The sequence below is a fragment of the Tabrizicola sp. genome (genome assembly GCF_022842145.1).
Taxonomy (GTDB): Bacteria; Pseudomonadota; Alphaproteobacteria; order Rhodobacterales; family Rhodobacteraceae; genus Tabrizicola.
Map to the genome: position 1 here is coordinate 1 of NZ_JALHQD010000006.1, position 113,663 is coordinate 113,663.

Consider the following 113,663-nt stretch of genomic DNA (forward strand, 5'->3'; position numbering starts at 1 on the left):
CGTCAAGCGCCTGATAATCCGTGCAATCGGCAACAAAGCCGCGCTCGAACATCACGCGCATGAAGTCAGATTTTGGATGGTAGTTCATGGCCGCCTCGGTCTAGGATGCGCGCGGTATATCTGCGTGAAGGTTCCAAGGGAAGATGCGGAAGGACGGGGCTTTGTGGGCGCTCGGCACCATGTCCGGCACTTCGCTGGACGGCGTCGATGCCGCCATGATCAAGACCGACGGCCATGCGGTCTTCGCCTTCGGTCCCGCCGCCTATCGGCCCTACACCGCCGAAGAACAGGAAACGCTCCGCCGTGCCCTTGGCCAATGGCCCGGCGACCCTGATGTCGAACCCGCGGCAGAGCTGGTGGAAACCGCCCATGCCGAAGTCCTCGCCCGGTTCTCCGGGGCCGAGGTTCTGGGCTTCCACGGCCAGACCCTCGCCCATGACCCCAAGGGGCGCGGCACCCACCAATGCGGCAACGGCGCGCTTCTGGCGCAGCTTCTGGGCCTGCCCACCGTCTGGGATTTCCGGTCGTCCGACGTGACCATCGGCGGACACGGCGCGCCGCTGGCACCCTTCTACCACTACGCGCTCGCCCGCCACATCGGCGCGACCGAGCCCTTGGCCTTCCTCAACCTCGGCGGCGTCGGCAACCTGACCTGGATCGACCCCACCGCCCCAGGACCGGAAAGCGCCGGCGCGCTTCTCGCCTTCGACACCGGCCCGGCCAATGCGCCCATCAATGACCTGATGCGCGAACGGCTGGGCGAAAGCCATGACGCAGGCGGGGCGCTCGCCGCCAGCGGCGAGGTCGATGAGGCCTTCGTCGCCTCGGTGCTGAAGGACTCGTGGTTCGATGCGCTGCCGCCGAAGTCGCTGGACCGCAACCATTTTGCAGGCCTTCTCGACCGGACCGAAATGCTGTCCGACGAAGATGCCGCCGCCACCCTCACCGCCGTGGCCGCCGCCGCGGTCGCTGCCGCGCAAATCCATTTCCCGGCCCCGGTGACCCGCATCCTGGTGACCGGCGGCGGGCGCAACAACCCGACGCTCATGGCCGAACTCCGCCGCCGCATCCCCGTCCAGATCGACCCGGTCGAGGCCGTGGGTCTGGACGGCGACATGCTGGAAGCCCAGGCCTTCGCCTTTCTTGCGGTGCGTGTGCTGCGGAAGATGGCGACCTCTGGTCCCGACACCACGGGCGCTCCGGCCCTTGTCGGGGGCGGCCAGATCAGCCGGCCAACAAGCCTTTAGCCTTTTGCGCGAAGCCGCCCGGCCAGAAGCGGCAGCGAATAGATCACCAGAGCGGTCCAGATCAGGCTGAAGGCGATCAGCTTCACGCCGCTGAACGGCTCGCCGAAGATGAAGACCGCGGTCAGGAAGATCAGCGTCGGAGCGATGTACTGCATGATCGCGATGGTCGACAGGGTCAGCCGCTTCGCGCCGTTGGCGTAGATCATCAGGGGCACCGCGGTCACGATCCCGCAGCCCAGCAGCAGCGCGTTGTCCCAGGTCACACCTTCCAGGAAATGCCCGGTCCCCTGCGCCTGCAACCAGCCGATATAGGCCACCGCCGGGATCAGCAGGATCAGCACCTCCAGCGTGAAGCCCTGGTTCGGCCCGATCGGCAGCCGCCGCTTCAGATAGGCGTAGAATCCCCAGGTCAGCGTCAGCCCCAATGCCACGACTGGCAGCCGCCCGGCCTCCCAGGTCAGGATACCCACCGCCACCACCGCCAGCGCAATCGCCGCCATCTGGGTCCGCCCCATCCGCTCGCCCAACAGGATCGCGCCCAGGAAGATGGAAAACAACGGGTTGATGTAATAGCCCAGTGCGGCATCCAGCGCATGGCCCGAGCCGATGGCCCAGACATAGATCCCCCAGTTCACGCTGATCAGCGCGGCGGTCATCGCGCCCATCCCCAGCATGCGGGGCGATGACAGCGCGGCCTTCAGGTCCCCGGTTCGCCCCATCCAGACCAGCACCGCCAGTGCGATGGGCAAGGACCAGACCACCCGATGCGCAATCACCTCGATCGGAGGGATATGCGCCAGGGCCTTCATGTACAAAGGCAGGAAGCCCCACAGCAGATAGGCGGTCAGCGCATAGAGAAAGCCGGACAGACTGTCGCCGGTCGTGGCGCCGGGGCGGGGCAGGGCAGGGGTCTCACTCATGCCCCACCCCTATCCAAAGCCCCCGCCAGCGGCCACCCTGATCTTGTGCCCCGCACAATGCGGACCTTTCGGAACGCGTTCGGTCTCCACCTCCCCCGCGGGGCGAGCACCCCGCTCATGGGCGCTGAGAATCGCTGCAGCGACAGTCAGGAGCCAGTCGATGCCGTGGTCCGCCAAACAGACTCTCTGACACCTCGACGCAAAGAACATCTCCAGTACCAGCGGTCTCGCTCGCGAAATCGACTTCAAGCCGCCCTTTTCGCCCACTCGGCAGTACCACTTCGGCAACCGTAGAAGGCCCGTTCACCTGCGCAACCATGTCCGCGCCGACAACGGGCGCCCACTCTGCACCGACCGGGCGTGACCAGATTGCCAAAAGGACGCCGGCCGCGCCACCCATGGCGACCAACAGGCCAATCCGCCTCACCGCCGCCGCGCCAGATACTCCCGCGTGAACCCCGCGTAGCCGTTGGCCGTCACTTTCAGTTCGTCCTTCATCAACCCATGCACCTCGGGAAGCCGGTGAAACGGCACCGTCGGCCAGACGTGATGTTCGACATGGTAGGGCATGTTCCAGGCCAACCAGCGAACCATCCGCGTCGAAAAAGTCGTGCGGGTGTTCTCGAACATGTTGACGACCTCCGGACAGTCACCATGCTCGGCCAGCAGATACAGCCGCAGGAACGGCTGACCCAGCAGCACCGGAACGATCCAGACCCACAGGAGTACATCCGTCCAGACCAGGCTTGCCGCCGCCGCAAGGTAGATCACCGCCATCGCCCGAGCCTCGGCTACCACCCGGCCCTTCGCGCCCTCGGCCACGAACCCGTCCGTCACCCGTCCCCGCACCAAAGCCCCCATCAGCCGCGCCTCGGCGATCCAGTAGGGCAGGCCGGACACCTGCCAGACCCAAGCCCGCAACGTCGCGGGCTTCGGCCCCGCCAGTTCCGGGTCCTTGCCCGGCAGGTTGGTCCAGCGGTGATGCGCCATGTGAAAGGCGCGGAACCACTCGAAGGGCAGGACCAAAAGCCCCCCGCACAGCCGCCCGACCCAATCGTTCAGCCAGACCGTCCGGAACGGAGTCCGATGCGTCGCCTCATGCTCCAGCGTGAAGAGGAAGATGATCAGCAAACCCTGCACGGGCAACAGAAGCCACCAGCCCGGGACCGCTGCAACGATCAGCGCGCCCACAGCCCCGATCGCCGCCAGATGCCCCGCCAGATGCCAAAGCCCCGCCCGGTCGGACCGCTCGGTCAACCGGTCGCGCGTGGCAGGGTCGATGCTGGACAGAAAACTCCGGTGATCCATGCCCGGACCATGCACCCGGTCGGGCAGGTCGGCAAGACCGCCCCGGCCTGAGGTGCGTCACGTTCGCGGCCATCAGCACCTCAACCTGAGCCCCCCCTGCGCAATCCCGCCGCCGGCCGTCATCGGAACAGGCGACCCCTCCGGAACCTTGCTCCCACCCTTCAGCCTGCAGGCAGATCCCAACCCGGCGGCGCAAGTTCGAACCCCTCGAACCGAAATCCCGGCGAGACGGTGCACGAGACCAGCGTCCAGTCGCCCGTCGACCGGGCCGCCTGCCACCAGCCTGCGGGAACCACCGCCTGCACCACCTCGGCGCCCAGCACATCCGGCCCCAGCCGCAGATCCCGCGTAGCCTCCAAGCCCAGCGACAGCACCAGCGGAGCCCCCGCGTGCCACAGCCAGATCTCGTCGGCGTCCACCCGGTGCCAGTGGCTCCGCTCGCCTGCCTGAAGCAGGAACAGGATCGCCGTCCCGCTCGCCCGGCCCTCGACCAAGGGCCCGGCCCAGGTCTGCCGGTACCACCCGCCCTCGGGGTGTGGCTGCAACTCCAGCCTGCGAATGACCTCTGCCGCGCTCATGCCTGCCTCCATTCGCCCGAGGCCAACCCGTCCAAGGTCCAGTCCCCCACCCGCCAGCGGATCAGCCGCAGACAGGGCAACCCCACCGCCGCGCACATCCGCCGCACCTGCCGGTTCCGCCCCTCGCGCAGCGTGACCTCGATCCACCCGTCCGGCACCGATTTCCGCACCCGGATCGGCGGGAAGCGAGGCCAAAGCCACTCCGGTTCCGCCACCGCCTGCGCCCCGGCGCGCAAGGTAGGGCCGTCGTTCAGCACCACCCCGGCCCGCAACCGCGCCAGCGCATCCTCGGTCACCACCCCCTCGACCTGCGCGAGATAGGTCTTCTCCAGCTTGAACCGTGGGTCCGCAATCCGCGCCTGCAGCTTGCCGTCGTCGGTCAGCACCACCAGCCCCTCCGAATCCCGGTCCAGCCGCCCGGCAGGGTAAACCCCCGGCACCGGCACGAAATCCGCCAGCACCGCCCGCTCCCCCTCTCGCGAGAACTGACAGAGCACGTCGTAGGGCTTGTTCAACAGGATCAGCATTCCCCAGACCTAGCCGCCGCACAGCCCGTTGCCAAGACGCACGCCCCATGCCAGCCTTGGGCCATGACCCGGACCCTGATCATCGGCGCCGGCATCACCGGCGCGGCGCTCGCCTTCCAGCTGTCCCGCCGGGGAGAGGCCGTGACCATCGTCTCGACTCACGCCGAAGGTGGCCTCGCGTCGGCGGCAAGCTTCGGCTGGCTCAATGCGTCCTTCTTCCTGTCGCATCCCCACTTCCACCTGCGGCATGAGGGCCTTGCCGCCCACCGTCGCCTCATGGACCAGCTTCCGGGCCTGCCGACCACCTGGCCCGGCTGCCTGTGGTATGAAGCGACCGGCGAGGCGCAGGCGGAAACGGCGGCGGACCTGCGCGAACTCGGCTACAGCGTCGAAACCCTGACGCGCGCCCAGATTGCCGCGAAGCTCCCCGCCCTCGGCCCCGTGCCGGAAACCGCGCTCTTCTTCGCCGAGGAGGGTGTCGCCGACCCCGCCACCCTTGCCCGCGCGTTGATCGCAGCCTCTGGCGCGCAGGTGGTTCGCGCCACCGTGCAAGCCCTGACCTTGGACGCGGGCAGGGCGACCGGCGTGCTGACCGACATTGGCCCCCTTTCGGCGGACCGGGTGATCCTTGCCACCGGGACCGGCACCCCTGCGCTGCTTCAGCCTTTCGGGTATTCCCTGCCGATGCTGAAGCGCCCCGGCCTGATGCTGACGACGAATACCCTGCCACCGATCTGTCCCGTGGTCCTAGCCACCCCCGATCAGGAGGTGCGCCAGGACGAAAAGGGCCACCTGCACGTCCCGGCCTCTGCCGGGCATCATGGCGACCACGCCGAAAGCCTGGGGGCGTTTCCGGTGGTGATAAATGCCACTATACAACGGCTTCGCGCCCTCTTTCCCGGGCAGGAAATCCACTTTGCGCATCAGGCCATGGCGATGCGTCCGGTGCCGGGTGACGGCCTGCCTGTCGTGGGTCAGGGGCCGGTTGCGGGCCTCTGGCTGGCGGTCATGCATTCCGGCGCGACCCTTGCACCTGTGGTGGCCGAGCTTCTGGCCGCCGAGATCACGGGTGGACCGGAAAGCCCGCTTCTGGCCGAGTTTCGACCTGCACGCTTTCAATAGGAACGGGCGCCCCGGTCGGGACGCCCGTCGATTTCTTCAAATAAATCGGTCCGGAGTTTTCGAAAACTCCGGCTCCGACGTCAGGCCTTCAGCACGGACCGCCCGGCATATTCTGCAGTCTCGCCCAGAAGTTCCTCGATCCGGATCAGCTGGTTGTACTTCGCCAGCCGGTCCGAGCGCGACAAGGAGCCGGTCTTGATCTGCCCGCAGTTCGTCGCGACCGCCAGATCGGCAATCGTGGCGTCCTCGGTCTCGCCCGACCGGTGGCTCATCACGTTGGTATACCCCGCACGGTGGGCCATATCGACGGCCTGCAGCGTCTCGGTCAGGGTGCCGATCTGGTTGACCTTGACGAGCATGGAGTTCGCGCAACCGGCCTTGATCCCCTCGCCCAGACGGCGCGGGTTGGTGACGAAAAGGTCATCGCCGACCAGCTGGATCTTCGACCCCAGCTTGTCGGTCAGCAGCTTCCAGCCCGCCCAGTCATCCTCGGAACAGCCGTCTTCGATGCTGATGATCGGGTAATCCGCAGCGAGGCCTGCCAGGAACTCGATATTCTCCTCGATGGACAGCGACTTGCCTTCGCCCTTCATCTCGTACTTGCCGCCCTTGAAGTACTCCGTCGCGGCGCAGTCCAGCGCAAGGTAGATATCCTCGCCCGGGCGATACCCGGCCTTCTCGATGGATTTCAGAATGAAATCAAGCGCGTCGCGGGCAGAGTTCAAGTTGGGTGCGAACCCGCCCTCGTCGCCGATGCCGGTGTTGTGGCCCGCGTTCTGAAGCTCTTTCTTCAGCGTGTGGAACACTTCCGAGCCCATCCGCACCGCCTCGCGGATGTCGGACGCGCCCACCGGCATGATCATGAATTCCTGGATGTCGATCGGGTTGTCGGCATGTTCGCCGCCGTTGATGATGTTCATCATCGGGACCGGCAGGATGCGGGCCGAAGTGCCGCCCACATAGCGGTACAGGGGCTGCGCCGTGAACTCCGCCGCGGCCTTCGCCACCGCCAGAGACACGCCCAGGATCGCGTTCGCGCCAAGCCGCGACTTGTTCGGCGTGCCGTCCATCTCGATCATCGTGCGGTCGATGCCGACCTGTTCGGTCGCGTCAAAACCCACCAGCTCTTCAGCCAGCTCGCCGTTAACGGCCGCCACGGCCTCCAGCACGCCCTTGCCCTTGTAGCGCTTGGCATCGCCATCGCGCCGCTCGTTCGCCTCATGCGCGCCGGTCGAAGCGCCCGACGGCACCGCCGCCCGGCCCATGCTGCCGTCTTCCAGCGTGACGTCCACCTCGACCGTCGGGTTGCCCCGGCTGTCCAGGATTTCGCGGGCGTGAATGTCGATGATCGTGCTCATGGGGATCCCTCAAGGCCGAATTGGATGCTCTCCCGGCCCCTTTACCCCGGCTCAGGCCATAGGGGAAGCGCGTTTCCTCGCACGCTCCCGACCGAAGGCGTAAAGCCCCGAGCCCACCACCAGCGCCGCTCCCAGAAGCGTCGAGGCTTCGGGGCGCTCGCCCAGAAAGATCATCGCGATCACCATCGCAAAGACCAGTCGCGTGTAGCGGAAAGGTGCGACGACCGAGACTTCTCCCAGCCGCATCGCCGCGACCACCGCGTAATATCCAAAGAGCCCGGCCACCAAGGCACCGCCCAGCCCCGCCCACTGACCGGGCGTCGGCACCACAAAGCTTTGCCCCATCCCCGCCATCAAGGCCGTGCCTGCCGGCACCAGTCCCAGATAGGCCCAGGTCGCCACCTGGAACGTCCCGATCCGCGCCGGCATCACCCGGGTCGCGAGGTCGCGCGCAGCCAGGAGAACCACGCAAGCCACGGTCAGAAGCCCCGTCGGATCAAAGTCCGCATCCCAGGGCTTCAGGATCACCAGCACGCCGAGAAACCCGACCAGGATCGAGGCCCACCGCCGCCAGCCGACCTTTTCGCCCAGAAACAGCGCCGCCCCCGCCACCACCACCAGCGGCGAGGCCTGCAGGAGTGCCGACGTCATGGTCAGGGGTGCCAGCGCCAGCGCCACGATGTACAGCATGGCCGCCCCGGCCTCTGCCAGGGTCCGGACCAGCGCCATCCCGCGCAGCGCGTCCCTCGACACCACGGATTGCCGCTGCCCCGCCGCCAGCGCCCAGAAGACGCAGGCCCCGGCCGCCCCGGTCAGTGCCAGCACCTGACCCGGTGGCAAAGCCTCGGCCGAGCGTTTCAGGAACAGGTCCTCGACGGCGAAGAACGCCATCGATCCCACCATCAGCAGGGCCGCGCGGGAATTGTCGGCGGCGTCGGTCGCGCGGGGTGGCATGGGCGTTCTCCACTTCGGATGCGTGCCTACACCGCCGCCGGACCGAAGGAAACCTCAGCGATAAAGCCGTGGCGCCCCCGCCTTGTCGTGCATCGCGTTGACGTCATCCGGCGACAGGTCCAGCGCGCTGGCCAGCTGGTGCAGATAATCCGCCTCGGCCCGCTGGTCGAGGTCGATCGCCATCAGCGAGGCCATGTAGACCTGCGGCTCCAACCCCGCCGGGACCGCCCGCGCCAGGCCCTCCACATCCACCGGGCGCTGCAATTCCGTCTTTACCGCCTGCACCTCGCGCGGCGTCGCGTCGCCCATCGCCTGCGTCAGCCGCTCGCGTTCCGCATCATCCAGATCGCCGTCGCACTTCACCGCCTGGATCACCGCCCGCAGCATCAGCGCCGCGGACAACTCCTCCTCCCGGTCCGGCTCTGGCAGGGTCAAGGGGCCGCCGTTCCGCCCGCCTGGCTTGTCCGCCAGCACCTGATCCAGAAGGTCCCCGACCCCGCCACCGGAATTGCGCCCGACCGATGCCTCCCGCGGCGACGCCCAGCCACGTCCGGTCAACTGGCCGAAAAGGTCATCCAGTCCGCCCTTCGGTGCCGTCGTCCGTGGCGAGGACCGCTTCTGTCCCGAAAGCTGGTCCAGCAGGTCACCAAGACCGCCCCCCGACCCTGCATCCGACTGCCCGCCCGATTGGCCCGTCGTCCGGGTCGCCCGGCCCGAGGACCGCCCGCTGCCCAGGATGTCGCCCATCATGTCCCCAAGCCCGCCCTTCGACCGCGTGTCGATCCGCGTGCCGCGCCCCGCGCTGGTCGTGCCGGTGGACCCACCGGCAAACCCCTTCGTCACGCTTGAGACGCCTTTCGCAACCAGCATCCCGATTGCCACCTTCAACAATGTCTTGCCGATACTCATCACGCCCCTCACTGTCCAAACCTGATGGACAGCCTTCCTTGCCGCCGCGCGCCGGTCAATGCAAAAGGCAGGACGGGCTGGGGGGAATGATGCGCAAGACAAAGCTGGACGGGGCAGGGGTTGCCATGCTCCTGGGGGTGCAGGGCCTGCTTGCGGTCAATCAGATCATCATCAAGCTGGTGAATGTCGGCCTTCAGCCCGTGTTCTTCGCCGGCCTCCGCTCGCTTCTTGCCATCGGCTTCGTCTGGGCCTGGCTCGTCTGGAAGGGCCGCCCGCCCAGACTGCGGCGCGAGGCCTGGGGGTCGGGCCTGCTGATCGGCGCGCTTTTCGCAGCCGAGTTCCTGTTCCTGTTCCTTGCCATCGACCTGACCTCCGTGGGCCGCTCCGCGATCATCATGTATTCGATGCCCGTCTGGTTCGCGATCCTCGCGCATTTCGGCCTGGGCGAGCGGATCACCGGCCCCCGCGCCGCAGGTCTGGCGCTTGCCTTCTCGGGTTGCGCCGTGGCGATCCTGTCGCGGCCCGATACGGGCGAGGCCAGCCTCGTCGGTGATCTCTGCGCGCTTGGCGCCGCCTGGGGCTGGGCGCTGACCGCCTATGTCGCGCGACGTCCGGTCATGCGGGCGGAAGGCCCCGAGATGCAGCTCTTCTGGATGGTCCTCGTCTCGGCCCCGATCCTTCTGCTGGCGGCACCCCTCTTCGGTCCGCTGCTACGCGATCTGCAACCGCTACATATAGTAGGTCTGGTCTTCCAGTCCTCGGTCGTCGTGGCGGGCGGTTTCATCGCCTGGCTCTGGCTTCTGTCGGTCTACCCGTCCTCGACGGTGGCGTCGTTTTCCTTCCTGACCCCGATCCTCGCGCTTCTCCTTGGGGCGCTGCTTTTCCAGGAAACGCTTGGACTGCCGATTCTATTCGCCGCCGCTCTCGTCGCCGTCGGGATCGTGCTGATGAACCGGCCGGTGGCGGCACCCAAGCCATAGCGGCCGGGAATCGCCGGACCCCGGTCGTCGCGCGGTCCTGTGGGTAGCTCAAGTGCGCCACCCAAGCAGGCCAATCGCCTAGGAAATCCGGCACTCTTCACAAACTGCGCGAAGACTGTCCCCAAAGCTGTCCACAACCCCCGCGTGACGGGGCCTGCCGCCGCGCTCTGTGGCGGAAAAAACGTCAAGTTGAAAATCTGTCGTGAAGCGAAATTTTCCCGTTGATCGGGGGTGCGTATTACGACACTTTGACAAAGCGGCAGGGGACACCACTAAATCTAGTGCCTCCGCAAACAGGCAAGACGACCCACACAAAGTGCATCCAAATCGGGATGCGACCCTCTTGACGGCGCTCACCGTCAGGACGTGTGACGTGTTGCTTGTCGGTTCGGCGCGCAGGCGGGTCCCTTGCGATTTGACAAAACCAACGGCTGTTTTTCAGCCGCAAAAAAGGAGATCAGGGGCATGAAGATCGAGCGGAAGTTCACCACCGAAGCCACCGGCGCCTACGGGGCCATGAGCTTTGCCATCACCGTTTCCGAAATCCGCAATCCGGACGGCACCGTCGTCTTCCGCAACGACGCGGTTGAAGTTCCCGAGGGCTGGAGTCAGGTCGCCTCCGACGTGCTCGCCCAGAAGTATTTCCGCAAGGCAGGCGTTCCGGCCGTGCTGAAGAAGGTCAAGGAAAAGGGCGTGCCCGAGTTCCTGTGGCGCTCCGTCCCCGACGAAGAGGCGCTGGCCCAGCTTCCTGCCGATCAACGTATAGTGGGTGAGACTTCGGCCAAGCAGGTCTTCGACCGTCTCGCCGGCGCCTGGGCCTATTGGGGCTGGAAGGGCGGCTACTTCACCACCGAAGCCGACGCCTCCGCCTATTACGACGAGATGCGCTTCATGCTGGCCCGCCAGATGGCCGCGCCGAACTCGCCGCAGTGGTTCAACACCGGCCTGCATTGGGCCTACGGCATCGACGGCCCGTCGCAGGGCCACTTCTACGTCGACCACAAGACCGGCGTCCTGACCAAGTCCACCAGCGCCTACGAACACCCGCAGCCCCACGCCTGCTTCATCCAGTCGGTCAAGGATGACCTCGTTGGCGACGGCGGCATCATGGACCTCTGGGTCCGCGAAGCCCGCCTCTTCAAATACGGCTCCGGCACCGGCACCAACTTCTCCTCGCTCCGGGGCGAAGGCGAGAAACTGTCGGGCGGCGGCAAGTCCTCCGGCCTGATGGGCTTCCTCAAGATTGGTGACCGCGCTGCGGGCGCCATCAAGTCGGGCGGCACCACCCGCCGTGCGGCCAAGATGGTCATCATCGACATGGACCACCCCGATGTCGAAGACTTCATCAACTGGAAGGTTATCGAGGAACAGAAGGTCGCCAGCCTGGTGGCCGGTTCCAAGGTCCACTCCGCCCGCCTGAACGACATCTTCGCCGCGATCAAATCCTTCGACGGCTCGATGGACGGTGCCACCGACCCGGTCGCCAACCCGGCCCTCAAAGCCGCGATCAAGGCCGCCAAGAAGGCGATGATCCCCGACACCTACACCAACCGCATCCTGCAATACGCGCGTCAGGGCTTCACCTCGATCGAATTCCCGACCTATGACACCGACTGGGATTCCGAGGCCTACATCTCCGTCTCCGGCCAGAACTCCAACAACTCGGTCCGCGTCACCGACGCCTTCCTCAAGGCCGTCAAGAATGACCAGCCCTGGGAGCTGATCCGCCGTACCGACGGCAAGGTCGCCAAGACCGTCTCGGCCCGCGACCTCTGGGACCAGATCGGCCACGCCGCCTGGGCCTGCGCCGACCCCGGCATCCAGTTCCACGACACCGTCAACGCCTGGCACACCTGCCCCGAAGACGGTGCGATCCGTGGTTCCAATCCCTGCTCGGAGTACATGTTCCTCGACGACACCGCCTGCAACCTGGCGTCGATGAACCTTCTGACTTTCCAGCATAACGGCAAGTTCGACGCCGAGGCCTACGTCCACGCCTCGCGCCTCTGGACCGTGACCCTGGAAATCTCGGTGATGATGGCGCAGTTCCCCTCGAAGGAAATCGCCCAGCTTAGCTACGACTTCCGCACCCTCGGCCTCGGCTACGCCAACATCGGCGGGCTTTTGATGAACATGGGCCTTGGCTACGACTCGGACGAAGGCCGCGCCCTCTGCGGCGCCCTGACCGCGATCATGACCGGCGTCTCCTATGCCACCTCCGCCGAGATGGCCAAGGAACTGGGGCCCTTCTCCGGCTACCAGCGCAACAAGCACCACATGCTTCGAGTCATCCGCAACCATCGCGCGGCCGCCCACGGCACCGCCTACGAAGGCCTGAACGTTCCGGCCGTCGCCCTTGACCACGCGAACGTCCCCGACCAAAGCCTTGTCGCCCTTGCGAAATCCGCCTGGGACGAGGCCCTGCGCCTTGGCGAAGCCCACGGCTACCGCAACGCCCAGACCACCGTGATCGCCCCCACCGGCACCATCGGTCTGGTGATGGACTGCGACACCACCGGGATCGAGCCCGACTTCGCCCTCGTCAAGTTCAAGAAACTGGCCGGCGGCGGCTACTTCAAGATCATCAACCAGTCGGTCCCCGCAGCCCTTGAAACCCTCGGCTACTCCACCGCCCAGGCCGCCGAGATCGTCGCCCATGCCGTCGGCCACGGCTCCTTGGGCCAGGCCCCGGCGATCAACCACACCTCGCTCATCGGCCACGGCTTTGGCCCGCGCGAGATCGAGAAGATCGAGGCGGCTCTCCCCTCGGCCTTCGACATCAAGTTCGTCTTCAACCAGTGGACCCTGGGCGTCGACTTCTGCAAAGGCACCCTCGGCATCCCCGAGGACAAGCTGAACGACCCGACCTTCGACCTTTTGCGCCACCTCGGCTTCACCAAGGCCCAGATCGACGCCGCCAACGACCACGTCTGCGGCACGATGACCCTGGAGAACGCACCCCACCTGAAGCCCGAACACTACTCGGTCTTCGACTGCGCCAACCCCTGCGGCAAGACCGGCAAGCGGTTCCTATCGGTCAACAGCCACATCACCATGATGGCCGCCGCGCAGTCCTTCATCTCGGGCGCGATCTCGAAGACGATCAACATGCCGAACAACGCCACCATCGCGGAAACGCTGGCGGCCTATGAACTTTCCCACTCGCTCGGCATCAAGGCCAACGCGCTCTACCGTGACGGCTCCAAGCTTTCGCAACCCCTCGCTTCGGCGCTGATCGAGGATGACGAGGAAGCCGAAGAGATCCTGACCAACGGCTCCACGATGGAAAAGGCCACGGTGATCGCCGAGAAGATCATCGAAAAGGTCATCATCAAGGAAATCGTCCGCAGCAATCGCGAAAAGCTGCCCGAGCGGCGCAAGGGCTATACCCAGAAGGCCATCGTCGGCGGCCACAAGGTCTATCTCCGCACCGGCGAATACGCCGATGGCCAGCTGGGCGAGATCTTCATCGACATGCACAAGGAAGGTGCCGGCTTCCGCGCGATGATGAACAACTTCGCCATCGCGATCTCGGTCGGCCTGCAATACGGCGTGCCGCTGGAGGAATTCGTCGAAGCCTTCACCTTCACCCGCTTCGAACCGGCGGGCATGGTCCAGGGGAACGAGACGATCAAGAACGCGACCTCGATCCTCGACTACATCTTCCGCGAACTGGCCGTCAGCTACCTCGACCGCACCGACCTCGCCCATGTCGCCCCGAAAGGGGCTGCCTTCGACGACCTCGGCCGCGGTGAGGAAGAGGGCAAGCGCAACATCTCGGAAGTGACCGAGACCGCCGCTTCCAAATCGCTGGAGGTCCTGCGTCAGGTCGCCTCGACCGGCTACATGCGCAAACGCCTGCCGCAGGAGTTCACCGTCCTGCAAGGTGGGGTAGGGGCCACAGCTCTCGCCACCGGCACCGATGCCCTGTCGATGCTGATGCCCGACGCCCGCGTGACCGGCTTCTCGGAAACGACCAGCACCTACGCCATGAGCGCCGTCACCTCCACCGACGCGCGGTCCAAGGCCAAGCTGCAAGGCTACACCGGGGACAGCTGCTCCGAATGCGGCAACTACACGATGGTCCGCAACGGCTCCTGCCTGAAGTGCAACTCTTGCGGCGGGACGACCGGGTGCAGCTGATGAGGGAGGTCGGACATGAAGCAGGACCTGACCCTAACCACTAAACGAGCGGTCACGATCTTCGAGGAAATGGTTTCTTGTCGGCGCAACTACTGCGCCGACGACGAGTTCTTCAAAATGAGCGACGTCTGGGAATATCTGTGCGACGGTGGCAACGAGTGGAAGATTAAGTCCTTCCATCAGCTTCCCGATCAAGCGCTCAGACCCAAAGCGGCAGTCACCGAGTTCGACCACATTGTGCGCTTGATCGTCGAGTCAGGGCTGTGGTCACGCGCGCAACAAGGGGACAAGCTGTCCAATTTCGTGCTCGCGCACGAAGCTGGGCATTTGCAGCTTCGGCACAACTCTCGGACGGCGGTGCGCCATTTCATGATGGTGGCCGGCGAAAAGGGAAACTCTGTCATCCCGCAAGACTACTTTGAACTTGAGGCAAACTTCGCCGCTGTCGTCTTCCAGAGTGGAGTGGCGCTCTTGGATGTGAGCCTAAGTTCAAATGAACTGGCGCGGCGAGCGTTCTCTGATGTCGCTCAGGTCAAGAAAGTGCAGGCAATGGTTCGCACGGAAGTCTTCATGCGCGAACTTAATCGGCCGCGTCCGTCTTACCCGAGGGCGGTGCTCTAGGCACTGGGAGCGGAAGAAGGCTCCGAGTGCTTTAAATCCCCAAGTATCCCACGGGGATCCGGGGGTGTGAAACATCCGGATGCCAAAACAAATGAGCGCTATGTCTGCTGCCCGATTTGTCCGTCGACAAATCGGGCAGCGCCTGCCTGCCTAAGCCACTTTTATGTAGTGGTCACACGCCGTGATTGACGGCTCAGACGTCGCTCGGCGCGGACTCTTCCGGTGCGGGCTCTGTCGGCGCGGGCTCTTCCGGCGCGGGCTCTTCCGGCGCGGGCTCTTCCGGCGCGGGTTCTTCCGGCGCGGGTTCTTCCGGTGCGGGTTCTTCCGGTGCGGGCTCTTCCGGCGGTGCGGGCTCGTCCGGCAGTACGGGCTCTTCCGGAACAGGCTCCTCGATCACGACCGGCTTGGTGCCGCCCGCATTACCGTTCAGCTTTCCGTTCTTGCCTTGGTTTCCGGCACCAGGTGCCACCCAGCCGGCTTCGGCTTTGTCCAACAGCGAGGTGCCCAGATTGCGGGCCTCCGCGGCACCGGCCATAAGAATTGCAACGCTGCAAAGAGCGAGCGGGTTCATAGACATTTTTTTTCCTTTCACGGGAGGATGACTTGCCCGCGCAAATAGTTATAGCCAGATGGAGACACGTTCGTAGTAACGCAAAGGTTGATCCACGCGCGCATTCGTTAGCACGACCACAACTTTCGGTAGGCTTGGCTCGCTCTCGCACCTGCCACACTATCCACTGGTATCCGCTGGCCTGAGGCGTCGGACAACACCAGGGAACGGACTGCTCCTTGACCCGCGCTGGGAAGGTCGGGGAGCCGAAGGCGCGATGTAGCGCACCCTGCGCTGCGTTCGGGCGGCGGTCCCCACGATGCCCCTTCCCCCCGCCGCCCCCAATGATTACCTCTGCACCGAACGGAGATCCGCGATGCAGCACTATTCCTACCTCGACCTGGCCTCGATTCCCGAAGGCCAGACCGCGGCCGACGCCTTTGCGGCGACCGTCGATCTGGCCCGCGCGGCGGAACGGGCGGGCTTTCACCGCTACTGGCTGGCCGAACATCACAACATGCCCGGCATCGCCAGCGCCGCGACCGCCGTCCTGATCGGACATGTCGCGGGCCAGACCCGCACGATGCGGATTGGCGCGGGCGGCATCATGCTGCCGAACCACTCCCCCCTTACCGTGGCCGAGCAGTTTGGCACACTCGCGACCCTTTATCCGAACCGCATCGACCTCGGCCTCGGCCGCGCGCCCGGCACCGACATGGTCACGGCCCGCGCTCTCCGCCGCCACATGGAACCCGAGGATACCTTCCCGCAGGACGTGCAAGAGCTGATCGGCTATTTCGGCGACGCCGCCGGCCCCGTGCAGGCGATCCCCGGCACCGGAACCCATGTGCCCGTCTGGATTCTCGGCTCCAGCCTCTTCGGCGCGCAGCTCGCGGCCTGGTTGGGCCTGCCTTACGCCTTCGCCTCGCATTTCGCGCCCACGCATCTGGACGAGGCGCTGGAAGTCTACCGCCGCAGCTTCCGCCCCTCGGACCGGCTGGCAAAGCCGCATGTGATGATCGCGGTCGGCGTCTGTGCGGCCGCCACCGACGCGGAGGCGACCTACCTCCGCTCCTCGCAACTCCTCGCCTTCGCGCGGCTCAGGACCGGACAGCCGGGCAAGCTGCCGCGCCCGACGCATGATCTGGACGGCATCCCCGCCCCGATCCTGGCCCAGGCCAAGTATGCGCTCTCCTGTTCCGCCGTCGGCTCGCCCGCCACCGTGCGCCATGAGCTTGCCGCCCTGATGGCCCGCTACCGCCCGGACGAGATCATGATCACCGGCATGATGCACGACCACGCAGCGCGCGTCCGCTCTCTGGAGATTGCGGCCGACGTCTTGGCAGACCTGGTGACGCCCGCCGCGGCGGCCTGACGTAAGCCTGCACCGCCGCGGAAACTGCCCGTAATGTTAAGTGTTAACACCACCCTAACGCCCACAGCTAACCCCTTGGAATCCTTTGCGGCCCCCACCGCCCCGCGCGCGGGCACCCCAAGCGTTTGACCGGACCCCAACCCCCCGCTACCATCGGCCCATGAAAGCGAACCCCACCCAGGCCCTCCGCGACACCGGAGTCCGCGTGACCCGCCAGCGGGAGACGCTCCTCAAGGTCCTCACGGAAGCCGAAGACCATCCCGACGCCGCCGAACTGCACCGCCGGGCGCGGACCCTCGACGACAGCCTCTCCCTCGCCACCGTCTACCGCACCCTCTCGGTTCTGGAACGCGAAGGCGTCGTCCTGCGGCTTGCCCTGGAAAACGGCGGCGCGCGGTACGAGGTCGCCGACGCCCCCCACCACGACCACATCGTCGACCTCGACACCGGCCAGATCACCGAGTTCCGGTCCGAAAAGATCGAACAGCTCCAGCGCGAAATCGCAGCCGAGCTTGGCTACGATATCGTCCATCACCGGATGGAACTCTACTGCCGGAAGAAGCTTTAGCCCCGACCCTCAGACCGTCCTCACCAACCGCAGCGCATCATAGATCGCCGCATGCGTGTTCCTCGCCTCGACCGCGTCGCCGATCCGGAAGAGCTGGAACCCCTCCACCGCAGGCTGCGCCAGCCCCTCGATCAGCGCGTCGTAGTCCACCGCGCCCTTGTTGCCCGACTGCGGCTTCAAGTGGAAGTAGAGGTCCGCCAGCGGCTGCGTCCCGCCGTTCACCACCACCTGGTCAAAGACCGCAGTCCGGTCGAGCTTCATGTAATCCGACCCGATCACCGCCTCCAGCTGGTTCCCCGCCCGGCGCACCGCGTCCAGCTTGTAGGTCACCGTGAAGGTCACCGCCTTGTCCTGCAACGCGCGCATGTAGGGGACCAGATTCATCCCCATCACCTCGGGCGAGAAGCTGCGGTCGCGGGTCATGACCTCGACCTTCGCGCCGGACTCCGCGATGATCTGCGCCGCCTGCAAGGCCGCATGGTCGCCCGCGTCGTCATAGATCAGCACGTTCGTTCCCGGCTTTGCATCGCCCGACAGGATGTCCCAGGCCGAGACGACAAGGTCGTTCCCCTCGGCCAGCAGACCGGTCGTCGGAAGGCCCCCTGTCGCGATCACGACCACGTCGGGCTTTTCGGCCATCACGTCCTCCGCCTCGGCCCAGGTGTTGAAGCGGAACTCCACCCCTTTCGCCGTGCATTGCGCATGCCGCCAGTCGATGATTCCGATCATCTCGGCGCGCCGTTTCAGCTGCGAGGTCAGCCGCACCTGCCCACCTGGTCGATCTGCAACCTCGAAGACCACCACTGAATGCCCCCGCTCGGCAGCCACCCGCGCGGCCTCAAGCCCCGCCGGGCCGGCACCGACCACCACGACCTTCTTCCGCACCTCGGCCTTCGCGATCTCGTGCGGCTGGGTCGCTTCGCGCCCGGTTGAGGGGTTGTGGATGCAAAGCGCCATGCCTCCCTGGTAGATCCGGTCCAGGCAGTAGGTTGCGCCAACGCAAGGCCGGATGTCGTTCTCGCGGCCTTCGACGATCTTGCGGACGATGTGAGGGTCCGCCATGTGGGCCCGCGTCATTCCCACCATGTCGACCTGGCCCGTCGCCACCGCGTGACGCGCTGTCGCCACGTCGGGGATGCGGGCGGCGTGCAGCGTCGGCATGCCGACCTCGGCCTTGATGCGGCCCGCGAAATCCAGGTGCGGCGCCGATCGCATTCCCTGGACCGGGATCAGATCGGTCATCGCCGGATCGGTATGGATCCGGCTGCGGTTGACGTTCAGGTAGTCCACCAGACCCGAGTCGCGGAAGATCTTGCCGATCGCAACGCCTTCCTCGATGTCGATCCCACCCGGCTCCATCTCGTCGACGCCGTACCGCATGCCGATGATGATCTTGTTGCCGACCCGCTTGCGGATCGCGGCGAGGATTTCCATCGTCAGGCGTGCGCGGTTTTCCAAACTGCCGCCGTACGGCGCGTCAAGGGTGTTGGTCAGGGGCGACATGAACTGGTCAAGCAGGTGGCCGTGGCACATGATCTCGATTCCGTCGAGACCCGCCGCCTGCATCCGTTCGGCGGCATCGACATAGTCGCGGATGATGCGCGCGATGTCCCAGTCCTCGGCCGGTTTCGGCGTGGCGCGGTGGGCCGGTTCGCGTTCGTGGGTAGAGGAGACCACGGGCAGCCAGTCGCCCTTGTCCCAGCGCGTCCGGCGGCCAAGATGCGACAGCTGGATCATCACCGCCGCGCCCGCCTCGTGGCAGTCGTCGGCCAGCTGCTTCATCCACGGCACGATCTCGTCCTTCCAGACGAGGAGGTTGGAGAAAACCGGCGGGCTGTCGCGGCTGGTGCTGGCCGAACCCGCGGTCATCACCATCGAGACCCCGGCCTTCGCCCGCTCCAGATGGTAAAGCCGATAGCGATCCTTTGGCATCCCGTCGTCGCCATAGGCCGGCTCGTGGCTGGTCGTCATGATCCGGTTGCGCAGCGTCAGGTGTTTCAACTGGTAGGGCTGGAGGAGCGGATCGTTCGACATGAGACCGGCCTGTGTGATGGGGAATCGGGATCTGCGGCGACTATCGCAAAACTTGACACATGTGTCGAGTTTGTTCTGATCCGCCTTGTGCGGTGCGATCCGGAATGGTTAGGTCAGCGGTATGAACACGCAAAAGACCGAACGCGGCTGGCGTGGAACGCCGGATCTCTGGCTGGAGGCGGCCTATGACCTTCTGGTCGAGGGTGGGGTCGAAGCGGTCAAGGTGATGCCCCTTGCCGAACGGCTGGGCCTGTCGCGCACCAGCTTTTACTGGCACTTTCCCGACCGCGAGGCGCTGCTGACTGGCCTGGTCGAGCGTTGGCGGGCGAAGAATACCGGCAATCTCGTCGCGCAGTGCGAAGCGCCGGCTGCGACGATTGCAGAAGCGATGCTGAACCTTGTGGATTGCTGGATCGACCCCCAGTTGTTCGACAGCAGGCTGGAATTCGCGATGCGGACCTGGGCTCTGACCGATCGAGCGGTCGAGCAGGCGATGACCGAGGCCGATACGGTGCGGATTGCCGCGATTACCGTGCTGTTCCGCCGCTTCGGATATGATGACACTCAAGCCGACACCCGCGCGCGGGCGCTGTATCTCACTCAGGTGGGCTATATTGCCCTGCGGTCGCAGGAAAGCTTTGACGTCCGGATGGGGCGCATCCCGGCTTATGTGCTGACCTTCTCGGGTGTTGCGCCGACCCAGGAAGAGGTGGCGGCCTTCCAGGCACGGCACGCCGTCAGGTCAGGCGCATCAGCAGGTCCTTGAGAAGCCGGGCCTCGTCTTGCGTCAAAGGCGAAACCGTGTCCGCCGAAACGCTGAGGGCGGTGGGCACCCGATCGGCGAAAAGCCGTTCGCCTGCTTCGGTCAGGCTGACGGTCAGGCGCCGGCGGTCGGCGGGGTCGGCATTGGTCGCGACAAGGCCCAGCTTGGCCAACCGGTCCACGACACCCTTGATGGTCGCCGCGTCCATTGCCGTCTCGCGCCCAAGGTGGTTCTGCGACTGCGGGCCGATCTCGGCCAGCCGTGCGAGCACGGCGAACTGGGTCGTCGTCACTTCGGGGATTGCGGCGGCGAAGATCGCGAGATGTCGCTGCGTCACCCGGCGCAGGACATAGCCGATCTGGTCGTCGAGGCGATAGGATTTGGCATCGGTCATGCTTCGCGATACGACTTGCGGTTGATTGGCGCAAGGACGTTGACAGAATCCCGCCGAGACCACAGTCTGTTGTTACACAAATGAATTCGGGGCTCCCGTGCCGGACTATGCCCGACCACAGACGCTGACCGATGCGCTTCGGCTGATGGGCCGGGGCAGGGTGTCTGTCCTTGCCGGGGGGACCGACCTTTATCCGGGGGCGGGCGCTGCATTGGCAGGGGCGGTCGTCGACCTGACGGGCGTTCCCGAGCTTTGCGGACTGCAGACGGGTCACGGCCTGCGGATCGGTGCTGCGACCTCCTGGACCGCGATCGCAGAGGCGGACCTGCCGCCAGCCCTGCGCGCCCTGCAACAGGCCGCGTGGCAGATCGGAGGCCGCCAGATCCAGAACGCGGGGACCATCGGTGGCAATCTCTGCAACGCCTCTCCCGCGGCGGATGGCGTGCCGCCCCTGATGGCCTTGGGCGCAAAGGTGGAGTTGGCCTCGGCTCAGGGGACGCGGCGGCTGGCGCTGGAGGCGTTCCTGCAAGGTCCGCGGCGCACGGCGCTAAGCCCCGGCGAGGTCGTGACCGCGATCCTGATCCCGGAAAGCGGACTGCAGGGCCGGTCGGCCTTCGTCAAGCTTGGGGCGCGGTCACATCTGGTGATCTCGATCGCCATGGTCGCGGCGCGGGTGGTGGTGCAAGCCGGTCGGGTGGTCGATGCGACCGTGGCGGTCGGGGCCTGTTCCCCGGTGGCGGTCCGGCTTCCTGCGGTCGAGGCGGCGCTGCGGGGTGCCACCGTGGCCGAGGCCTTGGACCGGGTTCAGGCGGCGGACGTGACGGTGGCGCTGGCCCCCATAGACGATGTGCGGGCAACGGCCGCCTATCGGCTTGCGGCGGCGACCGAGCTTGTGCGTCGGGCTGTGGCCGGGGCCTTGGCATGATCCGCTTTTCCCTGAATGGCGCGCAGGTCGAAGTGGAGGCTCCACCGACGGAGCGTTTGTCCGACACCCTGCGCGAGAGACTGGGCAAGGTCGGCACGAAGGTCGGCTGCGACGCTGGCGATTGCGGGGCCTGCACCGTCCTTCTGGACGGCGCAGCGGTCTGCGCCTGTCTTACGCCCGCCGCGCGGGTCACTGGCCGAGCCGTCACCACCGTCGAGGGTGAGACGCCCGAGTTGACCCGCCTGCGCGCCAGTTTCCTGGCTCACGGGGCGGCGCAATGCGGCATCTGCACGCCTGGGATGCTTCTGACCGCCGCCGATCTGCTGACGCGCAACGACCGGCCCTCGGAGGCCGAGGTTGAGCAGGCGCTTGGCGGCGTCCTTTGCCGCTGCACCGGCTACCGCAGCATCATCGCGGCGGTGGTGGCGGCGGGGGCAGCGGTGGAGGCCCAGCCGCCGGAGGCACCGGCGGGCGGCATCGGAACCAGTGTCCGCCGTCTGGACGGAGCGGCCAAGGTCGCGGGCGACAGCTTCGGGGCGGACGAATGGCCGGACGGGGCCTTGATCGTAAAGGCCATCCGTTCGCCCCATCCGCATGCCGAATTCGCGATTGGCGACCTTGCAACCTTCCGCGCCCGGCCCGGCGTGGCTGCGGTATTCACCGCATCGGACATCCCCGGCCGCAATGCCTTTTCCGTCATCCCGCCCTATGCCGACCAACCCGCCATCGCCGCCTCGCCCGCCCGCTTCCGGGGGGAATGCGTGGCCCTGGTGGCGTTTGATCCGGGTGTCGACCCGGACCTTTCCGCGTTTCCGATCAGCTGGGTGCCGCTGGCCCCACTGGACCGAACCGAAGCGGCTGAGGTTGGCCCTCCGATCCACCTGAGCCGACCCGGTAACCTTCTGGTCGAAGGCAGGGTGCAAAAGGGGGACGCTGCTGCCGCCCTTACCGCCAGCGCGCATGTTGTCGAAGGCCGCATGACCACCGCCTTCGTCGAACACGCCTACATCGAACCTGAGGCGGGCGCTGCCTGGATGGACGACGACACCCTCGTCATCCGCGCCTGCACCCAGGCCCCCGGCATGGACCGCGAAGATACCGCCGCGATCCTGGGGCTTCCGCTGGAGCGGGTTCGGATCATCCCCTCGGCCACCGGCGGGGGCTTCGGATCGAAGCTCGACATCTCCTTGCAGCCGCTGATCGGGCTGGTCACGCTCAAGACCGGGCGGCCCTGCCGGATGGTCTACAGCCGCCAGGAAAGCATGACCTCCACCACCAAGCGCCACCCGGCCGAGATGTGGGGCCGGATCGGCTGCGACGCGGAAGGCCGGATCACGGGGGTGGAGTTCGAGGGTCGTTTCAACACCGGTGCCTATTCCAGTTGGGGGCCGACCGTGGCGAACCGGGTGCCGGTCCACGTCTCGGGGCCGTACCTGACGCCCGCGATCACCGCCAAGGCCCGCGCCATCCATACCCACGGTCCGGTCTCCGGCGCATTCCGCGGCTTTGGCGTGCCGCAAGGCGCGCTGTGGCAAGAGACGCTCTTCGACCGTCTCGCCGACGCGGCGGGCATCGACCGGCTGGAGTTCCGCTTGCGAAACGCTTTGCGGGACGGTGATGCCTCGGCAACGGGGCAGGTGCTGCGCGCTGTTGGCATCCACGACTGCCTGATTGCGCTCAAACCCCACTGGGCCCGTGCCCTGGCCGAGGCGGCGGGCAGAAAGGGCCGGGGCGTCGGCGTCGCCTCCTGCTGGTACGGCTGCGGCAATACCGCGCTGCCGAACCCCTCGACCATCCGCATTGGGCTGTCGCCCGATGGTCTTGTTGTCCTGCACCAGGGCGCGACCGACATCGGCCAGGGATCGAACACCGTCATTGCCCAGATCGCGGCCGAAGCACTTGGCGTGCCGGTGACCGCTTTCCGCCTTGTCGGACCGGACACGGCGCTGACCCCGGACGCCGGCAAGACCTCTGCCAGCCGGCAGACCTACGTCACGGGCCGCGCGGCCAAAGCCGCGGCCGAAGGTCTGCGCACGGAAATCCTGCGCCGTGCCAATGCGGGAGAGGGAGCGACTCTGGCGCTGGACGCCACGACGCTGACCGTCCGGGACCGGGGGACCACGGCCCGGATCGACCTGGCCACCCTCCTGCCCAACGCCCTGGGTTACGTGCTGAGCGCCGAGGCGACCTACGACCCGCCGACCTCTCCTCTGGACAAGAACGGGCAGGGCGCGCCCTATGCGGTCTACGGCTACGGCGCGCAGATGGTGGAACTGGAGGTGGACCCGGCGCTTGGCACCATCCGCCTGCTGAAGATCACGGCTGCGCATGACGTGGGACGCGCGATCAACCCGATGCTGGTCCGGGGTCAGATCGAGGGCGGTATCGCACAAGGCATCGGCATGGCGCTGATGGAGGAATACCTCCCCGCCCGGACCGAAAACCTGCACGACTACCTGATCCCGACCTTCGGCGATGCGCCGCCCATCGAAAGCCTGCTGATCGAGGTCCCTGATCCCGAAGGTCCCTTCGGTGCCAAGGGATTGGGCGAGCACGTCCTGATCCCGACCGCCCCCGCCATCCTGAACGCGATCCGCCACGCCATCGGGGCCGAGATCACCCGCGTCCCCGCGCTTCCGCACCGGGTGCTGGAGGCGACGCAGGATCTTTCTCCTGGGGCTGCTTCCGACGCCGGCAAGGGGCGTTTCCGATGACCGACGCGCCCGAAAAGATCCGCTGCGATGCCTGCCCGGTGATGTGCTACATCGCGCCGGGGCAGACCGGGGCCTGTGATCGCTATGCCAACGAGGCAGGCCGGATCGTGCGGACCGACCCCGTGGTGATGCTGTCGCATACGGTCGAAGCCGGAGGCCGCGTCGTGCCCTTTGCGGCGCGCGACTGGGACGGAAGCCCGGTTCCGGCGGACGCTTTCGTCACCGGAATCGGCACCGGGACGACCTACCCCGACTACAAGCCCGCGCCCTTCATCGTCTCGTCCCTGGTCGAGGGCGCCGACATGGTCACCGTCGTGACCGAGGCGATCTTCTCCTATTGCGGGGTCAAGGTGAAGATCGACACCGACCGGTTCCTTGGCCCCGAGGGCGCTGTAGTGCGGGTCGAGGGCGAACCGGTTGGCCATGTCACGACCGCCGAATACGGCAGCCAGATGCTGAGCCTTGGCGGGGTGCATCACCTGACCGGCGGCAGCAAGGCCGAGGGCCGGGTGACCTGCGCGGCGATGCTGGCGCTTTGCAACGCCGAGGCCGTGGAAATGACCGTCGACGGGGGGTCCACCGTCGTGGTGCAGGCAGGGGAAGCCCCGGTCGTGGACGGGACCCGAGAGCGTCGGATGCGGGTCGGCTGCGGCTCTGCCACCATCGGGATGTTTGCGGTCCAGTGGCAGGGGCTGGTGGACGAGGTGGTGGTGGTCGACGACCATATCACCGGCGTCGTCAGCGAGCATCAGGCAGGCAAGGTGATCGGCTGGCCGCCGTCGGGTATCCGGATCAAGGGCCACCGCTCGACGCCGGGGCGCTATTTCAAGGTCTCCGAACCGGGGCAAGGCTGGGGCGGAACCCGCCTGACCGACCCGCTGGAGATATTGGGCGAGTGGGACCCCAAGAAGGGCGCGCGGCCGGGCCTGCGGCTCTTGATGGTTTCCACCACGGGCGAGCAGTACGCCTATTACGTCCTGGACCAGAACCTGCGGCCCGTCGCGCAGGAGTTGCCGCAGAACCTGAGGAAGACCGTCGAACTGATTGACGAGAATTGCGAACCGTCGCTCTGCACCGTGCTGTTCGTCGGCGGAGCGGGCGGGTCGCTGCGCGCCGGGGTGGCGAAGAACCCGGTGGGACTTACGCGGTCGGTCCAGGCCGGCGTCACCCGGCTGACCAGCGGCGGGGCCCAGACCTGGGTCTGGCCCGGCGGCGGGATCACCTTCATGGTCGACGTCACGCGTCTGCCCAAGGGCGCCTTCGGCTATGTGCCCACCCCCGCACTGGTCGCACCTCTGGAATTCACGCTTCCACGTATGGAATATCTTGCGATGGGCGGGCATGAGGAGAGCATCCGCACCCTCGACCAGTCGCTCGCCGAGGGTGGTGAGTATCCGACTTCGGCTAGGGTGCAGCCATGGCCGTAAGAGCAACCCGCGTCCAAGGTGCCGTCGCTGCTCTGCTGCCGGGGGGGCGGCTTCATCTTCAGCATGGCCCCATCGACATCATCGCCGAGGCTTTTGGGGAACCCCCCGCAGTTCGCGCCGCCTATGCCCGCGCGGCCAGCCGCTTTTCGACCGTGCTTGAAGACCTGGTTGCCGAGTTGCCCGACCTGCGCGCCGAAGACGCCCCGGTCTCTGGACGGATCGCGCGCCGCATGGCCCTGGCGGTCGCGCCCTTCCGCCCGGTTTTCATCACTCCGATGGCCGCGGTCGCGGGGGCGGTGGCCGACGAGATCGTCATGGCTCTGACCGGGCCGGGGATACGCCGCGCCTATGCCAATAACGGCGGCGACATCGCGTTGTGGCTGGCTTCCGGCGAAAGGCTGACCTGCGCTCTGGCGGCGACGGGTGGGCTGGACCAGGTGACGGTCGGGGCCAGCGACCCGGTCCGTGGAATTGCCACCTCCGGCTGGCGAGGGCGCAGCTTCTCGCTTGGGATCGCGGATGCGGTGACGGTGGTGGCGCGGACGGCGGCCGAGGCGGACGCGGCGGCGACGATGGTGGCCAATGCGGTGAACCTGGACCATCCCGGCATCCTCCGGCGTGCAGCGCGTGAGGTGCAGTGCGACAGCGATCTTGGCGACCGCTTGGTCACGGCCGCGGTGCCGGTTTTGACGCCAGCAGAACGGGCCGCGGCCCTGAGGGCCGGCCTGCAGGCTGCGGAAGACTTCCGGGCGCGCGGATTGATTGAAGGGGCGGCGCTTTTCCTGCAGGGTGAGTGCGGGATGACGGGCGCGCTGGCGCTTGAGAAAGGGAACGCAAGTGGCTGACTTTGCAGTCCGGAAGATCGTCATGCAGCTGGAGGAGATCCGGCACGAGGGCGGGCCCCTGGTGACCCCCCCGCCAGTGCGGGGCGCGATCTATGCGATCTGTGCCAACCCCTTTGCCGGACGCTACGTTCCGGATCTCCAGCCCGCGATGGAGGACCTCAAGCCGTTGGCGCTGGACCTGACCGACCGGCTTGTAGCCCTTCTTGGCGGGCGCGAAGGAATCGACGCCTATGGCAAGGGGGCCATCGTGGGCGAAGGCGGCGAAAGCGAACATGGCGCGCTCTGGCATGTCGCGGGCGGCTATGGGATGCGCGAACGGCTGGGCGAATGCCGCGCCATCGTTCCCAGCGTGATGAAGGTGGGGGGCATGGGCAGCCCGCTGGACCTGCCGCTTGGACATCTGAATGCGGCCTATGTCCGTTCACGCTTCGATGCCATCACGCTGGCCTGCCCGGACGGGCCGCGGGCGAACGAGGTCCTTTTCGCGCTTGGCATGGCGCGCGGGGGCCGGGTCCACAGCCGGATGGGCGGGCTGGAGATCGACCAGGTCAAGGGGGAGGACGGTCTGAGGTGACACGCGCACCAAGATCCTTCGACGGATTTTGTACCAGGGTCTGGAAAGCTTTGGGGGCAGGCGGTCTTGCCTTTCTGCTGGCCCCCGGCCTTGCCTTCGCCTGCGCACTGCCGCCTTCGGTTATCCTGACATTGCCGACCGGCCACTACATCACCGCCGCTGCACTGACCGTCGCGCTGACCGCGATCATGGGCGTCGCCGTCCACCGCCTGCCGGTCATGGCACCGCGCCAGGTCTGGGAGCGGCGCGTCCTGCTGCCTCTGTCGCTGACCTCTTACCTGTCGTTCCTGGCGTTCCTAGGTCTTGTCTTCATCGGCCTTTATGGCGACCGCGACCCGATGCACAATCTGATGACGCTGGTCTTCTGGACCGGGGTCTGGATCGCGGTCCCGCTTGGGTCGATGCTGCTGGGCAACCTCTGGCGGTCGCTCAGTCCCTGGACCGGCCCGGTCCGCATCGCGCGCACGCTGCTTGGCCGCACGGGCAGCATCGGCCTTGCCCGCCTTGGCCACTGGCCCGCGGTCGCCGGTTATGCGGGCTTCGTCTGGTTCCAGATGGTCTCGCTTTATCCCGATGATCCAGCCGTCCTGGCGAAGGTGGCGCTGACCTATTGGGCAGTCATCTTCCTTCTCGCCGTGCTGGAGGGTGAAGACTGGCTGGAAACCGGCGAGTTCCTGACCGTCCTGTTCTCGTTCATCGCCAAGGTCGCACCGCTTTGGCACGTGACCGAGGGACCCAGGACCCGGCTCATGCGCGGCTGGCCGGGGTCCCAGGTCCTGGCCATGCCGCCGCTCTCGGCCTCGGCCGTGGTCTTCGTAAGTCTGGCCCTTGCCGCGCTGACCTTCGACGGGCTGGCCGAGACCTTCTGGTGGCAGGCGCTGATCGGTGAGAACCCGCTGGAGCCGACGGGTCGCAGCGCCGTGATGTGGGTAAACACCGCTGGGCTTCTGGCGATCTGGGTGCTGACGCTGGGCCTGATCCTTGGGGCGATCCTGCTGGGGCGCCGCATTGGTGGCGGCTTCGCCACCGGGCCGGTGATGCTGTCCTTCCTTGCCATCGCGGCGGGCTATCACGCGGCCCACTACCTCGTGATGCTGCTGACCGCCGGGCAGTATACGCTGGCCGCGCTGAACGATCCCCTGATGACCGGGGACAGCTGGCTGGGCCTGCCGCCCTTCTTCGTCTCATTCGGGTTCCTCACGGACCCGCGGGTGATGCCGGTGATCTACGGCCTCCAGTTCGCCGCGATCCTGGGGGCGCATCTCCTGGCAGTGCTGCTGGGACTGAAACTTGCGGGGCAGGGGGCACGTCCCCTTGCCCATCTGCCGATGACGGTCCTCATGGTGGGGTATACCGTCCTGGGTCTATGGCTGCTGTCCACGGCCAGAACCGGATGACCAGAACCGGATGAAACGACTGGACAATCCCGGGGACGTGGCGCCCCAATGACAACCAATGGCCCGACCAGAGGCCGCAACAGTGGAGAGACGGACATGACGAACGGATTGCTTCATCCTACCCGCCGCGGTCTTCTGATGGCCGGGGGCGCAGGGCTTCTGACCGCCGCACTGCCGGGCTATGTCGCGGCGCAGGCAGCGCCCGTCAAGATCGGCTTCCAACTGCATCGGACCGGCATCGGTGCCGCCTATGGCCGCTGGTACGAGCGGACCGCCCAGGCCGCGCTGAAAGCGATCAACGATGCGGGTGGCATCGCTGGTCGCCCGGTGGAGATCCTGTTCGAGGACGATGCCACCGACCCCAAGCGCGGATCGGAAGTGGTGGACAAGCTTACCCAGTCCGATGGCTGCGATCTGGTGATGGGGACGCTGTTCAGCCATGTTGTCATGGGGTCCGCGCCCCGCGCCGGTGAGCTGAAGGTGCCCTACCTCGTCTGTTCCGAGGGCTACCACGTCGCCTCCGGCGCGTTGAACCGCTGGACGCTGCAGCCCGGCATCACCGACGTGCGCGCGCAGATCTCGACGATGGCACCCTGGGTGGCGGCCAACCTTGGCAAGAAGGTGACGATGGTCTTCCCGGACTACGCCTTCGGCCACGACCACCGCGACTTCTTCACCGCCGCGATCCAGGCCCAGGGCGGCGAGGTCGTCGCCCAGATCGCGGTGCCGCCGACGGAAACCAGCTTCACCCGCTACTTCCCGCAGATCCCGGCGGAAACCGAGGTGCTTTATCACGTCATGGTCGGCCCGGCCGTCCTGACCTTCGTCAAGGAACTGGGCGAGTTTTACGGGACCGGCGCAAAGCCAGCGCTCTTCGGCTTCATCGACAGCCTGGAGGCCGTGGACACCGCGACGCCGGGCCTGGAGTTTCTGGAAGGCAGTCACTTCTGGGAGGCCCATCCGCGCGTGAAGGCCGCCGACGCCGGTGAGCACGAGGGCCACTACCGCGCCGCCGTGGGGGTGGACGACAACGGCGCTTCGGTCAGCGATGCGGCGGATGTGTCGACCTACAGCCACATGTTCTCGACCTGGGAGACGCTCTACTTCATCAAGCAGGCGATGGAGGCCTCGGGCTACACCGGCCCGGCTGACCGGCAGAAACTGGTCGAGGCGATGGAGGCGATCACCGATCTGCCCTACGGCATCGAACGGCCGCAGGGTGCCAAGCGCTTCAACGGGAAGACCCACCAGGTCTTCGGGGCGCAGCACATCAGCCAGGTGCAAGGCGGCAAGCTGGTCAAGGTCCATACCACGACCATTGACGAGGGGATGTACGAGGACGCGGTCGACTACACGACGATGTACTTCTGACGATCGCCTTCTGACAATCCCGGGGTGGGCGCATCGCCCACCCTACTTTGCCGCCAGCGCAGGGTGGGCAGTCCGCCCACCTTCCCCATCCACGGACAAGCATGGCCTTCGGACCCTTCCTGCTCCTTGCCCTGATGGAGGGCCTTGTAACTGCCGCCGTGCTGGCGCTGGCAGCCGCCGGGCTAAGCCTGGTCTTCGGCGTCATGCGGGTCGTCAACGTGGCGCATGGCGAGTTCTACATGCTGGGAGCAGTCCTTGCCTGGGCCGTGACCACCATGATCCCCGGCCCGCCTGCGCTGGCCTTCCTCGCCGCCGTCATCATCGCCCCGCTCCTGGTGGCCGCGCTCGCCGCTGCCGCAGATGGGTTGATCCTGAAGCGGCTGAACTACGACCCCGAGGCGACCATCGTGGCCACCATCGGCCTGCTCTACATCCTCCAGCAGGCTGCGCTCTCGCTTTACGGACCCAATGCCAACCCTGTCACCGCCCCCTTCGAGTGGCGCATCCAGCTGCCCTGGTTCGGGTATTCGGGCTACAAGCTGTTCGTCGTCTTCGCGGCCGGAATGGTGCTTCTGGCGCTATGGCTTTTCATGAACCGCACTAAGGCGGGCCTCGTGATGCGCGCCACGCAAGTGGACCGCACCACGGCGCAGGCTTTTGGGATCAACGTCGACCGTGTCTACATGGGCACCTTCGCGCTTGGCGCAGGGCTTGCCGCACTGGCGGGCGTCTTGGTCGTCCCGATCCAGCAGGCGCAATACCTGATGGGTCATGACCCGCTGCTGCTTTCGTTCATCGTGGTGATCATCGGTGGCCTTGGCTCTTTGCGCGGCACGTTGATCGCCGCCCTTGTGATCGGCCTTTCCGACGGCGTGATCTCGATGTTCTTCACGCCGACGCTTGCCAAGATCCTTGCCACGCTTCTGGTCGCGATGGTCCTCGTCTTCCGCCCTCAGGGCCTGTTCGGAGCGAAGGCGTGACGGGGAACAGCAGCAAGGTCTGGATGCTGCACCTGGCACTGCTGGCGGTGTTGTTCTCCGCGCAGTACTGGCTGTCGCCCTACAACGTGACAAACCTGTCCCGGATCATGGTGCTGGCGGTCTTCGCGATGGGCTACAACCTTGCCTTTGGCTACACCGGCCTCCTAAGCCTTGGTCATGCCCTCCTTCTCGGCGCCGGGATGTATGCCGCGGGCCTGCCGGCCCAGCTTTGGGGCTGGAGCGCCGGTCCCGCCTTCATCGCGGGCATCGCCGGAGGCGGCCTTGTTGCCGCAGCGCTCGGCCTTCTGGCGCTGCGCACGGCGGGTGTCAGCTTCATGATCGTCACCCTGATGTTCGCCCAGGCCGGATATCTGACACTGCTCTACTTCGCCCCGGTCACCGGCGGGGATGACGGCTTTGCCGTGGTCGCCACCAGCCGCACCCTCATGGGCTTCGACCTTTCCACCGACACGCCCCGGTTCCTTGCCGCGCTGATGATCTTCGCCGTGGGTCTTCTTGCCAGCCTTGCCCTGGTTCGTTCGCCCTTCGGCAGAACGATGGTCGCCATGCGCGAGAACGAAGAGCGGTCCCGGATGCTTGGTTACAACCCCTTCACCGTGAAGCTTGCTGCGCTTACCATTTCTGGCCTGTACGCCGGGGCCGCGGGGGCCGCCTACGCGATCCTCTTCGGCTATGTCGGTGCCAGCTTCGCCACGATCCAGTATTCCATCCTGCCCATGCTCTACGTGCTTCTGGGCGGGGCGGGGACAACCCTCGGACCCTTCCTGGGCGCGCTTTTGATGTTCGCGCTGATCGAGGCCGCGACGGGCATCACCACCGCGCACCAGTTCATCGTCGGGGCGGCGCTGGTCGTTCTTGTCCTTTTCGCGCCGAAGGGCATCCTGGGCACGATCCGCGAAAGGTGGGTCAGATGGCTGCCCTGATCGAAAGCCGGAACCTTGCGCTGCACTTCGGTGGCCTCAAGGCTGTGGACGGGGTCGACTTCACCCTGCAGCCCGGGGAAATCCACGGTCTCATCGGCCCGAACGGCGCTGGCAAGACGACCTTCGTCAGCCTTCTTTCCGGTCGCCGTCTGCCGCAGTCGGGAACCATCCATCTGGCAGGAGAGGACATCACCCGACTTCCCGCCCACCTCCGGGTCCGCAGGGGCATTGCCTATACCTTCCAGATCACCTCGATCTTCCCGCGCCTTTCGGTCTTCGACAACGTGGCATTGGCCGTCCAGTCGCAGGGCGTATCGGACCTGTCCGGGAAGACCCTCGCCGCCCTGGCGCGCGTGGGGCTTGAGGGGCTGGAGGAGCAGGAGGCACAGACCCTGTCTTACGGCCACCAGCGGCTTCTGGAACTGGCGATGGGGCTGGCCCTGAACCCGAAGCTTCTGATCCTGGACGAGCCGACCCAGGGCCTGGCCGCCAGCGAGATCCAAGGCTTCAAGGACCTGGTCCGCAGCCTGGTCCCCGCGACCACCGTCCTTCTGATCGAACACAACATGGAGGTGGTGATGGACCTCGCCACCCGGATCACGGTGCTGACCTTTGGCCGCGTTCTCGCCTCGGGGACCCCTGCCGAGATTCGGGCCAACCCGTCTGTCCAGGAGGCCTATCTTGGCGCTTGACGTTCAGGGTCTGACCGCAGGCTACGGGCCGGTCACCGTACTTCGCGGGGTCGATTTCCGGGCCGAGCCGGGGCGGATCACCTGCCTGATGGGTCGGAACGGCGTGGGAAAATCCACGTTCCTCAAAGCCTTGATGGGACTTCTTCCAGCGACGGCCGGGACCATCTCCCTTAACGGCCAGCCGCTGCACGGCCTGCCCGCACATCAGGTGCCAAGGTGCGGCTTGGCGTTCGTTCCGCAGGGCCGCCGCCTGTTCGGCCCACTTACCGTGGCCGAGAACCTTGCCGTCGGTGGCCTGGTCCGTCGCAACGACCCCGCGCGGCTGGACGAGGTGCTGACTCTGTTTCCCCGGCTCCGCGACCGCCTTGGCCAGGTCGCTGGCACCCTGTCGGGTGGTGAACAGCAGATGCTCGCCATTGCCCGCGCGCTGTGCCTTGAGCCCAAGGTCCTGCTTCTGGATGAGCCGACCGAGGGGCTGCAACCTTCGATCATCGCCCTCATTCAGGACGCGATTGTCACGCTGAAGGGCCAGGGCGTGGCGGTCGTACTGGTGGAGCAGCGCGTGGATTCAGTGCTGAAACTGGCAGATCGGGTGGCGTTCATGGTCGCGGGCCGGATCGCCGAGACGCGGGATGCGGCGGGACTTGTGGCCGGCGATCCAGCGTTCCGGACCTATGTGGGGGTGTGAATGACGCGTAAAGCTGACCGCCGGGGGCGCGCATGACGGGCCTTGTCGCAGGTGTCGACGTGGGCGGCACCTTCACGGACCTTGCGATCTTCGATCCGTCGACCGGGGAGGTCCGGCTGGCCAAGGTCCCGACCACGTTGCCGAACCAGTCGGGCGGCGTGCTGGCGGCCTTCGATGCGGCGGGGACCGATGATCTCTCGCAGGTCGACCTGATCGTCCACGGCACGACCACCACGACCAACGCGGTGCTGGAGCGTCAGCTTGCGAACACCGGTCTCATCACCACGGCCGGATTCCGCGACGTGCTGGAGCTTGGCCGCCGCACCCGTCCGCAGGCCTACGGGATGCACGGCCACTTCACGCCGGTGATCCCGCGCGACCTGCGGCTGGAAGTCCCCGAGCGGATGGATGCCCGTGGCCGCGTCCTGACGCCGCTGGACGAGGCCGCCCTGCGCACTGCCGTCACGCAATTGCGGGATCAGGGCTGCGAGGCGCTGGTGATCCATTTTCTCCACGCCTATGCCAACCCCGCGCACGAGCTACGGTCGGCCGAGATTGCGCGTCAGATATGGGCCAATGATTACATCACCTTGGGCCATGCTCTGCTGTCCGAATCCCGCGAGTACGAACGTGGCGTGACCGCGGCCGTCAACGCCTCGGTCCAGCCGCTGCTGGAACGCTACGTGGCGCGCCTGGCTGAAGAGTTGGCCGCGAAGGGCTACCGGCGCGACCTTCTGGTGATGAACGGCAATGGCGGGATGGTGGCCGCAAAGGACGTGGCGAAGGAAGCGGTCAAGACCGTGATGTCCGGTCCCGCCTCGGGCGTGATGGCGGCGGTTGCGACGGGCCGCAGGGCGGGGATGGCGAACCTCCTGACCTATGACATGGGCGGCACCAGCACCGATGTGGCGATGATCCGGAATGGCATTGCGCCCGTCTCGAACGAGATCGAGGTCGAATATGCCATGCCGATCCATGTGCCGATGGTGGATGTGCGCACCGTCGGGGCCGGGGGCGGTTCCATCGCCAGGATCGATGCGGGCGGCATGCTGCGGGTGGGGCCGGAAAGCGCGGGATCGACGCCAGGCCCGGTCTGCTATGGCCGTGGGGGGACTCGGGTCACGATTTCGGACGCGAACCTGATCCTCGGTCGCTTGCCCGCCGACCGCTTCGGCCAGGCGGTCGAGGCGGCGCATCGCGCGATGCGGGACCAGATTGCCGCGCCGCTGGGGCTGTCGGTGGAAGAGGCCGCGGAAGCGGTGGTCCGCATCGCCAACACCCACATGGCCGGGGCGATCCGGATGGTTTCGATCTCGCTCGGGGCCGATCCGCGCGACTTTGCCCTTTTTGCCTTCGGAGGGGCGGGGCCGCTGCATGCCGTGGCACTGGCCAGGGAGTTGAACGTTCCCAAGGTGTTGATCCCCGCCCGGCCCGGTATCACCAACGCCCTCGGCTGCGTGGTGGCCGACCTGCGCCACGACTTCGTCCGCACCCTGAACCGCCCGCTTGACGTGGTGGACATGGGCGACGTCCACGGGGTCCTTGCCACGCAGGAGGCCGAGGGGCGGCGTCTGATCGGGCTGGAGAAGATCGCGCTGACCACGGTGCGCGCCGAGTATTCCGCAGACATGCAGTTCGTGGGCCAGACGCATCTTCTGCGGGTGCGGCTGCCCTCAGGAAACCCGTCGCGCGACCAATTGCAGCGCCTGTTTGAGGCGGCCTATCACACCCGCTTCCGCGTGGACCTGCCGACGATCCGGGCAAACCTGGTGAACCTGAACGTGTCGGTCATCGGAGAGCGTCCGGCACTGGACCTGTCGCGGCTGATCGATCCGGCGGGGCGGCGGGAAAGGGCCCGGCCAGCCAGCACCCGGAAGGTCTGGTTCGGTGGCTGGCATGACACGCCCATTTACTGGCGGGACCACCTCCCGTTGAAGATCACCCTGCAAGGCCCGGCGATCATTGAGCAAATGGATACGACCATCGTGATGGATCCCGGATCGACGGCAACACAGGACGCGGATGGCAACCTGATCGTCGAGGTAGGCACATGATCGATCCCGTCACGCTTGCCGTCATCCAGGCAGGGCTTCAGCAGGTCTGTGACGAGATGGACCTGACGTTTTCGCGGGCAGCCTTCTCTCCGGTGATTGCGGAGGCGGACGACCGGTCCGACGGGATCTATTCGGCAAGCGACGGAAGCCTTATTGCCCAAGGTTCCAAAGGGTTGCCGGTCTTTGTTGGAGTGATGCAGTTCTCGACCGCGACGATTTTGGAGCGCATCCGTTCCGGCATCACGGCGGCACCGCAGCCGGGTGACATCTACATCGTCAACGACCCCTATCTGGGTGGCACGCATCTGATGGACGTGCGCTTTGCCATGCCGGTCTGGCGGGCGGGGGAAATCTACTGCTGGCTGTCGAACACCGGCCACTGGCCCGACACCGGCGGGGCGGTTCCGGGCGGGTTCAGCGCCAGCGCGATCAGTGCCGAGCAGGAAGGACTGCGCCTGCCCCCGGTGAAGCTGTTCAAACAGGGAATGCTGGACCAGGAAATCTACCAGATCATCTGTTCCAACATCCGGGTGTCCGAGCAGCGGATCGGCGATGTGAAGGCTCAGGCCTCGGCATTGCTGGTCGGGGCAGAGCGGCTGGGGGCGCTGCTGGACCGGTATGGCGACGCGACGGTGACTGACGCGATTGCCGAGATGCGCAGGCTGGCGGCCAAGCAGATGCGGGCGATGATCGGGCTGATCCCGGAGGGTGTCTATCGGGCCACCGCCATCGTGGACAGCGACGGGGTGGTGAACGAACCCCTGACGATCGCGCTGGCGGTGACGAAGGCGGGCGACCAGCTGACCTTCGATTTCGCGGGGTCGTCGAAACCCTGCATGGGGCCGATGAACTCGGTCCGGGCGACGACGCTGTCGGCAGTCTACCTGGCGATGCGGCATATCTTTCCGGATGTGCCGATCAGCGCGGGCGCCTTCGAGCCGCTGGAGGTTGTTGGTATTGAAGGGACTTTTCTGGATGCGCACTATCCGCGCCCGGTTTCCGGCTGTGCGGCCGAGGTCAGCCAGCGCATCGCCGAAGCGGTCTTTGCGGCGCTTGTGCAAGCCGTCCCCGGCTCTGTCACCGCGGCCCCGGCGGGAACCTCGGGCAACTTCGGGCTGGGTGGGCATGACCCGGAAAAGGGCCGGGATTATGTGATGTACCAGATCTCGGGCGGGGGCTATGGCGGTTTTGCGGGAGGCGACGGGATCGCCAACGGCTGTTCGACCATCGGCATTTCCAAGGCCCCGCCGGTCGAGATCATGGAGCAGACCTACCCCGTCCTGTACCGCCGCTATGCGCTGCACGAAGGGTCGGGCGGGGCGGGGCAGCACCGGGGCGGCTTTGGCGTGGACTACGAGATCGAACTGCTGCGCGGTGAGGCCCGGGCGTCGTTTGTCATGGACCACGGGCGGGTCGGGCCGCAGGGGGCCCTGGGGGGCCAGGACGGTGCGGTGAACCGGGTGGAGGTGATCCGGGATGGCGTGGTCATGGTGCCGGAGCATCTGTCGAAGGCGCAGGACATCGCCTTGAAACCGGGCGACCGGGTGCGGGTCAGGACGCCGGGGGGCGGGGGCTACGGCCCACCGGAAAAGCGTGATCCGGCGCTGGTGGCCGAGGATGTCCGGCTGGGGCGCTACACGGCGGAGGAGGCTGCGCGGCACTGGCCGGGATGGTCCGACGGAGGCGTCTGACTTGGTCGGCCAAGCCGTTGAGAACGCTGTTTTAATGACGCCAGGCGCTGCAAATCCGGCGATCTGCAGTGCGTCTACAGGGCGTATTCATTCCATGCATACGCACGTGCATCCCATAAGCCGTTAACCACCCTGCGAGGCAGGACGCGCCGACCCCCCGCCCTGGCCCGCTTGCGTGCGGGGAAAGGCGAGGGATCGTGCTGGCACTGCGCGGCTTATTCGGCGGCGTGGGGCCCGGCCTTCCTGCGTGACAGTGCCTCTTCCAAGAGCGAGATCCGGCCCTGCAAGAGCGCCACGTCGACCTGGTTGCGCGCAAGATTGTCGGCCATGACCAGCGGGTCGGGGGCCACGGGTTCGACATCCTTCTTGCCGAGGAAGCGGCCAAGGACCCAGGAGAAGAAGCGTGAGAGGTCGTCCATCGCGAGATACATCGACGGCACCACGACCAGGCTGAGCACGGTCGAGACGATGATGCCGCCCATCACGGCGATGGCCATCGGGGCGCGGAAAGCACCCCCTTCGCCGACGCCAAGGGCCGAGGGCAGCATCCCGGCGGACATCGCGATGGAGGTCATGACGATGGGACGGGCGCGTTTGTGGCCAGCCTCGATCACCGCCTCGATCCGGTCCATGCCGCGGACCCGCATCTCGATGGCGAAGTCGATCAGCAGGATCGCATTCTTCGCCACGATCCCCATCAGCATCAGGATACCGATCAGCACGGGCATCGACAGCGGGTTCTGCGTGATGATCAACGCCGCGGCCACCCCGCCCACCGACAGCAGGAGCGAGAAGATGATGGTGATCGGCTGCAGGACCGAGTGGAACAGAAGGATCAGCACGAACATCATCAGTAGGACACCCAGGATCATCGCACCCTGGAAGCTGCCCAGAAGCTCGGCCTGGACCTCGGCGTCGCCCGAGGGCGTGACCTGGACGGTCGCGGGCAGGCCCAGCGACGGCAGCAGTTCCTGGAAGCGGGCGGTGGCTTGGTCCAGCACATAGCCGGGAGCGATGTCGGCACCCAGGGTGGCGACGCGCAGGCGGTTCAGGCGCTTGACCACCGAGGGGCCTTCGGCGACCTCGACGGTGGCGACGGCAGCCAAGGGGACGGGGCCGTTCGACGACATCACCTTCAGCGCCGAGATGCGCGCGAGGTTGTCGCGGGAGGCTTCGTCCAGCTGCACCCGGATCGGGATCAGCCGGTTGTCGATGGACAGCTTGCCAAGCGCCGCCGAGACATCGCCGATGGTGGCGACCCGGACGACCGAGGCGATCTGCTGGACGGTGACGCCCAGACGGGCGGCCTCGTCGGCTTTCGGCGTGATCTGGATTTCCGGACGCGGCAGCGCAGCCTCGGTCGAGGTGTTGAGGAACATCGGCTCTTGCCGCAGCGCCTCTTCGATCTTCTGGATCGCGAGGTTCAGGTCGTCTTCGTCATCCGACAGGATGTCGTACGAGAAGGGACGCGCGCCGCCGCCCATGGTCGCGGCCTTGAAGGCGCGGACGTCGGGGATCGTCTTCAGCGCCTCGAAAACCTCGGTCTCGATTGCGCTTTGCGGGTGGATGCGGCCTTCGGAGGGGATTTCGGGGATCAGCGCGTTGATTCCGGGCAGAGCCTCGCCCAGTTCGATCAGCTTGCGCTGCAACCCGTTGTCCAGACGGTCGAGGATGATGGTGAAGGTGGCGCGGCGGGTGTCGCGTTCGCCAAGCGGGGTCGAGCCGCCAATCACAAGCACGGACTTCACCCCCTCAATGTCCTGCACGATGTCGCGCATCGCATCGGTGGTGGCGGCGGTGTCGTCGAGCGTGGAGCCGGGCGGCAGTTCGACCGAAACCACGATGCGGCTTTCGTCTTCGGGCGGGAAGAGGCTGCCGGGGACCTGCAGCATGGCGATGACCGAGAAGATCACCACGATCACCGCGACGACGAGGGTGATGTAGTAGGTCGGCAGCGCGAGCCAGCGACGCTTGGACGAGCGGCGGACCTTGGTCGTGTTGCGGACAAGCCAGATATAGCCGCGCATGATCGCGCCGTCCTTCTGGTCCTCGTGGCCCTGGGCGTCCTTGGTGCGCATCAGGTAGGCGGCCATCATCGGCGTGATCAGGCGCGCAACCAGAAGCGAGAAGAGGACGGCAATGGCGACAGTCAGGCCGAATTGTCGGAAGTACTGGCCGGGGATGCCGGGCATGAAGCTGACCGGGACGAAGACCGCGACGATGGTGAAGGTGGTGGCGATGACGGCAAGGCCGATCTCGTCCGCGGCCTCGATCGCGGCGCGGTAGGGGGTTTTGCCCATGCGGATGTGTCGGGCTATGTTCTCGATTTCCACGATGGCGTCGTCGACGAGGATGCCGGTCGCCAGCGTCAGCGCGAGGAAGCTGACCAGGTTCAGCGAGAAGCCCAGCATGTCCATCAGCAAGAACGTGGGGACGGCAGACAGCGGCAGGGCAATGGCCGAGATCAGCGTGGCGCGCCAGTTCCTGAGGAAGGCCAGCACGACGAGGATGGCAAGAAGGCCGCCTTCCAGAAGCGTGTGGATGGCGCTGGTGTAGTTGCCGTAGGTGTAGAAGACGGAATCGTCGACCATCGTGATGCCGACGTTCGGATGCTGCTGGGCCAGGTCCGCGACCACTTCGTTGGTGATCTCGGCCACCGAAACCTCGGACGCGCCCTTGGAGCGGAAGACCAGGAAGGTCACGCCCGGCTCGCCGTTGATGCGGCTGAAGCTTTTCAGTTCCTCGTAGCTGTCGACCACCTGGCCGAGGTCGGACAGTTTGACGAACCGGCCCGACGGGAGGGCGATGGGCGTATTGGCAAGGCTTTCCACGGTGCCCTGGTCGCCCAGGGTGCGGATCACCTGTTCACCCTCGCCAAGGTTCACCTTGCCGGCACCGAGGTTGGCGTTGGTCTGGGCGATCTGGGCGCTGATGGCCTGGGCGGTGACGCCGTAGCTGTCCAGCCGCACGGGGTCGAGTTCGACCCTGATCTCACGGTCGGCCCCGCCGATGCGGGTGACGCGGCCGATGCCGGGTTTGCCCTGCAACGCGCGGGTCACGGTGTTGTCGACGAACCAGGAGATTTCCTCCATCGTCAGGTCGGGGGCGGTGACCGAGAAGGTCATGATCGCCTGGCCTTCGACGTCGATGCGGGTGACGATGGGGGCCTCGATCCCGCCGGGCAGGTCGCCGCGGATCTGGTCCACGGCGTCCTTGACGTCCTGGACGGCCTTGTCGGTCGGCACTTCCATGCGGAATTCGATGACGGTGGTGGAAATCCCGTCCGTCACGGTCGATGTCACGCGCTTGGCGCCGGTCAGGCCAGCAACGGCGTCCTCGATCTCCTTGGTGACCTGGCTTTCCATTTCCGCCGGGGCCGCGCCGGACTGGCCGACCGAGACGGCGACGAGAGGGACGTCGATGTTCGGGAAGCGGGTGATCGGCAGCGCATTGAAACTTTGCCAGCCGAGGACCATCAGCAGGAAGAAGGCGAGAAGGGGGGCGACCGGATTGCGGATCGACCAGGCGGAGAAGTTCATGGCGCGGTCCCTCAGTTCACGGCAGCGGGGGCGGGGACCGGGTTGATCCGGTCGCCGGGACGGACGAAGGCGCCGGCCTTGGTCACCACCACATCGCCCTGGTTCAGGCCTTCGGTGATCTCGACCAGCCCGCCGTCGCGGATGCCGGTTTTGACGGCAATGCGCTCGACCACGCCGTCGACAACCCGCATCACGGTGGCCCCTTCCGAAGAGGAGCCGACGGCGGTGACGGGCACGGCCAGAGCCTGGGTTTCGGCCGCGAGGATCTCGGCTTCGACGAACATGCCGGTCCGAAGCGACTCGTTCGAGCTGTCGACCGTGATCCGGGCGCGGCCGAGGCGGGTGACCGGGTCGATCGAGGGTTCGACCAGGCGGACGGTGCCTTCCAGCACGCCGCCCATGCCGACGGCGCGTAGATGCGCCTTCTGGCCGGGGGCAAGGCGCAGAAGGTCGGTCTCGGCCACATCGGCGCGCAGTTCCAGGGCCGCGTCACGGGTGATGACGAACATCGGCTGACCCGCCGACGTGGCGATGGCACCGATCTTGGCGTTGCGCTGGACGATCTTGCCGGCGACGGGGGCTTTCACCTCGGTGCGGCTGAGGAGGAGGGCGACGTTTTCCAGCCGCGCTTCGGCAAGGGCAAGCTGTGCGCGGGCGGATTCCAACCCTTGCGTGGCCACCATCACCCGGGCGTTGGCAGAAAGCGCATTCGCCCGCGCCGTGTCGGCCTGAGCCTGGGGTGCGGTTCCCTGTTCGCGCAGCTTCGTCGTGCGGTCGGCCACACGCTGGGCCTCGTCGCGCGTCGTCTGCGACTCGACAAGTTGCGCCTCGGCCTGGGCGATGGCGGACTTCGCGGCCGCCAGCGAGGCAGCGGCTTCGGTCTTCTGCAGGTCCAGCGTGGTCTTGGACAGGACGGCAAGGACCTGGCCCTCGGTCACCATGTCGCCCACATCGACCAGAAGCTGGTCCAGCGGCTGGCCTTCGACGAGGGGTGCGACCTGAACCTCTTCTACAGCTGCGATCAGGCCCGAAGCGATGATCCGGTCGGACAACTGCGACAGCCCCACGGTACTGACGGTGATGGCGGGCAGGACCGGGGCCACTTCGGGCATGTTTTCCGCGGCGACCGCCTCTTGTGCCTGGGCGGGCAGGACCGGCGCGATGGCGAGGAGAACGGCTAGGATCAAGGTCGGGCGCATGGGCTTAGCCTTCAGCTGTGTCATTGGAGATATGGGCAAGGATGCCGTCGATCACGGCGACGACCTGGGCGGCAAGGGCGGGACTGGCGGGGCCGCACTGTGCGGTGCGGGTCGCCATCGCCTTCACCAGCATGACCAGCATCTGGCACTGGCCTGCATAGCGCACCCGCGCTTCTTCCATCGGGCGGCGCGTGGTATGGGCGAAGATCGCGGCCAGGAGGGACACGATGGTGTCCTCCATCTGCCGCGCCGCCTCGCCGATTTCCGGCTTGCGGATGGCGGCGGCGGTGATCTCGGCCCAGAGCTGACCGTCCTTCATCGACTCTTCCGAGAAGTGGTTCAGGATGCGTTCGCGCAGGAAGAGCATCGGCTTGTCCGAGGTCTGGATCTCGGCGAACTCGCCCTGAATTTCAGCCAGGTCATAGCCGCACATCGCCTGGACGATGGCGGCTTTGGAGGGGAAATAGCGGTAGAAGTTGCCGACGCTCATCCCTGCGGCGCGGGCAAGGTCCTGCATCGACGCGCCGTCGAAGCCCTTTTCGGCGAAGGCCTGACGGATCGAAGCCAGAATCTCATGGCTGCGCGCGTCGGCCGCGGGGATGGGGTGGGGCAGCGGGGGCATGGTCAGGAAGCCTGGGAATGAACGTTCATTCACTGCAGATAGCGAAGCTTACGCAGAGGTCAAGTGTCTTTACGGCAGAAGGCCCGCGCTGGATGTGTTGTGCTTCACTTTTCACCGGATTTGGCCCAAAGGAGCGGCAGCACAAGGACGAATGGCATGGCGACGGGCATCAGTTTCAACGTGGCGGCGACGGATGGCGCGGCGCGGACCGGGGTGATCTCGACCCCGAGGGGGCAGATTCGCACCCCGGCCTTCATGCCGGTGGGGACGGCCGCGACGGTGAAGGCGATGCTGCCGGAAAGCGTGGCGGCGACCGGGGCGGACATCCTTCTGGGCAACACCTACCACCTGATGCTCCGCCCGACGGCGGAACGGGTGGCGGCGCTGGGCGGGCTGCACACCTTCATGAACTGGTCGAAACCGATCCTGACCGACAGCGGCGGGTTTCAGGTGATGTCGCTGGGTCCCTTGCGGAAGCTGACCGAAGAGGGGGTGAAGTTTTCGTCCCACCTTGACGGGTCCAAGCACATGCTGACGCCGGAACGCAGCATGGAGATCCAGAAGCTTCTGGGGTCGGACATCGTGATGTGTTTCGACGAATGTCCCGCGCTGCCCGCCGATGAGGCGACGGTGGCCAAGTCGATGCGGATGTCGATGCGCTGGGCACAGCGGTCGCGCGATGCCTTCGGCGACCGGCCGGGACATGCGCTGTTCGGGATCATGCAGGGCGGTGTGACGCGGGAGCTGCGCGAGGAAAGTGCCGAGGCGCTGAAGGGCATCGGTTTCGATGGTTACGCCGTGGGCGGCCTGGCGGTGGGGGAGGGGCAGGAGGCGATGTTCTCCGTCCTCGACTACGCGCCGGGCTTCCTGCCGGAGGACAAGCCGCGTTACCTGATGGGTGTGGGCAAGCCCGACGACATCGTGGGCGCGGTCGAACGCGGCATCGACATGATGGATTGCGTGCTGCCCTCACGGTCAGGGCGGACCGGGCAGGCCTGGACGGCGCGAGGGCAGGTGAACCTGCGCAACGCCCGCCACAAGGACGACCCGCGTCCCCTGGAGGATGGCTGCCAGTGCCCCGCCTGCCGCAGCTATTCCCGCGCCTATCTGCACCATGTGGTGCGGTCGGATGAGATCATCGGCTCGATGCTGCTGACCTGGCACAACCTGCATTACTACCAGCTTTTGATGCAGGGCCTGCGGGAGGCGATTGCGGCGGGGGGGATGGCGGCCTTCGTGGCGACGTTCCACGCGCGGCGCGCCGAAGGTGATGTCGAACCGGTCTGACAAGCTGCCCGCGCGAACCCGGCCTGTGCGCCAATGCATAGCGGTATCCCGCTCTGCGCTGGTTGTGGCTGGCACCGCAGCCCCTAGGTTTGCACCAAGACCTTGCAAACAAAGGAACGTCGCGATGACCGAAGCTCTGTTCACCCCTTATACCCTTGGCGATATCGCGGTGAAGAACCGCATCCTCATGGCGCCCCTGACCCGCAACCGGGCGCGGCCCGAGGATGATACGCCGTTCGATCTGCACGCCGAATACTATGCCCAGCGGGCCGGGGCGGGGCTGATCATCACCGAGGGCACCCAGATTTCCCCGGAAGGGAAGGGCTATGCCTGGACGCCCGGCATCTATTCGGAGGCGCAGGTGGCCGGGTGGAAGACCGTGACCGATGCGGTGCATGCCAAGGGCGGCAAGATCGCCGCGCAGCTGTGGCATGTGGGCCGGATCAGCCACGTCTCGCTGCAGGAAGGCGGGGCGGCACCTGTTGCGCCGTCGGCCATCGGCGCGGGGTCCAGGACCTTTGACGGCACGGGGTTCGTCGAAACCTCGGCCGCGCGCGCGCTGGACCTGGCCGAGATTCCGCGGGTGATCGAGGACTATCGCCGCGCCGCCCGCAATGCCGACGCGGCAGGCTTCGACGGGGTCGAGATCCACGCGGCCAACGGCTATCTGATCGACCAGTTCCTGCGCGACACCGCGAACATCCGCACCGACGGATATGGCGGGTCGGTCGCCAACCGCGTCCGCTTCCTGGCCGAGGTGGTGACGGCTGTCACTGAAATCCTTGGGCCCGGCCGGGTGGGCGTCCGCCTCAGCCCGTTCTCGAACGCCAACAACGTCGGCATCGACAGCGATACTCTGGCGACCTTCAGTGCTGCAATCGATGTGCTGAACGATGCAGGCATTGCTTTCCTGCACATGGTCGAAGGCCAGACCGGCGGCCCGCGCGACTGGCCGGAAGGTGCACTGGAGACGCTGCGCGACCGGTTCAACGGGGCCTATGTAGCCAACAATGGCTATGTCCGTGACACGGCCGTTGCCGCCGTCGCGTCGGGCAAGGTCGATCTGGTGGCTTTCGGCAAGCTTTACATCTCGAACCCCGACCTGGCCGAGCGTCTGGCCCTGGATGCGCCACTGAACCCGATGCCGACCGAAGGGCTGTATGGCGGGGGAAGCAAGGGTTACACCGACTATCCCACGCTGGAGAAATCGGCTGCGTGACCGTGTGACGGAAAGTGCGGGCAAGGCAACTCGCCCGCGCTTTCCCACCTTGCACCCGTTCACGCAGAGGTTCATTCTGTCGAACCAAAGCAGAACTTGAATCCCCCGCCCACGGACCACAAGTTAACAATTCTGAAGGCGGAGCGGGCAGGGTTGCCGATGGTCGGGACCCCGCAGCGCTGCCGCGAACGAAGGTAGTCACATGAGCACCCAAAGCTATCCGGTCCTGCCCCTGCGCGACATCGTGGTGTTTCCCCACATGATCGTGCCGCTCTTCGTCGGACGCGAGAAATCGGTCCGCGCGCTGGAAGAGGTGATGCAGGACGACAAGCAGATCCTTCTGTCCTCGCAGAAGGACCCGACGGCGGATGATCCGGCCTCGGACGGCATCTTCCGGGTTGGCGTCCTGGCCAACGTGCTGCAGTTGCTGAAGCTGCCCGACGGGACCGTGAAGGTTCTGGTCGAGGGCAAGTCGCGCGTGAAGATCACTGGTTTCGTCGAGAACCCGGCGTTCTTCGAAGCCACCGCCGAGGCCCTGCCCGAGACCGACGGTGATTCCACGGCCGTCGAGGCGCTGGTCCGCGCGGTCGGCGAAGAGTTTGAGCGTTACACCAAGGTCAAGAAGAACATTCCCGAAGAGGCGCTTGCCGCCGTTTCGGACACCCGCGAACCTGCGCGCCTGGCTGACCTTGTCGCCGGTCACCTTGGCGTGGACGTGGGTCAGAAGCAGGCGATCCTGGAAACGCTGGACGTCGCCGAGCGGCTGGAGAAGGTCTACGGCCACATGCAGGGCGAGCTTTCGGTCCTGCAGGTCGAGAAGAAGATCAAGTCTCGCGTCAAGACGCAGATGGAGAAGACCCAGCGCGAGTACTATCTGAACGAGCAGATGAAGGCCATTCAGAAGGAACTCGGCGACGGCGAGGACGGCCAGAACGAGGTCGCCGAGCTGGAGGCCCGCATCGCCAAGACCGAGCTTTCCAAGGAAGCCCGCGAGAAGGCCGACGCCGAGCTGAAGAAGCTGAAATCGATGTCGCCGATGTCGGCGGAAGCCACAGTCGTGCGCAACTACCTTGACTGGCTGCTGGGCGTGCCGTGGGGTGTGAAGTCCCGCGTCAAGAAGGACCTCGGTGCCGCGCAGAAGGTGCTGGATACCGACCACTTCGGCCTGGACAAGGTCAAGGAGCGGATCGTTGAGTATCTGGCGGTGCAGGCGCGGTCGACCAAGCTGAAGGGTCCGATCCTGTGCCTTGTCGGCCCTCCGGGCGTCGGCAAGACCTCGCTGGGTCGTTCGGTCGCCAAGGCCACGGGGCGTGAGTTCATCCGCATCTCGCTGGGCGGCGTGCGCGACGAATCGGAAATCCGCGGTCACCGGCGGACCTATATCGGGTCGATGCCCGGCAAGATCATCCAGTCGCTGAAGAAGGCCAAGACCACCAATCCGCTGATCCTCCTGGATGAAATCGACAAGATGGGCCAGGATTTCCGGGGCGACCCGGCGTCCGCGCTGCTGGAGGTTCTGGATCCCGAACAGAACAACACCTTCGTCGATCACTACCTGGAGGTGGAGTACGATCTGTCCAACGTGATGTTCATCACAACGTCGAACAGCTACAACATGCCGGGTCCCTTGCTTGACCGGATGGAGATCATTCCGCTGGCCGGCTACACCGAGGACGAAAAGCGCGAGATTGCGCGGGGGCACCTTCTGCCCAAGCAGATCGCCGCGAACGGCCTCAAGAAGGGCGAATTCAGCGTCAGCGATGCAGCGCTGACCCATGTCATCCGCTACTACACCCGCGAAGCGGGCGTGCGGAACCTGGAGCGCGAGATCGCCAAGCTGGCCCGGAAAGCGGTGACCGACATCCTGAAGGGCAAGACCAAGAAGGTGGACGTCGATCCGACGAAGGTCGAGGAATACCTGGGCGTCCAGCGCCACCGCTATGGCCTGGCCGAGAAGGAAGATCAGGTTGGTGTGGTCACCGGTCTGGCATGGACCAGCGTCGGCGGCGATCTTCTGCAGATCGAAGCGCTGAAGCTGCCGGGCAAGGGCCGGATGAAGACGACCGGGAAACTGGGCGACGTGATGAAGGAATCGATCGACGCGGCCGCCTCTTACGTCCGCTCGATCAGTCCGAAGATCGGGGTGAAGCCGCCGAAGTTCGAGACGATGGACATCCACGTCCACGTGCCGGACGGGGCGACCCCGAAGGACGGGCCCTCGGCGGGTCTGGCGATGGTGACCTCCATCGTCTCGGTCCTGACGGGGATTCCGGTTCGCAAGGACATCGCCATGACCGGCGAGGTCTCGTTGCGCGGCAACGCGATGCCGATCGGCGGGCTGAAAGAGAAGCTGCTCGCCGCGCTGCGGGGCGGGATCAAGACGGTCTTCATCCCGGAGGAGAACGCCAAGGACCTGGCGGAGATTCCGGCGAATGTGAAGGAAGGCCTGACGATCATCCCCGTGACCCACGTCCGCGAGGTTCTGGCCCAGGCGCTGGTGCGCCAGCCCGAGCCGGTGGAATGGGACGAGGCGGCGGAAGAAGCGGCGGCAGCCGCGCGGGCTGCGGGCGGTGTGGTGCCGCCGGTTCAGACCGCGCACTGATCGACCGACCACCAGAACCAGACGGGCGCGCCAGACCGGCGCGCCCGTTTTGCGTTGTGGAGGGCGGGCCCGCGTGCGGGGAACACGATGCGACTTCCCTCTGGCCGGCTCGCGCAAGGCTGCGTAGTGTCGCCGGGACACAGATAACCGGAAGAAGGCAACATGGCCCCGCGCACGCCCAAGGACTCTGATACGAAGCCCGAGAAGGCAACCAAAGCGCCAAGGTCGGCCAAGGTGGCGGCGGGGGTGGATGCCGCCGCAACGCCCGCAGCGGCCGTGGTCGGTTCAGACGCTCCCGCCGCCCGCGCGGACACGGTCAAGCTGAAGGACCTGATCGAAAGCGTTGCCAGTGCCACCGGGGGCAAGAAGGCCGACGTGAAGGCCACGGTCGAGGCGACTCTGGCCGCACTGGGCGAGGCGCTTGCCACCGGCAAGTCGCTGGCGGTCCCGCCCCTTGGCAAGCTGCGGGTTGTGAAGAACAAAGGTCCGGCGCTGACTTTGAAGCTGCGCCTGGCCGATGGTGCGAAGGCCGCCGGATTGGCCCTTGCAGACGAGGGAGAGGACGACTAAAAGCCCCCCCATCGGGCGATTAGCTCAGCGGTAGAGCGCTTCGTTCACATCGAAGATGTCAGCGGTTCAAATCCGTTATCGCCCACCATTCTTCCCCAAGGCGCGCCCGAACCGGCGCGTCTTTGGCATTCCAGGGCTTGCCAGATTCGGGCGGTCGCGGTAGGCACCGGGGTGGGGGCGGTTAGCTCAGTTGGTAGAGCGTCTCGTTTACACCGAGAATGTCGGGGGTTCGAGTCCCTCACCGCCCACCAGTCCCCCCGAACCTGAGTCTCTGCCCCGATTGACGCGGATCAAGGCCCGGGCTTGCCTTGCGCGTTAGGTTGGTGGCCCGAAAGGTTCCATCATGTCCGACGCCAGCAACATCGTCTTCCGTGCGACCGGTCTGACCAAGGTCTACCGCAACGGCGCGCTTGAGGTGCACGCCTTGCGCGGGATCGACTTTCAGGCGCGGAAAGGGGAGTTCATCGTCATCCTTGGGCCCTCGGGGTCGGGGAAGTCGACGTTTCTGAACATTGTCGGCGGGCTGGACCGCGCTTCGGGCGGAGAGGTCTGGTTCGAAGAGCACCAGCTGACCGCGCTGGACGAGGCTCAGCTGACCCAGTACCGCCGCGACCACGTGGGTTTTGTCTTCCAGTTCTACAACCTGGTTCCCAGTCTGACTGCCCGCGAGAATGTCCAGCTGGTGACCGAGATCGCCCGCCGCCCGATGCGGGCCGACGACGCGTTGGCGCTGGTGGGACTGCAGGACCGGGCCAACCACTTCCCCGCGCAGCTGTCCGGGGGGGAACAGCAGCGGGTCGCCATTGCGCGGGCCATCGCGAAGAACCCCGAAGTGCTTTTGTGCGATGAACCCACGGGAGCCCTGGACAGTGCGACGGGCATCAAGGTGCTGGAGGCGCTGACCCAGGTGAACCGGGCGGTGGGGGCCACGACACTGGTCATCACCCACAACGCCGCGATCCGCGATATCGCCGACCGGGTGATCCGCTTTGCCGATGGACGGATCATCGAAGAAACGGTCAACGCCACCAAAAAGCAGCCCTCGGAGGTGGCATGGTGATCTCGCCCCTCCGCCGCAAGGTCCTGCGTGACCTCGCGCGACTGTGGGCGCAGGTGCTGGCCATCGCGCTGGTGCTGGCGGCGGGGGTGGCGACGCTGATCCTGGGGAACGGGGCTTACGCCTCGCTGTTCGAAACGAGGGCGCGCTATTACGAGGAGAACCGCTTCGCCGATGTCTTCGCCGACGTGACCCGCGCGCCAAGGGCGCTTCTGGGTGAGGTCCAGGACATCGAGGGCGTGCTGGATGCCGAGGCGCGGATCGTGAAGCTGGGTCTTCTGGATCTGCCGGGGATGGTCGAGCCGGGGTCGGTCCTGTTCGTCTCGCTGCCGGACACGGGCGGGTTGAACCGGCTTTATCTGCGGCTTGGCCGTCTGCCCGAGCCGTTGTCGGCCGAAGAGATCGTCATCAGTGACGGGTTCGCCGCTGCGCATCGGCTGGGGCCGGGCGACCGGCTTCCGGTCCTGATGAACGGCAAGCGGCGCGAGTTGCTCATTACCGGCGTGGCACTGTCACCCGAGTTCATCTATGCCTTGGGCCCCGGCCAGATGATGCCCGACCCCCGCCGCTTTGGCGTCGTCTGGGCGCCCCGCGCCGGTCTGGAAGCCGCCTATGACCTTGACGGAGCGTTTTCGAACCTGGTCTTGAAGCTTGCCCCCGGTGCCAGCACGGACCGGGTGATCGAGGCGCTTGACCGGCTGACCGAACGCTATGGCGGGGCAGGGGCCAGGGGGCGAACCGACCAGATCAGCCACGCCTTCCTGGACGCGGAACTGAAGCAGCTTTGGGCGATGGTGCGGGTGCTGCCGCCGATCTTCCTCTTGGTCGCGGCGATGCTGGTCAACATGACGCTGTCGCGCCTGATCACCCTGGAACGCGAGCAGATCGGGCTTTTGAAGGCCATCGGCTATACCTCGCGCGCGGTGGCGCAGCATTACGTGGAGTTCGTGGCCCTGATCGCGGTGGTGGGCATCGCGATCGGCTTTGCCGGTGGGGCCTGGCTGGGGGTGGGGCTGGCGCAGATGTATGCGCGGTTCTTCACCTTTCCCTACCTTGTCTTCACCCGCGACCCGCAGCTTTACGGTCTGGCCGCCATGATCACCTTGGCGGCGGCCATTGCCGGTGCGCTTTACGCCGTCCGGTCGGTGGTCAAATTGCCCCCGGCCGTCGCGATGGCGCCCCCGTCGCCTGCTGTGTACCGGGAGCGCGCCACCTGGCTGCGCCGCCTGCTGAACCTGCCCCAGACCGGGGTGATGGTCGCCCGCCACCTGCTGCGCTGGCCGCTGCGCACCGCAAGCTCCACCCTTGGCGTGGCGATGGCGGTGGCGATCCTGGTCGCCTCGCTGTGGTCCTTCGGCTCCATCGACCGGATGATCGACATCACCTTCTTCCGGTCCGAACGCCACGATGCCCAGATCGTCTTTGGCACGCCCGAACCGCTTGGCGCAGCCTTTGCTGCACGCAACATGCCCGGCGTGATGGTGGCCGAGCCCTTCCGTCAGGTGGCCGCCAAGATCAGCCACCTGGGACACGAGAAGACCCTGGCCATCATGGGCCGACCGGCCGAGCCGCACCTGTCGCGCGTGCTTGACCCCGTCTTGCGGCCGATGCCGATGCCCGAGGCGGGCCTGATCCTGTCCGAGGCGCTGGCCGACGCCCTGCAAGTCCGCCCCGGAGACCGGGTCACTGTCGCGCTGCAGGAGGGTCGCCGCGCCACTGTCACCCTGCCGGTAAGCGGCTTGTCGGTCGGCTATGTCGGGCTGGGCGCGGCGATGGAGATCGGCGCGCTGAACCGGTTGATGGGTGAGGGGGCGCTGATTTCGGGCGTCAGCCTGATGATCGACGACGCCCGCACTGCCGAGTTCTACGCCGCCGCCAAGATCACCCCCAAGACCGAGATGATCAGCGTCACCACCCTGATGCTGACCCGCTTTCGCGAGACCCTGGCCGAAAACATCACCGTGATGGTCACCGTCTATGTCGTGCTGGCGGGCATCATCGCCGTGGGCGTGGTGTACAACTTTTCGCGCATTGCATTGTCCGAACAGGGCCGCGAACTGGCCAGCCTCCGCGTCCTGGGCTTCACCAACCGCGAGGTTTCCGGCGTGCTTTTCGGCGAGCTTGCCACCGTGGTCCTGTTGGCGCAGCCTTTGGGCTGGCTGATCGGCTACGGCATCGCATCGGCGATGGCGGCAGCGTTTTCCTCGGACCTTTACCGCGTGCCCTTCGTCGTCCAGCGCGACGTCTATGCCACCGCAACCCTGGTGGTCTGCGCCGCCGCCCTGGCCTCGGCCTGGGCGATCCGGGGGCGGATCAACAATCTCGACATGATCGAAGTCCTGAAGACACGGGAGTAGCCCCATGCGCCGCCTGATCCCCATTGCCGCTGCCCTGGCCGTGCTGGCCTTCCTGGTCTGGGCCTTCATGCCGCGCTCGGTCGAGGTCGAACTGGGCGAGGTTGCGCTGCGCCCGCTGGAGGTCGCGGTCGAGGAGGAAGGCGAGGCGAAGATCCGCGAGGTCTTCACCGTCTCGGCGACCATTACCGGCAAGCTGCAGCGGATCGGCCTGCATGCCGGCGACGAGGTGACGGAAGGCCAGCCGGTCGCCAGCATCGGTCCGGCGGCTCCGGTTCTTCTGGACAGCCGGGCGCGCGCGGTGGCCGAGGCGACGGCTGCGGCGGCGCGGGCGGCGACCGAACTGGCCCGCGCCCAGCTTGCCCAGGCCGAAGCCACCCGCGACTTCATGGCCGGAGAGGCGAGCCGGGCGGTCGCTCTCTTTCAGAAAGGGGCCATGTCCCAGCGCGCCTACGACATCGCGGTCCGCGAGCAGAAGACGGCCGAGGCGGCGGTTTCCAGCGCGGTGGCGAACCTTGCGGTGCGCGAGAAAGAGCTGGAAAGCGCGCTTGCCGTCCTGAGCCTGGACGGGGCGGGCAGCGGGGCGTCCTGCTGCGTGGAGATCCTCGCGCCGGTATCGGGAAAGGTCCTGCGGGTGCTTACCGAAAGCGAGCAGGTGGTGCAGACGGGCACGCCGATCCTGGAACTGGGCGATCCCGGCAATCTGGAAATCGTGGTGGACCTTCTGTCTCGCGATGCAGTGCGGGTGACGGAAGGTGCCGTGGCGATGGTCAGTGGCTGGGGCGGCGCGCCCACGGCTGCAAAGGTGGAGCGGATCGAACCCGCGGCGGTGACGCGGGTCTCGGCCCTTGGGATCGAAGAGCAGCGGGTGACAGTGATCCTGCGCCTGACCGGTGCCCGGAGCGACTGGCAAGGGCTGGGCCACGGCTTCCGGGTGATCGCGCGCATCGCCCTTTGGCGCGAGGAGGAGGTGCTGACGATTCCGGTGGGCGCGCTTTTTCGGGATGGTCCGGACTGGGCGACCTATGCCGAGGCCGACGGCCGCGCCGTCCTGCGCCGGATCACGCTGGGCGAGCGGAACGAGGATTTCGCGCAGGTGCTGGAAGGGCTGCAGCCGGGCGACCGGGTGATCCTGCATCCGTCCGATCAGGTGGCCGACGGCGTGGGCATCGTGGCGCTGGAGCCGTCCTAGGTCAGGACCGTCCAAAGCGCGGCAAGGCCGGCGGCGACAAAGACTGCGCCTGCGCCGATCACATAGCCGAGGTAGTCCTGCAGAAACCCGCCCTTTGCGGGCGGGATGTGGTGGGTCACCGGCCGGGATTGCGGTTTCGGCGCCTCCTCCGTCAGGGCGGCGGGCAGGGGGCCGCCCTCTTCGGCGATGCGGATCCAGTCCAGCCAGTCCCCGGCCGACTGGATCCGGTCGCGTGGCATGACGCGGACGGCCTTGTCGATGGCCTGCAGGAACCCGTCCGGATAGCCCTGGAACCGGCCGGCCAGCGGCACATATGGATCAGGCTCGCCCTCGGCCACGCGGGCCAGGCGGCGCTGGCTTTCCGGCGGCGGGCTGCCGGTGATGACATGGTAGAAGGTCGCGCCCAACGAATAGAGGTCGCTGGACGGGCTTTGCTCTGCCCCGGTCAGGTAGAATTCCTGCGGCGAGTAGCCTTCCTTGATGACCCGCCGTCCAGTCAGGACCCGGGTGGCCCGCACCACCTGTTCGCTGGCCGCGCCGAAGTCGATCAGGATCGGGTTGTTGGTCTTGTCGACCAGGATGTTGTCCGGCGAGATGTCGCGGTGCAGGATGCCGACCTGATGGATGAACTCCACCGCGCCCAGCATCCGCTTCAGCATCAGGACCACCTGCTCGGGCGTGAAAGCCTGGTCGGTTGAATCCAGGATGTCGTGCAGGTCGCGGCCTTCGATGTAGTCGATCGCCATATAGGCGGTGTCGTTGTCTTCGAACACCTGATGGACCCCGACGATGTTCGGATGCACGAGGCGCGCCAGGCTTTTCGCCTCGGCCAGGAAGCTGTCGACGAACCCGCGGAAGTCATCCTGGTGCTTGCGGGACCGGGCGCGCACAAAGCCGGTCGAGCGGCGGCAAAGCGTGTTCGGAAAACACTCCTTGATGACGACGGTGCGGTCGAGGCTGTCTTTGGCCAGATAGGTGATCCCGAACCCGCCGCTGTTGAGAAAGCCGATGATGGTGTAGTGCCCGCCCAGCAGCTGGGTGCCCGGCTTCAGATCATCGGCAAAGGCGTCGGGATCGACGCGGCCCAACTCGGCCTCGAGCTGATTGCTGATCTGTGTCCGCCCCTGCGCCACGTTCATCCTACCGGTCTGATCACTCGCCAACATGACGGTTTCTGCAGGGTCCTGCAGCGCCATCGTCTTAGAACTAGGTTTACACCGGGTAAAAGCCGCACGGGCCCGGGCCCGCTCCTTGTGGATATTCTACGCAGTCGAGGGCCAGGCGCGCAAACCTGCTGCAAGAGGATCGGTGTGCCCGGTCGGCGGTGCACCACCCACACGGATGCCCGGACTTGGGCAAAGCGGGTGGGATGGCACCCTAACAAATTGATTTCAAATGCGTTGCAGTCAAGTTGCGCAAAATTGCACAGACTTGGCGGTCCGTGGGCACTGTGACAAAAACACCAGCGATCCCAGTGGGATGCGCCGTTATCTCGCCTTAATTCACCCGGCTCCTCATCCGCCAGAGGCGTAGGTCGAAGGCTTAACAACCAGAGGTAGAATCCGTCAGTGCGCCAAATATCACCGGACCGATTCGGTTTTGTCAGTCGCCAGGCCATTCCTTTGCGGTTTGCCCCGGCCGAAGGATCTGAAAGCTGCGGGCGGGCAGGGTCAGCCAGTCGTCCGCCGTCCCGTCGGGCCAGATGACCCGCAATTCCACCGTTTCAGCTGCACCAAGGCCGAAGTGGAGCCAGCCGACCGACCCCGAGACGTGACCACCGCCCGACACGATCTCGTGCCGTTCCACCTTGTCGCCGCGCCTGATCTCGACCACCGATCCGATGGCATCGCGGTTGACGTTGTCCTGCTGCAGGCGGACCTGCACCCAGCCACCGGCAAGCGCCCCGGTCTGCCGCCAAAGCTGTGCCGGCTCCCAGCGGTTCACGACGACGAGGTCCAAGAGCCCGTCCAGGTTGAAGTCCACCACCTGCGCGCCACGCGCGATGCCGAAACTTGCCACCCCCGCGCGGTCGCCGGCTTCGACGAAGGTGCCATCCCCTTGCCCCAGCAGTAGGTTGTTGGGGTCCTTTGCCGCGAAGTCGGGCATCTGTGCCACGTTGCCCTTGGCCACGAACAGATCCAGGAGGCCGTCGTTGTTCACATCGGCGAACTGAGGATGCCAGGCGGTCGAAGGGTTTAGGTCGCCCCCGGTATAGGGCCGGTGCGCCGTGATCCCGGACTTGAAGGCGATGTCGGCAAAGTCGGGCTTGCCCGAGGCGGGGTCCTTCAGCACCTGCAGCTTGTTGTCGGCCATCGAAGTCAGGTAATAGTCCGGATAGCCGTCCAGGTTCACGTCGGCCGAGGCGATCCCCATTCCCCAGATCCGCAGGCGTTTCCAGCCGTCATCCTTCTCGGTGTAAAGCCGCGGCGGCTGGCCCGGCTCCAGATGCCACATCTGTTCCTGCCCGCCCTTGTAGTATTCGCGGTCGTTCGACACCCGCAGGGAGGGATGGCCGGACCGGTTCCAGTCGGTGAAAAGCATCGAAAGCGCGCAGTGCGACGGGGTGAGGGCCAGCGGCGCGGCGAAGCGGTTCGCCTCGGACCCGACACCCGGGCGGTGCAGCCAGTTGTCGGTGCACGAGCCCCAGGGGAAGGCCTCTTCCTTGCGGTCGACGTAGTTGCCGACAGCCAGAGTGGGCCAGGTCTGCCCTTTCTCCCAGATCGCGGCAAAGGCGGTGGACCAGGCGTCGCCACCGTCAAAGCCCCAAGCCTGCGTCGCATCCTCGAACCGGCAGTCGCCAAGGCCGCGCAACAGGCGGTTTTCGCCCAGCCGCAGGACCACCAGGTCCATTACCCCGTCGCTGTCGATGTCCAGGGGATAGGCACCCAGCACGGCGTCCAGCGACACGGCCCCGGTCTTCTCGAAGGCCAGCGCCCCGCCTTTCGGGCTACGGTTGAGATACAGCGCCGAAGGCCCGGCACCGCCGGACAGGAACAGCTCGGGAAAGCCGTCGCCGGAACAGTCGAAAGTGGCGACACCGCCGCCGACCATGTATTCCCAGTCCCCCTCGAACGGGGTGGTGATGCCGGCGCTGGCGGTTTCCTCGGTAAAGGTCGGCAGGGCCGGTTCGGCCAGGACTGGGCCCGCAAGGGCAAGGATCAGAAGGCCGGCGCGCATCATGCTTCAGTCCGGAGGGCTGCGGCGAAGGCCCCGACGGCCCGACCCTGCACAAGACCGGCCTCGTTGCCGAAGCGGAAGTGTATCCCGCCGTAAAGCCGTGACATAGCCGCTTCTTCGGCAGCGGCTTCGAAGGACGCAAAGCTGCGGACAGGCAGGCCTTCGTCCTCGTGCGTCGCGTCGTCGAAGGCGAAGCTGTCGCCGAAGATCGACGTCAGCACGGTCGAGGCCGCACCGGACTGGGTGGAATGGCCCGAGGTGTATTCCGGGAAGGGCGGCGTGATCAACAGCGGTTCCCAGGCCGGATCGATGTGGCGCTTGATGTAGGTGACCGGGCGCAGCAGGTTGTACCTGAACTTCGTCGACCAGCAGGAAATGAAGGCGTCCGCCTGCGCCACGCCCAGCTTGGCCAGGGTCGAGGAGATGACCTCGACCGGCAGCGCGTCCCGGTCGGCGATCTGCATCACGATCGAGATCCAGTGCCCCGCCGGGGTCGGGGTCAGCATCGCGTCGTCGGACCAGAAACGGGCGATCAGCTTCTGCTCGTCGGTCAAGGCCTTTGCGGTCTCGACGACCTCAGCGGCAAAGCCGTGGAAGGCCGATCCGGCAGCCTCGTCATAAGCCGGTGGCGGGGGGGCATCCAGCGCCGCCATGTCGGGCACGGCGAAAGGCCGGTTTCCGCCCCAGGCGGGCAGCAGCGGGGCTTGCTGCAGCCGGATGGCACTGGTCGGAGCCCAGTCCTGCGGGTTGGTGCCGGGCGTGTAGTCGTGCGGAAAGCCCATGTTCTCGACCACCGCGCCACCATCGGTCGCGGCCCAGGCCAGGATATGCGCCGCAATCGCCTGACCATGCGCCACACTGCGGTCGACGACGTCGGTAGCCATCCCGTCGCGCGCGGTGCGGCCCATGATTTCGCCCATCTTCTCCATCGCGCGCTGGCCGGTGGGACCCGTGTTGGCGAACAGCTCCAGCACCGCTGCGTTCAGAGCGGCGTGCAGCACGCAAGGCTCGTCGAATGCGCCCTCGCCGCGGGTGGGCAGCGGGGAAAGGTCGGTCAGCTGTCCGGCAAGGCTGTGCAGCGCGGGGTTGCCCGAGGCCAGCGCCTCATGCGCGGTGACGCCGATATAGGCGAAGCCACGGGCGGCGACGGGCGGCATGTAGGTTGCCGTGTGCCGCACAAGCTCCAGGATCAGCTTGTGCCAGGTCAGCAGCACCTCGCGCGAGACATCGGCACGGGCGGCTGCAAGTGCGGGCTTGAGGTGCAGGGCGAACGGCGCGGAAAGGGTAAGCCCAAGAAACTGGCGGCGGCGAAATGGCATGGTGTCCTCCCGGATGCCCGCGTTTCTGTCACGCGCCAGAAGACGTGGCAAACCCTTTCAATGCCGTCCCGTCAGCCAGTTCCCGACTGCCGCCAGCTGCGACGGCCCTGCATCTGGCCGGTCCTCGCGCCGGTCGGCGGCGTTCAGAAGCGCATACATTCCGTGGACGCCCAGCCAGCGGACCGGCTCCGGCTCCCAGTCCTTGACCCGGCGGTTGACCCAAGGAAGTTGGGCAAGGTCGGTGTCGCGCCCGAGCGCCAGGTCAGCCAGCGTCCGCCCCGCCAGGTTCGACGTGGAGACACCCACACCCACATAGCCCCCGGCCCAACCAAGCCCCGTCACAGGGTCCAGCCCCACGGTCGCGCACCAGTCGCGCGGCACTCCCAGGACGCCGCACCAGGCGTGGTCGATCTTCGCCTGCCGGACCGCCGGGAAATGCCGGTGCAGGATCGCCGTCAGCCGCTTGATCGTTTCGGGGTCCGGCGCGCCATTCGTGTCGAGGTTTGAGCCATAGCGGTAGGGCACCCCCCGGGCACCCACGGTGATCCGGCCCTCGCGGGTGCGCTGGCAATAGCAGTAGGCATTCGCGAAATCCCCAATAATTTCATGGCCCTGCCAGCCGATCTGGTCCCATACCTCTGGCGGCAGGGGTTCCGTGGCGATCTGGGCCGAGTTCATCGGCAGCCACTCGCGCTTGCGGCCCGGCAGGCCTGCGGTGAAGCCTTCCGTGCAGCGCAGGATGACCGGGGCCTGCACCGTCCCGCGGTCGGTTGTCACCAGGCCAGGTTCGTAGCCCGTGACCGTCGTGCCCTCGACGATCCGCACCCCCAGCCGTTCGACCGCCTTCGCCAGCCCCCGCACCAGCTTGGCCGGCTGCACTCGGGCGACGTTGGTCACCACCATCGCGCCAAGCGCGCCGGGAATGCGGATGCGGTCCGCAAGATCGCGGGCGTTCATCTCGAACACCCGCCCCTCCTCGCCCCAGTGCCGCCGATGCGCGACCTCGGCCTGCATCCGTCCGACCTGCGCGGGCTTGGTCGCCACCATCAGCTCGTCGGTGCGCTGGATGTCGGCGTCGATCCCGCAGGCTTCAGCCACGCGGATCACCTCGTCCACCGTGCCGCTCATCGCCTCGACCATTGCGCGGACGGCGTGTTCGGACGAGGTTTCCAGATACCGCGCATGGTTCCAGGCGAAGCCGCCCGTAAGCCAGCCGCCGTTCCGCCCCGAGGCGCCGAAGCCCGCGAAGTCCTTTTCGATCACCAGGACATCCAGTGCGGGATCAGCCTTCTTCAGGTAGTAGGCGGTCCAAAGCCCGGTATACCCCGCCCCGATGATCGCCACATCGGCTGTCCGGTCGCCCGCAAGTGCCGCGCGGCGGAAGGGCAGGCCGATGTCGGCATACCAGAACGAAACATCGCCGATCCGCATGGAACCCCCTGTTTTGGGCGTCAGAGGGCCACAGGCCCAACCACATTTCAAGCCGAATGGACGTTGCCTTCGACCCTTCTGCCGCCGATGCTGCCGGAAAACCACGCGGGGCACGCCATGCAGGGCTTCTTCGTCACCGGGCCATACGACGACGGCGATCCGGTCACCGGGCATTACTACGAGGTGGCGTCGAACGACCCGGCGCGCCCGCAGGTCTGGGGGTACACCTCTGCGCTGTCCTACCGGCCGGGCGAGGCTTTGCATCTGCACGCCATGTCCACGGCGCGCGACGTCCGGCTGACCATCGCCCGCGACGGGCTGACCCCCGCAATCGTCCTTCAGACGACCATTCCCACGACGTTTGCGCCGACCCCCGGCGACTGCTCGGTCAAGGGCTGCGGCTGGCCGGTGGCCTTCGAGACCGTGATCCCCGAGGATTGGCCGACCGGTGTCTACGTCCTGACGCTGGAGGTTGCGGGACATAGCTCCCGGGCGATGTTCGTCCTGAAACCCGCCCAACCCGTCGCAAAGCTGGCGCTGATCCTGGCCACCGGCACCTGGTGCGCCTACAACGACTGGGGCGGGTCGAACCATTATCAGGGGCTCACCGGTCCCGGCGGAGGAGACTTCGCCGCCGAGGTCAGCCTGCTACGCCCCTGGGCCACGGGGTTCGTCCGCTGGCCCGACGATGCCCCGCGCATCCCCCATGCCTCGCCGCTTCTGACTCGCCCGCGTTATCCGCACATGGATTATGCCCGCGCAAACGGCATTTCGAAGAAATACGCCTCGTCGGGCTGGGCGGCCTTCGAGCGGCCCTTCGCCTTGTGGGCGGAAGAGCAGGGGATCGCGCTGGATTACCTCACCCAGCACGACCTCCACGCCGACACCCACCTTCTGGACGGCTACGCCCGCGCCGTGATCGTCGGTCACGACGAATACTGGACCTGGGAGATGCGCGACCACCTGGACGCCTGGGTAGATCGCGGTGGCCAGCTGGCGCGCTTCGGCGGCAACTTCTTTTGGCAAACGCGGCTGTCGCCCGACCTTCTGACCCAGACCTGCCACAAGTCCCGGGCTATGGCCGAGGACCCCCTTGCTGCCACCGACCGGATCACCAGCTACTGGGACCATCCCCGGACCCGCCGCCCCGCCGTGGCCACGATGGGACTGACCGGATCGATGGGCGTCTACGCCGGGTGGAGCCGCTGTGCCGCCCACGGCTCGGGCGGCTTCACCCTTTACCGCCCGGACCACTGGTCGATGGCTGGGACCGGGCTGGGCTACGGCGATGTCCTGGGCGCTGCGTCCAGGATCTTCGGCTACGAGGTGGACGGAATCGACCATGAGATCCGCAAGGGACTGCCCTATCCGGCCGAGGGCACCGGGCTGGAGGGCGAACTGACCATCGTCGCCCTCTCGCCCGCGACGACGCTGGCCCACCACACCGGGCGGCATGACATGGACTATTTCATCGGCACACTGGACGCAGAAGAGGTCGCCCAGACCATCTACGGTGCGATCACGCCCGAAACCCTGGGTCTCGCCAGCCGCGGCAATGGGTGCATGGCGGAATACCGGCGGGGCAGGGGGATGGTCTTCAACGCCGGCAGTTGCGAATGGGTGGCCGGGCTGATCGCCCGCGAGTGGCCGGTCGAGGTGGTGACACGGAACATCCTTCTGGGACAGTGGGGTTGAGCAATCCCCTTCCCCCGCGCGCGGCCTTAGGCTAGGCCTTCGCCCATGTTGAGCCTGTCGAACCTCGCGGTGGCCCGGGGCGGCGTCACGGTCCTGCGCGGCCTGACGCTGGCGGTCGCGCCCGGCCAGGCGCTGATCCTGCGCGGGCCGAACGGGTCGGGCAAGACCACTCTGCTGCGGACGCTCGCGGGCCTGCAACCGCCCGCCGAGGGGACCTTCGACCTGCCCCCCGACAGCGTCGCCTATGCCGCCCATGCCGACGGGCTGAAATCGACCCTGACGGTGGACGAAAACCTGAGCTTCTGGTCGCGCATCTATGGTGGCCCGGCGACCGACCACGCGGTTGCGGCGCTGAACCTGACCCAACTGACCCGCCGCCGCGCGGGAGAGCTTTCCGCCGGCCAGAAACGCCGCCTTGGCCTCGCGCGGCTTCTGGTCACCGGCCGCCCGGTCTGGCTGCTGGACGAGCCGACGGTCAGCCTTGACGTGGCCTCGGTTGCGCTTTTCGCCGATGTGGTGCGCGACCACCTGGGCAAGGGCGGCCTTGCCGTCATCGCCACCCATGTCGACCTGGGCCTGCCCGAGGCGACGATCCTTGACCTCGACTCCTACCGCGCCCGGGTGATCCAGAGCAGCGGCTTCGACGAGGCCTTCGCATGAAGGCGCTTCTGTTGCGTGACCTGCGGCTGGCCTTCCGCTCGGGCGGCGGGTTCGGGCTGGGACTGGCCTTCTTCTTCCTTCTCTCCATTCTCGTTCCCCTGGGCGTCGGGCCCGAGGGCGGCACCCTCGGCCGCATCGCCCCCGGAATCCTGTGGGTCGGTGCGCTTCTCGCCTGCCTTCTGTCACTGGACCGCATCTTCGCGCTGGACCATGAGGATGGCTCGCTGGACCTTCTGGCCACCGCGCCGATCCCGCTTGAGGCTGTCGTGGCCATCAAGGCGCTTGCGCATTGGCTGGTGACGGGTCTGCCGCTGACCCTGATCGCGCCGGGGCTTGCGGTGTTCCTGAACCTGCCCGTCGGCGGCTACCCCTGGCTGGTCGCCAGCCTGATCCTCGGCACGCCGGCGCTGTCGGTGATCGGCGCCTTCGGGGCAGCGATCACCGTGGGGCTGCGGCGGGGCGGGCTGCTTCTCAGCCTTCTGGTGCTGCCCTTGTATGTGCCGACCCTGATCTTCGGGGCCGAGGTGGTACGGCGCGGCGCAGAGGGCATGGCCTTGGCGACCCCGCTGGCCCTGCTGGCGGCAATCAGCCTTGGGGCCTCGGCCCTTCTTCCCTTTGCGGCCGCAAGTGCGATCCGCGTCAATTTGCGCTAAGGCTCTCGCGCGATGGTGTGTTGAGCGGGTAACGGGAACAGGATAGCGAAACCTCATGTCTGTCTGGGAATATGCCAACCCGAAGAAATTCATGCAGACCTCGGCCTGGGCCTTGCCCTGGGTGGTGGGGCTGACAGTGCTGCTGCTGGTGACGGGCCTCGTCTGGGGCTTCTTCTTCACCCCGGATGACTACAAGCAGGGGTCCACGGTCAAGATCATCTATCTCCACGTGCCTGCGGCCATGATGGCGATCAATGCCTGGGTGATGATGCTGGTGACCTCGCTGATCTGGATCGTCCGGCGCCACCATGTGTCGGCGCTGGCCGCAAAGGCCGCCGCACCCGTGGGCCTGACCTTCACCCTGATCGCGCTGGTCACGGGTGCGCTTTGGGGCCAGCCGATGTGGGGCACCTGGTGGGCCTGGGACCCGCGGCTGACCTCGTTCCTGATCCTGACCCTGTTCTACTTCGGCTACATCGCGCTTTGGGCCGCGATCGAGGACCCGGACACGGCGGCGGACCTGACCTCGATCCTGTGCCTTGTCGGATCGGTCTTCGCACTGCTGTCGCGCTATGCGGTGAATTTCTGGAACCAGGGGCTGCACCAGGGGGCGTCGCTGTCGCTGGACAAGGAAGAGAACGTCTCGGACGTCTTCTGGGTGCCGCTTCTGGTCTGCATCGCAGGCTTCGTGCTTCTGTTTCTGACGATGGTCCTGATGCGCACCCGGACCGAGATCCGCGCGCGGCGGCTGAAGGCGCTGCTGGCGCGGGAAAGGGGGACGTGATGCCGGATCTGGGGAAATACGCGGTTTCGGTGCTGGGGTCCTATGCGGCCACGGCGGTGCTGATCGCCGCACTGGTGGGGCTGACGCTGTGGCAGTCGGCCCGGATGAAGCGCGCGCTGGCCGAGGTCGAGGCGCGGCAGGGGAAATCCGATGGCTAGATGGCTGATGGTGCTGCCCCCGGTCCTGTTTGCGGGGCTGGCGGGGCTGTTTTACGCGGGCATGTACCGCGACAATCCGGGAGAACTGCAGTCGGTCTTCGTCGGCCGGACGGCTCCGGTGCTGCCGACGACGGTGCTGCCGGGCATTCCCGGCGTGACCGACGCCGACCTGCGGACCGGCGAGGTGACGGTCGTCAACTTCTGGGCCACCTGGTGCCCGCCGTGCCGGGCCGAGCATCCGCAGTTGCTGGAGATGGCAGCGCGGGGCGTCCGCGTCGCCGGGGTCAACATCATGGATGACGACGAAAAGGCGGTCGCCTATCTGGCCGAGGAAGGCAATCCCTTCATCGGCGTAGCGACCGATCCGAACGGGCGGAACCGGGTGGAATGGGGGGTCACGGCCCCGCCCGAGACGTTCATCGTCGGGGGCGACGGGACGGTGCTGTTTCGTTTCGTGGGTCCCTTGATCGGGACCGATTACGAGGTGCGGTTCCTGCCGGAATTGGAGAAGGCGCTGGCCGGCGAGGGGTGAGCGCCACGGTGACGGTTTCGGCGCTTCCGGCCCTTTCAACGCCCTGTGCGCGGACGTTAGGGGTTTCTCAACCCGGCTGGAAGGTGGGCCAACCCGCGCCAGAGGGGCGCGGAACGGCCCACCCTACGCCCGCGCTGCAATCCTGCGTGGCTGGGTCGACGGACCCGGATTGCGCCGGACGACGGGCAGTTGCGCGATGCCCTCGAACCGGGCGTAATCGCCGCGTTTCAGCCAGTGCGGCATCGTCCGCGCCAGCACGGGATCGCCGCTGAGATAAAGTTGACCATTCGCAAGTTCGCCCGCGACCGTCGCCCGACCCAAGAGCATGCCATGCAGCGAGACCCGGTTCGTCTCGACATAAAGGTCGATGTCGAAGCCGGGGATCGAGGTGCAGATCTCGGCCTCTGCGCCCGGCTGGAGGATCGCCCAGTAGGTCGAATACTCCAGGTCCGGGTCGGCAAAGCGGAACTGCATCACCAGGCGGCGGCGGGGTAGGGCATCGGCCACGAACTGCCTGCGCATGCTCCACATCAGGTTCGACACGGTGGCGGTGCACAGCGCCACTTCGGCGTCGATGGAGCATTGTGCCCATTGCGCCAGGGCGTTGAGGGCGGGCTCCAGCGCGATAGCCGTTTCGGTCCTTAGATAGTCGACCGAGCCGGTCGCAGGGTCTGCGATGCGTTCGATCAGCCCGATCTCCTCCAGCTCTTTCAGCCGGCGCGACAGAAGCGCGGGCGAGATGCTGCCGATCTCGCGCCGCAGGTCGTTGAAACGGGTCGCCCCGGCCCAGAGCCCGACAAGGATCGGGATTGTCCAGCGCGGTTCCAGAATGTCGCAGGCGCGGGTGATCGGACAGATCATTCCGTAAGGTTTCTGGGGCATGGCAGGCCCTCCCTCCGAACTGACTTTACGCCCCTGTCTGGTGTCCGGCCAGTTCACGCTCTGTAGCAGGTCCGCTTCAGTTTCCGCACTCAACTTTCTGGCGGCACCGGGCCGATGCTGAGGCGATCAAACCCCGTGATGGAGATCGCAATGACCCCCCTGTCCACACCCACATCCCGCGACACCGATCCGATCAATGGCGGCTGGCTGGTTTTCGGCAACCTGCTGGCCGAAAGCCTTGCCCCCGCGAGGCGCCCGGTCCGCTTGCACCCGAAAGAGGCGCGCGCGCTGTGGCGCCTGGGGCGCCTGCGCGGCCTGCTGAACTGGTGGTTCCGCCCCTTGCCCGGATCCCGTGGCATCAGCGCCACCGATGCGGCCACCCGGTTGGAGATCCTGACCCGCGGCGGATTTCCCCGTTAGGTGCCGTCAGATCAGCGCGAGCGCCACAACCAGGACCAGGGCGGCCAGAAGCGTCAGGTCCACGGCCGTGGGAACGGGCAGGCTGCGGTTCGCGGAAGCGGCGGTCGGCGCCATCTGGGCCTGAGAGCGAAGCGGAGGAAAGCGGTGCGTCATCTGGAGAAGCCTTCTGGCCGGGACAAGTCCAGATTGCTTGGGAAGGTGAGAACAAAAAGTGAAAGGCCCGGGGGTTGCCCGGGCCTTCCTTGGAAACAATCCGTTTCCGAACTCAGGACGCCGCAAGGTTCCGCAGCACGTAATGCAGCACGCCGCCGTTTTCGACGTATTCAACCTCGATCTCGGTGTCGATCCGGCACTTGAGCTGGATCGTCTTCTCAGTCCCATCGGCATAGCGGATGGTGCAGGGCACTTCGCTCAGCGGTTTCAACCCGCCTTCAAGTCCGCCGATCGAGACGACCTCGTTGCCCTTGAGGCCCAGGCTCTTGCGGGTATCGCCGCCGGTGAACTCGAACGGGATGACGCCCATGCCGACGAGGTTCGACCGGTGAATACGCTCGAAGCTTTCCGCGATCACCGCCTTCACCCCCAGAAGGGCGGTGCCTTTGGCGGCCCAGTCCCGCGAGGACCCCGCGCCGTATTCGATGCCACCAAAGATCACCAGGGGCGTGCCCTGAGCCTGGTAGGCCATCGAGGCGTCGTAGATCGAGGTCTGCTGCCCGTCAGGCCCGAGGGAGTAGCCGCCCTCGACCCCATCCAGCATCTCGTTCTTGATGCGGATGTTGGCAAAGGTGCCGCGCATCATCACCTCGTGGTTGCCGCGCCGCGCCCCGTAAGAGTTGAACTCGGACACCGGAACTTGCCGTTCCGTCAGATACTTGCCGGCCGGAGTTGAGGCTTTGAATGAACCGGCCGGGCTGATGTGGTCGGTGGTGATCATGTCGCCCAAGAGCGCCAGCACCCGCGCGCCGGTGATGTTCTTGATCACACCAGGCGTGGCCGACATGCCCTGGAAGTAGGGCGGGTTCTGGATGTAGGTCGAGGTCGGCGGCCAGTCGTAGGTCTCGGAATCGGTGATCTGCACGCCCTGCCACTTGGCATCGCCCTTGAAGACGTCGGCGTATTTCGACTGGAAGGCCTCGCGCGTCACGACCGCGTGGACGATGTCGGCGATTTCTTTGTTCGTGGGCCAGATGTCCTTGAGGTAGACCGGGCCATCGGTGCCCATGCCGAGGGGTTCGGTCGTGAGGTCGATGTTCATGTCCCCGGCCAGCGCGTAGGCGACGACCAGCGGCGGCGAGGCCAGGTAGTTGGCGCGGACGTCCGGGGAAATCCGGCCCTCGAAGTTGCGGTTGCCCGACAGCACGGCTGCGGCCACAAGGTCGCCCTCGTTGATCGCCTTGGAAATCTCGGGCTGGAGGGGACCGGAGTTGCCGATGCAGGTGGTGCAGCCGTAGCCGACGAGGTTGAAGCCGACGGCGTCGAGGTCTTCCTGCAGACCGGCGGCGTTCAGGTATTCCGACACGACCTGCGACCCGGGGGCGAGCGAGGTCTTCACCCAGGGCTTGCGGTTCAGGCCAAGGGCACGGGCCTTCCGCGCCACCAGACCCGCGCCGATCAGCACGTAGGGGTTCGAGGTGTTGGTGCAGGAGGTGATCGAAGCGATCACGACCTTGCCGGACGACAGCTTGTAGCCTTCGCCCTCAACGGCCACTTCCACACCCTGCGGGCGCTTGAAGCTGGTGTCCATTTCCTTAGCGAACGAGGCCTTGGCGTCCGTCAGCGGCAGGTAATCCTGCGGGCGCTTCGGGCCCGAGATGGCCGGGACGATCTCGCCCATGTCGAGATGCAGGGTCGAGGTGTAGATCGGATCGTAGTCCGGGCCGCGCCACATGCCGTTGGCCTTGGCATAGGCTTCCACCAGCGCAATGCGGCCCACGTCGCGGCCGGTCATGTGCATGTAGCGCAGGGTTTCGTCGTCGATGGGGAAGAAGCCACAGGTGGCGCCGTATTCCGGGGCCATGTTGGCGATGGTCGCGCGGTCGGCCAGGGGCAGGCGGTCAAGGCCGTCGCCGTAGAATTCGACGAACTTGTTCACCACGCCGTGTTTCCGAAGCATCTGCACGACCTTGAGGACGAGGTCGGTGGCGGTGGTGCCTTCCATCATCTGGCCCGTCAGCTTGAAGCCGACGACCTCGGGGATCAGCATCGACACGGGCTGTCCCAGCATCGCGGCCTCGGCCTCGATCCCGCCGACGCCCCAGCCAAGGACGGCCAGGCCGTTGACCATCGTGGTGTGGCTGTCGGTGCCGACAAGGGTGTCGGGGTAGGCGACGAGGTTGCCGTTCTGGTCGGTGTCGGTCCAGACGGTCTGCGCGAGGTATTCCAGGTTCACCTGGTGGCAGATGCCGGTGCCGGGGGGCACGACGCGGAAGTTGTTGAACGCCTTCTGGCCCCATTTCAGGAAGACGTAGCGCTCCATGTTCCGCTCGTATTCGCGGTCCACGTTCATCTGGAAGGCGCGGGGGTGGCCGAATTCGTCGATCATGACCGAGTGGTCGATGACCAGATCGACGGGGACCAGCGGGTTGATCTTGGCGGCCGAGCCCTTCAGGCCCTTGATGCCGTCGCGCATCGCGGCAAGGTCGACGACGGCGGGGACGCCGGTGAAGTCCTGCATCAGCACGCGGGCGGGGCGATAGGCGATTTCGATCGGGTTCTGGCCCTTCTGCTTGCCCCAGGTCGAGAAGGCCTTGATGTCGTCCACGGTGACGGTCTTGGCATCCTCGAACCGCAGCATGTTCTCCAGCACCACCTTCAGCGAGGCGGGGAGCTTCGAAAACTCGCCCAGACCGGCGGCCTCGGCGGCGGGGATGGAATAGTAGTGGACCGTCTGGCCTCCTGCGGTCAGGGTCGTGCGGGTCTTGGAAAGGTCATGTCCAACGGTGACGGTCATCTCTGGCTCCCTTGAAAGGCGGCTTCGCGCGGCATTGTATGCAATTGTATGCCGAATATCCAGCCCCGGTTTGTGGCATTCCTACAGCATATGACAGGTCTCTCGCAAAACCTTGATTGGCTCGTATGGTGGCAGCTTCCTATAAGGAACCGGGGACCAATGATCAGGATAGGCACCATGCGACATTTCGTCAGCGCGGCTTGCGGGTTGTGGCTTGCCGCCGCGGCGCAGGTTCAGGCCGAGCCGGTGGTGGTTGTCGAGCTTTATACCTCGCAAGGCTGTTCGTCCTGCCCTCCGGCGGATGATTTCGTGGCGATGCTGGCGTCGAACCCGCAGATCCTGCCCCTGGCGTTGCATGTCGACTATTGGGACTACATCGGCTGGGCCGACAAGTTCGCCCAGCCGAAGTTCACCGACCGCCAGCGTGCCTATGCCAAGGCCGTAGGGTCGCGGACGATCTACACGCCGCAGCTGATCATCGGCGGGTCGGACCGGATCGAGGGATTCGCTCCGGAAGAGACCGCCGATCGGCTGCGCGCGCACATGGAGGCGGGAACGACGGTGCGGCTGACGGTCACGCGCGAGGGCGACCGGCTGGTGATCCGCGCCGAGGCCGATCCGCCGTTGACGGAACCCGTGCGGGTGCAGCTGGTGCGCTACAAGCCGGAAGAGACGGTGCTGATCGAGCGCGGCGAGAACGCCGGCAAGACCGTGACCTACACCAACATCGTGACCTCGTGGGAGCGGGTTGGTGACTGGTCCGGACAGGAGCCGCTGGAGATGTCTGCACCCTATCCGGGGGACGAGCCCGGCGCGGTGATCGTGCAGCAGCAGGGGCCGGCGGCGATCCTGGCGGCGGCCCGGGTGGACTGATTGCGAACGGTCGGTGGGTCAACCCGCGCTACGGCGCGGAACGACCCACCCTACTGACCGCCGCCCTTCCAGCGCCGGTGGATCCAGAACCATTGACCGGGATGGGCCCGAACGCGCGCCTCCAGCGCCCGTGTCACGGCGCCCATCATGTCCTCGGGATCGCCGTGGGGAATCGGTGCATCCAGTTCAACCTGGAAGGCCAGGCCGTCCGGCTGGCGGGTGGCGAAGAAGGGAATGAGGTCGGCCTTGAGCCGCAGCGCCAGTTCGGCGGCCGAAAGCGCGGTCCGCGCCGGTTGGCCGAGGAAGTCCAGGGCGGGCGCGCCCGGCACGTCCTGATCGAACAAGAGGACCAGTTGTCCGCCCGCTTTCAGGTGCCGCACGAAGCCTGCGGTGCCCGCGCGGCCCTGCGGGAAGACCGGACCGCCGAAGGCCTCCATCGTGCGGACATAATGCGCGTTGAAGTAGCGGTTCGAGAGGTTCCGGTAGAGACCGCCGATGTCGAAGCCGCGCGCCACCAGCGCCGCCCGTGCGGCCTCGTAATTGCCAAAATGGCCCGAGACCAGGATCACCGGACGCTTCGCCGCGCGCGCCGCAACTAGGGCTGCGTAGCCAGGCCCTTCCGGCTCAATCCCGGCGGCGCGGGCGGTGAAGGCGCGGGTCGAGTAGTTCTCGATCAGGGTCCGGCCCGCATTGTCGAGCGAGGCCGCGGCAATGGCGCGGCGGTCAGGTTCGGGAAGGTCGGGCCAGACCAGCGCCAGATTCTCCAGCGCACGGGTCCGGTAGCCTGCCCAGGGGCCGATCACCCGCCGCATGAGCCAGCCCATCACGGCGACCCGCCAGGGATAAGGCAGGGCCAGCGCCAGCCCGATCAGCCCGCGGGCAGCGAGGTTGACCAGGTAATGGTCGGGACGGAACGGCGGATCGGCATCGTCGGACATGCGGGTTCTAGGCTGCAGGCGCGCGCGACGCCCGGTGTTCGCGGTGCCAGACATAAAGACCCGCCCCCACGATCACAAGCGCACCGATCACCGTCCAGCGGTCGGGCCACTGGCCGTAGAGAACCGCGCCCCAGAAGGTGGCGAAAACGATCCCCAGATAGGCGAAAGGGGCCACGATCGACGCTTCGGTGATGGAAAAGCTGCGGATGATGCAAAGCTGCGCTCCGGTGCCAAGGCAGGCGATCAGCGCAAACTGCCAAAGATCGGCGGTCGCGATCGGCTCCCACACGAAAGGCAGGGCGATCCCGGCGACGATGGTGCCGAACAGGGCCGCATAGACCATCGAGGCCCAGACGCTTTCCTGCGCGCCGATCTTGCGGGTCAGAAGCGCGCTGGTGGCGTAGGAGATCGCGCAGAGGAGTGGCAGGACCGCCCACCAGGTGAAGACGCCGGCCCCCGGACGGATCACGATCAGCGCACCGATCAGGGCGACGACGACGCCCGCGATGCGGCGGCGGCCAAGCTTCTCGCCCAGGAACAGCGCCGCGCCAAGCGTAATGAGCACCGGGTTGATGTCGGCGATGGCGGTGGCTTCCGTCAGTCCGATGAACGGCAGCGACAGAAAGAAGAAGGTCGTGGCCCCGAATTGCGAGGCCGAGCGCCAGAAGTGCAGCACGGGAAAGCGCGTGCGCAGTACCGGGCCGAGGTGGTGGCGAAGGATGAGGAGGACCAGCAGGAGTTGCCCCGCAAAGCGGACCCAGATCACCTGCGGCGCGGGATAGCGCTGGATGAGCCCCTTTGCAGTGGCATCCATCGCGGTGAAGAGGAAGATCGCGAGGACCATCAGCGCCACCCCGCGGGTGACGGAAGAAAGGGGTGCGGCGGACATGCGTCCCTTCTAGGCGGCAGGGGGCGGGGCAGCAAGGGCCGGCTGGCGGTCGCCGGGCCGGCACTTCTTTCGTCTGCGGCATGCTGGCCGGTGCCCTGAATCAGGTTCCGATTGCGTTCCAGGCGGAAAGGGATCAGCGGGCAGGTTGGCTGCGCCATCGCGTGGGAACGAGGGGTGAGGTTCCGGCGATTCGACTGTCGGACACGGGCTGAACGGCTCTGTCGCCGCGCATTCTGGACCGGTTTCGTGGTCGGACAAGGTGGAAGCGTGCCGGTTGCAGCGCCATCGCAAGGGGGGCAGGCTGTCGCCGTGTCCGGGCGCACCTTTCGCTTGGTTTCCTCCCCGGTCGAGTGTCTGCGATCACGCCATCCAGAACGGATCTGCAGGCCCGTGTTGCAGTGCGACGTAATGGGAAGACGTGGGGCACCAGCGGTGTCGCAAAAGGACGAACAACCCTCAGTCCTCCTCCTCCTGAACCAGGGTGATCTCGCCGCTGGTTTCCAGCGTTCGGATCGCGCCAATGATCGCGTTCATCGCCTCTTCGGCGTCCTTGTCCTTGACGCGACCGCGGGCGGCCATCTCTTCGCGCAGGCCCTGGGCCAGGCGTTGCGAGATGTTGGACAGGATGAACTCGGCCGCGTCCTCCAGTCCCGGCTTGCCGGCCGCCGCGGCCAGGGCGGTCACCAGTTGCGGCTGTTCGACCAGGCGGGTGATCTTCGGGGTGTCGCGCGGGTTCAGGCGCGCGGGAATGTGGACGAAGGTGAAGATCGCCTTCCGCACCTCGGCCGCAAAGGCGGCATCCTCGGCCTCCAATCCCAGCAGCACATCATCGCGTGTCAGCGAAGGCGAGACGTTCAGGATGGCGCCGACGCGTTCCACCGGGCCCTGATCGAAGGCCTTGGGCGGCTGGTTGTCCAGTTCGGCCAGAAGGGCGGCCCCGATGCGGCGCACGGTTTCGGGGTCGACGTTGCCGGTCATCGACACCGCATAGGCCACCCTGCGCGCCCGGTCACCGGGCAGCTTGCCCAGAAGATCGGCCGCCTTGCCGACGGGCAGCTTCGACAGCATCACGGCGCCCACCTCCACCGCTTCGTGCACCAGGATCGGCAGCAGGCGGTCGGGCGGGAGTTGGGTGATCCGCTCCCACGGGTCGATCTTGGACGACGTCGAGGACATGCGCCGCAGCCGCTGGGCCGCGGATTGCGAGATATGGCCGTCCATCATCGCCAGCGCCCCTTCGATCCCGCCGGGGAAGGCGAGGCCGACGGATTCGAGTTCGGCGAGGAACTCCGACACCACCTCGTTCAGGGTGATGCGGTCGACGAGGCGCATCTGCCCCATCTGCTCGGCCAAGGCGGCCTGCATGTGTTCGGGCAGCGAGGACAGGGGCAGCGAGGTGCCTTCCGTCAACAGATAGCGCACGATTACCGCCGCCTTCTGCCGCGGGGAAAGTACCCGTTTCGGCAGCGGCGGGATCGTTGCGATCCGGCGTTCCGGAGTGATCCGGGCCAGGGGCACCATATCTTGCGGCATCAGGTCCTCATCGATTCGACGAGGTCAGCCTAGACGCCCCCGGGTTAACGGCAGCTTGATGGCGCCGGGTCCATTAGCGGGACGGATGCGGATCAGCTGGAGGGCGTCTCGACGCAGGTGCCCTTGGCGGCATCCCAGGTCGTGCCCGCCATGCAGCTGGCCGCGGTCTGTTCGCTGTGCTGGCCCACGCACTGGGCGAAGGCAAAGCCGGGGAGAAGGGCAATCGCCAGGGCGGCGAGGGTGGTTGCAGTCTTCATCGGTCGTCCTCCTTTGGCAGGTTCAGGGTCAGTAGGTGTAGGTCACTCCGGTCGTGATCGCGGTGGCAAGCGCGGTTTCGGCCCAGGTGCCAGCGCCGCCGCTCTTGCGGATCGCGTCAAGCTGCGCCCGTGCCAATTGCTGTTCGTCCATCTGGACCAGAAGCTGGCCATAGTAGCTGCGAGCCAGGATATTCTGCGGGTCCATCGCGATCGCACGTTCGTAAGCGGCGATGCCTTCCTCGATCCGGCCGGTCTGCCGCAGAAGGAAGCCCTGATAGGTCTTTACGCGCGAGGTCTCGCCCTCGGTCATGGTGGCAAGCACTGCCAACGCCTCGTCGGGGCGGCCGGCATAGGCCAGCTCGCGCACCGCGTCGTACCGCTGGTCGTCGTTCAGGCTGGAGTCCTCGGCCGCGATGCAGGTCTTGGTCTTTTCGTCCCAGACCGTGCCCTTCTCGCATTCCGTTGTCGTCTCGGTCGGCGTCGGTGGCTCGCTGTCGTCACTGCCCGCCGCAAGGGCCAAATGCGGCATCAGGACCACGGCGGCGGCAAGGATCATGCGCATGAAGTACCCTTTCGGCAATTTCCGAAAAGGTAGCACGATTGTTGCTTAGGCAAGAACGGATTGTGCCACGGCGCCCCGCAGGGCGGATCACGCTTCTGTCAGCTGCCGAAAACCCGGGCGAAGATCGTGTCGACGTGTTTAGTGTGGTAACCAAGGTCGAACTTTTCCTCGATTTCGGCGGGGGATAGGGCCGCAGTGACCTCAGGGTCGGCCAGAAGCTCGGTCTTGAAGTCGGCCCCCTTTTCCCAGACCTTCATCGCGTTGCGCTGGACCAGACGGTAGCTGTCCTCACGCGAAACGCCAGCCTGGGTCAGCGCGAGAAGCACGCGCTGAGACATTACCAGGCCTTTGAACTTGTTCATGTTGCGCAGCATGTTCTCGGGGTAGATCACCAGCTTTTCGACGACGCCCGCCAGCCGGTGCAGGGCAAAGTCCAGCGTTATAGTGGCATCCGGTCCGATGGCGCGTTCGACCGAGGAATGGCTGATGTCCCGCTCGTGCCACAAGGCCACGTTCTCCATCGCGGGAACCACGGCCATACGCACAAGGCGCGCCAGACCAGTGAGGTTCTCGGTCAGCACCGGGTTGCGCTTGTGCGGCATCGCGCTGGAGCCTTTTTGCCCCGGCGAGAAGAATTCCTCGGCCTCCAGCACTTCGGTCCGCTGCATGTGGCGGATTTCGATGGCGACGTTTTCGATGCTGCTGGCGATCACGCCCAGCGTCGCGAAGAACATCGCATGCCGGTCGCGGGGGATGACTTGCGTGCTGATCGGCTCGGGCGTCAGGCCCAGCATCTTGCAGACGTGCTCTTCGACCGCGGGATCGATGTTGGCGAAGGTCCCCACGGCGCCGGAGATCGCGCCGGTGGCGACCTCTTTCCGGGCGTTTTCAAGGCGCTCGCGGTTGCGCTTCATCTCGGCGTAGAAGCGGGCGAAGGTCAGTCCCATCGTCGTCGGTTCTGCATGGATCCCGTGGCTGCGGCCGATGCGGACCGTATCCTTGTGCTCATGGGCGCGGGTCTTCAGCGCGGCCAGAACCCGGTCCAGCGCCTTCAGCAAAAGGTCCGAGGCGCGGACAAGCTGGATGTTCAGGGTGGTGTCCAAGACGTCCGACGACGTCATTCCCTGGTGGACAAACCGCGCGTCGTCATTGCCGATGATCTCGGCCAGATGGGTCAGGAAGGCGATCACGTCGTGCTTGGTCACCGCCTCGATCTCGTCGATGCGAGCGACGTCGAAGGGCACGTCCTTGGCCCGCCAGACGGCTTCGGCGTTGGCTTTCGGGATCACCCCCAAGGCGGCTTGGGCGTCGCAGGCATGGGCCTCGATCTCGAACCAGATCTTGAAGCGCGTTTCCGGAGACCAGATCGCCACCATTTCAGGACGGGAATAGCGCGGGATCATCGGGGAGCCTCCGGGAACACAAGGGTTGCGTCCCCTTAATCTGCGGCCTGTCAGGGTGCAAGCGTCAGGGGAAAGCACGTGCAGGGGCCTGCTCGGGTCGCAGTGCGTCACGCCAGGGAAGCGGGTTCAAGAAACAGGAACGCATCGTGGACGGAGGACAAGGCCTGGCGCGCGATAGCAAATTATGATGCTGGGTTTCTGTTATATTTCAGAGTACTCTGAGGCTTTCATCAGGTGATGCCTGAACTGTGTGAGGATATCGCCACCCAACCGGAGTCCAGCCGCTCGCCCACGCTGTGGTTCCAGCGCCTCCAGACGTCGTGGTCGGTTTCCTGCCCGGGATTTGGGCCAACGCGGGCGAACTGTTGCCAAAGGCGCAACTCATTTATGCCGCAGTGATCGGGTTAGAACAGTTGCGATTGACCACCGGGCCCGAGATGGGGCCACCCTTGCGCGACCTGGTGGAACGTTTGATCAAGTGATGGGACGCGTGGACGAGTGATGGAAGACGAAAGCAGGATCTGGCAGCAGGGGATCGGCATCGCTCTGGGGCTGGCAGTTCTGGCGCTGGTCAGCGGCTACCTTGGTTTCCTGCATCCTATGGGAGATTCGCTGTCGGTCGGGCGCGGGATCGCGGCGGCGGCGGTTCTGATCCTGGCGGTCTTCGCCAGTTTTGCAGGCCTGCGGATGGCGGCGTTCGTCTCGATGCTGCTCGCGCTTCTGACGGGCGCGCAGGTGCTGCTTGCCTATTCCTGGCCAGGGGTGCCGGGGCGTTACACGCTCTATCAGAAGAACATGCTGTACCGGAATGCCGAGCTGGCGCTTCTGGAGGCGGACATCCGGGACGCCTCTGCGCAGATCCTGGCTCTGCAAGAGGTGTCCACCGCCAACGAGGCGCTGCTGACAAGCCTGAAGGACCTCTACCCCACGCAGCATCTTTGCCCCGGCGGAACAGTCGGCGGGCCAGCCATTCTGACCGATCTTGAGCCGGTACCAGGAACGGCCTTTTGCGGGCCGAACCTTGCCGCGTTGCAGGTCGTGTCGGGTGCGGAACGGTTCTGGATCGTTTCGCTGCACCTGAACTGGCCCTGGCCCTACAACCAGGCCGACCACGTCGACCTCTTGCTGCCGATCCTGGACCGGCTGGAGGGGCCGGTGGTGATGGCGGGCGATTTCAACATGGTTCGCTGGGCGAACTCGGTCACCCGGCTGGCCGACATCGTCGGCGCGCGACCGGCGGGACCGACCTTCGGCAGCTTCATCGGGCTGTCGCGCCTGTTCCCGCTGCCGATCGACCACGTCTTCGCGCCACAGGGTGGCAAGGTCTCGGCCCGTCCCGCGGCGGGGTCGGATCACCTGGGCTTGCTGGCGCAGGTCGAGCTTTAGAAGCCGCTCGATCGACGAAGCGCTGTGATCCTGCAGATTCTTCCAGGTTCAGTGGCGGCGCTGGCTCCGTTCTGCGGGCCGCTTCTTGTTGGCTGAGTCCAGCCGTCCCCGTTTTGGCCGAGGGCTGGCGCGTCCTTGATGAGGCCGGGATCCGGGCGGCGCTGGTGGCGCGGGTGCTGCAGTACGAGGACGGATCGACGCAGAATTTCTTCCAGGACGGCCGGACCTTGCACGAAGCCGGGTCTGGGGCGGCCTGGGGGAGTGGGTGGAGGGGAGCCGGTGCTGCTCTATCTGGCCGCCATCGGATGTCGCCGCCTGCTACGTCGTCGAGGGGCAGGGGTTGGACGTGCGGTTCACCGGCGCGGGAGGCGAGGTCACAGTGGGGAGGTACGTGGACTTGTAGTGTCCACGGTGGACAAATCCTGATGGGTCTTTCATTCCAATGGCTTGGCTGCGGACGTTAGGCCTTTCTTAACACATTCTCTTCGACTGTTCAGGCCCCGCGGTCAATCTCACGCTGGGCCCACAGAAAGCCCACAAATGCACCCTTCACGAGGCGGAGCACGACCAAGGTCAGTGCCCCTACGATGGCCGTGACCACAAGGGCAAGGGTCAGGGGGTCGGCGCGAAATGCCACGAAGCCGAACCCGAGAACAGGAATGAGCAGGAGCCCAATGATGCTCATTGTGATGAAGGCCGGTGCATCCGCTGCACGATAAAGTCCGAGCGGTTCTTCACATGAGGAACACTTCTGAACAACAGTCAGGTAGCCATCAAACAGCTTACCTTCACCGCAATGCGGGCAGCGAGCAAGTAAGCCGCGGCGCATCGCTTCCTTGTTCGAGCGCGGAGACAGGTCGGAGGGTTCATCAGACATGTTCAGGACGTAGGAAATGAAAAGCGCGCCTTCAACGGACATGGACAGGTCGCCGTCCGCGCTCAGCGCTCCTCCGCTGAAGGTGTTCGCAAGTCGAAGTAACGGCAGCTTGCGCCTTGTCCGCTGGTAACCGCTTCTCAAGGAACATCTTGTGCAAACGGGGGTTTGCCGGACCGCTTTTCGATGACTGCGTCCCTCATCGCTGGCAGCTCTGCGACGAGAAGCCGAAGGCGCAAAAGGAGCGCCTGCGTCGCACAAACCTCGTCAGTCACCACATTACCCCATCAGCCGCTCGTCGAACGGATACCGCGTCAGCGTCTCGCATCCGTCCTCCGTGATCAGCACCTGATCCTCCAGCTTGATCGAGAAATTCCCACCCTCGGGTGAGACCAGCGCCTCGACACAGAGGACCATCCCCGGCTCCAGGGCCGCGTCGAAGGCGCCGGGCATCCAGCCGTCGGGGTAGTGGACATAGGGCCATTCGTCGCAAAGCCCGACGCCGTGCATCTTGCAGGAATACTTCTGCTTCCAGTACTCCGGAGCCAGCTGGTGGCCCTGCATCACCAGTTCCTCGATGGTCACGCCGGGTTTCAGGCGGGACTTGTGGTCGGCGATGTGGTCCAGCGCATGGTGAAAGGCGCTGACCATCGCGTTCGAGGGCCGGGCGTCGCCCACCCACCAGGTCCGGGAGATGTCGATGCAGAACCCGTAAGCCCCGATCAGGTCGGTGTCGAAGGCGACGATCTCGTTGTTCTGCACGATCCGCGGCCCGCATTCCAGGAACCACGGGTTCGTCCTGGGCCCCGACGCCAGAAGCCGCGTCTCGATCCATTCCCCGCCGCGCCGGATGTTGGCCGCGTGAAGTTCCGCCCAGATCGCATCCTCCGAGACCTTGCCCCCCGGCACCTCGCGGCGGGTGAACGCCTCCATCTCGGCAATCCCCGCTTCGCAGGCCACATGCGCACAGCGCATCGCCAGGATCTCGTCCGGCGTCTTCACCGCACGGACCCGTTCGGTCACTTCCTCGCCTTCCTCGACCACGAACCCGGCCGCCTCCAGCGCCCGCAGTCCGTGGATCATAATCTTGTCCACCGCCAGCCGCCGGTTCGTCCCGGCATGTTCGCGCATCACCTCGTCGACCTGCGCCGCGAACCCCTGCGCCGCCTGCTGCCCCCGGTCTCCGGTCGAGTTGTAAAAGAACGTCGCTCCCGAGCGCAGCTCCTTCACCAGGGGGTTGAACGTCACGAGGAAAGGGGAGTTCTTGTACTCCCACATCACCATATGCCCGTCGGCGCACAAAAGGCAGGCGCGGAACGGGTTGTGCGTGTTCCAGAGCTGCATGTTGGTGGTGTCGGTCGCATAGCGGATGTTCAGGGGGTCGAACATCAGAAGACCGCCATAGTCCCGCGCGACCAGCCCGGCGGTCAGCTTCCGCCACCGCGCCTCGCGCATCCGCGCCAGGTTCGGCAACTCCAGCCCCGCCGCCGCCCATTCCCCGAAGGCCAATTGGGTGGGCCCGATCTCGACCCGGTCATTGTCGTTCGCCGTCCCGTCCCCCAGCGCGGCGCCGCGCGTGGGGTCGATCTTCCGGCGGTCGCGCTGATAGTCCATGTGGCCTCCCCGTTTGGCAGCAGAGTGCCCGGCTTGGCAGAGGCCCGCCTATGCCAGCCGCGACGCCTTTGGTCGCAAACGTGTTGGTTGCAGCCGCTGGGGCTCCGTGCTTCAAGCGGTGCATGTCGCACGCGCTGCAAGATGCGCCGATCCTGCAGGACCGGCTTCCGCTTCACCCCTGGGCCAGTCCGGCAACCCGGCGCCTGCCCGGTATCCAGCCCGTGCAGGGCCGCGACTGGTTGCGGGTGGACGAGGCCTATGCCGGACAGATGGCCCTGCGCGATCGTCTCATCGCCGGGCAGCCCCAGGTGGTCCACGGCCTTCTGCCAGCCGCCCGCCCTGCGGCGGATGAGCTTTACGCAACCGTCCTCGACTGGCTGCGCGACGAGCCCGGCTTTACCATCACCGCGACCGATCTCACCCGCCCCGACGGCGTGACCGTGCTGCTGGACCCTGCCCATCCGCTGATGACCCTTGGCCGACTGGTCCAGCAGGACCTTTGCCTGATGGAAGACAACGGCAGGGAATACGACCTGACCGGCGCGATCCTCTGCTTCCCGGCCTCCTGGACCCTGGCGCAGAAGCTGGGCCGCCCGATGACCGGCATCCACAAGCCGGTCGAGATCTATGACGAGGCCCTCGCCGCCCGGGTCCATCGCCTGCTGACGGCGATCCGGCCGGAACAGCCCCTGTGGCGGATGAACTTCTTCACCTACGACAGCTTCCACCTGCACCACCCGCGGGTCGAGGGCGACTGGCGCCGCCAGCCCACCGGCCGGTCCTATGTCCGCTGCGAACGCCAGACCCTTTTGCGCTTGCCGCAGACCGGGGCGGTGCTTTTCGCCATCCATACCATCGTGGTCGACGCCGCCCAGATCGCGCCCGAGGATTACGCGGCGCTGCGCGAGGCGATGCATTGACCCGCTGCCTGCTGGTCTTCGCGCATCCCCTGGGGGACAGCCTCAACGCGCGTCTTGCCGCGACGGTGGAGCAAAAGGCGCGTGCGCAAGGCTGGGACGTCACCCGCCGCGACCTTTATGCGCAAGACTTCGACCCGCGTCTGACCCCAGGGGAACGCCAGGGCTACTATGCGAAGTTGCCCGCCACGCTTGGCGAGGAAAAGCACGAGCTGAGCCGGGCCCAGGTCCTGATCCTGATCTTCCCGACCTGGTGGTTCGGCTTCCCCGCAATCCTGAAGGGCTGGTTCGACCGGGTCTGGACGCCCGGGACCGCCTTCGATCATTCCCCCGGCTTCGGCCCGATGCTGCCGCGCCTTGATGCGCTGCAGGACGTGCTGGCCGTGACCACGATGGGGGCACCTCCTTGGATCGACTGGCTGGTCCTGCGCCGTCCGCTGCGCCGCATCCTGCGCCTTGCCATCCTGAAGCCCTGCGCGCCGAAAGCCCGGCTGACCTGGCGGGTGCTGCATTCCGCCGAAGCGGTGGCCGAGCCGCGCATCGCCGCCCTCGAAGCCCGCCTGACCGCCGACCTTGCCCGCCTGAATCGGAGACTGACATGCCCGGACTGATCCGCCGCACCCTGCTGATTGGCGGGGCCGCCGCTGTTGCCGCCGGGGGTGTCGCCCTATGGCGGCGTGGCCAAAGGGCGACCGAGATCGCCTATGGTAGTGACCCGCGCCAGGTGATGGACGTGACCCTGCCCGCCGGCAGTGGCCCGCATCCGGTCCTGCTGATGGTCCACGGTGGTGCATTCAAGATCGGCGACAAGTCCGAACTGACGATCTGGCCCGAACTGACCCAGGCCGGGATCGCTGTCGTGCGGATCAACTACCGCCTGTCCGGCACCGCGAAATGGCCGGCCCAGGGCGAGGATTGCCTTGCCGCCGTGGTCCATCTGCAACGCGAGGGGATGACGCTGGGCCTTGATCCCGCGCGGCTGGTGCTGCTCGGCCAGTCTGCGGGGGCCTTCCTGGCCGTCTCCACGGCACTCAGCCTCGTCGAGGTCGGGCTTCGCCCGCGCGGTGTGGTCAGCCTTTTCGGCCCGATGGACTTCTCGACGATGGACCAGGACATGGCGACGCTGGGGCGAACCCCGGCGATGGGGGCGACCGATCCGGCCGACAGCGCCGAAAGTCAGCTTCTGGGCTATGCCGTCGGCGAAAACCGCGCCGCCGCGTGGTCGATGGGACCGGTCGGGCGGCTGTCCCGGCTGAAAGAGCCGCTGCCGCCGATCCTGATCCGGCATGGCGATGCCGATCCGCTGATCGCCGACCTGCAGGCCAAACGCCTGCGCGAGGCCTGGATCGCCGCCGACCCGCAGGCCGAGGTCGACTACAAGCTTGTCCCCGGCGCCGGCCACGGTGGCGACGCCTTCGAGACCGATCCGGTCAAGGCCGAGGTCCTGGCCTTCCTGCAAAAGACGCTGGCCTGACGGCCCCGCTTTCGCCAGGCCCTTTCACCTGGCACCAAATATCCCCGCCGGAGGCTTTTGGAGCGGGCTTGCGTTCTTCACGCAAGGCCGCGACGGAAAAGGCTGGCGCGGTACGCGCTCCATCTGAAAACCGACCGTCTCAGTTTCAGTCGTCGGTTCCGATCTGCCGCAGGTCCCGGCCCGTGATCCATAGCCACAGCGCACGGCCAAACCCGTAGGGCAGCGCAACGAGGGTCGTGCCCCAGCCAAGCAGATAGCCCGAAACCTGGATGGCACCCTCGGCCACGGGGCCGGGAGGGGCAGGGGGCCGATCCGGGTCCGGCGCCGAACCTGTCTCCGGCCCCGCCGCGATGTCGTCACGGATCGAGGCGAGCGGATCATCGTCGGGTTGCAGGATACGCGGTTCGGGCAACACGACGGGGGGCACCTCGCCCTTGGCCGGCGGCAGGGGCTCCGGCTCGGCGGGGGCCGTCGCTGCCCTGTCCCACAGATGCGGCCGGATCTCGGCGACCAGCGCATTGCCCCGCAGCACGTCGCGGTCGGCCGTGGCGCTGGCATGCGACAGGACGGCCGCCAGGTTCTGCACCCAGGCCGCGACCCGCAGGTGCGAGGGCACGAAACGCGCGGCGCGCCCCAGTTTCTCCGCAGGAATGCGCCCGGCTCCATCGCGGACGCGCTCGGCGCGAAGCCGCAGGCTGCGGGCACCCCAGGCATGCAGCGGGGTCACGACTTCGCGCGACAGATGCAGGCTTGCCCGGCCCAGGGCGCGCAGGTCGAACGGCGGACGCTGCCCGCCGGAAGTCCAGATTTCCGGTCGGTCCAGGGCTGGCTTCTTTTGCAACGGGGTCTTGGCCATCAGTCTTCCGCAGCTGGTTTCAACCGCAGGTTAGCCGTCCGCACCCTGCTTTCCAAGACGTTAATGTCCCTAGTGCTAAGTCCGGAATATCAATGCCTTATCCGGATTGTCCCGCGCGGGCGCCAGCGAAAAAGGGCGCCCGAAGGCGCCCTCCTGATCCCGGAAGGTAGGGTGGGCCGTCGGCCCACCGCCCCCTTCAGCAGGAGTAGTACATCTGGTACTCGACCGGGTGCGGGGTGTGCTCGTAGGCGTAGACCTCTTCCCACTTCAGCGCCATGTAGGCTTCCAGCTGGTCGCGGTCGAACACGTCGCCCGCCAGCAGGAAGTCCATGTCCTTCTCCAGCTCTTCCAGAGCCTCCCGCAGCGAACCGCAGACGGTCGGGATTTCAGCCAGTTCTTCCGGCGGAAGATCATAGAGGTCCTTGTCCGAAGCCGGACCTGGATCGATCTTGTTCTTGATGCCGTCAAGGCCGGCCATCAAAAGCGCCGCGAAAGCGAGGTAGGGGTTCGCCGACGGATCGGGGAAACGGGCCTCGACGCGCTTGGCCTTCGGCGATTCCGTCCACGGGATCCGAACGCAGCCCGACCGGTTGCGGGCCGAATACGCGCGCAGAACCGGGGCCTCGAAGCCCGGGATCAGGCGCTTGTAGCTGTTCGTGCCGGGGTTCGTCAGGGCGTTCAGAGCTTTGGCGTGCTTCAGGATGCCGCCGATGAAATACAGGGCCTCCTGGCTCAGGTCGGCATACTTGTCGCCCGCGAAGAGCGGCTTGCCGCCCTTCCAGATCGACATGTTGACGTGCATCCCCGAGCCGTTGTCGCCCTTCATGGGCTTCGGCATGAAGGTCACGGTCTTGCCGTAGGCGTGCGCCACGTTGTGGATCACGTACTTGTACTTCTGGATGTTGTCGGCCTGTTCGACCAGACCGCCAAAGATCATCCCAAGTTCATGCTGGCAGGTCGCGACCTCGTGGTGGTGCTTGTCGACCTTGATGCCCATCCGCTTCATCGTGGACAGCATCTCGCCCCGGATGTCCTGGGCTTCGTCGATCGGGTTGACCGGGAAGTAGCCGCCCTTGTGGCCCGCGCGGTGGCCGTAGTTGCCGCCCTCGGTCACGGTGTCGGTGTTCCAGGCAGCCGCCTCGGCGTCGATCTCGTAGGACACCTTGCGGGGGGTCACCGAGTAGCGGACGTCGTCGAACAGGAAGAACTCGGCTTCCGGCCCGAAGTAGGCCTGATCGCCGATCCCGGAGGACTTGAGGTACGCTTCAGCCTTCAGCGCGATCTGGCGCGGGCAGCGGGCATAGGCCTCGTTGGTGTCCGGCTCGACCACGTTGCAATGCACGCACATGGTCTTTTCGGCGTAGAAGGGGTCGATGTAGACCGAAGCCGGATCGGGGATCAGCTTCATGTCGGACTGGTCGATCGACTTCCAGCCCGCGATCGACGAGCCGTCGAACATGAAGCCTTCCTCGAAGAAATCCTCGTCGACCAGGTCGGCCACCAGCGTCACGTGCTGGAGCTTGCCCTTCGGGTCGGTGAAGCGGATGTCGACGTATTCGACCTCCTCGTCCTTCATCAGTTTCAGAGCAGTGGCAACGGCGCTCATCTGACTGCCTTTCGTTATGGGGTTGATGGGTTAGGCGGTTAGGCCCGTTCAGACAGCATCGTCGCCGGTTTCGCCGGTGCGGATGCGGATGGCTTGTTCCACGGGGGTGACGAAGATCTTGCCGTCGCCGATCTTGTCGGTCCGCGCGGCGGCGATGATCGCCTGGACGGCAGTGTCGACCATGTCGTCGGTCAGCACGACCTCGATCTTCACCTTGGGAAGGAAGTCGACGACATATTCGGCGCCACGGTAAAGTTCCGTGTGGCCCTTCTGGCGGCCGAAGCCCTTGACCTCGGTGACCGACAGGCCCTGGATCCCGGCTTCCTGAAGCGCCTCTTTGACTTCATCCAGCTTGAACGGCTTGATGATCGCTTCGACTTTCTTCATGGGCCGACTCCCCCCGGTTCCGTCTTTGCCCCTCACACCACTTCCCCGCGGGGGGGACAATGTGACAGGGTTTCCTTGTGGCTTGTGGCCGGGGGATTCCTCGCATGATGCCTAAAATTTATGCAGTGCGCCTAAGAGGTGGGCAGTTTGAAAACTGAGGTGGTTGAAGAATGACCGAACTTCTGACCGCCGCGCAGATGCGGGCCATCGAACAGGCGGCGATTGCCTCGGGTGAGGTCACCGGCCTGGAGCTGATGGAGCGCGCCGGGCGGGGCGTGGTCAAGGCGATCTTCGAGGAATGGCCCGAACTGCAGGCGACCTCGCACCGGGCGGTGGTCCTGTGCGGGCCGGGCAACAACGGCGGCGACGGTTTTGTCGTGGCACGGTTGTTGAAGGAGTGGGGCTGGGAGGTGGAGGTTTTCCTCTACGGCGACCCAGAGCGGATGCCGCCGGACGCGCGGGTGAATTATGAGCGGTGGCGGGGGATGGGGGAGGTAAAGCGACTCGGCCGGAACATGTCAGCCTACAGCGACAAACCCGATCTAGTAGTTGACGCACTATTCGGCACCGGTCTTTCCCGGCCTGTCACGGGGATTGGCCTTGCGCTTCTTGAAATGCACGAAGACCGCCGGTCGTTATGGACCAACACCAAATGGGGCATCGCTCATGTTGCCATTGATCTGCCAAGCGGGCTTTGCAGCGACAGCGGACGTCCGCTGAAGGCAGAGGATTTCCGGGGGATTGGCGAGAGCGTGGCAGCAGCGCCCACAGGTGCCGCCGATATGACTGTCACCTTTCACTCAATGAAGCTTGGACATGTACTGGACCTGGGGCCTGCCCTGTGTGGCAAAGTGCGCGTCTGCGACATCGGATTGAGCGAAGCGGTTGGAGCAGTGCAGCTCGTTCAGCCTTTGGTGCGTGATCTGGGCAAACACCTGGATCATAAATACTCACACGGCCACGCCCTTATCCTTTCCGGCCCCTCCGGTCGCGGCGGGGCGGCGCGGCTGTCGGCGCGGGGGGCGCTTCGGATCGGGGCGGGGGTGGTGACGGTGGGGTGTCCTCCTGAGGCCATCCAAGAGAACGCCGCGCGGCTGGATGCGGTGATGCTGCGGGGGGTGGCGGATGGGGAGGCTCTGGCCGGGGTGCTGGAGGACGGGCGGATCAATGCGCTGTGCGTGGGGCCGGGGATGGGTCTGGATGCGCGGGGCAGGGAGCTGGTGGTGGTGGCGTTAGAGAGTCGGGGTGAACCCCGACCTACGGGCTCTGTAGGTCGGGGTTCACCCCGACTCTCTGTTGTCCTCGACGCCGACGCCCTGACGCTCCTCTCCCAAAACCCCGACCTCTTCGCCGCCCTTCACGAGGGATGCGTCCTGACCCCTCATGCCGGCGAATTCGCCCGCCTCTTCCCCGACATCGCCGAAAAGCTGGCCGCGCCAGCCACCAAAGGCCCCGCCTATTCCAAGGTCGACGCCACGCGCGAGGCGGCGAAGCGCGCGGGCTGCGTGGTCCTGTATAAAGGCCCCGACACGGTGATCGCGGACCCCACGGGGCGCTGCGCCATCAATTCCGCCCACTACGACCGCGCGGCACCCTGGCTCGCGACCGCGGGGTCCGGCGATGTGTTGGCCGGGTTCATCACCGGTCTTCTGGCGCGGGGGTTCAGCCCCTTCGACGCCGCCTGCACCGGGGCTTGGCTGCATGTGGAATGTGCGCTGTCCTTCGGCCCCGGCTTGATTGCCGAGGACCTGCCCGAGGAGCTGCCGAAGGTGTTCCGGGCGCTTGGCCTGTAGGGTGGGCGATTCGCCCACCTTCCGATCAAACTGCGCGGTCGATCTTGGTCGACAGGTGGATCAGGCTTTCCGACGCCCGCACTCCGGTCATGGCTCCGATCTGGTCCAGCACCGAATCGAGCACCTGGGTGTTGGGGCAGGCGACCTGCACCAGGAAATCGAAGCGGCCGGAGGTGGTGAAAACCCGCTCGATCTCGGCAATTGTCCGCAAACGGGCCAGAACGGCCGCCTGCGAACGGGGTTCGATGGTCAAAAGGACCGAGGCCCTAAGCCGCCCCTCCCGCGCCGCTTCGCCCAGTTTCAGCGTGTAGCCGGCGATCACGCCCGAGGTCTCAAGCCGCTCCAGCCGGGCCTGGATGGTGGACCTCGCGACCTTCAACCGGCGCGATAAGGTGGCAACCGAGACCCGCGCGTCGGCGGAGAGAAGCCCAATGATGTTGCGATCCAGTTCGTCCATGCAATCTGCCGTCCCTTTTCGTCATTATAACGACGAAACCGCGCATTTATATAGTTTTGTTCGGTGAAGTTGTAACCCATATGCGGCATCCTCGATTGCAGGAAAAGGGCGGTTCATACGCACCTGGCCTGGTTCACTTGAAACCACGCTGGTGCCCGATCCCATAGCTGCACGGGGAAGGGCGAAGCGTCTTGTTGGCAAAGGAAAATCGGCCGATGGGACTCTCCAAGACAATCTGGTCCAACCCCACTGACTATCTGAAGAAAGAGCAGCCGGAAAATCCGGTGCTGTTCTTCGCGCCCTCGGCAGCCCAGGCGGCAGCGCGGCGGTTCATCGACGGCTTTCCAGGCCTCGTGACCTATGCCGTGAAGTCGAACCCCGGCGAAGCGATGGTGGAAAACCTCGCGGCGGCCGGTGTGCGCGGCTTTGACTGCGCCTCGCCGTTCGAGATCGACCTGATCCGCCGCTTGGCCCCCGATGCGGCGATCCACTACAACAACCCGGTCCGCGCGCGGCACGAAATCTCCTATGCTGTCGCAAAGGGTGTGAAGTCCTACAGCGTGGATTCGAAGTCCGAGCTGGCCAAGCTGATCGAGATGGTTCCGGTGCACGCAACCGAGATCAGCGTCCGCTTCAAGCTGCCGGTGGCCGGGGCCGCCTACAACTTTGGCGCCAAGTTCGGCGCGACGGTGGAACTGGCGACCGAACTCCTCCGCGATGTGGCGGCGGCGGGTTACATCCCGTCGATCACCTTCCACCCCGGCACGCAATGCACCGACCCCCACGCCTGGGAGGCCTATATCCGCGAGGCGGCGAACATCGCCAAGGCGGCGGGCGTCAAGATCGCGCGGTTGAACGTCGGCGGGGGCTTCCCGAACCACCGGCTGCAGGCCGTGGTCCCGCAGATCGAGGACACGTTCCAGCTGATCGACCGGGTCACGACCGAAGCTTTCGGAGCAGACCGCCCCGCGCTGATCTGTGAACCCGGCCGTGCGCTTTGCGGCGACGCCTTCGCCTTGGCCGCGCGCGTCAAGGCGCTGCGCGACGGAAGCCACGTCTTCCTGAACGACGGCGTCTACGGTTCCTTGACCGAACTGCCGATGATCGGCGTGATCGACCGGATCGAGGTGCTCACGCCCCAGGGCGAAAAGCGCAAGGGCGACGCGCTGCCGCGCATCGTCTTCGGCCCGACCTGCGATTCGGTCGACCGGCTGCCGGGCGAGATCCCGCTGCCGTCCGACCTGGCCGAAGGTGATTTCGTCATCTGGCAGGGGATGGGGTCGTACTCGACCGTCACCAACACCCGCTTCAACGGGTTTGGCGAGCTGCAGATGGCAACGGTCCTCAGCCTGAAGCTCTGACTGTCTGATCTTCTTGTGCAATTGAAGCGCCCGGCTGGACAAATCCTGCCGGGCGCTTAGCGTTTGGGGTGAGGGAACCTTAACCCCCGCCGGGCGATGATGTGGGGAACCTGCATTCCCGAACCAGGGAGACCCGCCACGCGCCTGTTTGATCGCCTTCGCAGTTTCTTCCGCCGCACGGTCGAGCCCGAGGTGGAACCCGCGCCAGCGCCGGGCCGCGTGCGCGGGGTCGTAGATCACGTCATCATTCTGGATGGCACGATGTCCAGCCTGGAGCCGGGGCAGGAGGGGAACGCGGGACTGCTGTTCCAGCTTTTAAAAGAGATGGGCCACCACGCCAACCGCCGCCTTTACTACGAGCCGGGGATGCAGTGGGAGGGGTGGCTGCGCGGGCTGGCAATCCTGGAGGGCCGGGGCACCGCGCCGCAGATTCAGCGGGCCTATGGCTGGCTCGCCTCGGGCTACCGCGAGGGGGACCGGATCTTTCTCTTCGGCTATTCGCGGGGGGCCTATGCGGTGCGCTCGCTGGCCGGAGTGATCGACAAGGTGGGGCTTTTGCGCCGGGAACATGCCACCGAGCGGGCCGTGCGGCTGGCCTGGCGGCACTATGAAAGGGCGGCGGACAGTCAGTCCGTGCAAGTGTTCACGCGCCGGTTCTGCCACCCGGAGGCTCCGATCGAGATGGTGGGGGTCTGGGACACGGTGAAGGCGCTGGGTCTGCGGTTACCACTGTTCTGGATGTTCGCGCCGGACCGGCATGGGTTTCACAACCACCATCTGGGTACCTCGATCCGGCACGGCTATCACGCGCTGGCGCTGAACGAGACGCGCGAGGCCTTTGCACCGGTGTTGTGGGACTGCCCTCCCGGGTGGGAGGGCAATGTGGAGCAGGTCTGGTTCCGCGGCGCGCATGGCGATGTGGGCGGACAGATCGGCGACTTTGCCGCGGCGCGGGGACTGGCGAACATCCCGCTGGTCTGGATGCTGGAGCGGTCCGAGGCGCTGGGTCTGGCGCTGCCCGAAGGCTGGCGCGCGCGGTTTCCCTGCGATCCGGCGGCGCCGATGGTGGGGACTTGGAAAAGCTGGGGGAAGGCGTTTCTGTGGCGGCGGAAGCGCGTGGTCGGGCAGGACAGGTCGGAACGTCTGCACCCGACGGCCATTGCTGCGGCGGGGAAACGCTGGCCCGCACCGGTTGGAATCGGGCTTCAAGCCGCGCCGCCAGAGCCGTAAGGTCGCGCCACCCGCTGTCCGGAGGCCCCAGATGAGACCCGTCACCGTCGCTGTCACCCAGTTCGCCTGCACCTGGGATCTGCCGGACAATGCGGACCGCGCCGAGGCTCTGGTGCGGGCCGCCGCGGCCCAGGGCGCGCAGGTGGTGCTGATCCAGGAGTTGTTCGCCGCCCCCTACTTCTGCATCGAACAGCATCCGAAGTATTTCGACCTTGCCCAGCCCCTGGAGGGTCACCCGCTGGTCGCCCGCTTTGCCGCGCTGGCGCGCGAACTGGGCGTGGTGATCCCGGTCAGCTTCTTCGAACGTGCGGGACTGGCCTTCTTCAACTCCATCGCGATGGTCGATGCGGATGGGCGGGTGTTGGGGGTCTACCGGAAAAGCCACATCCCGCAGGGGCCGGGGTACGAGGAGAAGTATTACTTCTCGCCCGGCGACACCGGGTTCCGGGTCTGGGACACGGCTTATGGTCGCATCGGCGCCGGCATCTGCTGGGACCAGTGGTTTCCGGAATGCGCCCGGGCGATGGCGCTGATGGGGGCGGAACTGCTGCTTTACCCGACCGCAATCGGGTCAGAGCCACCTGCGCCGGACTATGACAGCCAGCCGCACTGGGAACTGGCGATGCGCGGCCATGCGGCGGCGAACATCCTGCCGGTGATGGCCTCGAACCGGATCGGGCTGGAGGTCGCTCCCGAGGGGCGGGAGGTGACCTTCTATGGGTCGAGCTTCATTTCCGACCCCACCGGGCAACTGGTCGCAAAGGCTGACCGGGAGACGGAAATGGTACTTGTCTACCAGTTCGATCTGGATGCCATCGCGGCGATGCGGGCCAGCTGGGGCCTGTTCCGCGACCGCCGGGTGGACCTTTACGGGGCGGTCCGGACTTTGGACGGTCGCGGCTGATGCGGGCGTCTTGCCGGCTTGCGCAGCGCGTGTTGCGCCCTCAGGCCGCCTTGAGCTGATCCGCCATCTCGTGGTTGCGGTCACGGTGGCCGGCCTCGTCGGCGCGGACGGCGATGACCACGTCGCGCAGGCGCGCGGTCTGGGGCAAGTGCCAGTAATCGATGGCGATCTGCGGGGCGGGAACGTTGTCGACCCGTCCCGCTTCGATCTCGGCGAGGTACTGGGTATAGCTGACCACCGCCTCTTCCTCGAGATATCCGACGATCCGGTGCGCAGTACGAGGCGTAAAGAGGTAAAGCCAGAAGTAGGCGTTATAGAAGATCGCCTGGCCGATCATGATGACCAACCGCTCGAAGCGAGACGGTTGCGCCACGTGGATGAAGGTCATCAGGTGCATGCGTTCGTTGTCGGCTTCTTCCAGCAACTCGCGGATCCAGCCCTGATCGTCGCGAATTTGGCGCAACGCCTTCAGGTGCTGAAGCAGCCCGCCGACCATGCCGGGGACAGCCGCGATGGTTTCAAGCACAACCGCGCGGTGGCCGTAACGATGCGAGAAGAAGGCGTCGGCAAAGACGCGCATGAACTTCACGGTGCGAAACGCCACCCGGTCGCCCATTGTAGCGGGCGCGTGGTGCAACGTCAGGTCGGCAATGGAGGAAGCGTCTTTCATGGTGATACTCCGCGTAGAAAGCACGCAAGGAATATAACATAATTCCGACGATTTTCATCAGATTTGCGCTGCGGCGCGATGGCGCAGCGCTGCAGCAGAAAGGCCGCCCGGGCAGGGGCGGCCTTTTTATTGTGGTGGTCGAACGGGTTAGCGGTGGCGGAGGTCGACGTAATCGCGCATCTCGGGCCCGATATACAGCTGGCGCGGGCGGCCGATCTTCTGGTTCTTGTCGGCGATCATCTCTTTCCACTGGCTGATCCAGCCCACGGTCCGGCTGATCGCGAAGATCGGCGTGAACATCGCCGTGGGGAACCCCATCGCTTCCAGGATGATGCCGGAATAGAAATCGACGTTGGGGTAAAGCTTCTTCGAGACGAAGTATTCGTCCTCCAAAGCGATACGCTCCAGTTCCTTGGCAACCTGGAGAAGCGGGTTGTTGTCCACACCCAGCAGACCCAGCACCTCGTCCGCCGATTCCTTCATGACCTTCGCGCGGGGGTCGAAGTTCTTGTAGACCCGGTGCCCGAAGCCCATCAGGCGGAAGCCCGAGGTCTTGTCCTTGGCCTTGGCGATGAACTCGGGGATGCGGTCGACGGTGCCGATTTCCTTCAGCATCTCCAGGCAAGCCTGGTTCGCGCCGCCATGCGCCGGACCCCAAAGGCAGGCGATGCCGGCGGCGATGCAGGCAAACGGGTTTGCGCCCGACGATCCCGCCAGACGCACGGTCGAGGTCGAAGCGTTCTGTTCGTGGTCGGCGTGCAGCATCATGATGCGGTCCATCGCCTTTTCCAGGACCGGATTGACGACGTAATCCTCGGCCGGGACGGCAAAGCACATGTGCAGGAAGTTGCCCGCGTAGCTGAGCGCGTTCTTGGGGTAAACGAAGGGCTGGCCGACCGAATACTTGTAGGCCATCGCGGCGATCGTCGGCAGTTTGGCGATCATGCGGATCGCCGCAACCTCACGCTGCCAGGGATCGTTGATGTCCGTGCTGTCATGGTAGAAGGCGGCCATCGCGCCGACCACACCCACCATCGTCGCCATCGGGTGCGCGTCGCGGCGGAAGCCCCGGAAGAAGTAGTGCATCTGTTCATGCACCATCGTGTGCTTGGTCACCCGGCCGGTGAAGTCGGCCAGCTGCGCCGCGTTCGGCAGTTCACCGTAAAGGAGGAGGTAGCAAACCTCGAGGTGCGTCGACTTTTCGGCGAGCTGTTCAATGGGATAACCACGATACAGAAGCTCGCCCTTGTCGCCGTCGATATAGGTGATGGCGCTTTCGCAGGCGGCGGTCGAGGTGAAGCCCGGGTCATAGGTGAAGACGTCCGCCTCGCCGTAAAGCTTGCGGATGTCCAGCACGTCGGGACCGAGAGTGGGTTTGTGGACGGGAAGGTCGTAGGTGTTCCCGTTCAGCTGAAGCTTGGCGACAGTATCGGACATGGTTCTCCCCGGTCATGGCGGTCGCACCCGGGCAGGGGGGCGGCCGTTGGTATCCTGCACCCCGGACGGGCTGCGTTCAAGGCCGGGGGGCGGGGCTTATGCAGCGGCGTCCGACAGCCTGGCGACGGTTTCTTCCCGACCGATGGTTAGCATCATGTCGTAAACCGAAGGTGTAACAGTTCGGCCGGCAAGGGCCGCGCGGAGGGGTGCTGCAAGCTTGCCGAACCCGATGCCGTTTTCTGCGGCAATCTCGTTCAGGATCGGCTCCAGCACCTCTTTCGTCCAGCTAGCATTTTGCAGGCGCGGCGTCAATGATTTCAGTATACCACGGGATACCGTATCCAGGGCATCTGCCGCCTTCTGGTCGAAAGAGATCGGACGTTCGACCAAAAGAAACTCTGCCTTTTCCATGAGTTCCGGGAATGTCTTCGCAGATTTCTTCAGGAAGCACAAAGCGCTTTGCATCCGTGCACTTTGGCCATCAGTCAGCTCGGGACGTCCGGCAGAGGCAAGGTAGGCCCGCAGTTCATGCAGCAGTGCGGCATCGTCTGCCATCGCCATGTGATGGCCGCAGGTGTTTTCCAGCTTCTTGAAGTCCAGCCGCGCCGGGGCCCGGCCAATTCCGGTCAGGTCGAACATCTTCATCGCCTCGTCCGAGGTGAAGATCTCGGCGTCGCCCTGCGCCCAGCCCAGCCGCGTGAGGTAGTTGCGCATCCCCGCGGCGGGGTAGCCCATCGCCTGGTATTCCTCGACCCCCGTCGCGCCGTGGCGCTTCGACAGCTTCTTGCCGTCCGGCCCGTGAATCAGCGGGATATGCGCCCAGACAGGGACCTGCCAGCTCATCGCGTCGTAGACCATCTGCTGGCGGGCGGCGTTGTTCAGGTGGTCGTCACCCCGGATGACGTGCGTGACGCCCATGTCGTGATCATCGACCACCACGGCCAGCATGTAGACCGGCGTGCCGTCCGACCGCAGGACGATCATGTCGTCCAGCGTCTCGTTCTTGATGGTGACGCGGCCCTGGACCTGGTCCTCGATGATCGTCTCGCCGGTGCGGGGGGCCTTCATGCGGATGGCGAAGGGGGCGTCGGGATGCGTTGCAGGATCGGCGTCGCGCCAGGGGGACAGGAACACCGGATAACGGCCTGCGGCCTCCTCCGCGGTGCGGAAGGCGGCGATTTCATCCTGTGTCGAGAAGCACTTGTAGGCCGTTCCTCGCGCAAGCATCTGGTGCGCGACCTCGGCGTGGCGGTCCTTCCGCGCGAACTGGCTGACCACCTCGCCGTCCCAGTCGAGGCCCAGCCAGGTCAACCCGCGCAGGATCGCCGCCGTCGCCTCGGGGGTCGAGCGTTCGCGGTCGGTGTCCTCGATCCGCAGAAGGAACTTGCCGCCCCGGCCGCGCGCGTAAAGCCAGTTGAACAGCGCCGTCCTGCCGCCGCCGATGTGCAGATACCCGGTGGGCGAGGGCGCGAAGCGGGTGACGACCGGAGAAGCTGGAACGGCGGACATCGGACGTTAACCTTTCGGAAACCATGACGGGCGTAGGATTTCCGCCGGGTTTAGGCAATCGCGGGTTGGGAAACAAGGTGGCCGTCACCAAGGCCCTGATCGCGCCGCTGGAGGCGCTGCAGACGGCGCGGGGGATGCTGTTCCCCTGGATCGCCGTGCTGATCGGTTGCGGCATCGGCATCTGGTTCACCCTGGACCGCGAGCCGGGCGCCGGAAGCTATGCGCTGGCAGCCCTTCTGGTGGCAGGTGGCGTGGCGCTTGCGGTCAAGGCAGAGCTTGCGCGCCCGCTGGGCCTTGCGGTCGCTGCCCTTGCTGCAGGCTGGATCGCCGCCGGGATCCGGGCACATGCGCTGGACGCCCCGATGCTGACCTTCCGCTACTACGGGCCGGTGGAGGGGCGGATCGTCGAGATCGACCGCTCGCAATCGGATGCCCTGCGCCTGACCCTGGACCAGGTCGTTCTTCAGGAGGTCTCGCCCGAGCGCACTCCGGCGCGAGTCCGTGTTTCGCTGCAGGGCGAACAGGAGTGGCTGAAGCCGACACCAGGCCAGGTGGTGATCCTGACCGCCAACCTTGCCGCCCCGGAAGGACCCGTCGAACCCGGCGCCTTCGACTTTCGCCGCATGGCCTTCTTCGACCAGCTGGGGGCCGTGGGCTACACCCGGACACCGGTCCTCTTGCTGGAGGATCCGGCGGATGGAGCGCTGCCGATTGACCGGCTGCGCACCTGGCTGACCCAAGGGATGCTGGCCCATATGGATGGTCAGGCCGGCGCATTTGCCGCCGGGGCGATGACCGGGGACCGCTCTGCCATCACCGAGGACACCGTGCAGGCGCTGCGGGATTCGTCGCTGGCGCATCTGCTGGCGATCTCGGGGATGAACATGGCGTTCCTGACCGGCTTCGTCTTCGCGCTGTTCCGCTATGGGCTGGCGCTGGTGCCCTATGTGGCGCTGCGGGTGAACACCAAGAAGGTCGCCGCGGTGGTCAGCCTGGGGGTCGCGCTGTTCTACCTCCTGCTGTCTGGGGCGAATGTGGCGACGGAGCGGGCATTCATCATGATTTCGGTGATGCTGGGAGCAGTCCTTCTGGACCGCCGCGCTCTGACGCTGCGGTCGGTGGCGGTGGCGGCGATGATCCTGCTTCTGTTCAAGCCGGAAAGCCTGCTGGAGCCTGGCTTTCAGATGTCCTTCGCCGCCACGATCGCGCTCATCGTCGGCTTTGCGGCGCTGGATGGCAGCATCTACCGTGAGCGGGTGCCGCGCTGGCTGATGCCGGTTTTCACGCTGGTCCTGTCCTCGCTGATCGGGGGGCTGTCGACCGCGCCCTATGCGGCGGCGCATTTCAACCGTTTCACCGATTACGGGCTCTTGGCGAACGTGCTGACCGTGCCGGTCATGGGCGCGGTGATCATGCCTGCGGGGGCGGTGGCGGCACTTCTGGCCCCCGTCGGCCTGGCTTGGCTGCCGCTTTGGGTGATGGAGCAGGGTGCGGGCTGGATCCTCTTCGTGGCGCACTGGATTGCCGGGTTGGAGGGAGCGGTCACCCCGATCCCCGCGCCGGGTCCTTGGGTGCTGCCGCTGTTCACGCTGGGGGCGATCTGGCTGACCCTCTGGCGCGGTCGGGTGCAGGCGCTGGGTCTGGTGCCGGTCGCGGTTGCGTTCGGGTTGTGGGCAATGGCGGAGCGGCCGGTGCTGCTGGTGTCGGGGGATGGGCGGCTTCTGGGGCTTGAAGGGCCGGAGGGGCGGGCACTGTCGTCCCCGAAGGACGGTGGCTTTGCGGCCGAGAACTGGTTGCAGAACGACGGCGACCTTGCCGAACAGGCGCAGGCTGCCGAACGACCGGGCTTCGACGGCCCGAAGGGGGAACGCTGGTTCGATCTGGGCGGCCTGAAGGCTGTGGTGCTGACGGGCAAGGGAGCCGCGGCGAAGCTGGTGGATGTCTGCGCCAGCGCCGATCTGGTGATCCTGGCGGCCGAAGTGGAGACAGCCCTGCCAGGTTGCCCGCTGATCGAACAGGCTTTGCTGTCGCAGACCGGGCCGCTTGCCATCTGGATGGAGGGCGGCGGGATGCGGATCGAACAGACAAAAGGGGCGAGCCGGCTTTGGTCGCCCCGTTCCCGTGATGTCGACCTGCCGGACCTGACCGGCAAATCGCTCGCGTCAGCGTCTCAGTAGCTGCGGATCAGACCGACGAGGCGGCCCTGCACCTTGACCAGGTGATCGGGGAACACCCGCGTCTCGTAGGCCGGGTTCGCGGCTTCAAGCGCGATCATGTTGCCCCGGCGCCGGTAACGCTTCAGCGTCGCTTCGTGATCTTCGACCAGAGCGACGACAATGTCACCGTTGTCAGCCGTCGACTGTTCCCGGATCACCACGATGTCGCCGTCGTTGATACCGGCTTCGATCATGGAATCGCCTTTGACTTCAAGGGCGTAGTGCTGACCCTTGCCAGACAGCATCGACCCCGGCACCGCGATGTGGTGCGACACTTCCGAAATGGCTTCGATCGGGACACCGGCCGCGATGCGGCCCATGACCGGCAATTCCATCGCGTCGACGGTCGAGACGGGCATCGCCCCGCGCGGCGGATCGACCTTGTCGCCGGTAATGACCTTGGGGTTGAAACCGGGCCGTTCCATCGCTTCGGGAAGCTTCACGATTTCCAGCGCCCGCGCGCGGTGGGCCAGGCGGCGGATGAAGCCGCGTTCTTCCAGCGCAGTGATCAGACGGTGGATGCCGGACTTGGACCGCAGGTCCAGCGCATCCTTCATCTCGTCGAAGGAGGGCGGCACCCCGTCGCGGTCCATCCGCGTCTTGATGAAGTCCAGAAGTTCCAACTGCTTGCGTGTCAGCACAGGGTCCACTCCCACATCATGCGTTTGCATAATGTTCTGCCCGTGTTCCCGGTTTGTGTCAAGAAATATCCACAGGCCCCTAGATCGGCAGGTAGGGAACCGTGTCTCCGGCGCGACAGGCTGGCGCGTTGGTGGGACGAAGCAGAAGTGCATCGGCCTGGCCCAGGATCGACAGCAGCGCCGAGTCCTGCCGGTCGAAGGGGGCAATTCCCGGCATCCCGTCACCGGGGACAAGCCGCGCCCGCATGTAGTGCGCGCGGGGGCCGTTGACGGGGAGGTCGGTGGTCAGCCGCGCATGGCGCGGCACTGGGGCCGCATCGGGACGGCCGAGAAGGGCGCGGACCATCGGCAACAGGAAAAGATGCCCGCAGACGATGGCGCTGACCGGGTTGCCGGGCAGGCCCAGCATCGGCACGCCGTTCAGTCGCCCCGCCATCAGCGGTTTGCCGGGGCGCAGGGCCAGTTTCCAGAAGCTGTGCTCCAGCCCCGCGACGCGGCCGACAAGGTCGTGGTCCCCGACGGACGCGCCGCCGATCGTGACGATCAGGTCGGCATCGCCGGCAAGGCCGAGGACAGTCGCGAGTTCAGCCTCCGTGTCCCGTGCGATCGGAAGAAGGCGGGCAAGGCCGCCCTCGGCCTCGATCATCGCCTTAAGCGCAAAGCTGTTCGAGGCGATGATCTGGTCGGGGCGGGGGTCTTCGCCCGGCATCACCAACTCGTCCCCCGTGGCGACGATGGCGACCACCGGACGGCGGCTGGCCTGCACCGTCGGAATGTTCATCGCGGCAAGCAGCGCAAGGTCATTGGGCCGCAGGCGGCGCGGGGGAAGGCTGTCTCCGGCGCGGAAATCCTGGCCCTGCGGCCGGATGTGGACGCCCGCGTCCAGGCCGTCCTTCAGGATGATGCGGTCGTCAACCCGGACCACGTCCTCCTGGATGATGATCCGCGTCGCCCCCCGCGGCACCGGAGCCCCGGTGAAGATGCGCACGGTCTGGCCCGGGCCGACCTCGCCGTCGAAGGCATGGCCCGCGCCTGCTTCGCCGATAACGAGGAAGTTGTCGTCCGGTCCGGGATCGCCCTGCACGGCATAGCCGTCCATCGCCGAAGCCGGAAACGGTGGCTGGTCGCGGGTCGCGATGGCCGGGCTGCACATCCAGCGCCCTGCGGCTTCGGCAAGGGCGACAGTCTCGGCCGGAAGCGGCGCGACAAGGGCCAGGCAACGGGCAAGCGCATCTTCGACCGAAATCATCAAAGCGCCTCGTAGCGGCCTGATTTGCCGCCGTCTTTCAGGATCAGGCGTACCCCGTCGATCACCATCGACTTCTCCACGGCCTTGACCATGTCATAAACCGTCAGGGCCGCGACCGAGACGGCGGTCAACGCCTCCATCTCGACCCCGGTCTGGCCCGAAGTCTTCACGGTGGCCTCGATCCGCACGCCGGGAAGTTCCGGGTCGGCGGTCAGGTCCAGCGCGACCTTGGTGATCGGCAGCGGATGGCAAAGCGGGATCAGGTCCGAGGTCTTCTTCGCCGCCATGATTCCCGCCAGCCGCGCGACCGAAAGGACATCGCCCTTCTTCGCCCGGCCTTCGGTGATCAGTTGCAACGTCTCGGCCGTCATGCGGACCGCGCCCACGGCCACCGCAACCCGGTCGGTCACCGGCTTTCCGGAAACGTCGACCATATGGGCCTGCCCCTGGTCGTCGAAATGCGAAAGCCCGGAGGTCACAGCCCGCCCTGCGCGGTCAGCGGTTTCGCCAGGATCGCCCGGGTCGCCGCGGTCACGTCCTCTTGCCGCATCAGGCTTTCGCCGATCAGGAAGCAGCGCGCGCCGTATTGCGCGAGGTCGGCCAGATCGCCGGGGGTGTAAAGCCCGCTTTCCGCGACGATGATCCGGTCGGCCGGAACCATGCGGGCAAGCTTGCGCGTGGTGTCCAGCGTGACCTCGAAAGTGTGGAGATTGCGGTTGTTGATGCCGATCAGCGGCGATTTCAGCAGTGCTGCGCGTTCCAGTTCGGGCTGGTCATGAACCTCGATCAGGACATCCATCCCCAGTTCCATCGCGGCGGCTTCCAGCTCGGCGGCCTGGGTGTCGTCCAGCGACGCCATGATGATCAGGATGCAGTCGGCGTTCAGAGCGCGCGACTGGGTGACCTGCCAGGGGTCGTACAGGAAATCCTTGCGCAGGCAGGGCAGGGCCACGGCAGCGCGCGCTGTCATCAGGTACGCGTCCGCCCCCTGAAAGCTGGGCGCATCGGTCAGGATCGACAGGCAGGTCGCACCCCCGGCCTCGTAGGCCTTGGCCAGCGCCGGAGGGTCGAAGTCGGCGCGGATCAGGCCCTTGGAGGGGCTGGCCTTCTTGATCTCGGCGATGAGGCCGTAGCCGTTCTGCGTCGCGTCCTGAAGTGCGCGGGCAAATCCACGCGGCGGGCTGGCGGATTTGGCGGCGGCTTCCAGGTCGGCCAGGGACGTGGCGGCTTTCGCCTTGGCCACTTCCTCCAGCTTGTAGGCCTTGATGCGGTCGAGGATGGTGGACATGGAGAGCCTTTCAGGCGTTCGTCAGGCGGCGGAGCGCGTCGACCTTTGACCTGGCCGCACCGGAATCGATGGATTCCCTAGCCAACGCAACGCCTTCCGTCAGGGTTCCCGCCTTGTCGGCCACGACAAGGGCGGCCGCCGCGTTGAGAAGGACGGCGTCCCGGTAGGCCCCCGGCGCGCCGTCAAGAAGGGCGCGGAAGGCGGTGGCGTTTTCGGACGGGGTGCCGCCGAGGATCGCTTCGAACGGATGCGGAGCTAGGCCGGCGTCTTCGGGATGGACGGTGAAATCCCGCACCGCGCCGTTTTCGACCGCCGAGACGGAGGTGGACCCGCAGATGGTGATCTCGTCGGTGCCGTCCGAGCCGTGGACGAGCCAGGCTTTCTCGGTCCCGAGGGTGAGCAGGGTTTCCGCCATCGGGCGGATCAGCGCGTCCGAAAAGGCTCCCGTCAACTGGCGTTTCACCCCGGCGGGGTTGGTCAGGGGACCGAGGATGTTGAAGATCGTGCGGGTGCCAAGCTCCGCGCGGACCGGCATGACATGGCGGATCGCGGGGTGGTGCATGGGGGCCATCATGAAGCCGATCCCGGCCTCGGTCAGGCAGCGTTCCACGACCTCGGGGCCGACCATGACATTGAGGCCCATCTCGGTCAGTGCATCGGCTGCGCCGGATTTGGAGGAAAGATTGCGGTTGCCATGCTTGGCCACGGTGACCCCCGCACCGGCCACGACGAAGGCGGTGGCGGTGGAGATGTTGAGCGTGCCCTTGCCGTCGCCCCCGGTGCCGACGATGTCCATCGCGCCCTCGGGGGCTTTGACGGGATTGCACTTCGACCGCATCACCGTGGCGGCGGCGGCGTATTCGTCGACCGTCTCGCCCCGGGTCCGGAGCGCCATCAGGAAGCCGCCCATCTGGGCAGGGGTGCCCTCACCCTCGAACAGCGCGTTGAAGGCGGCTTCGGCCTCGGCGCGGGTCAGGGGGCGGTTGGCGGCGATGCCGATCAGGGGCTTGAGGGTCTCGCTCATGCCGGGACCTTCGCGCGGGCCTCGTCGAGGAAGTTCCGCAGAAGCTGGTGGCCGTGTTCGGAGGCGATCGACTCGGGGTGAAACTGGACGCCCTCGATCAGGTGGTGGCGGTGGCGCAGGCCCATGATGGTGCCGTCTTCCAGCCATGCTGTGATTTCAAGGTCCGCCGGAAGGGTGGCGCGGTCGACGACGAGGGAGTGGTAGCGGGTCGCCTGGAAGGGCGAGGGCAGTCCGCGGAAGACGCCTTTGCCTCCGTGGTGCATGGTGCCCATCTTGCCGTGGACGATCTCGTGGCAGCGGACGACATTGCCCCCGAAAGCCTCCCCGATGGTCTGGTGGCCGAGGCAGACGCCGAGGAGCGGGATGCCGGCGCTGGCGGCGGCCCTGGTCAGGGGCAGGCAGATCCCGGCGGCGGCGGGGTCGCAGGGGCCGGGGGAGAGGACGATCACCTCCGGCTTCATGGCGATCACGTCCTGGACCTGCAGCGCGTCGTTCCGTTTCACGACGACGTCCGCGCCAAGCTCGCCCAGGTAGTGGACGAGGTTGTAGGTGAAGCTGTCGTAGTTGTCGATCAGGAGGAGCATGGCGGCGGACCCCGAAGTGGTTCCGGCTGGTTATCGCCGATGCGGGGGGCGGTGTAAACCGGGGTTGGGGCGGGGCTGCCCGCGCGTGGTGCGGTTTTCCGGGCGTGGGAAATCAAGGGGTTGGGTGCGGGCGTTTACCCGGCGTTCACCTTTGGGCGGCTCCTCGCTTCCTTCGGTCGCTCCTCGTGGGGCGCTGCCGACGAACGACCAGAGGGAGGGAGGAGGCGTCAGTCGTGGCGGACCACGTCGTCTGCGCCGAGGTAGCCGCCGGTTTCCACCGCGATCAGGGTCACGGGCAGGCGCCCGGGGTTGCCCAGCCGATGCGGCTGGCCGAGGGGGATGTGGACGGCTTCGCCTTCGCCAACCAGACGCGCGCGGATGTCCAGGGTGATCTCGGCGGTGCCTTCGACGACGACCCAGTGTTCGGAACGGTGAAGATGGGATTGCAGCGACGTGGCCTCCCCCGGGGAGAGGCGCAAAACGCGGACCCGAAAGCGGGTGCCCTCGGCAAGGACGGGGGCCGCAACCGGTTGGGCCGCTGCAAAAGCCATCCCGGCCTCGGCAAAACCTGCGGGGTGCGATCCGTCCATGATCTTTTTCTCCTGTCCCATGCGGCCAGTGAGGGGGGCAAATGGTTACCGGGGCGTTAACGCTGTCGGGCCATTTCGGGGCATTTCGGGGGCGGCTCGTCCCTGGTCGCGGCGGGGACGGCTGACAGATTGAGCGCCTTGCGGCGCGAAGACCATTTGTCTCGCGATCTTGCGTGAAGGACGCAAGATCACTCGGCCGTGCGCGCCGCGCGGGGATATTTGGAGCCAGGTGAAAGGGCTTGGTGTTGCCCCTGCCGCTCAGGTCCAGTCCAGCACGACCTTGCCCGAAAGGCCGGACCGCATCGCGGCAAAGCCGTCCTGGAAATCATCCACCTTGAAGCGGTGCGTGATGACGCGGCGGATGTTGAGTCCGTTTTCCAGCATGGCGATCATCTTGTACCAGGTCTCGAAGATCTCTCGGCCGTAGACGCCCTTGATGGTGATGGCCTTGAAGACGATGCGGCTCCAGTCGACCGGGGATTTGCCCGGCGGGATGCCGAGCATGGCGATGCGGCCGCCCATGACCATGTGCTCGACCATCTGGTCGAGGGCCTGTTGGGAGCCGGACATCTCCATCCCCACGTCGAAGCCTTGGCTCATCTTGAGGCTGGGGTAGACCGAGCGGAGGTCGGTGGTGGCGACGTTTACCGGGACCACGTCGGCGACCTGCGCGGCAAGGTCGAGGCGGGCCTGGTTGATGTCGGTGATGACGACGTGGCGCGCGCCGACGTGCCGCGCGACGGCGGCGGCCATGATGCCGATGGGACCGGCGCCGGTGATGAGGACATCCTCGCCGATCAGGTCGAAGCTGAGCGCGGTGTGGACGGCGTTGCCGAGGGGATCGAGGATCGCGCCGATCTCGTCGTCGATCGCGTCGGGCAGGGGGACGACGTTGAAGGCGGGCAGGCGCAGGTATTGCGCGAAGGCACCCGGTTCGTTGACGCCGATGCCGCGGGTTTCGGGGTCGAGGTGGAACTTGCCCGAGCGGCTTTGGCGGCTGGTCTTGCCGATCAGGTGCCCTTCGCCCGAGCAGCGCTGGCCGATGTCGAGACCTTCGACGTTGCGGCCCTTGTCGACGATGATGCCCGCAAATTCGTGGCCAGTGACAAGAGGGACCGGGACCGTGCGCTGCGCCCAGTCGTCCCAGTTCCAGATGTGGATGTCGGTGCCGCAGATGCCGGTCTTGTGGATCTTGATCAGCACGTCGTCGGGACCGATTTCGGGGACCGGGCGGGTTTCCATCCAGAGGCCGGGTTCGGGTTTCGCTTTCACGAGGGTCTTCATCTGGTTGGTCATTTGAGGACTCCCGTGACGTGTCCGGCCTTGGAGAAGGCGTCGAGGGCGAAGTCGAGGTCGGCTTGGATGAGGGCGGCGTTCATCTGGGTGCGGATGCGCGCCTGGCCTTTGGGGACGACCGGGAAGAAGAAGGGGGCGACGTGGACGCCACGAGTGTTCAGATCGGCGGCCATAGCTTGCGCGAGTTTGGCGTCACCCAGCATGACGGGAATGATCGGGTGCGCGCCGGGCAGGAGGGTGAAGCCTGCTTCGGTGAGGCCCTTGCGCCAGTATTCCGCGTTCTGGGCAAGTTTTGCGCGGAGATCGTCGGCGGCCTCCACGATGTCGAGGGCGGCGAGGGCGGCCCCGACGACGGCGGGGGGAAGAGCATTGGAGAAAAGGTAGGGCCGGGCGCGCTGGCGGAGAAGGTCGATCACGGGCTGCGGGCCGGCGATGTAGCCGCCGAGCGCGCCGCCGAGGGCCTTGCCGAGGGTGCCGGTGAGGATCTCTACGGTGACGCCGGCGCGGGCCGGGGTGCCTGCGCCCCTGGGACCGGTGAAACCGGTGGCGTGGCAGTCGTCGACCATGACCATCGCGCCGTATTGGTCGGCGAGGGCGCGGATGGCGGGGAGGTTGGCGTAGTAGCCGTCCATCGAGAAGACGCCGTCGGTGGCGATCAGGATGAAGCGGGCGCCGTCGGCTTTGGCGGCTTTCAGCTGGGCTTCAAGGTCCACCATGTCGCTGTTGGCATAGCGGTAGCGTTTCGCCTTGCACAGGCGGATGCCGTCGATGATCGAGGCGTGGTTCAGCGCGTCGGAGATGACGGCGTCTTCGGGGCCGAGAAGGGGTTCGAAGAGGCCGCCGTTGGCGTCGAAGCAGGCGGCGAAAAGGATGCTGTCGTCGTGGCCGAGGTATTGGGCGAGGCGAGTCTCAAGTCGGCGGTGCAGGTCTTGCGTGCCGCAGATGAAGCGGACCGAGGCCATGCCGAAGCCGTGGTCGTCCATCGCCTGTTTGGCGGCGGCGATCAGGCGGGGGTCGTCCGCAAGGCCGAGGTAGTTGTTGGCGCAGAGGTTCAGCATTTCGCGACCGGCCATCTGCACATGGGCGCCTTGCGCGCTGGTGATGAGGCGTTCGCGTTTCATCAGGCCGTCGGCCTCGATCCCTTGAAGCGTCGCGGTGATGTGGTCGAGGAAGGCCGTAGTTTCCGTCATGGCAGAACCCTTTCCGGTTTGGCGGAAATTCGCAGATCAGCGGCGGTGTGTCAACTTGACGGAGGGGTTCCGCCATGTTGGAAGTCAGCTGTCCTGGACGATCAGGATGGCGCGGGCGGCGCCGTCGGCGGCGATCTGGTGCGGGCGGTCGGCGGGGTAGCGCGCGACGTCTCCCGGTTGAAGGTGGTCGGTGGCGTCTCCGCTGGTGACGGCGAGGCGGCCTTCGAGGACCGTCAGATGCTCGCGGCAGCCGGGGGAGTGGGGGTCGGAGGTGAGATTGGCGCCGGGGGCGAAGGCCAGTTCGTAGACTTCGTGCCGGCCGACGGATTCAGGGGCGGAGAGGATGCGGATGGTGACGCCGGCGCGCTGGATCACCGGGGCGGCGGCGGCGCGGGTGACGGCGATGCCGGGGGCGGGGCGGCCTTCCAGAAGGCCGGCGAAGTCAAGCTGGAGGGCTTGGGTCAGCGCCCAGAGCGTGGCGACGGTGGGGGAGGATTCGCCGCGCTCGATCTGGCTGACCATGGACCGGGAGACGCCGGAGAGCTTGGCGGCGGCGTCGAGGCTGAGGCCCCGGGCTTTGCGCGCAGTGCGGAGCGAGGCGGCGAGGCGGTCGTGGATGTCGGAGCGGTCGGCCATGCGGGCATGGTGGCGGGGAAGGTGCGGGGCGTCAATCTTCGGGGTTCGCGCGTCGTTCGACTTCATGGCGCCTCGCTGGAAGCCGAAGGCGCAGGAGGAGCGGTTCGTCAGGTGCCGCAGAAGGTGACGTAGGGACCAAAGCCGGTGGGGGCGGGGAGCATGTAGGGCTCGGATTCGGTGTAGGGCCGCTGGATGGCGGACAGGAGGGCGTGGAAGGGCGCCATGTTGGCGTCGGTGGCGGCGGTCAGGGCGGCCTCGACGTTGTGATTGCGGGGGATGACCGCGGGGTTCACCGCGGCAAGGCGCTGGGCTGCGCCTTCGCCAGCGCGGGCACGCCAGCGGGGGAGCCATGCTTCCATTTTCGTGAAGTCGTCGAAGAGGGGGCGGAGGGCTGCTTCGTCGGCGAGGCGGCGGAAGGTCAGGGTCCAGTCGGCGCCTTCCATTGCGGTCATGAGGTCATCGGCCAGCGCCGCGTCGCCCTCGTCTTCGCCAAGAAGGCCGAGCTTGCGGCGCATGACGGTCAGCCATTCCGTGCGGTAGTGTCCGGCGATGCCGACGAGACGGTCGTTGGCAATCTCGATGGCTTTTTCCCGCGACGCATCAAGCAGCGGGATCAGCGTTTCGGCCAGACGCGCCAGGTTCCAGCCCAGAATCAGCGGCTGGTTGGCATAGGCATAGCGGCCCTGGTGGTCGATGGAGGAAAACACGGTGCCGGGCGCATAGGTTTCCATGAAGGCGCAGGGACCGTAGTCGATGGTTTCGCCCGAGATGGCCATGTTGTCGGTGTTCATCACACCGTGGATGAAGCCAAGGCCCATCCATTCGGCGATGAGCCGCGCCTGCCGGGCGATCACCGCGTCCAGAAGGGCGACGTAGGGGTTCGCGGCCTTGGCAAGGTCGGGATAGTGCCGGGCGATGGCGTAATCGGCGAGCGCCCTGACCTGGGCCTCTTCGCCCCGGGCGGCGAAGAACTGGAACGTGCCGACGCGGAGGTGACTGGCTGCGACACGGGCCAGGACCGCCCCGGGCAGCTTCGTCTCGCGCCAGACCTCTTCCCCCGTGGCCACCACGGCCAGCGACCGGGTGGTGGGGACGCCCGCGGCGGCCATGAATTCGGAGATCAGATATTCGCGCAGCATCGGGCCGATGGCAGCCTTGCCGTCGCCGCCGCGCGAAAACGGGGTGCGGCCGGAGCCCTTGAGCTGGATGTCGAAGCGGCGGCCATCGGGAGTGAGGATCTCGCCCAGAAGATGCGCGCGGCCGTCCCCCAACTGGGGCGAGAAGCCACCGAACTGGTGCCCGGCATAGGCCTGGGCGATCGGCTCGGCCCCCGGGGGAACCTGCGCGCCCGAGAACCAGTCCCGCGCCTCGTCGTCGGAGAGGGCGAGGTTCAACTCGGCGGCAAGGGGCCGGTTCAGAACCAGAAGCCGCGGGGCAGGGGCCGGGTCAGGGGCTGCGCGCAGATAGGTGCCGGGCAGGTCGCGCGCATAGCTGTGGTCGAAGGCGATGGTCATCGGTGTATTTCCAGGCGCGGGATTCCTAGGTCACAGATAGGCCGGATGACCGGGGGCGCAAGCGGCGTATCTGAGTTCCGCACGGAACGCGGCGGAAAACCCGCACCATGACCACCCGCCACGCGAACGCGATCCGGCTGTCCTTGTTTCCGGATCGGCGAACCGTCGGGCTTCAGGGGATGACCGAAGCGGTCCGGCCCAAAGCGAGAAACCAGGTGTGAAAGGTGGAAGTGGTCGGGGCGGAGGGATTCGAACTCTCGACCTACGGTACCCAAAACCGTCGCGCTACCAGGCTGCGCTACGCCCCGACTGTCGCCCCTTTACCCGGTGCGAACGGGAATGAAAAGCCTTAGCCGTCGCAAGACCACGCAGCAGTTTCGGACGGGATTGCGGGGTGGCGCAAGACGGTGCCGGGGCCGATCCCCAGCTTCGAGGCCAGCCCGGCGTTGATCTCCAGCACGAATTGCACGCCTTCGCCGCCGTCGATGGGCGTCAGGTCGCCCGGGACGGCCCCGGAATGCACGCGGGTGACGGTCCCCGAGGCGTCGGCAAACACCATGTCCAGCGGAATCAGGGTGTTCTTCATCCAGAAGCTGACCCGACGGGGCATCTCGTAGACGAAAAGCATGCCCGAAGCGGGCGCAAGCTCGGTCCGGAACATAAGCCCCTGCGCCCGCTCTTCGCCGTCGTCGGCCACTTCGACGGCAAAGCTTTCCTTGCCGCCTTCCCAGCGCAGGTCCAGCCGACCCGGCGCACAGGCGGCTTGCGCCCAGGCCGAACCCGGCAGAACCGCAGCAAGGACAAGCGCGCGCAGCATGTTCAGCCCTTCTCTCTCGCGGCGGCTTCCCAGGACACGACCTGGATGGCCATCCGGCCCCGCTTGCCTTCGATGATGCGCAAAGCCACGCCTTCGCCGGCCTGAAGGTCGGCAAAGCCCGAAACGCGCAGCACCTCGGCGTGGATGAACACATCCTCGGGCTTGCCGAAGACGTTGGCAAAGCCGAAGCCCTTGCCCTTGTCGAACCACTTCACCCGCGCAGCCTCGAGCGGCAGCGCAAGAATGTCTGCGCTGACCATCTCGGCCGCATCGTCGCCGAAGGGCACGACAATGCCTTCCGGTGGATCGATACGAACCACTTCCACGGCTTGCACACCGCGCTGCGTCTTTTGAACGCGGACTTCTATGCCCGCACCATCTGCTACTGACCCCTGCCCGAAGTTCCGAAGAACGTTCGCGTGCAGGAGAATATCTGCATCCGTCTGGTCTGACACGATGAAACCAAAACCCTTGGAAGGATCAAACCACTTAACGCGACCATGCACGATCTGCATGACCTCATCTTCTTCCGACATTTACAGAGCCTTCTCCCCAGAATGAGCCCTAAGGGGCACAGATGGTGCGAAAGTTAACCGGGGATCAAGGGCAAATGTGCCGGTTCGTTGCATAAAATCTGACAAGTGCCGGAATCCTAGGGATTCAATCTTGTGACCTTCCAATCGTCGGAATGCGTGGGACGATCCCAGCGAAACCGGTCGTGCAGCCGGAAAGGGCCGTCGGCCCAGAATTCGATCTCGACCGGCCGGATCCGGAATCCGCCCCAGAACGGTGGGCGCGGCGGATTCGTCCCCTTGGTCAGCGCGTGCTTGGCCGCTTCGGCCATCAGCGCCTCCCGCGAGGAGAGGGGTTGCGACTGCTGGCTGGCCCAGGCGCCGATGCGGGACTTGAGGCTGCGGCTGGTATAGTATTCGTCCGCCTTCGGCCCTTCCTCGCGGGTGACGGTGCCCCGCACGCGGATCTGGCGGCGCAGGGACTTCCAGTGCAGCACGAAGGCCGCCTTGCCCGCTGCATCGATCTCTTGGCCCTTTTTCGAGGTGTAGTTCGTGTAGAAGACGAAGGCGTCCGCCTCGATCTCTTTCAGCAGGACCATGCGGACATTCGGCAGTCCGTCGTCGTCCACCGTGGCCAGCGCGATGGCATTCGGGTCGTTCGGCTCGGAGGCTTCGGCCTCGGTCAGCCAGGCCTGGGCCAAGGCAAAGGGGTCGCTGCCCGCGAATATGCCCGTACGGTCCATGTGAGACTCCTTCCATGGCGGTGAGGACCTGCCTTGAAGGGCGGCCCCGCTTCGCCTACACGTCATTGCCAATGAAAAGGTGGGCGAGGGGTGAGGAATGTCAACTGGACTTATGCAGGGCAAGCGCGGCCTGATCATGGGGCTGGCGAACGACAAGTCCATCGCATGGGGCATCGCCCAGGCCGTGGCGGCCCAGGGGGCGACGCTGGCGTTCAGTTACCAGGGCGAGGCGCTGAAGAAGCGGGTCGAGCCCTTGGCGGCAAGTCTGGGCAAGCCGATGCTGTTCGAATGCGACGTCGCCAGTGACGACAGCATCGATGCGCTGTTCACCGGACTGAAGGCGGAATGGGGGCAGATCGACTTTCTGGTCCACGCCATCGGGTTTGCCGACAAGAACGAATTGCGCGGCCGCTACGTGGATACCTCGCGCGCCGGGTTTGCGCTGGCGATGGACATCTCGGTCTATTCCTTCACCGCCGTCTGCCAGCGGGCGGCGGCGATGATGGGGCCGGGGGGAAGCCTGCTGACCCTGACCTACTTCGGCGCGGAAAAGGTCATGCCGCATTACAACGTGATGGGCGTGGCGAAGGCCGGGCTTGAGGCTTCGGTGAAGTACCTGGCCGAGGATCTGGGCAAGGACGGCATCCGCGTCAACGCGATCTCGGCCGGCCCGATCAAGACGCTGGCCGCCAGCGGGATCGGCGATTTCCGCTACATCATGCGTTGGAATGAACTCAACTCGCCCCTGCGCCGCAACGTGACCCAGGAAGAGGTGGGCAAGGCCGCGCTTTACCTTCTGTCAGACCTTGGCAGCGGCACGACGGGCGAGAACCTGCACGTCGACGCGGGCTACCATGTGGTCGGCATGAAGGCGATCGACGCGCCGGACATCGACATCGTCACCGGCAAGAAAGAGGGCGGCCAGTGAGCCGCGCCCGCGCATGAGCCTGGCGGCCTTCCTGGCCTTTGCCGGGCTGGTCCTGTTCGCCGTGGTCTCTCCCGGTCCCGCCGTCCTGATGTCGGCCCGCACGGGCTTGAGCGAGGGCTTCCGCACCGGCGTCATGCTGGCGCTGGGCATCGCTTCGGGGGCGGTCTTCTGGGCGCTGGCGGCGATGTTCGGATTGCACCTGATCTTCGACGCGGCGCCATCGCTGCTTTGGGCGCTGAAGATCGGCGGGGCGGCCTACCTTCTGTGGATGGCCTGGCACCTCTGGAGCGATGCGAAAACGCCTTTCATCGCCGAGGACGCGCGCCCGGTCCCACGGTCGCCCTTCGCGGCTTACCGGCTTGGCCTGTGGACCAATCTGTCGAACCCCAAGGCCGTGGTGATCTATTCCTCGATCTTCCTTGGCACCATCCGTCCGGAAACGCCGACCTGGATCCTGATCACCCTGATCCTGATGATCCTGGTGATGGAGACCGCCTGGAACAGCCTTGTCGCCCGCATCTTCTCGCTGGAGCGGACGCGGTCGACCTATATCAGCCTGAAAACCGTGATCGACCGCTGCTTCGGCGCTGCGCTTGCGCTGCTCGGCGTCAAGATCGTCGCCACCTGAGGAGACACCCATGTCCGCCGAACGCCTGCCGCATGAAAAAGGGTTTCACGTCAGCTGGGACCAGATCCACCGCGACGCGCGTGCGCTGGCCTGGCGGCTGGACGGCAAGGGACCGGGCGAGGGCGGGACCTGGAAAGCGGTCGTCGGGATCACGCGCGGCGGTCTGGTTCCGGCGATGATCGTTAGCCGGGAGCTGGACATCCGCGTCGTCGACTCCATTTCAGTGAAATCCTACCACTCGGGCGGCGGCAAGGCTGACCAGCGGCGCGAAGCCCAGGTCATCAAGGCCCCGCAGGCCGAGATCATGGGCGACGGGACGGGCGTGCTGATCGTCGACGACCTGGTGGACAGCGGCCGGACGCTGGAACTGATCCGCAGCCTGTATCCCAAGGCGCATTTCGCTTGCGTCTATGCCAAGCCCGAGGGCGAAAAGCAGGCCGATACCTACATCACCAGTGTCAGCCAGGACACCTGGATCTTCTTTCCCTGGGACATGGCGCTGCAATATGTCCAGCCGATGCGCGGGGCTGACTGACCGCTCCTCGTCGCATTCCATGCGCTCGTCGCCGGGCGCTATCACGACGAGAAGCGAAGCGCACGAGGAGTTGCCCCGTTGACCCTGCCCCTGAACCCTGCCTTCGCCGCGACCGAACCGCCCCCGGTGATGGAGGCGCGGCGCTGGATCCAAGGCGTCAGCTTTCCCGCCGACCGCCCGCTGATCAACATCAGCCAGGCCGCACCGGTGGAAAGTCCGCCGCTGGGCCTGCGGCAGGCACTGGCAGACGCTGCGCTGAACAACCCGGATGCGCACCTTTACGGCCCGGTTCTTGGCCTTCCTGCGCTGCGGGAGGAAATCGCGACGCAGTGGTCGACCCTGTACGGAGGCAGCATCGCCTCCGAACAGGTGGCGATCACGCAGGGCTGCAACCAGGCTTTCTGCACGGTGATGGCGACGCTGGCCGGGCCGGGGGATGAGGTGATCCTGCCGACGCCGTGGTATTTCAATCACAAGATGTGGCTTGACATGTCCTCGGTGAAGACCGTGGCGCTGGATTCCGGCCCGACCCTGATCCCCTCGGCCGAAGCGGCTGCCGCGCTGATCTCCGACCGCACCCGCGCCATCGTTCTGGTCAGCCCGAACAATCCGGGCGGGGTCGAATATCCGGCCGAGACGCTGGCGGCGTTCCGTGACCTGTGCCGCGCGAAGGGCCTTGCCCTGATCGTGGACGAGACCTACCGCGACTTCGACAGCCGGACCGGCGCGCCGCATGACCTGTTCCAGGACCCGGATTGGGCTGACACGCTGATCCAGCTTTACAGCTTCTCCAAGGCCTACCGGCTGACCGGGCACCGGGTGGGGGCCGTTGTCGCATCGACTGCGCGGCTGGCCGAGGTCGAAAAATTCCTGGATACCGTGGCGATCTGCCCCAGCCAGCTGGGCCAGATCGGTGCCTTGTGGGGCATGCGGAACCTGGCCCAGTGGCTGGCGGGGGAGCGGGACGAGATCCTGTCCCGCCGCCGCGCGATGGCCGAGGGCTTCAAGACCCTGCCGGGTTGGAAGCTTCTGGGCTGCGGCGCCTACTTTGCCTATGTCGAGCACCCGTTCGACATGGCCAGTGACGCCTTGTGCAAGCGGCTGGTGACCGAGGCCTCGCTCTTGATGCTGCCGGGGACGATGTTCCAGCCGGAGGGTTCAGCCGCGGGGAAACGCCAGATCCGCATCGCCTTTGCCAACGTGGATGCAACCGGCATCGCCGAGGTGATCCGCCGCTTGCAGGGCTTCCGGCCCTGACAGGCCCGTGACCGGGAGCGCAACCGGGGGCTGGACCGGGGCGTGTCCGGGGGCCGGGGCGGGCGATCTTGATCTTGCCCCCCTGCGGGGTTCCCACTATGCACCTGATCCATAACCAATCAGAGGGCCCGAACTCATGGCGAAGACCCCGACCGAAGACGGAAAGCGCCCGCGCAGCACGGTGAAAGAGGTGGCGGTCTGGACGATGCTGGGGTTGCTGATCCTGGGCCTTGGCGGTTTCGGCGTCACCAGCTTCTCGGGCGGGGTGACCAAGGTCGGCAGCGTCGGTGACATCGAGATCACCACCGACGACTACGCCCGTGCGCTGCAGACCCAGGTCAACGCCTTCAGCCAGCAGTTCGGCCAGCAGCTTTCGATGCAGGAGGCGCTGGCCTTCGGCATCGACAAGCAGGTGCTGCAGGACGTCGTGACCCGGGCCGCCGTCGACAACGAGGCGCAGCGCATCGGACTATCGGTCGGCGATGACGTGGTCGCGACCGAGATCATGGGCATGGATGCGTTCAAGGGCGTCTCGGGCAGCTTCGACCGCGAGACCTATCGCTTTGCGCTGGACAGCAGCAACCTGTCGGAGCCCGAGTTCGAGACCAACCTGCGCCGTGACATCAGCCGCGAGCTCTTGCAGGGCGCGGTATCGGGCGGATTCAACGCTCCGGTGGCGCTGACCGAAACGCTTTACGCCTGGGTCGCGGAACGGCGCGGCTTTTCGATGCTGCGGCTGGGCGAGGCCGATCTGACCACCCCGGTGGCCGAACCGACCGAGGCCGAGCTGAAGGCGCATTACGACGCGCATCTCGACCGCTTCACGAAGCCGGAAGCCAAGCGCATCACCTACGCGTCGCTGCTTCCCGAGGCCATCGCCAAGGATCAGCCGGTCGATGATGCCATGCTGCAGACCATCTATCAGGACCGGATCGCCGAGTTCGTGATCCCCGAACGCCGCCTGTTGGAACGGCTGGTCTATCCCGACCAGGCCGCGGCCGAAGCGGCGAGGGCGAAGCTGGACGCCGGTACTCCGTTCGAGGATCTGGTGGCCGAACGCGGGCTGACGCTGGACGCCATCGACATGGGCGACGTGGCGCTGGACGAACTGGGTGCCTCGGGCGCTGCGATCTTCGGCACTGCCGAAGGTCAGGTTGCCGGGCCGCTGGACAGCGACCTTGGCCCGGCGCTCTACCGGGTCGTCTCGGTCCTTGCGGCCGAGGAGACGACTTTTGACGAGGCCCGCGATACGCTGGCGATCGAGATCCAGACCGACGCCGCCCGGCGCCTGATCGGCGACCGGGTCGAGGAGATCGACGACCTTCTGGCCGGAGGGGCGGCGCTGGAAGACCTTGGCAAGGAAATAGGCATGGCGGTTGCGACTCTGGACCATGTTCCGGGCCAGCAGGGCGAGGACTCGATCGAAGGCTATCCGGCCTTCCGCGCCGCCGCGGATGCCGTGCAGGAGGGCGACTTTGCCGAGGCCATCGTTCTGGACGATGGCGGCGTGGTCGCACTCCGGCTGGACGAGATCGTCCCCGCCGCGCCGATTCCCTTCGAGGAGGCCCGCGAGCGGGTGGCCGAAGACTGGCGCCGCGATGCGGTCGCCCAGGCGCTGACCGCAAGGGCCGCCGAGATCAAGGCCGCGCTTGACGGCGGGGAGGCGATCGGCGGCTTCGGGATCGTGGACGTGACGCCGGACACCGCCCGGTCGGGCTTCGTCGCCGATGCGCCCGAGACCTTGCTGACCGATGTGTTCAAGATGACCGAAGGCGAAGCTAGGGTGATCGAGGCCGAGGGCTTTACCGCCGTGGTCAAGCTTGACCGCATCCTGCCCGCAAGCGCGACGCCCGGTGACGCAGAGGGCGAAGATGCCGAGGGCATGCGCGAGGCTCTGGCCGCCCAGGTCCGTCAGGCCATCGCCCAGGATGCCTTTGCGGCCTTCACCAATGCGCTGACCTCCGAGGCCGGGATCAGTCTGGACCAGGCCGCGATCAACGCGGTCCATACGAGCCTGCCCTGATGCAGCTTTCCCCCGGTTTTGCCGAGTTCGAGGCGGGGTGGACCGCCGGAAAGAACCAGATCGTCTGGGCCCGGCTGGCGGCGGACCTGGATACTCCGGTCAGCCTGATGCTGAAACTGGGCGATGCCCGGGCCGATACCTTCATGCTGGAATCGGTCACGGGTGGCGAGGTCCGGGGCCGGTACTCCATCGTCGGTATGAAGCCCGACCTGGTCTGGCAGTGCCACGGGGACAAAAGCCGCATCAACCGCGAGGCGCGCTTCGACCGGCAGTCCTTTACCGACCTTGCCGGCCACCCTTTGCAGACCCTACGCGACCTTCTGGCGGAATGCCGGATCGAGATGCCCGAGGGGCTGCCCGCGGTGTCGGCGGGCCTATTTGGTTATCTCGGCTATGACATGATCCGGCTGGTGGAACACCTGCCGCAGGTGAACCCCGATCCGCTGGGTCTGCCCGATGCGGAACTGATCCGCCCCTCGGTCATCGCGGTGCTGGACGGCGTGAAGGGCGAGGTGACGGTGGTTGCCCCGGCCTGGGTTGCGGGCGGGCTTTCCGCGCGGGCGGCCTACGCCCAGGCGGCGGAACGGGTGATGGACAGCTTGCGCGATCTGGACCGTGCGCCCTCTGCCGCGCGGGATCTGGGCGAGACGGCCCCGGTTGGCGCGGCGACGTCGAACTTCACGCACGAGGGCTACAAGGCCGCCGTCGAGAAGGCAAAGGACTACATCCGCGCGGGCGACATCTTCCAGGTGGTGCCTAGCCAGCGCTGGTCGCAGCGGTTCGAGCTGCCGCCCTTCGCGCTTTACCGCTCCTTGCGGCGGACCAACCCCTCGCCCTTCATGTTCTTCTTCAACTTCGGCGGCTTTCAGGTGGTGGGCGCCAGCCCGGAAATCCTGGTCCGCCTCCGCGACGGCGAAGTGACGGTGCGGCCCATCGCCGGGACCCGGAAGCGCGGTGCCACGCCCGAGGAAGACAAGGCGCTGGAACTGGACCTGCTCGCGGACCCCAAGGAACGGGCCGAGCACCTGATGCTTCTGGACCTTGGCCGGAATGATGTGGGCCGGGTGGCGAAGGTGGGGACGGTGCGCCCCACGGAAACCTTCATCATCGAACGCTACAGCCACGTCATGCACATCGTGTCGAACGTGGTGGGCGAGATCGCGGACGGTCAGGATGCCCTGTCGGCGCTGCTGGCGGGGCTTCCCGCTGGCACGGTCTCGGGCGCGCCCAAGGTGCGGGCGATGGAGATCATCGACGAGCTGGAACCCGAAAAGCGCGGCATTTACGGCGGCGGGGTGGGTTATTTCGCGGCCAATGGCGAGATGGACTTCTGCATCGCGCTGCGGACCGCGGTGGTGAAAGACGGCCAGCTTTACATCCAGGCCGGCGGCGGCGTGGTCTACGACAGCGACCCGGAAGCCGAGTACCAGGAAACCGTCAACAAATCCAACGCCCTGCGCCGCGCGGCAGAGGATGCCGGACGCTTCGCCGGGCGCGGGAACAGGTAAAAGCACCTCCTCGTTCGACTTCGTCTCCTCGTCGGGGGTGCCCCGCGAGGAGTGACGAAGTCATCGACGAGCAGCCCCTTGTAGGTTCACTCGACCGTCAGAACCGCCGAGACCGGGGCCAAGGCCACCGTCGCGGCCTTGCCCTCGACCGTCCATTCCAGAAGGGCTGCCACCGTTGCGGGATCGGCACTGCCGACCACGCTGACGCGTCCTTCCTGACCGGCCTTGAAGACGGCGCGGTCCAGGAGGCGGCGGATCGCGGCGGCGTCCGCACCGGTGGACCCGATGTCGCGGAAGATCACCCCGGCTTCCAGATCCTCGCGCCGGGCGACCTGGTCGGCAGCATTCAGCCCCGCGTCCCAGGTCAGCAACCCGCGGCCTTGCGCTTTCAGGATCGGCACCACGGTCGCGGCCAGCGGGCGACGGTTCTGGAAGGTCGGCTCGGCCAGGTCCATCACGGCCACCGCCTCGGGCAGGCCCTGTTCCATCGACTGGAAGGCCACCTCGACATCGGCGGGCATCGCGCCCTCGGCGATGCCGGTCACCAGCATCACCACCTCCTTGCCCGCCGCGCGGTAGGTTGCGGCGTGCTGGGCCGA

Annotated in this window: 102 protein-coding genes and 3 tRNA genes (1 of these 105 running past the window's edge); 54 read left to right on the top strand and 51 right to left on the bottom strand. The window is 66.3% G+C overall.

Annotated features, from left to right (window positions below):
- The first annotated feature begins 143 nt into the window (after positions 1-143).
- The gene (locus tag Q0C42_RS14235; RefSeq protein WP_295077126.1) at positions 144-1,247 is read left to right on the top strand and encodes an anhydro-N-acetylmuramic acid kinase; all 1,104 of its coding nucleotides are present in this window, start codon (positions 144-146) and stop codon (positions 1,245-1,247) included.
- Here Q0C42_RS14235 and rarD read toward each other — a convergent pair.
- From rarD to Q0C42_RS14255, 4 genes are all read right to left on the bottom strand, one after another.
- The gene (gene rarD / locus Q0C42_RS14240; RefSeq protein ID WP_295077129.1) at positions 1,244-2,167 is read right to left on the bottom strand and encodes an EamA family transporter RarD; all 924 of its coding nucleotides are present in this window, start codon (positions 2,165-2,167) and stop codon (positions 1,244-1,246) included. The two genes, Q0C42_RS14235 and rarD, sit on opposite strands and share 4 nt — an antisense overlap.
- 423 nt (positions 2,168-2,590) lie before the next feature.
- Complete coding sequence (locus tag Q0C42_RS14245) at positions 2,591-3,475, bottom strand: fatty acid desaturase (protein ID WP_295077131.1); 885 nt, start codon at positions 3,473-3,475, stop codon at positions 2,591-2,593.
- A gap of 161 nt (positions 3,476-3,636) precedes the next feature.
- Entirely contained in the window at positions 3,637-4,053 is a 417-nt protein-coding gene (locus Q0C42_RS14250) for a cupin domain-containing protein (protein ID WP_295077133.1), read from the bottom strand.
- The gene (locus Q0C42_RS14255) at positions 4,050-4,580 is read right to left on the bottom strand and encodes a pseudouridine synthase (protein WP_295077135.1); all 531 of its coding nucleotides are present in this window, start codon (positions 4,578-4,580) and stop codon (positions 4,050-4,052) included. The genes Q0C42_RS14250 and Q0C42_RS14255 overlap by 4 nt, the downstream gene beginning before the upstream one ends.
- A 63-nt stretch (positions 4,581-4,643) precedes the next feature.
- Between Q0C42_RS14255 and Q0C42_RS14260 the strand changes: the two genes are divergently transcribed.
- Positions 4,644-5,702: an FAD-binding oxidoreductase gene (locus Q0C42_RS14260; protein WP_295077138.1), complete on the top strand. Its 1,059-nt coding sequence runs from the start codon at positions 4,644-4,646 to the stop codon at positions 5,700-5,702.
- Positions 5,703-5,782: 80 nt separating this feature from the next.
- On the opposite strand, the gene eno is transcribed toward Q0C42_RS14260, so the two are convergent.
- From eno to Q0C42_RS14275, 3 genes are read right to left on the bottom strand one after another with little or no spacing between them, the layout of a single operon-like run.
- On the bottom strand, positions 5,783-7,060 hold the full coding sequence (gene eno / locus Q0C42_RS14265; RefSeq protein ID WP_295077141.1) for a phosphopyruvate hydratase: 1,278 nt from the start codon (positions 7,058-7,060) through the stop codon (positions 5,783-5,785).
- Between the two features lie 51 nt (positions 7,061-7,111).
- Positions 7,112-8,014 carry a DMT family transporter gene (locus Q0C42_RS14270; protein WP_295077143.1) on the bottom strand — a complete coding sequence of 301 codons (903 nt, stop codon included), beginning with the start codon at positions 8,012-8,014 and terminating at the stop codon, positions 7,112-7,114.
- Between the two features lie 54 nt (positions 8,015-8,068).
- Positions 8,069-8,923, bottom strand: coding sequence for a DUF533 domain-containing protein (locus Q0C42_RS14275; RefSeq protein WP_295077145.1), 855 nt, complete (start codon positions 8,921-8,923; stop codon positions 8,069-8,071).
- 89 nt (positions 8,924-9,012) lie between these two features.
- Here Q0C42_RS14275 and Q0C42_RS14280 point away from each other — a divergent pair, with 89 nt between their 5' ends.
- The 3 genes from Q0C42_RS14280 (at position 9,013) to Q0C42_RS14290 (ending at position 14,667) form a co-directional block, all read left to right on the top strand.
- A complete protein-coding gene (locus Q0C42_RS14280) occupies positions 9,013-9,903 on the top strand; it encodes a DMT family transporter (protein WP_295077148.1) in 891 nt (296 codons plus the stop codon).
- 465 nt (positions 9,904-10,368) lie between these two features.
- On the top strand, positions 10,369-14,046 hold the full coding sequence (locus tag Q0C42_RS14285) for a vitamin B12-dependent ribonucleotide reductase (RefSeq protein ID WP_295077150.1): 3,678 nt from the start codon (positions 10,369-10,371) through the stop codon (positions 14,044-14,046).
- A 15-nt stretch (positions 14,047-14,061) separates the two neighbouring features.
- Entirely contained in the window at positions 14,062-14,667 is a 606-nt protein-coding gene (locus tag Q0C42_RS14290) for a hypothetical protein (protein ID WP_295077153.1), read from the top strand.
- A gap of 193 nt (positions 14,668-14,860) precedes the next feature.
- Here Q0C42_RS14290 and Q0C42_RS14295 read toward each other — a convergent pair whose 3' ends face one another.
- Positions 14,861-15,202 (bottom strand): hypothetical protein, encoded by a 342-nt coding sequence (locus Q0C42_RS14295; protein ID WP_295077156.1) that lies wholly within the window; start codon positions 15,200-15,202, stop codon positions 14,861-14,863.
- A 391-nt stretch (positions 15,203-15,593) separates the two neighbouring features.
- Here Q0C42_RS14295 and Q0C42_RS14300 point away from each other — a divergent pair, with 391 nt between their 5' ends.
- Positions 15,594-16,592 (top strand): LLM class flavin-dependent oxidoreductase, encoded by a 999-nt coding sequence (locus Q0C42_RS14300; RefSeq protein WP_295077159.1) that lies wholly within the window; start codon positions 15,594-15,596, stop codon positions 16,590-16,592.
- 160 nt (positions 16,593-16,752) lie between these two features.
- On the top strand, positions 16,753-17,160 hold the full coding sequence (locus tag Q0C42_RS14305; RefSeq protein WP_295077162.1) for a Fur family transcriptional regulator: 408 nt from the start codon (positions 16,753-16,755) through the stop codon (positions 17,158-17,160).
- Between the two features lie 9 nt (positions 17,161-17,169).
- Here Q0C42_RS14305 and Q0C42_RS14310 read toward each other — a convergent pair whose 3' ends face one another.
- Complete coding sequence (locus Q0C42_RS14310; protein ID WP_295077165.1) at positions 17,170-19,194, bottom strand: NADH:flavin oxidoreductase; 2,025 nt, start codon at positions 19,192-19,194, stop codon at positions 17,170-17,172.
- Positions 19,195-19,315: 121 nt separating this feature from the next.
- On the opposite strand from Q0C42_RS14310, the gene Q0C42_RS14315 reads away from it, so the two are divergent.
- The gene (locus Q0C42_RS14315; RefSeq protein ID WP_295077167.1) at positions 19,316-19,960 is read left to right on the top strand and encodes a TetR/AcrR family transcriptional regulator; all 645 of its coding nucleotides are present in this window, start codon (positions 19,316-19,318) and stop codon (positions 19,958-19,960) included.
- Here Q0C42_RS14315 and Q0C42_RS14320 read toward each other — a convergent pair.
- Positions 19,932-20,351 (bottom strand): MarR family winged helix-turn-helix transcriptional regulator, encoded by a 420-nt coding sequence (locus tag Q0C42_RS14320; protein ID WP_295077169.1) that lies wholly within the window; start codon positions 20,349-20,351, stop codon positions 19,932-19,934. The two genes, Q0C42_RS14315 and Q0C42_RS14320, sit on opposite strands and share 29 nt — an antisense overlap.
- A gap of 97 nt (positions 20,352-20,448) precedes the next feature.
- On the opposite strand from Q0C42_RS14320, the gene Q0C42_RS14325 reads away from it, so the two are divergent.
- The 13 genes from Q0C42_RS14325 to Q0C42_RS14385 all read left to right on the top strand — a co-directional run bounded on the left by Q0C42_RS14325 (position 20,449) and on the right by Q0C42_RS14385 (position 36,653).
- Entirely contained in the window at positions 20,449-21,276 is an 828-nt protein-coding gene (locus Q0C42_RS14325) for an FAD binding domain-containing protein (RefSeq protein ID WP_295077171.1), read from the top strand.
- Positions 21,273-23,990: a molybdopterin cofactor-binding domain-containing protein gene (locus Q0C42_RS14330; RefSeq protein ID WP_295077175.1), complete on the top strand. Its 2,718-nt coding sequence runs from the start codon at positions 21,273-21,275 to the stop codon at positions 23,988-23,990. The genes Q0C42_RS14325 and Q0C42_RS14330 overlap by 4 nt, the downstream gene beginning before the upstream one ends.
- Positions 23,987-25,417 carry a 6-hydroxynicotinate reductase gene (locus Q0C42_RS14335; RefSeq protein WP_295077178.1) on the top strand — a complete coding sequence of 477 codons (1,431 nt, stop codon included), beginning with the start codon at positions 23,987-23,989 and terminating at the stop codon, positions 25,415-25,417. Before Q0C42_RS14330 ends, Q0C42_RS14335 begins: the two co-directional genes overlap by 4 nt.
- Positions 25,408-26,262: a UPF0280 family protein gene (locus Q0C42_RS14340; protein ID WP_295077181.1), complete on the top strand. Its 855-nt coding sequence runs from the start codon at positions 25,408-25,410 to the stop codon at positions 26,260-26,262. Before Q0C42_RS14335 ends, Q0C42_RS14340 begins: the two co-directional genes overlap by 10 nt.
- A complete protein-coding gene (locus Q0C42_RS14345; RefSeq protein WP_295077184.1) occupies positions 26,255-26,836 on the top strand; it encodes an amino acid synthesis family protein in 582 nt (193 codons plus the stop codon). The genes Q0C42_RS14340 and Q0C42_RS14345 overlap by 8 nt, the downstream gene beginning before the upstream one ends.
- Positions 26,833-28,233 carry a hypothetical protein gene (locus Q0C42_RS14350; RefSeq protein WP_295077187.1) on the top strand — a complete coding sequence of 467 codons (1,401 nt, stop codon included), beginning with the start codon at positions 26,833-26,835 and terminating at the stop codon, positions 28,231-28,233. Before Q0C42_RS14345 ends, Q0C42_RS14350 begins: the two co-directional genes overlap by 4 nt.
- A gap of 96 nt (positions 28,234-28,329) precedes the next feature.
- The gene (locus tag Q0C42_RS14355) at positions 28,330-29,604 is read left to right on the top strand and encodes an ABC transporter substrate-binding protein (RefSeq protein WP_295077189.1); all 1,275 of its coding nucleotides are present in this window, start codon (positions 28,330-28,332) and stop codon (positions 29,602-29,604) included.
- 101 nt (positions 29,605-29,705) lie between these two features.
- Positions 29,706-30,584, top strand: a complete 879-nt coding sequence (locus Q0C42_RS14360) for a branched-chain amino acid ABC transporter permease (RefSeq protein ID WP_295077192.1) — start codon at positions 29,706-29,708, stop codon at positions 30,582-30,584.
- Between the two features lie 23 nt (positions 30,585-30,607).
- On the top strand, positions 30,608-31,528 hold the full coding sequence (locus tag Q0C42_RS14365) for a branched-chain amino acid ABC transporter permease (protein WP_295077774.1): 921 nt from the start codon (positions 30,608-30,610) through the stop codon (positions 31,526-31,528).
- Positions 31,516-32,220 carry an ABC transporter ATP-binding protein gene (locus Q0C42_RS14370; protein ID WP_295077195.1) on the top strand — a complete coding sequence of 235 codons (705 nt, stop codon included), beginning with the start codon at positions 31,516-31,518 and terminating at the stop codon, positions 32,218-32,220. Before Q0C42_RS14365 ends, Q0C42_RS14370 begins: the two co-directional genes overlap by 13 nt.
- A complete protein-coding gene (locus tag Q0C42_RS14375) occupies positions 32,210-32,908 on the top strand; it encodes an ABC transporter ATP-binding protein (protein WP_295077198.1) in 699 nt (232 codons plus the stop codon). Before Q0C42_RS14370 ends, Q0C42_RS14375 begins: the two co-directional genes overlap by 11 nt.
- Before the next feature lie 32 nt (positions 32,909-32,940).
- Positions 32,941-34,962: a hydantoinase/oxoprolinase family protein gene (locus Q0C42_RS14380; RefSeq protein WP_295077200.1), complete on the top strand. Its 2,022-nt coding sequence runs from the start codon at positions 32,941-32,943 to the stop codon at positions 34,960-34,962.
- Positions 34,959-36,653, top strand: coding sequence for a hydantoinase B/oxoprolinase family protein (locus Q0C42_RS14385; RefSeq protein ID WP_295077203.1), 1,695 nt, complete (start codon positions 34,959-34,961; stop codon positions 36,651-36,653). The genes Q0C42_RS14380 and Q0C42_RS14385 overlap by 4 nt, the downstream gene beginning before the upstream one ends.
- Before the next feature lie 215 nt (positions 36,654-36,868).
- Here Q0C42_RS14385 and Q0C42_RS14390 read toward each other — a convergent pair whose 3' ends face one another.
- Genes Q0C42_RS14390 through Q0C42_RS14400 form a run of 3 tightly spaced genes read right to left on the bottom strand, consistent with a single transcriptional unit; the run spans position 36,869 to position 42,013 of the window.
- The gene (locus Q0C42_RS14390) at positions 36,869-40,192 is read right to left on the bottom strand and encodes an efflux RND transporter permease subunit (RefSeq protein WP_295077205.1); all 3,324 of its coding nucleotides are present in this window, start codon (positions 40,190-40,192) and stop codon (positions 36,869-36,871) included.
- A gap of 11 nt (positions 40,193-40,203) precedes the next feature.
- Positions 40,204-41,415, bottom strand: a complete 1,212-nt coding sequence (locus Q0C42_RS14395) for an efflux RND transporter periplasmic adaptor subunit (protein WP_295077207.1) — start codon at positions 41,413-41,415, stop codon at positions 40,204-40,206.
- Positions 41,396-42,013 (bottom strand): TetR/AcrR family transcriptional regulator, encoded by a 618-nt coding sequence (locus Q0C42_RS14400; protein WP_295077209.1) that lies wholly within the window; start codon positions 42,011-42,013, stop codon positions 41,396-41,398. The genes Q0C42_RS14395 and Q0C42_RS14400 overlap by 20 nt, the downstream gene beginning before the upstream one ends.
- Before the next feature lie 156 nt (positions 42,014-42,169).
- Between Q0C42_RS14400 and tgt the strand changes: the two genes are divergently transcribed.
- The 9 genes from tgt (at position 42,170) to Q0C42_RS14445 (ending at position 52,294) form a co-directional block, all read left to right on the top strand.
- A complete protein-coding gene (gene tgt, locus Q0C42_RS14405; protein ID WP_295077213.1) occupies positions 42,170-43,300 on the top strand; it encodes a tRNA guanosine(34) transglycosylase Tgt in 1,131 nt (376 codons plus the stop codon).
- Positions 43,301-43,424: 124 nt separating this feature from the next.
- The gene (locus Q0C42_RS14410; RefSeq protein ID WP_295077215.1) at positions 43,425-44,519 is read left to right on the top strand and encodes an alkene reductase; all 1,095 of its coding nucleotides are present in this window, start codon (positions 43,425-43,427) and stop codon (positions 44,517-44,519) included.
- Positions 44,520-44,721: 202 nt separating this feature from the next.
- Positions 44,722-47,121, top strand: a complete 2,400-nt coding sequence (gene lon, locus Q0C42_RS14415; RefSeq protein ID WP_295077217.1) for an endopeptidase La — start codon at positions 44,722-44,724, stop codon at positions 47,119-47,121.
- 162 nt (positions 47,122-47,283) lie between these two features.
- On the top strand, positions 47,284-47,691 hold the full coding sequence (locus tag Q0C42_RS14420; RefSeq protein WP_295077220.1) for an HU family DNA-binding protein: 408 nt from the start codon (positions 47,284-47,286) through the stop codon (positions 47,689-47,691).
- 13 nt (positions 47,692-47,704) lie between these two features.
- Positions 47,705-47,779 (top strand) — tRNA-Val (locus tag Q0C42_RS14425).
- An 87-nt stretch (positions 47,780-47,866) separates the two neighbouring features.
- Positions 47,867-47,942 (top strand) — tRNA-Val (locus Q0C42_RS14430).
- A gap of 92 nt (positions 47,943-48,034) precedes the next feature.
- Positions 48,035-48,751, top strand: a complete 717-nt coding sequence (locus tag Q0C42_RS14435; protein ID WP_295077223.1) for an ABC transporter ATP-binding protein — start codon at positions 48,035-48,037, stop codon at positions 48,749-48,751.
- Entirely contained in the window at positions 48,745-51,105 is a 2,361-nt protein-coding gene (locus Q0C42_RS14440) for an FtsX-like permease family protein (RefSeq protein WP_295077226.1), read from the top strand. Before Q0C42_RS14435 ends, Q0C42_RS14440 begins: the two co-directional genes overlap by 7 nt.
- Before the next feature lie 4 nt (positions 51,106-51,109).
- Positions 51,110-52,294, top strand: a complete 1,185-nt coding sequence (locus Q0C42_RS14445; protein ID WP_295077229.1) for an HlyD family efflux transporter periplasmic adaptor subunit — start codon at positions 51,110-51,112, stop codon at positions 52,292-52,294.
- Here Q0C42_RS14445 and Q0C42_RS14450 read toward each other — a convergent pair.
- The 4 genes from Q0C42_RS14450 to Q0C42_RS14465 all read right to left on the bottom strand — a co-directional run bounded on the left by Q0C42_RS14450 (position 52,291) and on the right by Q0C42_RS14465 (position 58,221).
- Positions 52,291-53,433 carry a serine/threonine-protein kinase gene (locus Q0C42_RS14450; RefSeq protein WP_295077232.1) on the bottom strand — a complete coding sequence of 381 codons (1,143 nt, stop codon included), beginning with the start codon at positions 53,431-53,433 and terminating at the stop codon, positions 52,291-52,293. The genes Q0C42_RS14445 and Q0C42_RS14450 overlap by 4 nt on opposite strands.
- Positions 53,434-53,896: 463 nt before the next feature.
- A complete protein-coding gene (locus tag Q0C42_RS14455; RefSeq protein ID WP_295077235.1) occupies positions 53,897-55,474 on the bottom strand; it encodes a CRTAC1 family protein in 1,578 nt (525 codons plus the stop codon).
- The gene (locus tag Q0C42_RS14460) at positions 55,471-56,790 is read right to left on the bottom strand and encodes a vanadium-dependent haloperoxidase (protein WP_295077237.1); all 1,320 of its coding nucleotides are present in this window, start codon (positions 56,788-56,790) and stop codon (positions 55,471-55,473) included. Before Q0C42_RS14460 ends, Q0C42_RS14455 begins: the two co-directional genes overlap by 4 nt.
- Positions 56,791-56,847: 57 nt before the next feature.
- Complete coding sequence (locus tag Q0C42_RS14465; protein ID WP_295077240.1) at positions 56,848-58,221, bottom strand: FAD-binding oxidoreductase; 1,374 nt, start codon at positions 58,219-58,221, stop codon at positions 56,848-56,850.
- Positions 58,222-58,284: 63 nt separating this feature from the next.
- Between Q0C42_RS14465 and Q0C42_RS14470 the strand changes: the two genes are divergently transcribed.
- Genes Q0C42_RS14470 through Q0C42_RS14495 form a run of 6 tightly spaced genes read left to right on the top strand, consistent with a single transcriptional unit; the run spans position 58,285 to position 62,703 of the window.
- Positions 58,285-59,916 (top strand): N,N-dimethylformamidase beta subunit family domain-containing protein, encoded by a 1,632-nt coding sequence (locus Q0C42_RS14470; RefSeq protein WP_295077242.1) that lies wholly within the window; start codon positions 58,285-58,287, stop codon positions 59,914-59,916.
- Positions 59,917-59,961: 45 nt separating this feature from the next.
- Entirely contained in the window at positions 59,962-60,576 is a 615-nt protein-coding gene (gene ccmA / locus Q0C42_RS14475) for a heme ABC exporter ATP-binding protein CcmA (protein WP_295077244.1), read from the top strand.
- The gene (gene ccmB, locus Q0C42_RS14480) at positions 60,573-61,229 is read left to right on the top strand and encodes a heme exporter protein CcmB (RefSeq protein ID WP_295077246.1); all 657 of its coding nucleotides are present in this window, start codon (positions 60,573-60,575) and stop codon (positions 61,227-61,229) included. The genes ccmA and ccmB overlap by 4 nt, the downstream gene beginning before the upstream one ends.
- Positions 61,230-61,284: 55 nt before the next feature.
- A complete protein-coding gene (locus Q0C42_RS14485; protein ID WP_295077248.1) occupies positions 61,285-62,013 on the top strand; it encodes a heme ABC transporter permease in 729 nt (242 codons plus the stop codon).
- Complete coding sequence (ccmD, locus tag Q0C42_RS14490; protein WP_295077251.1) at positions 62,010-62,171, top strand: heme exporter protein CcmD; 162 nt, start codon at positions 62,010-62,012, stop codon at positions 62,169-62,171. The genes Q0C42_RS14485 and ccmD overlap by 4 nt, the downstream gene beginning before the upstream one ends.
- Positions 62,164-62,703, top strand: coding sequence for a DsbE family thiol:disulfide interchange protein (locus tag Q0C42_RS14495; protein WP_295077254.1), 540 nt, complete (start codon positions 62,164-62,166; stop codon positions 62,701-62,703). The genes ccmD and Q0C42_RS14495 overlap by 8 nt, the downstream gene beginning before the upstream one ends.
- Positions 62,704-62,826: 123 nt before the next feature.
- Here the strand turns inward: Q0C42_RS14495 and Q0C42_RS14500 are convergent, their stop codons facing one another.
- Positions 62,827-63,585: a helix-turn-helix domain-containing protein gene (locus Q0C42_RS14500; RefSeq protein WP_295077256.1), complete on the bottom strand. Its 759-nt coding sequence runs from the start codon at positions 63,583-63,585 to the stop codon at positions 62,827-62,829.
- Between the two features lie 150 nt (positions 63,586-63,735).
- Between Q0C42_RS14500 and Q0C42_RS14505 the strand changes: the two genes are divergently transcribed.
- A complete protein-coding gene (locus tag Q0C42_RS14505) occupies positions 63,736-64,005 on the top strand; it encodes a hypothetical protein (RefSeq protein ID WP_295077258.1) in 270 nt (89 codons plus the stop codon).
- Positions 64,006-64,011: 6 nt separating this feature from the next.
- Here Q0C42_RS14505 and Q0C42_RS14510 read toward each other — a convergent pair whose 3' ends face one another.
- Positions 64,012-64,158 (bottom strand): hypothetical protein, encoded by a 147-nt coding sequence (locus Q0C42_RS14510; RefSeq protein WP_295077260.1) that lies wholly within the window; start codon positions 64,156-64,158, stop codon positions 64,012-64,014.
- 112 nt (positions 64,159-64,270) lie between these two features.
- Positions 64,271-66,955 carry an aconitate hydratase AcnA gene (gene acnA / locus Q0C42_RS14515; protein ID WP_295077263.1) on the bottom strand — a complete coding sequence of 895 codons (2,685 nt, stop codon included), beginning with the start codon at positions 66,953-66,955 and terminating at the stop codon, positions 64,271-64,273.
- 177 nt (positions 66,956-67,132) lie between these two features.
- On the opposite strand from acnA, the gene Q0C42_RS14520 reads away from it, so the two are divergent.
- A complete protein-coding gene (locus Q0C42_RS14520; RefSeq protein WP_295077265.1) occupies positions 67,133-67,828 on the top strand; it encodes a thioredoxin family protein in 696 nt (231 codons plus the stop codon).
- A 50-nt stretch (positions 67,829-67,878) separates the two neighbouring features.
- Here Q0C42_RS14520 and Q0C42_RS14525 read toward each other — a convergent pair whose 3' ends face one another.
- From Q0C42_RS14525 to purB, 6 genes are all read right to left on the bottom strand, one after another.
- Entirely contained in the window at positions 67,879-68,766 is an 888-nt protein-coding gene (locus Q0C42_RS14525) for a lysophospholipid acyltransferase family protein (protein WP_295077267.1), read from the bottom strand.
- 7 nt (positions 68,767-68,773) lie between these two features.
- Entirely contained in the window at positions 68,774-69,655 is an 882-nt protein-coding gene (locus Q0C42_RS14530; protein WP_295077270.1) for a DMT family transporter, read from the bottom strand.
- Positions 69,656-70,111: 456 nt separating this feature from the next.
- Positions 70,112-71,188 carry a FliG C-terminal domain-containing protein gene (locus Q0C42_RS14535; protein ID WP_295077273.1) on the bottom strand — a complete coding sequence of 359 codons (1,077 nt, stop codon included), beginning with the start codon at positions 71,186-71,188 and terminating at the stop codon, positions 70,112-70,114.
- A gap of 92 nt (positions 71,189-71,280) precedes the next feature.
- Positions 71,281-71,445, bottom strand: coding sequence for an adenylosuccinate lyase (locus tag Q0C42_RS14540; protein ID WP_295077276.1), 165 nt, complete (start codon positions 71,443-71,445; stop codon positions 71,281-71,283).
- A 28-nt stretch (positions 71,446-71,473) separates the two neighbouring features.
- Positions 71,474-72,007, bottom strand: coding sequence for a tetratricopeptide repeat protein (locus tag Q0C42_RS14545; RefSeq protein ID WP_295077279.1), 534 nt, complete (start codon positions 72,005-72,007; stop codon positions 71,474-71,476).
- 98 nt (positions 72,008-72,105) lie between these two features.
- Positions 72,106-73,410, bottom strand: a complete 1,305-nt coding sequence (purB, locus tag Q0C42_RS14550) for an adenylosuccinate lyase (protein ID WP_295077282.1) — start codon at positions 73,408-73,410, stop codon at positions 72,106-72,108.
- Between the two features lie 320 nt (positions 73,411-73,730).
- Between purB and Q0C42_RS14555 the strand changes: the two genes are divergently transcribed.
- Entirely contained in the window at positions 73,731-73,892 is a 162-nt protein-coding gene (locus Q0C42_RS14555) for a hypothetical protein (protein ID WP_295077285.1), read from the top strand.
- A 19-nt stretch (positions 73,893-73,911) separates the two neighbouring features.
- Positions 73,912-74,796, top strand: coding sequence for an endonuclease/exonuclease/phosphatase family protein (locus Q0C42_RS14560; RefSeq protein WP_295077287.1), 885 nt, complete (start codon positions 73,912-73,914; stop codon positions 74,794-74,796).
- Between the two features lie 493 nt (positions 74,797-75,289).
- On the opposite strand, the gene Q0C42_RS14565 is transcribed toward Q0C42_RS14560, so the two are convergent.
- Together Q0C42_RS14565 and dddP are read right to left on the bottom strand one after the other, a co-directional pair.
- Complete coding sequence (locus tag Q0C42_RS14565) at positions 75,290-75,814, bottom strand: DUF983 domain-containing protein (protein WP_295077290.1); 525 nt, start codon at positions 75,812-75,814, stop codon at positions 75,290-75,292.
- A gap of 135 nt (positions 75,815-75,949) precedes the next feature.
- A complete protein-coding gene (gene dddP, locus Q0C42_RS14570; protein ID WP_295077291.1) occupies positions 75,950-77,284 on the bottom strand; it encodes a dimethylsulfonioproprionate lyase DddP in 1,335 nt (444 codons plus the stop codon).
- A 122-nt stretch (positions 77,285-77,406) separates the two neighbouring features.
- On the opposite strand from dddP, the gene Q0C42_RS14575 reads away from it, so the two are divergent.
- The 3 genes from Q0C42_RS14575 to Q0C42_RS14585 are packed head-to-tail and all read left to right on the top strand — an operon-like array spanning position 77,407 to position 79,675.
- Positions 77,407-78,204 (top strand): DUF3445 domain-containing protein, encoded by a 798-nt coding sequence (locus Q0C42_RS14575; RefSeq protein ID WP_295077292.1) that lies wholly within the window; start codon positions 77,407-77,409, stop codon positions 78,202-78,204.
- On the top strand, positions 78,201-78,812 hold the full coding sequence (locus Q0C42_RS14580) for an NAD(P)H-dependent oxidoreductase (RefSeq protein WP_295077294.1): 612 nt from the start codon (positions 78,201-78,203) through the stop codon (positions 78,810-78,812). Before Q0C42_RS14575 ends, Q0C42_RS14580 begins: the two co-directional genes overlap by 4 nt.
- Entirely contained in the window at positions 78,800-79,675 is an 876-nt protein-coding gene (locus Q0C42_RS14585) for an alpha/beta hydrolase (protein ID WP_295077297.1), read from the top strand. Before Q0C42_RS14580 ends, Q0C42_RS14585 begins: the two co-directional genes overlap by 13 nt.
- Before the next feature lie 145 nt (positions 79,676-79,820).
- Here the strand turns inward: Q0C42_RS14585 and Q0C42_RS14590 are convergent, their stop codons facing one another.
- The 3 genes from Q0C42_RS14590 to Q0C42_RS14600 all read right to left on the bottom strand — a co-directional run bounded on the left by Q0C42_RS14590 (position 79,821) and on the right by Q0C42_RS14600 (position 82,524).
- Positions 79,821-80,531: a hypothetical protein gene (locus Q0C42_RS14590; protein ID WP_295077299.1), complete on the bottom strand. Its 711-nt coding sequence runs from the start codon at positions 80,529-80,531 to the stop codon at positions 79,821-79,823.
- Between the two features lie 196 nt (positions 80,532-80,727).
- Positions 80,728-82,137 carry a type I glutamate--ammonia ligase gene (gene glnA / locus Q0C42_RS14595; protein WP_295077302.1) on the bottom strand — a complete coding sequence of 470 codons (1,410 nt, stop codon included), beginning with the start codon at positions 82,135-82,137 and terminating at the stop codon, positions 80,728-80,730.
- A 48-nt stretch (positions 82,138-82,185) separates the two neighbouring features.
- On the bottom strand, positions 82,186-82,524 hold the full coding sequence (locus Q0C42_RS14600; protein ID WP_103255696.1) for a P-II family nitrogen regulator: 339 nt from the start codon (positions 82,522-82,524) through the stop codon (positions 82,186-82,188).
- Positions 82,525-82,694: 170 nt separating this feature from the next.
- Between Q0C42_RS14600 and Q0C42_RS14605 the strand changes: the two genes are divergently transcribed.
- Positions 82,695-84,317 carry an NAD(P)H-hydrate dehydratase gene (locus Q0C42_RS14605; RefSeq protein WP_295077306.1) on the top strand — a complete coding sequence of 541 codons (1,623 nt, stop codon included), beginning with the start codon at positions 82,695-82,697 and terminating at the stop codon, positions 84,315-84,317.
- A 25-nt stretch (positions 84,318-84,342) separates the two neighbouring features.
- Here the strand turns inward: Q0C42_RS14605 and Q0C42_RS14610 are convergent, their stop codons facing one another.
- Positions 84,343-84,774, bottom strand: coding sequence for an Lrp/AsnC family transcriptional regulator (locus tag Q0C42_RS14610; protein WP_295077308.1), 432 nt, complete (start codon positions 84,772-84,774; stop codon positions 84,343-84,345).
- Between the two features lie 215 nt (positions 84,775-84,989).
- On the opposite strand from Q0C42_RS14610, the gene Q0C42_RS14615 reads away from it, so the two are divergent.
- The 3 genes from Q0C42_RS14615 (at position 84,990) to aguB (ending at position 88,269) form a co-directional block, all read left to right on the top strand.
- Complete coding sequence (locus Q0C42_RS14615; protein ID WP_295077310.1) at positions 84,990-86,135, top strand: type III PLP-dependent enzyme; 1,146 nt, start codon at positions 84,990-84,992, stop codon at positions 86,133-86,135.
- A gap of 99 nt (positions 86,136-86,234) precedes the next feature.
- Positions 86,235-87,365, top strand: a complete 1,131-nt coding sequence (locus tag Q0C42_RS14620) for a DUF2235 domain-containing protein (protein WP_295077312.1) — start codon at positions 86,235-86,237, stop codon at positions 87,363-87,365.
- Positions 87,366-87,396: 31 nt separating this feature from the next.
- On the top strand, positions 87,397-88,269 hold the full coding sequence (gene aguB / locus Q0C42_RS14625; RefSeq protein WP_295077315.1) for an N-carbamoylputrescine amidase: 873 nt from the start codon (positions 87,397-87,399) through the stop codon (positions 88,267-88,269).
- 40 nt (positions 88,270-88,309) lie between these two features.
- Here the strand turns inward: aguB and Q0C42_RS14630 are convergent, their stop codons facing one another.
- From Q0C42_RS14630 to gltX, 3 genes are all read right to left on the bottom strand, one after another.
- The gene (locus Q0C42_RS14630) at positions 88,310-88,939 is read right to left on the bottom strand and encodes an alternative oxidase (RefSeq protein WP_295077318.1); all 630 of its coding nucleotides are present in this window, start codon (positions 88,937-88,939) and stop codon (positions 88,310-88,312) included.
- Positions 88,940-89,086: 147 nt separating this feature from the next.
- Complete coding sequence (locus Q0C42_RS14635; protein ID WP_295077320.1) at positions 89,087-90,376, bottom strand: citrate synthase; 1,290 nt, start codon at positions 90,374-90,376, stop codon at positions 89,087-89,089.
- A 96-nt stretch (positions 90,377-90,472) separates the two neighbouring features.
- Entirely contained in the window at positions 90,473-91,885 is a 1,413-nt protein-coding gene (gltX, locus tag Q0C42_RS14640; RefSeq protein WP_295077323.1) for a glutamate--tRNA ligase, read from the bottom strand.
- A 77-nt stretch (positions 91,886-91,962) separates the two neighbouring features.
- Here gltX and Q0C42_RS14645 point away from each other — a divergent pair, with 77 nt between their 5' ends.
- Positions 91,963-94,062, top strand: coding sequence for a ComEC/Rec2 family competence protein (locus Q0C42_RS14645; protein WP_295077326.1), 2,100 nt, complete (start codon positions 91,963-91,965; stop codon positions 94,060-94,062).
- Here Q0C42_RS14645 and lexA read toward each other — a convergent pair.
- The 15 genes from lexA to pdxH form a co-directional block, all read right to left on the bottom strand.
- Positions 94,056-94,742: a transcriptional repressor LexA gene (gene lexA, locus Q0C42_RS14650; protein ID WP_295077777.1), complete on the bottom strand. Its 687-nt coding sequence runs from the start codon at positions 94,740-94,742 to the stop codon at positions 94,056-94,058. The two genes, Q0C42_RS14645 and lexA, sit on opposite strands and share 7 nt — an antisense overlap.
- A 79-nt stretch (positions 94,743-94,821) precedes the next feature.
- Positions 94,822-95,991: a molybdopterin molybdotransferase MoeA gene (locus Q0C42_RS14655; protein WP_295077329.1), complete on the bottom strand. Its 1,170-nt coding sequence runs from the start codon at positions 95,989-95,991 to the stop codon at positions 94,822-94,824.
- A complete protein-coding gene (gene moaC, locus Q0C42_RS14660; RefSeq protein ID WP_295077331.1) occupies positions 95,991-96,470 on the bottom strand; it encodes a cyclic pyranopterin monophosphate synthase MoaC in 480 nt (159 codons plus the stop codon). Before moaC ends, Q0C42_RS14655 begins: the two co-directional genes overlap by 1 nt.
- A complete protein-coding gene (trpC, locus tag Q0C42_RS14665) occupies positions 96,467-97,279 on the bottom strand; it encodes an indole-3-glycerol phosphate synthase TrpC (RefSeq protein WP_295077333.1) in 813 nt (270 codons plus the stop codon). Before trpC ends, moaC begins: the two co-directional genes overlap by 4 nt.
- A 10-nt stretch (positions 97,280-97,289) precedes the next feature.
- The gene (gene trpD, locus Q0C42_RS14670; RefSeq protein WP_295077335.1) at positions 97,290-98,303 is read right to left on the bottom strand and encodes an anthranilate phosphoribosyltransferase; all 1,014 of its coding nucleotides are present in this window, start codon (positions 98,301-98,303) and stop codon (positions 97,290-97,292) included.
- Positions 98,300-98,887, bottom strand: coding sequence for an aminodeoxychorismate/anthranilate synthase component II (locus Q0C42_RS14675; protein WP_295077337.1), 588 nt, complete (start codon positions 98,885-98,887; stop codon positions 98,300-98,302). The genes trpD and Q0C42_RS14675 overlap by 4 nt, the downstream gene beginning before the upstream one ends.
- Before the next feature lie 227 nt (positions 98,888-99,114).
- Complete coding sequence (locus Q0C42_RS14680) at positions 99,115-99,498, bottom strand: phosphomannose isomerase type II C-terminal cupin domain (protein WP_295077339.1); 384 nt, start codon at positions 99,496-99,498, stop codon at positions 99,115-99,117.
- A gap of 237 nt (positions 99,499-99,735) precedes the next feature.
- Positions 99,736-100,761: an L-threonine 3-dehydrogenase gene (tdh, locus tag Q0C42_RS14685; protein WP_295077780.1), complete on the bottom strand. Its 1,026-nt coding sequence runs from the start codon at positions 100,759-100,761 to the stop codon at positions 99,736-99,738.
- Positions 100,762-100,769: 8 nt separating this feature from the next.
- Complete coding sequence (locus Q0C42_RS14690; RefSeq protein ID WP_295077341.1) at positions 100,770-101,963, bottom strand: glycine C-acetyltransferase; 1,194 nt, start codon at positions 101,961-101,963, stop codon at positions 100,770-100,772.
- A gap of 84 nt (positions 101,964-102,047) precedes the next feature.
- On the bottom strand, positions 102,048-102,599 hold the full coding sequence (locus tag Q0C42_RS14695; RefSeq protein WP_295077343.1) for a helix-turn-helix domain-containing protein: 552 nt from the start codon (positions 102,597-102,599) through the stop codon (positions 102,048-102,050).
- Between the two features lie 107 nt (positions 102,600-102,706).
- Positions 102,707-104,113, bottom strand: coding sequence for a YdiU family protein (locus Q0C42_RS14700; protein WP_295077345.1), 1,407 nt, complete (start codon positions 104,111-104,113; stop codon positions 102,707-102,709).
- A 231-nt stretch (positions 104,114-104,344) separates the two neighbouring features.
- Positions 104,345-104,421, bottom strand: a tRNA-Pro gene (locus Q0C42_RS14705).
- Positions 104,422-104,462: 41 nt separating this feature from the next.
- Positions 104,463-104,930, bottom strand: a complete 468-nt coding sequence (locus tag Q0C42_RS14710) for a DUF192 domain-containing protein (RefSeq protein WP_295077347.1) — start codon at positions 104,928-104,930, stop codon at positions 104,463-104,465.
- Positions 104,931-104,932: 2 nt separating this feature from the next.
- Positions 104,933-105,466 (bottom strand): cold-shock protein, encoded by a 534-nt coding sequence (locus Q0C42_RS14715; protein WP_295077350.1) that lies wholly within the window; start codon positions 105,464-105,466, stop codon positions 104,933-104,935.
- A 116-nt stretch (positions 105,467-105,582) separates the two neighbouring features.
- Positions 105,583-106,185, bottom strand: coding sequence for a pyridoxamine 5'-phosphate oxidase (gene pdxH / locus Q0C42_RS14720; RefSeq protein WP_295077352.1), 603 nt, complete (start codon positions 106,183-106,185; stop codon positions 105,583-105,585).
- 97 nt (positions 106,186-106,282) lie between these two features.
- Here pdxH and fabI point away from each other — a divergent pair, with 97 nt between their 5' ends.
- The 6 genes from fabI to trpE all read left to right on the top strand — a co-directional run bounded on the left by fabI (position 106,283) and on the right by trpE (position 113,064).
- Positions 106,283-107,113, top strand: a complete 831-nt coding sequence (gene fabI, locus Q0C42_RS14725) for an enoyl-ACP reductase FabI (protein ID WP_295077355.1) — start codon at positions 106,283-106,285, stop codon at positions 107,111-107,113.
- A gap of 13 nt (positions 107,114-107,126) precedes the next feature.
- Positions 107,127-107,741 (top strand): LysE family transporter, encoded by a 615-nt coding sequence (locus Q0C42_RS14730; RefSeq protein WP_295077358.1) that lies wholly within the window; start codon positions 107,127-107,129, stop codon positions 107,739-107,741.
- Between the two features lie 10 nt (positions 107,742-107,751).
- Positions 107,752-108,276 carry a xanthine phosphoribosyltransferase gene (gpt, locus tag Q0C42_RS14735; protein ID WP_295077361.1) on the top strand — a complete coding sequence of 175 codons (525 nt, stop codon included), beginning with the start codon at positions 107,752-107,754 and terminating at the stop codon, positions 108,274-108,276.
- A gap of 78 nt (positions 108,277-108,354) precedes the next feature.
- On the top strand, positions 108,355-109,533 hold the full coding sequence (locus Q0C42_RS14740; RefSeq protein ID WP_295077364.1) for an aminotransferase: 1,179 nt from the start codon (positions 108,355-108,357) through the stop codon (positions 109,531-109,533).
- 136 nt (positions 109,534-109,669) lie between these two features.
- On the top strand, positions 109,670-111,556 hold the full coding sequence (locus Q0C42_RS14745) for a peptidyl-prolyl cis-trans isomerase (RefSeq protein ID WP_295077367.1): 1,887 nt from the start codon (positions 109,670-109,672) through the stop codon (positions 111,554-111,556).
- Positions 111,556-113,064, top strand: a complete 1,509-nt coding sequence (gene trpE / locus Q0C42_RS14750; protein WP_295077370.1) for an anthranilate synthase component I — start codon at positions 111,556-111,558, stop codon at positions 113,062-113,064. The genes Q0C42_RS14745 and trpE overlap by 1 nt, the downstream gene beginning before the upstream one ends.
- Before the next feature lie 86 nt (positions 113,065-113,150).
- On the opposite strand, the gene Q0C42_RS14755 is transcribed toward trpE, so the two are convergent.
- Positions 113,151-113,663, bottom strand: the 3' end of a protein-coding gene (locus tag Q0C42_RS14755) for a polysaccharide deacteylase family 2 protein (RefSeq protein WP_295077373.1). It continues 1,320 nt past the right edge of the window; only the last 513 of its 1,833 coding nucleotides appear in the window; its start codon lies beyond the right edge, outside the window; the stop codon is at positions 113,151-113,153.

Coding starts and splice junctions, on each gene's coding strand:
- Q0C42_RS14235 (WP_295077126.1), top strand. CDS start 144: ATGCGGAAGGACGGGGCTTTGTGGGCGCTCGGCACCATGTCCGGCACT.
- rarD (WP_295077129.1), bottom strand. CDS start 2,167: ATGAGTGAGACCCCTGCCCTGCCCCGCCCCGGCGCCACGACCGGCGAC.
- Q0C42_RS14245 (WP_295077131.1), bottom strand. CDS start 3,475: ATGGATCACCGGAGTTTTCTGTCCAGCATCGACCCTGCCACGCGCGAC.
- Q0C42_RS14250 (WP_295077133.1), bottom strand. CDS start 4,053: ATGAGCGCGGCAGAGGTCATTCGCAGGCTGGAGTTGCAGCCACACCCC.
- Q0C42_RS14255 (WP_295077135.1), bottom strand. CDS start 4,580: ATGCTGATCCTGTTGAACAAGCCCTACGACGTGCTCTGTCAGTTCTCG.
- Q0C42_RS14260 (WP_295077138.1), top strand. CDS start 4,644: ATGACCCGGACCCTGATCATCGGCGCCGGCATCACCGGCGCGGCGCTC.
- eno (WP_295077141.1), bottom strand. CDS start 7,060: ATGAGCACGATCATCGACATTCACGCCCGCGAAATCCTGGACAGCCGG.
- Q0C42_RS14270 (WP_295077143.1), bottom strand. CDS start 8,014: ATGCCACCCCGCGCGACCGACGCCGCCGACAATTCCCGCGCGGCCCTG.
- Q0C42_RS14275 (WP_295077145.1), bottom strand. CDS start 8,923: ATGAGTATCGGCAAGACATTGTTGAAGGTGGCAATCGGGATGCTGGTT.
- Q0C42_RS14280 (WP_295077148.1), top strand. CDS start 9,013: ATGCGCAAGACAAAGCTGGACGGGGCAGGGGTTGCCATGCTCCTGGGG.
- Q0C42_RS14285 (WP_295077150.1), top strand. CDS start 10,369: ATGAAGATCGAGCGGAAGTTCACCACCGAAGCCACCGGCGCCTACGGG.
- Q0C42_RS14290 (WP_295077153.1), top strand. CDS start 14,062: ATGAAGCAGGACCTGACCCTAACCACTAAACGAGCGGTCACGATCTTC.
- Q0C42_RS14295 (WP_295077156.1), bottom strand. CDS start 15,202: ATGGCCGGTGCCGCGGAGGCCCGCAATCTGGGCACCTCGCTGTTGGAC.
- Q0C42_RS14300 (WP_295077159.1), top strand. CDS start 15,594: ATGCAGCACTATTCCTACCTCGACCTGGCCTCGATTCCCGAAGGCCAG.
- Q0C42_RS14305 (WP_295077162.1), top strand. CDS start 16,753: ATGAAAGCGAACCCCACCCAGGCCCTCCGCGACACCGGAGTCCGCGTG.
- Q0C42_RS14310 (WP_295077165.1), bottom strand. CDS start 19,194: ATGTCGAACGATCCGCTCCTCCAGCCCTACCAGTTGAAACACCTGACG.
- Q0C42_RS14315 (WP_295077167.1), top strand. CDS start 19,316: ATGAACACGCAAAAGACCGAACGCGGCTGGCGTGGAACGCCGGATCTC.
- Q0C42_RS14320 (WP_295077169.1), bottom strand. CDS start 20,351: ATGACCGATGCCAAATCCTATCGCCTCGACGACCAGATCGGCTATGTC.
- Q0C42_RS14330 (WP_295077175.1), top strand. CDS start 21,273: ATGATCCGCTTTTCCCTGAATGGCGCGCAGGTCGAAGTGGAGGCTCCA.
- Q0C42_RS14335 (WP_295077178.1), top strand. CDS start 23,987: ATGACCGACGCGCCCGAAAAGATCCGCTGCGATGCCTGCCCGGTGATG.
- Q0C42_RS14340 (WP_295077181.1), top strand. CDS start 25,408: ATGGCCGTAAGAGCAACCCGCGTCCAAGGTGCCGTCGCTGCTCTGCTG.
- Q0C42_RS14355 (WP_295077189.1), top strand. CDS start 28,330: ATGACGAACGGATTGCTTCATCCTACCCGCCGCGGTCTTCTGATGGCC.
- Q0C42_RS14360 (WP_295077192.1), top strand. CDS start 29,706: ATGGCCTTCGGACCCTTCCTGCTCCTTGCCCTGATGGAGGGCCTTGTA.
- Q0C42_RS14365 (WP_295077774.1), top strand. CDS start 30,608: ATGCTGCACCTGGCACTGCTGGCGGTGTTGTTCTCCGCGCAGTACTGG.
- Q0C42_RS14370 (WP_295077195.1), top strand. CDS start 31,516: ATGGCTGCCCTGATCGAAAGCCGGAACCTTGCGCTGCACTTCGGTGGC.
- Q0C42_RS14380 (WP_295077200.1), top strand. CDS start 32,941: ATGACGGGCCTTGTCGCAGGTGTCGACGTGGGCGGCACCTTCACGGAC.
- Q0C42_RS14385 (WP_295077203.1), top strand. CDS start 34,959: ATGATCGATCCCGTCACGCTTGCCGTCATCCAGGCAGGGCTTCAGCAG.
- Q0C42_RS14390 (WP_295077205.1), bottom strand. CDS start 40,192: ATGAACTTCTCCGCCTGGTCGATCCGCAATCCGGTCGCCCCCCTTCTC.
- Q0C42_RS14395 (WP_295077207.1), bottom strand. CDS start 41,415: ATGACACAGCTGAAGGCTAAGCCCATGCGCCCGACCTTGATCCTAGCC.
- Q0C42_RS14400 (WP_295077209.1), bottom strand. CDS start 42,013: ATGCCCCCGCTGCCCCACCCCATCCCCGCGGCCGACGCGCGCAGCCAT.
- tgt (WP_295077213.1), top strand. CDS start 42,170: ATGGCGACGGGCATCAGTTTCAACGTGGCGGCGACGGATGGCGCGGCG.
- Q0C42_RS14410 (WP_295077215.1), top strand. CDS start 43,425: ATGACCGAAGCTCTGTTCACCCCTTATACCCTTGGCGATATCGCGGTG.
- lon (WP_295077217.1), top strand. CDS start 44,722: ATGAGCACCCAAAGCTATCCGGTCCTGCCCCTGCGCGACATCGTGGTG.
- Q0C42_RS14420 (WP_295077220.1), top strand. CDS start 47,284: ATGGCCCCGCGCACGCCCAAGGACTCTGATACGAAGCCCGAGAAGGCA.
- Q0C42_RS14435 (WP_295077223.1), top strand. CDS start 48,035: ATGTCCGACGCCAGCAACATCGTCTTCCGTGCGACCGGTCTGACCAAG.
- Q0C42_RS14440 (WP_295077226.1), top strand. CDS start 48,745: ATGGTGATCTCGCCCCTCCGCCGCAAGGTCCTGCGTGACCTCGCGCGA.
- Q0C42_RS14445 (WP_295077229.1), top strand. CDS start 51,110: ATGCGCCGCCTGATCCCCATTGCCGCTGCCCTGGCCGTGCTGGCCTTC.
- Q0C42_RS14450 (WP_295077232.1), bottom strand. CDS start 53,433: ATGAACGTGGCGCAGGGGCGGACACAGATCAGCAATCAGCTCGAGGCC.
- Q0C42_RS14455 (WP_295077235.1), bottom strand. CDS start 55,474: ATGATGCGCGCCGGCCTTCTGATCCTTGCCCTTGCGGGCCCAGTCCTG.
- Q0C42_RS14460 (WP_295077237.1), bottom strand. CDS start 56,790: ATGCCATTTCGCCGCCGCCAGTTTCTTGGGCTTACCCTTTCCGCGCCG.
- Q0C42_RS14465 (WP_295077240.1), bottom strand. CDS start 58,221: ATGCGGATCGGCGATGTTTCGTTCTGGTATGCCGACATCGGCCTGCCC.
- ccmA (WP_295077244.1), top strand. CDS start 59,962: ATGTTGAGCCTGTCGAACCTCGCGGTGGCCCGGGGCGGCGTCACGGTC.
- ccmB (WP_295077246.1), top strand. CDS start 60,573: ATGAAGGCGCTTCTGTTGCGTGACCTGCGGCTGGCCTTCCGCTCGGGC.
- Q0C42_RS14485 (WP_295077248.1), top strand. CDS start 61,285: ATGTCTGTCTGGGAATATGCCAACCCGAAGAAATTCATGCAGACCTCG.
- Q0C42_RS14495 (WP_295077254.1), top strand. CDS start 62,164: ATGGCTAGATGGCTGATGGTGCTGCCCCCGGTCCTGTTTGCGGGGCTG.
- Q0C42_RS14500 (WP_295077256.1), bottom strand. CDS start 63,585: ATGCCCCAGAAACCTTACGGAATGATCTGTCCGATCACCCGCGCCTGC.
- Q0C42_RS14505 (WP_295077258.1), top strand. CDS start 63,736: ATGACCCCCCTGTCCACACCCACATCCCGCGACACCGATCCGATCAAT.
- Q0C42_RS14510 (WP_295077260.1), bottom strand. CDS start 64,158: ATGACGCACCGCTTTCCTCCGCTTCGCTCTCAGGCCCAGATGGCGCCG.
- acnA (WP_295077263.1), bottom strand. CDS start 66,955: ATGACCGTCACCGTTGGACATGACCTTTCCAAGACCCGCACGACCCTG.
- Q0C42_RS14520 (WP_295077265.1), top strand. CDS start 67,133: ATGCGACATTTCGTCAGCGCGGCTTGCGGGTTGTGGCTTGCCGCCGCG.
- Q0C42_RS14525 (WP_295077267.1), bottom strand. CDS start 68,766: ATGTCCGACGATGCCGATCCGCCGTTCCGTCCCGACCATTACCTGGTC.
- Q0C42_RS14530 (WP_295077270.1), bottom strand. CDS start 69,655: ATGTCCGCCGCACCCCTTTCTTCCGTCACCCGCGGGGTGGCGCTGATG.
- Q0C42_RS14535 (WP_295077273.1), bottom strand. CDS start 71,188: ATGCCGCAAGATATGGTGCCCCTGGCCCGGATCACTCCGGAACGCCGG.
- Q0C42_RS14540 (WP_295077276.1), bottom strand. CDS start 71,445: ATGAAGACTGCAACCACCCTCGCCGCCCTGGCGATTGCCCTTCTCCCC.
- Q0C42_RS14545 (WP_295077279.1), bottom strand. CDS start 72,007: ATGCGCATGATCCTTGCCGCCGCCGTGGTCCTGATGCCGCATTTGGCC.
- purB (WP_295077282.1), bottom strand. CDS start 73,410: ATGATCCCGCGCTATTCCCGTCCTGAAATGGTGGCGATCTGGTCTCCG.
- Q0C42_RS14560 (WP_295077287.1), top strand. CDS start 73,912: ATGGAAGACGAAAGCAGGATCTGGCAGCAGGGGATCGGCATCGCTCTG.
- dddP (WP_295077291.1), bottom strand. CDS start 77,284: ATGGACTATCAGCGCGACCGCCGGAAGATCGACCCCACGCGCGGCGCC.
- Q0C42_RS14575 (WP_295077292.1), top strand. CDS start 77,407: ATGTCGCACGCGCTGCAAGATGCGCCGATCCTGCAGGACCGGCTTCCG.
- Q0C42_RS14585 (WP_295077297.1), top strand. CDS start 78,800: ATGCCCGGACTGATCCGCCGCACCCTGCTGATTGGCGGGGCCGCCGCT.
- Q0C42_RS14590 (WP_295077299.1), bottom strand. CDS start 80,531: ATGGCCAAGACCCCGTTGCAAAAGAAGCCAGCCCTGGACCGACCGGAA.
- glnA (WP_295077302.1), bottom strand. CDS start 82,137: ATGAGCGCCGTTGCCACTGCTCTGAAACTGATGAAGGACGAGGAGGTC.
- Q0C42_RS14600 (WP_103255696.1), bottom strand. CDS start 82,524: ATGAAGAAAGTCGAAGCGATCATCAAGCCGTTCAAGCTGGATGAAGTC.
- Q0C42_RS14605 (WP_295077306.1), top strand. CDS start 82,695: ATGACCGAACTTCTGACCGCCGCGCAGATGCGGGCCATCGAACAGGCG.
- Q0C42_RS14610 (WP_295077308.1), bottom strand. CDS start 84,774: ATGGACGAACTGGATCGCAACATCATTGGGCTTCTCTCCGCCGACGCG.
- Q0C42_RS14615 (WP_295077310.1), top strand. CDS start 84,990: ATGGGACTCTCCAAGACAATCTGGTCCAACCCCACTGACTATCTGAAG.
- Q0C42_RS14620 (WP_295077312.1), top strand. CDS start 86,235: ATGTGGGGAACCTGCATTCCCGAACCAGGGAGACCCGCCACGCGCCTG.
- aguB (WP_295077315.1), top strand. CDS start 87,397: ATGAGACCCGTCACCGTCGCTGTCACCCAGTTCGCCTGCACCTGGGAT.
- Q0C42_RS14630 (WP_295077318.1), bottom strand. CDS start 88,939: ATGAAAGACGCTTCCTCCATTGCCGACCTGACGTTGCACCACGCGCCC.
- Q0C42_RS14635 (WP_295077320.1), bottom strand. CDS start 90,376: ATGTCCGATACTGTCGCCAAGCTTCAGCTGAACGGGAACACCTACGAC.
- gltX (WP_295077323.1), bottom strand. CDS start 91,885: ATGTCCGCCGTTCCAGCTTCTCCGGTCGTCACCCGCTTCGCGCCCTCG.
- Q0C42_RS14655 (WP_295077329.1), bottom strand. CDS start 95,991: ATGATTTCGGTCGAAGATGCGCTTGCCCGTTGCCTGGCCCTTGTCGCG.
- trpC (WP_295077333.1), bottom strand. CDS start 97,279: ATGTCCACCATCCTCGACCGCATCAAGGCCTACAAGCTGGAGGAAGTG.
- trpD (WP_295077335.1), bottom strand. CDS start 98,303: ATGAGCGAGACCCTCAAGCCCCTGATCGGCATCGCCGCCAACCGCCCC.
- Q0C42_RS14675 (WP_295077337.1), bottom strand. CDS start 98,887: ATGCTCCTCCTGATCGACAACTACGACAGCTTCACCTACAACCTCGTC.
- Q0C42_RS14680 (WP_295077339.1), bottom strand. CDS start 99,498: ATGGGACAGGAGAAAAAGATCATGGACGGATCGCACCCCGCAGGTTTT.
- tdh (WP_295077780.1), bottom strand. CDS start 100,761: ATGAAGACCCTCGTGAAAGCGAAACCCGAACCCGGCCTCTGGATGGAA.
- Q0C42_RS14690 (WP_295077341.1), bottom strand. CDS start 101,963: ATGACGGAAACTACGGCCTTCCTCGACCACATCACCGCGACGCTTCAA.
- Q0C42_RS14695 (WP_295077343.1), bottom strand. CDS start 102,599: ATGGCCGACCGCTCCGACATCCACGACCGCCTCGCCGCCTCGCTCCGC.
- Q0C42_RS14700 (WP_295077345.1), bottom strand. CDS start 104,113: ATGACCATCGCCTTCGACCACAGCTATGCGCGCGACCTGCCCGGCACC.
- Q0C42_RS14710 (WP_295077347.1), bottom strand. CDS start 104,930: ATGCTGCGCGCGCTTGTCCTTGCTGCGGTTCTGCCGGGTTCGGCCTGG.
- Q0C42_RS14715 (WP_295077350.1), bottom strand. CDS start 105,466: ATGTCGGAAGAAGATGAGGTCATGCAGATCGTGCATGGTCGCGTTAAG.
- pdxH (WP_295077352.1), bottom strand. CDS start 106,185: ATGGACCGTACGGGCATATTCGCGGGCAGCGACCCCTTTGCCTTGGCC.
- fabI (WP_295077355.1), top strand. CDS start 106,283: ATGTCAACTGGACTTATGCAGGGCAAGCGCGGCCTGATCATGGGGCTG.
- Q0C42_RS14730 (WP_295077358.1), top strand. CDS start 107,127: ATGAGCCTGGCGGCCTTCCTGGCCTTTGCCGGGCTGGTCCTGTTCGCC.
- gpt (WP_295077361.1), top strand. CDS start 107,752: ATGTCCGCCGAACGCCTGCCGCATGAAAAAGGGTTTCACGTCAGCTGG.
- Q0C42_RS14745 (WP_295077367.1), top strand. CDS start 109,670: ATGGCGAAGACCCCGACCGAAGACGGAAAGCGCCCGCGCAGCACGGTG.
- trpE (WP_295077370.1), top strand. CDS start 111,556: ATGCAGCTTTCCCCCGGTTTTGCCGAGTTCGAGGCGGGGTGGACCGCC.